The organism is Pseudomonas syringae pv. coryli str. NCPPB 4273 (genome assembly GCF_000972175.1).
GTDB classification, from domain to species: Bacteria; Pseudomonadota; Gammaproteobacteria; order Pseudomonadales; family Pseudomonadaceae; genus Aquipseudomonas; species Aquipseudomonas syringae.
The window spans coordinates 1-113,831 of record NZ_AWQP01000022.1 but is presented as its reverse complement, the minus strand read 5'-3'; the positions used below and the strand labels follow the sequence as shown (position 1 = coordinate 113,831).

Here is a 113,831-nt window from a genome sequence, read left to right as displayed (position 1 = left end):
GATTATGGAACGTCCTGGTTTTTTTTTTTTAATGATACGGCGACCACCGAGATCTACACTCTTTCCCTACACGACGCTCTTCCGATCTCGTTTCCGGCCCGACTTCGTCGGGTTCCTTCGCCCTGTCACTGATCCGGGGGTCGCCGGATCAGTGCCAGAGCTCAGCCGTCACTAAAGTCGCACTCTGCGTCGTCAGTGCCATCGCGGTTGAAAAGCGCTTTTGCGGCAGTGGCTGCGGGCAAGGCAGGACGGTGTTTCGCATGGTAGATTTGTGACGCGGAGCGTCAGGAACTGCATGCCAACGCGGAGCATTGGCACGATAGTCGTAAGCATGAGCGCGAAGAACTGGCACGATAGTCGTAAACATGAGCACGACTCGAATGCTCCACATCGGCACGACAGTCGGCTAAATTTGTGTATAACAACAAGAACCCACACGAGGACAGGCACCGTGGATACCATCAGGCGTTTTTCGAGCTTTGCCGAGTTCTATCCTTTCTATCTTGCCGAGCACAGTAGCGCTACCAGCCGGCGTCTGCATTTTGTCGGTACGTCTCTGGTGATTTTCCTGCTGGCGTTTGGTGTGGGCAGCGGCCGCTGGGGGTTGTTATGGTTGTTGCCGGTCGCGGGTTACGGCTTCGCGTGGGCCGGGCATTTCTTTTTTGAGAAGAACCGTCCGGCCACGTTCAAGCATCCGTTTTACAGCTTGCTCGGCGACTTTGTGATGTACCGCGACATGCTCCTGGGTAAGGTGCCTTTCTAGGCAGACTGCTTCAGGCAAGCGTTTCGCTGGCGGGCTCTTCGACCGCAACCTGTTGCGCCTTCAAATGCGCATCCGCCAGACGGAACAGTTCGATGTTGCCGTCCAGGTGTTCGATCAGGGCGGTACAGGATTCGACCCAGTCCCCGCAGTTGAGGTATTCCACGCCACCCACCTGACGAATTTCCGCATGGTGGATGTGCCCGCAGACCACGCCGTCCAGCCCGCGCTTCACGCATTCGTGGGCGATGGCTTCTTCAAAATCGCTGATGAAATTCACCGCACTCTTGACCTTGTGCTTGAGGTACGCCGACAGCGACCAGTAGCCATAGCCGTATTTGGCGCGCCAGTGGTTGAGCCAGCGGTTGAGGGTCAGGGTGAATTCATAGGCCGAGTCGCCCAGAAAGGCCAGCCAGCGGTGGTAGCGGGTGATCACGTCGAACTGGTCGCCGTGAATGACCAGAAAGCGACGTCCGTCGGCCGTCACGTGCTCGACTTCGTCGACCAGTTGAATGTTACCCAGCACCAGCTTGGAGTAACGGCGCAGGAATTCATCGTGATTGCCGGTGACGTAAATGACTTCGGTGCCGCGCTTGCTCATGGTCAGCAAGCGGCGAATCACGTTGGTGTGTGCTTGTGGCCAGTACATGCCGCCGCGCAGTTTCCAGCCATCGATGATGTCGCCGACCAGGTACACCTTGTCAGCCTGATAGCGCTTGAGAAACGCGGAGAGGTGCTCGGCCTGGCAATCACGTGTGCCCAGATGAACGTCGGAAATCCACAAGGTGCGCACGCGCTGTTTGCGGCTGGGTGTGGCGAGCTGAGCACTGGTCATGTGAAGACCTCCGGCAGGGTTTCCAGAAGAGTGGAGCATGCCGGTTAACCGAATGTGACATGTGCGTGGCGATGTCGTGACAGTTGCCCTGTATTACTGAGGGTCTGCCGGAGTATGGCGGTCGTTGTGGCCCAGATCGCGGGCCGGGTCGATCTGGTCCCGCAGCCGCTGCTTGAGCACTTTGGCTTCGGGAAAGCCGCCATCGGCCTTGCGTTCCCAGAGTTGTACGCCGTCGCAGGTTATGTGGAACACGCCGCCGGTGCCTGGCTGCAGCGAGACTTTACCCAGATCATCGCTGAACGTGCTCAGCAGTTCCTGGGCCAGCCAGGCAGCGCGCAGTAGCCACTGGCATTGAATGCAATAGGTGATGATGACTTCAGGCTTTTCGGCAGACATGGGCGTCCCCTTCGGAAATTCAGACGACCATGATACGCAGCGTGCGCCGAATCAACGAGCATTGGCGAAGCGGCGCAGTGCGCTGAGGGTCACGTCCTGTTCCGGCGCTTGCGGAGCTGTGTCGGCAGCCGCGTGCACCTTGACGCCCAGCAAGGCCAGCAAGCGGCTGCGAATCAGCTGAAACCCGGCCTGCCCGCTGTCGCGCTGGCGTGGCAGGTCGACGCGGATGTCGTCGGCAATCTTGCCGTCGGCCAGCACGATGACCCGGTCAGCGAGCAGGATCGCCTCATCGACATCGTGCGTCACCAGCAGCACCGCCGGGGTGTGTTTGCGCCACAGGTCGATGATCAGTTGGTGCATGCGAATGCGCGTCAAGGCATCGAGTGCGGCAAAAGGCTCGTCGAGCAGCAACAGTTTTGGCTCACGGACTAGCCCACGCGCCAGCGCCACACGCTGCGCTTCGCCACCGGACAAGGTGGCCGGAAAGGCATTCAGCCGATGCGCCAGGCCAACCTCGGTCAACGCCGCTTCGGCCCGAGCCCTGGCATCGTTGATGCGCAGGCCGAGAACCACGTTTTTCCACGCGCTTTTCCACGGCATCAGGCGCGGCTCCTGAAACACCGCCGCACGCGCGACCGGCACACGGAGCTCGCCGCTGTCGATCTCGTCCAGCCCGGCCAGAGTGCGCAGCAAGGTGGTCTTGCCGGAGCCACTGGCGCCAAGCAAGGCGACAAATTCGCCTGGAGCAATGTCCAGATTCAGCCCGTCGATGACCCGTTGCCGGCCAAACTGACGCACCACGTTGCGCAGTTGTACAGGCGCCTGCCCCGCCTCGGGCACAACGGATGGAGTGTTGCGCAGATCAGGAGTCGCCATGTGTTCAATGCCTCACGAAGGTCGGTCGCCAAGCCAGCGCATAGCGCTCCAGCGTGCGAATGATGGCGTCGATCACCAGGCCAAGGACGCTGTAGATCAACAGGCAGATAACGATTACATCAGTGCGCATGAAGTCCCGTGCATCACTGGCCAGATAACCGATGCCAGCGGTGGTGTTGATTTGCTCGACAAAGACCAGGGCCAGCCATGAAATACCCAGTGAATAGCGCAGCCCGACAAAAAACGCAGGCAACGAGCCGGGCAGGATGACGTGCCAGATCAGCTCGCGGCGGCTCAAGCCGAGCGTATTGGCAGCCTCAATGAGTTTCGGGTCGATATTGCGGATGCCGGAAAACAGGTTCAGGTACACCGGAAACGTGGTGCCCATGACGATCAGCGCCACTTTGGTGAACTCGCCAATGCCGAACCAGAGGATGAACAGTGGCACCAGTGCCAGTGAGGGAATGGTGCGCAACATCTGCATGGGCGAGTCGAGAACGATTTCGCCGCGCCGGGAAAGCCCGGTCACCAGCGCAGCGACCACGCCGATGCTGACGCCAATGCTCAAGCCCAACAGCGCCCGTTGCAACGAAACCCACAAGTGGTGGGCCAGTTCACCCGAGACGATCATCGACCAGAGCGTACCGCCGATCTGCGACGGCGCGGCAATCACGCGGACGGGCAGCAGGCCGGTTTGTGAGGCCAGTTCCCAGAGCAGCAACAGCACCAGCGGGCTGAGCAGACGCAAGACAAAATCCGGCACTTGCCAGCGCGGGCGAACCGATTGCGAGACGCGGCTTTGTTCGGGTTTGTTGACCACCAGAAAACCGGGTTCTGCGAGGTTCAGCGTTGTGTCAGACATGGGCACATCCTTCCTGGACAAACCGGGCAGGACGCACCCGATACATTATGAGGGCCATGCTATTAGCATAAGAACGCTGCGTGAAATTCGATTTAGACCTAAGCTAATAGTTAAAATATTTGATCACCATAAATACATATAATGCATATTTTTTATAATTAACTTAGACCGAAATCGAATTTCACAGCGTCTGCCCCTTGCCTTTATGGTGCCTCTCGACAAGGTCGAACGGACCTCAACCATTGGCAGGAGTTTTCATGAGCATCGAATTCATTGGCTATATCGCCACGCAACCCGGTTCTGAAATTCACCCGCGCAGCGGCGCGGCCATCCAGCCCGACTACGTGAAGACCGTGGCCAAGGCTCATGAAGATGCCGGTTTTGATCGCGCGCTGATCGCCTACCACTCCAACAGCCCGGACAGCACGCTGGTCGCAGCGCATGCCGCCAGCGTCACCACCAGACTGAAGTTTCTGGTCGCCCATCGCCCGGGCTTCATCGCGCCCACGGTGGCGGCACGGCAGTTCGCGACGCTGGACGTGTTCAATGGCGGCCGCACTGCCGTGCATATCATCACCGGCGGTGACGACAAGGAACTGCGCGCCGACGGCAGCCATATCGGCAAGGACGATCGATACGCACGCAGCGACGAATACCTCAGCGTGGTGCGTCAGGAATGGACCAGCGACAAGCCGTTCGATCATAACGGCACCTACTACCAGCTTGAGGGTGCGCACTCGTTGGTCAAATCCCCACAGCAGCCACATATCCCTCTGTACTTCGGTGGTTCCTCGGCGGCGGCGATTGCTGTGGCGGGTAAACACGCCGATGTTTATGCATTGTGGGGCGAGACATACGAGCAGGTGCGTGACGTGGTGAAACAGGTCCGCGCCGAAGCCGCCAGACATGGGCGGACCATTCGTTTCAGCCTGTCATTGCGTCCGATTCTGGCAGAGACCGAGGAACAGGCCTGGGCACGTGCCGACAGTATTCTGGAAAAGGCCAAGGCCCTCGCAGACCGCAACGGCTTTGTACGTCGCGAACCGCCGAATGAAGGATCACGCCGCCTGCTGGCCGCTGCTGCACAAGGATCGCGCCTGGACAAGCGCCTGTGGACAGGCATCGCCGGCCTGCTCGGCGCCCAGGGCAACTCGACCTCGCTGGTTGGCACCCCGGAACAGGTCGCTGAAGCGCTGCTGGATTACTACGATCTGGGGATTACCACTTTCCTGATTCGCGGCTTCGATCCACTGGAAGATGCCATCGACTACGGCAAGAAGCTGATCCCGCTGACCCGCGCATTGGTGGCGCAACGTGAACAGCAGGCTCGCGAACAGGTCGCCTGATTCAACCCATACCCTGCGGGCCGGTCTGACGCCCAACGCCAGATCGCCTGCCCGCAATGCGGTGTTCAGGCGGCGGCCGAGACCGGCTTGAGCGACCGGGCCACCAGTGCGCCAAAGGCTTCCACCGGCGCTTGCAGGTTACCCAGGAAGCGCGGGTAGAACAGCCACAAGTCCATCACCGGCTTGAAATCCTTGAGCGGCAGCGCCACCAACTGCTCGCGGTGCGCGCTGCGTTCCAGCAACGGCCTGGGCACCAGGCCAAGCCCCATGCCATCGGCCACCAGCCCGAGTTGCAGCTCGGTGCCGAAAGTTTCCAGATTGACCTTCATGCTCAAGCCCTGATCGGTCAGCGTGCGCTGCAAGCCTGCACGAAAACCGCAGCCGTCCGGATTAAGCACCCAGCCCTGCTCATAACAGTCCGCCAGCTTGCCGGGCTTTTTCGGCACCAGACCCTTGGCGCAGACCACCACCAGTTCCATCTTGCCAATCGACTGACCAATGATGTTGTCCGGAAATATCTTGCCCGCCGGAAACAGCGCAGCCGCTGCATCCAGCTCGCCGTTTTCGATCTTGCCGATCAGGTGGCTGCCCCAACCGGTGCTGACCTGGGCGCGCAGATCCGGAAACTCCCCACGCAATTGCTTGAGCGCATCGAGCAGCACCACGTCACCGATGGTTTGCGGCACGCCCAGACGCAACAGACCGCTGGGCGGCGTGTCACTGGCCACCAGCTCGCGCAACGAATCCATCTCGCGCAGGATCGCCAGGCACTTCTGGTACACCTGAAGACCCATCGGAGTCGGCTTGAGCGGCTTGGTATTGCGGTCGAACAGCTCGACCCCGAGGGCTTGCTCGAAATTCTGCACCCGACGCGTGATGGCGGGCTGGGTCAGGTCCAGCGATTCAGCGGCGTGGCTGATCGACTGGCAGCGGATGACTGCAACGAACGCATCGATATCATCAATTTTCATTCGGACCGCACATAAAAAAGAGATTAAACATAGGCAAAAAGCATAGTATCAGCAGGCGCTCATGGATAGCCCGAGCGTAGATTTCGCGGATTACGACAACGAAGTAAAAGACGTTTTCGTTATAACCTAATCATTAAAAAATAGCATATTAAATATCAGTATTATGCTTATATCGAACCATTCCCCGACTTTGATCTGGAAATGGACATGACTCAGAACCAACACCCGGAACGACTCGGGGCCTTTATCGATGCCCTCACCGAACTGATCGGCAGCGAACCGCACGAAGGCGATCTGTTGCGACGTGGCGGCAAGCTGCTGGCGCAACTGGTCAGCCACGATGACTGGCTGGCAGAAGAATTCACCGTACCCGACGCCAACCGCTATCAGCAATTTCTGCTGCATGCCGATCCACAGCAGCGTTTTTCGGTAGTCAGTTTCGTCTGGGGGCCTGGCCAACGCACACCTATTCACGACCACCGCGTGTGGGGGCTGATCGGCATGCTGCGCGGCGCGGAAGATTCCCAAGGCTACCTTCGCAACGCGCAAGGGCACCTGGAAACCAGCGGCCCGGCGATTCGCCTGCAACCCGGCCAGGTCGAGGCGCTGGCACCGCACAGCAATGATGTCCATCAGGTCAGCAACGCCTTCAATGATCAGGTGTCGATCAGCATCCACGTTTACGGCGCCGATATCGGCACTGTGAAGCGTGCAGTCTATGACCTCGACGGCAGCGAAAAACTGTTCATCTCCGGCTATTCGAACGCCGCCACCACCGCCCATCAGGATCAGCCAACAGGGAGCCCGACCCCATGACTACACCTGCCACCCGATCATTCGCCGACATTCGCCAGGCCTTGCTGGACCGCCAGGAGCTGGCCTTGGTAGATGTCCGCGAAGAGGCTCCCTTTGCCCAGGCTCATCCGCTGTTTGCCATGAACATTCCGTTGTCGAAGCTGGAGCTGGAGGTTTTCTCCCGCATCCCGCGACGCGACACGGCCGTGACCCTGTACGACGATGGCGAAGGTCTGGCGCAGATCGCCCTGCAGCGCCTGCAGGCACTGGGCTACAGCGACGTGAAACTGCTCGACGGCGGCCTCCAGGGCTGGCGCGCGGCTGGCGGCGAGCTGTTCATCGACGTGAATGTGCCGAGCAAGGCGTTTGGCGAGCTGGTGGAGCATCACCGCGCCACCCCGTCGCTGGCCGCAGAAGAGGTCAAGCGCCTGCTCGACAGCAATGCCGACGTGGTGGTGCTCGATGCCCGGCGCTATGACGAATACCAGACCATGAGCATTCCAGGCGGCATCAGCGTACCGGGCGCCGAACTGGTGCTGCGGGCACGTGAGCTGGCACCGGATCCCACTACTCGAATCATCGTCAATTGTGCGGGTCGCACGCGCAGCATCATCGGCACCCAGTCGCTGGTCAACGCGGGCCTGCCCAATCCGATCAACGCACTGCGCAATGGCACGATTGGCTGGCTGCTGGCCGGCCAGACGCTGGACCATGGCCAGAACCGGCGTTTTGCGGCAGTCAGTGAAGAGACCCGCGAAACCGCCAGTGCCGATGCGCGCAAAGTGGCCGATCGCGCCAGCGTCAAACGTGCCAGCCGTGCTGATCTGCAACGCTGGCAAGCCGATGCGTCACGCACCACTTACCTGTTCGATGTACGTACCCCGGAAGAGTTTGCCAAAGGCCACCTGCCCGGCGCGCGCCCCACACCGGGCGGGCAACTGGTGCAGGAAACCGATCATTTCGCCAGCGTACGCGGTGCGCGAATCGCTCTGCTGGACGACGACGGCGTACGCGCCAACATGTCGGCGTCCTGGCTGGCGCAGTTGGGCTGGGACGTGTCGGTGATTGATGGCCTGGAGGCAGCGGATTTCAGCGAACAGGGCGACTGGGACGCGCCCTTCCCGACGCCGCCGCCGCAGGTCGAGGCGATCAGCGTCGAGACCCTTACTCAATGGCAGAAACAGGTAAACGTGGCGGTGCTGGATTTCACCGCCAGCGCCAACTACGTCAAACAGCATATCCCCGGTGCCTGGTGGACCTTGCGTGCCGACCTGAAGCAGGCGCTGGGCAAGCTGCCGGCAGCTGACCGTTATGTTCTGACCTGCGGCAGCAGCCGTCTGGCGCGCTTTGCCGTGGCCGACCTCGAAGCGTTGACCGACAAGCCGGTGTTTCTGCTCGAAGGCGGCACCGCCAGCTGGATCAAGGCCGGCCTGCCGCTGGAGCACGGCGAAAGCCGACTGGCCTCGCCACGCATCGATCGCTACCGCCGCCCGTACGAAGGCACCGACGCACCGCGCGAAGCCATGCAGGCGTATCTGGACTGGGAATTCGGCCTGGTGGAGCAGCTGGGACGTGACGCAACACACGGGTTTTACGTGATTTGATGCCGTTGAGTACACCGCGCAGCGCATTGGCACAAGCGCCAAGTGGGAGCGAGCTTGCTCGCGAAGAGGGCGCTACATTCAGTGCATTTTCTGCGTCTGGAACAGGGTCTTCGCGAGCAAGCTCGCTCCCACAAGGCTGCGTCCGACTCTAAAGGTGAGGCGTATTGGCACAAGCGTCAAAGGCTCATCAGGACTATTCATCACCCTATTGGAGACACACTTAAATGCTGCCTTTTTTCAAATCCCCCCTGCCCTTCAAAAGCCTGTTGCTGGGCGCGCTGTTGAGCGTCATGGCAGGTCAGCAGGTTCTGGCCGCTGAGCTGGCACCGTTGCTGGTGGCCAACCAGAAGTCACTGCTCAAAGTGCTGTTGCAGGTCTCCGGCGAACTCAAGGGTGTGCCGTACGAAATCAAGTTCTCCGAGTTCCCTTCGGCCGCGCCTTTGGGTGAAGCGCTGAATGCCGAGGCAGTGGATATCGGTGCGCTGGGTGATGCACCCTATGTGTTTGCCCTCGGCGCAGGTGCACCCTTGAAAGTGGTCAGCATCACCCATGCCCAGGGCCGCTTCACCACTGCGGTGCTGGTGCCCAAAGACTCGCCGATCAAGACCGTTGCCGACCTCAAGGGCAAGCGCATCGTCACCGGACGTGGCTCCATCGGCCACTATCTGGCGATCCGCGCCCTGCATGAGGCCGGGCTGAAAACCAGTGATGTCACCTTCATCAATCTGCTGCCCAGCGAATCGCGTCTGCTGCTGGACAGTGGCGATGCCGACGCCTGGGCGACCTGGGACCCGTACACCACGATCTCCATCACGCAAAGCGACGCGCGGGTGCTGGTCAGCGGCAGCGAGCTGCTGAGCAACCACCTCTACCTTGCCGCAACCAGCAAGGCCATCGAAGGCAAGCGCGTACAACTGGACGATTTCGTTGCGCGTGTGGAACGCGCCTTCAATTGGTCCAACGCCCATCCCGAGGAGTACGCGGCGGCCCAGGCGAAAGTCACCGGCCTCCCCTTGGCGGTGCACCTCGCAGTGGCCAAGGCGACGAAAATGCAGCGCACGCCGATTGACGACCAGATTGTCCAGGGCCTGCAAACCACTGCCGACACTTACCTGGCTGAGGGCATCCTGAGCAAACGGATCGACGTTTCGACAGGCTTCGACAAAACCTTCAACGCGTCGCGCGCACAGATCGCGCAGGCCACCGCCCAATAAACGCTGCGAAAAGGACCCCGCATGACACTCTCGACCCTGCGCCCTACCCCGCGCCAGCAGCAAGACGCGCCCGAGTCCGCCGAGGACTTCAGTAAACGGCTGGCGGAACTGACCGCAGCGCTGGCCGAAACTGCCGAGCAATACGACATCAGCGCGCAATTTCCCCATGCCAACTTCCAGCGGCTGCACACTCACGGCCTGCTTGGCCTGACCGTTCCGACCGAACTGGGCGGCGGCGGTGCCGACTTGCCCCGTGCTCAACAGGTAATCAGCGCGGTGGCCCGGGGAGAGCCGTCGACGGCGCTGATTCTGGTGATGCAATACCTGCAGCATTCAAGGCTGCAGGAAAACCGCAACTGGCCAAGCCATCTGCGCGTGCAGGTGGCCGAACAGGCCGTGCGTGAGGGCGCGTTGCTCAACGCCCTGCGCGTGGAGCCCGATCTGGGAACGCCCGCGCGTGGAGGCCTGCCAGGCACCATCGCGCGCCGCACCGCGCAAGGCTGGCGCATCAGCGGCAGCAAGATCTACTCCACCGGCAGCCACGGTCTGACCTGGTTTGCCGTATGGGCGCGCAGCGATGACGATGACCCGCTGGTGGGCAGCTGGCTGGTCCACAAGGACACGCCGGGCATCACCATCATTGAGGACTGGGACCATCTGGGCATGCGCGCCACCAGCAGCCACGAAGTCAGATTCGACAATGTGCTGGTGCCGCTCGATCACGCCGTCAGCGTCAGCCCGTGGAGCGCACCGCAATCCGAGCTGGATGGATCAGGCCTGCTGTGGATGGCGGTGCTGCTGTCGTCGGTCTACGACGGCATCGCTCAATCCGCCCGCGACTGGCTGGTGCACTGGCTCGAACAGCGCACGCCCTCCAACCTCGGCGCGGCGCTGTCGACCTTGCCGCGCTTTCAGGAAACCGTCGGGCAGATCGATACCCTGCTGTTCGCCAATCGCACCCTGTTGCAATCGGCTGCTCACGGGCACACACCTGCCCAGCACGCCGGGCAGATCAAATACCTGGTAACCGGCAACGCCATTCGCGCGGTGGAGCTGGCCATCGAGGCCTCGGGAAATCCGGGACTGTCACGCAGCAACCCGTTGCAGCGCCACTACCGCAACGTCCTGTGCGGTCGGGTGCACACCCCACAGAACGATGCGGTGCTGGTGAACGTGGGCAAGGCGGCGTTTGCAGCACGCAGCAAAGACCAATAAGACGCGTCAGAGCAGTGACGGCGGCTCGAACGCCGTCACCGGCGGCAGGTCCTGATCCCATTTGACGATGTCCACCGATGCCGTCTGCGCTGCACAACCCTGCGACAGGCTGGAGGCGCCCACATCTTCGGTGATTACATTCGGGTTGCCGTGTTTTTCCAGGCTGCCCCGTTCGCCGTGCACCAGCGGGTCGAACCAGGCACCGGTGGCAATCTGCACTACGCCGGGGCGAATGCCGTCCGAGACGATCACCCCGGCCAGAAACGCGCCCCGCTCGTTGAACACCTTGACCACATCGCCATCGACCAACCCGCGTGCGCGAGCATCCAGCGGATTAAGGGTCAGCGGCTCGCGCGCCTGAATTTTCGAGGAGCGACTGTAGCTGCCGTGGTCGTACTGACTGTGCAAACGGGTTTTCGGTTGGTTGGACAACAGGTGCAGCGCGTGTGTCGGCGCAGGCTTTTCCAGCCACACCGGGTGACCGGGACAATCGGCATAGCCAAAGCCTGCGATGCGCTCGGAGAAAATTTCGATGCGCCCGGACGGTGTCGGCAACGGATGCGCGTCAGGGTCTTGGCGAAAGGATTCAAGCAACACGTTGTCGGTGTGCGGGTAGTCTATTTCCAGTACACCGTCACGCCAGAACTGCTCGAAATCAGGCAGGGTGATGCCAAACGTTTCGGCCCGTTGCCGAGACTCGTCATAGATAAAGTGCAGCCATTCCCCGGCATCCCGACCTTCGGTAAACGCCTGTGCCACTCCCAGCCGTTCGGACAGCGCAGCCAGAATCGAGTAGTCATCACGCGCCTCTCCCACGGGCTCGATGGCCTGCTGCATGGCGATCATGAAACGGTCGGAGGCCGAACTGCCGATGTCATTGCGCTCCAGGGCCGTGGTGGCCGGCAGCACGATGTCGGCATAGCGTGCCTGGGCGGTCCAGAACTGCTCGTGGACGATGATGGTTTGCGGCCGCTGCCACGCCTCCAGCAGCCGGTTGAGGTCCTGATGGTGGTGAAAGATATTGCCACCCGCCCAGTACACCAGGCGGATGTCCGGGTACCTGCGTTGCTGCCCGTTGTAATCGAAGGGCGTCCCGGGGTTGAGCAACATGTCCGTCACCCGCGCGACCGGAATGAACGCCTTGACCGGGTTGCTGCCCTGGGAAAAGCGCGGCCCCGAGAACGCTTTGCGGCCACTGCCGGTGTTGTTCATGCAGCCATACCCCAGACCGAAACCGGCACCGGGCAAACCGATCTGCCCCAACAGCGCAGCCAGGGTCACGGTCATCCAGAACGGTTGCTCGCCGTGTATAGAACGCTGCAATGAATAGGCGACGTTGATCATGGTGCGCTTGCTGGCCATGCGTCGGGCCAGCTCGACAATCTGCTGCGCAGGAATATCGGTCAGCGCCTCGGCCCAGCGCGGGTCTTTCGGCTGGCCATCGGTGTGGCCCAGCAGGTAATCGCGAAAACGCGCATAGCCCACGGTATAGCGCTGGACGAAATCCTCGTTGTGCAGCCCTTCGCTGATCAACACCCAGGACAGCGCCATCATCAACGCCGTGTCGCTGCCGGGGCGTACCGCCAGCCACTGGTTATGCGTCGGGCCAACCAGATCGTCACGCAGCGGGCTGACATTGACGAACTGCACGCCCGCGTCGGACATACGCTGTAGCGCGTCGCCCAGCAGATGGTCGCTGGCCCCACCGGGGCTGGTCTGCGCATTCTTGGCGGGCAAGCCACCGAACGCGACGAACAGCTCGCAATGCTCGGCCAGGTTTTTCCAGGAGGTATGCGCCGCCAGCAGCCAGTCCATGTTGCCGACGATGTGCGGCATCAGCACCCGTCCGGCACCCAGACTGTAGCTGTCGGTGCTGAACACATAACCGCCGATGCAGTTAAGGAAGCGATGCAACTGGCTTTGCGCGTGATGAAAACGCCCGGCGCTGCCCCAGCCATAGCTGCCGCCGAAAATAGCCTGATTGCCGTGCTCGTGCCGGACTCGCTGCAACTCGCTGGCGACCAGATCCAGCGCGACCTCCCAGGAAACCTCGATGAACGGCTCCTGACCACGCAGATCCGGCCGTCCACCGGCCTGCTGAAGAAAACTGCGGCGTATCGCCGGGCGTCTGATGCGGGTCGGTGAGGTAATGGCCTCGGCAACCGAATCGCCGATCGGAGACGGGTCCTTGTCCCATTCTGCTGGCAGCAGCCCGGTCAACTTGCCGTCCTCGACCTGTGGACGGTAAGTGCCCCAGTGCAATGATGTGAAACTCATGGTAATGGCTCCCGGATAGCGCAGTGGCAGACGGTCAGCGCACTGCCTGCGCCTGATCGGCCAGCGCTGCACTGAACGACTCGTCAAACACGCTGGCGGCAGGATAACGCTTGGTCAGCCCAGCGTTGTTGAAAAAATCGATGGTCTGCTGCGCAGCGGCCACCACTTGCGCAGTGATCGGCACGACCACCACCTGGGCGCGGGAGAACCAGCGGCGTGCTACCTCGGCATCGGCCTTGGTCAGCGCGGCCCACGCGTTGGCGTAGCGTTCATTGTGCTGCGGATCGCTGACCGACCAGGCGCGGGCGGCCTGCAGGCGCTGCAGGAAATCGCTGATCTGTGCACGCTTGTCCTTGATCGCCTGATCGTTGGCGACGATGAAGCTTTGCGCCGGAATCAAGCCCTCGGCAGTCGCGATAATCCGCGCGCCCTGCCGTTCCTGTTGAGTGACGTAGGGTTCCCAGGTAGCAATCGCATCCACCGAACCGCCGTCCAGCGCGTGGGAGGAATCCAGTGCGCTGAGGTAGCGATAGTCAACGGCATCGCGGGCGATACCGGCCTTGTCCAGTGCAGTGAGCATCAGTTGCTGGCTGAACGAACCTTTCCAGATGGCGACCTTCTTGCCCGCCAGATCCGCCACGGTCTTGATTGGCGAGTCCTTACGCACAACGATGGCAACGCCGTTGAGGTTCTGTCGCGACACACCGATGACCTTGATCGGAGCCCCCAGCGCGCCCATGAACAGCGCAGGCGAATCACCCAGCAAGCCAATATCCAGGCTGCCGACGTTCAAGGCCTCGGCGACCGGCGAGCCTGCGGTGAACTGCTTCCATTCCAGTTCGTAAGGTAAGTCCTCGAGGACCCCGGCGGCTTCCATCACGGTGCGGGCGCTGTAGCTCTGATCGCCGACGATCAGATTGGCCGCCTGGGTATTGAGCGAGGCCACAAGGCTCAGCGCCAGCCCCTTCAGCAAGCGTCGGCTCCAAAGGACGAGGGTCGTTGGCACAGGTATGTTCTCCACTGGCGTTGGGCAAATCGAAATGATCGGCAACGACCCTAACACTCGAACAAAAATTAGCTAAATTCATTTTTGTTCTAGCCTAAGATGCAAATTAATCATCAATAGATCGAGTGCCAGCCTGCTTCAAGCTTGCCGATCATTCAGCTCGATACCTGATTCCAGACGCTCGCGCAGGAACTCGATGAATGCCTGCACCGGTCGCGACGCCTGTCGGTGTTGCGGATAAACCGCGGACAGCGTCAACGGCTCGGGGCGCAGGTCATCCAGCACCCGGACCAGACGGCCCTCGCGCAACGCCGCGCCGACAATGAAAGTCGGCAAATAGGTGATGCCCAGCCCGGCAATGGCTGATTCCCTCAGCAGCTCGCCATTATTGGCGCGCATACGCCCGCTGACATTGAGGGTCAACGGCTTGTCCTGCCCTTGAAAACGCCACTGCGCCTGACGGCTGTGGCCATAGGGCAGGCAATCATGGGTGTGCAGGTCTTCGGGCTTTTGTGGTGTGCCGCGCTCGGCCAGGTACGCCGGGCTGGCGCAGTACACCCGGTCGATAGAAGCAATGCGCCGGGCGATCAGACTGGAGTCTTCCAGCACCCCGATACGCAGCACCACGTCGTAGCCTTCGCTGATCACATCCACCGGACGATCACTCAGGTCCACTTCCACCGCCACCTCGCGATAGCGCTGCAAAAACAACGGCAGCAGGCATGCAAGGTGCGTAACGGCAAACGACAGCGGCGCACTCACGCGCAGGGTGCCACGCGGTTCGTTGTTCTGCCCGGTGATGCCCTGCTCCACCTGCTCCAGCTCGGCGAGCAGACGCAGGGCCGATTCGTAGTAACTCTGTCCCAACGGCGTGACATCCAGACGTCGCGTCGAGCGGTTGAGCAGGCGTACGCCCAGACGCTCCTCCAGTTGCATCAGGCGACGACTGACAAACTGCTTGGACAGGCCCAGCTTGTCGGACGCAGCGGTCAGGCTGCCGGACTCCATTACCTGGCAGAACATGCGCATGTCTTCAAAAGGGTTCATGTGTTGCGACCTGATCAAGCGCTAATGGCGTTCGACAGAGCGTAACGCAGCGTTGAACACTGTCAACCTCAGAGAGACAGTCATTCATATTTCAGCTACTTATTGCGACAGTCGATAAGCCGTACTCTTCGTCCTACGTGATCGATTGCTGAATGTGCAGCGTCGATAGATGGAGAAAGAATCATGCTGACTCTTCGCAAAGCCTCCGATCGTGGTGCAGCCGATCATGGCTGGTTGAAATCCTTTCACACCTTTTCCTTTGCCGGCTATCGCAACCCGCAGGAACAGGGCTTTTCCGACCTGCTGGTGATCAACGATGACCGTGTCAGTGCAGGCAAAGGCTTCGGCCAGCATCCTCACCGGGACATGGAGATCTTTTCCTACGTGCTGGAAGGCGCGCTGGAACACAAGGATACGCTGGGCACTGGCTCGGTGATTCGCCCTGGCGATGTGCAGTTGATGAGCGCCGGTACCGGTGTGGCGCACAGCGAGTTCAACCACTCGCACACCGAGGGCGTGCATTTTCTGCAGATCTGGATCGTGCCGAATGTTGCAGGCGCGACGCCCAACTACCAGGAAAAGCATTTCAGCCCCGAGCAGAAACGCGGTCGCTTGCAGTTGATCATTTCGCCGGAAGGCGAGAACGGTGCGCTCAAAGTGCGCCAGGACGCTCGCGTATATGCCGGCCTGTTCGATGGCGATGAAACCGCCACCCTGGAGCTGGCAGCCAACCGCTATGCCTACGTGCACGTTGCCCGTGGCAGTGTGATGCTCAATGGCGAGCAACTGGGCGAAGGGGATGGCGTGCGTGTACGCGACGAACAGACGCTGAGCCTGAGCGCAGGGGTTGACGCAGAGGTGTTGGTGTTCGACATGCGGCCAAATGAATTGCCGCAGATGCCTTGAGCCTGAAACGAAAAAACGCCGCTCTTAGGGCGGCGTTCCTTTATATAACGTTAAAACCCTATGACGTTAAAACATCTGGCTTAAAACGCACAAACAAAAACGCCGCTCTGTTGAGCGGCGTTTTTGTGAATTTGGAGCGGGAAACGAGACTCGAACTCGCGACCCCGACCTTGGCAAGGTCGTGCTCTACCAACTGAGCTATTCCCGCAATATGGCGTCCCCTAGGGGACTCGAACCCCTGTTACCGCCGTGAAAGGGCGGTGTCCTAGGCCACTAGACGAAGGGGACACTGCCTGAAACACCATGGTGTGTGTTTCAGTTCCAGACATCATCCGAGGATGTGTTCTGGTTTCACTCAACCCTGCCCTAAGGCAAAGCTGCTTAAAACTGGAGCGGGAAACGAGACTCGAACTCGCGACCCCGACCTTGGCAAGGTCGTGCTCTACCAACTGAGCTATTCCCGCAATGGCGTCCCCTAGGGGACTCGAACCCCTGTTACCGCCGTGAAAGGGCGGTGTCCTAGGCCACTAGACGAAGGGGACACACGTACAACATTCACTACTTATTTGCGCTACGCTGTGTGCTTTACGCTGTAAGTGGCGCGCATTCTATGGATGGATTGAGGGGTCGTCAACCCCCATGTGAAAATTTATTGAAATCAATAACTTCGATGCCGTTCGGACGCTGACCGACTGTCGCCAGGCGCGCGGCCGATCAATCTCCCCTCATCTATATAGAACAGATGCCGACAAACTCCGAGAGGGACATCTATGCGCAGTAGTGCTTAGCCACTACACTCGCACTAAAACTAATTGAACGAATGAGGTTTGCACAGTGACTCCACTCATGATCACGCTGATGGTAGTAGCAGGTATCGCACTGCTCATCGCGATCGGCTACCTGAATCACGTCGCTGAAAACGGCAAACTGGAGAAGGCTCGCACCAAGGTCGAACTCGGCGATCGCCTGCGTCGCTGCAGCGAGATCACCGAAGTGTTCCCGGGCCAGCTGATGTCCCCCGCCTTGAAGCTGTTGCTGGCGCGGCTGGAGCTGAACGTCGTGCAGCGCATGCTGAACATGGAGAAAGGCAACGCTCAGCTCAAGCACCGCATCGGCGAACTGGAAGAGCAGATCGCCAAGGGCGAAGGCATCGAGATACCCAACCCGGTCACACCGATCCAGACCGAAGCCAAGGCCAAGGACGTGCGCTTTCTGCTGGAAGCCCTGCATGGTCAGGTGACGCGCGCTGCGCATGACGGTTTTCTGCAGACCAGCGAAGCGAAACACTGGATCCGTGAAATCCGCACGATTCTGGTCAACCTGCACATCGAATTCTTCAACAACCTCGGCCAGACCGCACTTTCTCAGGATCAGCCAGGTCAGGCGCGTCTGGCATTCGAGCGCGGCGTACAGTATTTGCGCAACCAGCCGGACCCGGTCACTTATCAACAGCAACTGCTGGCGATGGAAAAACAACTGGCCCGTGCCAACTCGGTAGTGTTGACCAACACCGCACCGACCGAAGACGACGACAACGCACTGACCGAAGGCCTGAAGCAGGACGACACCGAATCGGAATGGAAGAAGAAAGTCATCTACGATTGATGACTGCCCCGCCGCTGCCGGAATTGTGCTCCGGGCAGCGGCCGGCCGGCTCAGCAGTCGGTCGATGCCAGAAAGATAGCCGCAAGACGCTCGATACCCGCCTGATCCTCCTCGTTGAAACGACCCACACTCGGACTGTCCAGGTCCAGCACACCGATCAGACGCCCCTCCTTGATCAATGGCACTACCAACTCGCTGTTCGATGCACTGTCGCAGGCAATGTGTCCGGGAAATTCGTGAACGTCCTGAACGCGCTGGGTTTGCCGACTCTGCGCGGCCGCCCCGCAAACGCCGCGGCCGAAAGGAATGCGTACACAGGCGATCTGACCCTGAAACGGCCCCAGCACCAGTTCTTCGTTGCGATTGAGGTAAAAGCCCGCCCAGTTCAGATTGTCGAGCTGGGTGTAGAGAAACGCCGAGAACTGCGCCGCATTGGCGATGAAGTCGCGCTCGTCGGCCAGCAGCGCCTCAAGCTGGGCGGCCAGCAGGCCGTAGCCGTCCAGGCCAGCGCCGGTGTTTTGCAAATCAATCATGTGTGTTGCTCCAACAATTCAAGTCCTACCCAGTAACGTGCAAATTGGTAGGCGCAGCGGCCATTGCGATTGCCGCGCGCGGTTGCCCAGCGAATCGCGGCTTTTTCCAGGTTTTCGTCGCGCTGCCACTGCAATCCGGCTTTTTGCGCCAATTGCGTGATCCAGTGCTCGACCACGTTCAGATAATGCTCCTGAGTGAACGGATAGAACGACAGCCATAGCCCGAACCGGTCAGACAAGGCGATCTTGTCTTCGACGGCCTCACTGGGGTGCAGTTCACCGTCAACGTGCTTCCAGTCAACGTTGTCACTTTCCTTCTCGGGCACCAGGTGACGACGATTGGAGGTCGCGTACAGCAGCACGTTATCTGGCGCCTGCTCCAGCGAGCCGTCGAGCACACTTTTCAGCACGCGATAATCACCCTCGCCCGACTCGAACGACAGGTCATCGCAGAACAGCACGAAACGCTGGGGCAGCTTGTGCAGTTGCTCGACCACACGCGGCAAATCACCCAGATGGTCGCGTTCGATCTCGATCAGACGCAGCCCGACCGGGGCGTACTCGGCCAGCAGCGCGCGGATCAAGGATGACTTGCCGGTGCCGCGCGAACCCCAGAGCAAGGCGTGGTTGGCAGGCAGCCCGTCGATGAACTGGCGGGTATTGCGCCCCAACTGATCGCGCTGCAGGTCGACGCCAATCAGGTCGGTCAGGCGTGTATCGAGGCTCACTTGCAACGGCATCAGGTAACCGCTGCGGCCTTCTCGCACCCAGCGCGCGGCCAGTGCCTGCGACCAGTCGACCGGCTCGCGCAGCGCCGGCAGCAAGGGCTCCAGTCGGGCCAGCACGGCGTCGGCGCGCTGCAGAAAAGCATCCAACCGAGAATCCACGGGATCTCCTTATATTTAACTGATTAGTCAGCGGTGCCGATCGGCTATGCTTGGCCGGCACCGGGCACCAGAAGTGGCAGTACTCATGGATATATCGCTCAAAAACAGGCTGTCGTTCAAGCAGGCGCGCCTGGCTGTATCGATCGGCTTCGTGCTGGGGACCTTGCTGAGCCTGTTCCAGATAGCGATCGATTATGCCAGCGAAGACGCTTCCATCAATCGTGAAATCAAGTCACTGCTGGAAATCATCCAGAACCCGGCGTCGCGCATCGCCTACAACATCGACTCCGAGCTGGCCCAGGAACTCACACTCGGCCTGCTGCGCTCACCTGCCGTGGTCAGCGCCAGGCTTACCGATAACAACGACGCTGTGCTCTCCAGCGTCGAGCGCCCCATGGCCACCGGGCGTTACCGGGTGTTAAGCGACTGGCTGTTCGGCGAAAGCCGGCAGTTCCAGGAAAAGCTGCACCTTAATCACCTGCCCAATGAAACCATCGGCACACTGTACCTGACCGTGGACACCTTCGCGTTCGGCAGCCATTTTCTGCAACGCGCTGAAATCACCCTGCTCAACGGCTTTGTGCGCAGCCTGGCGCTGGCCGGGATTCTGACCATTCTGTTTTACGCGACCCTGACCAAGCCGCTGGTGAGGGTGATCCGCGAATTGAGCAGTCGCGATCCGCGTAACCCTGACCAAAGTAAAATCACCTGCCCGCCCTACCATGCCCAGGATGAAATCGGCGTGCTGGTCGAGACATTCAACCGTCAGTTTGAAACCATGAGCAGCGAGTTTTCCAGGCGACGCGCGGCCGAGGACCGGCTGACCGACCATCTCAACGAACTGGAAAACATCGTCTCGGCGCGCACCAACGAGCTCAAGGCCAGCAACCTGCGCCTGCGCGAGTCCAATGAGGAACTGCAGATAGCACGCAGCACGGCGCTGGACATGGCCCATGCGCGCTCGGCGTTTCTGGCGCACATGAGCCACGAGATTCGTACACCGCTCAACGGTCTGCTGGGCATGCTGGCACTGTCACTGGACAGTCCGCTGGGGGCCGAACAGCGCCAGCAGCTGATGATCGCCCACGACTCCGGCAAGGTGCTGGTCGAGCTGCTCAACGATATTCTCGACATGTCCAAGTTCGATGCCGGTCACCTGGAGATCGAGCGCATTCCTTTCGACCTGGGGATGTTGATTGAGGACACCGCCAATCTGCTGTCGCAGAACGCGGCCCCCAGTGTGGAGCTGACCTGCCTGATCGCGCCGGACTTCCCGGCCATGGTCACCGGCGATCCGACCAGGGTGCGTCAGATCGTCAGTAACCTGCTGTCCAACGCCCTCAAGTTCACCCGTTTCGGGCGTGTGGATGTGCGCCTGACTCACCATCGGGACGCCAGCTCCGGTGAAAACCGGGTGCGCATCGAAGTCCGCGACACCGGCATCGGCATTGCGCAGGACGCCCAGACCCGAATCTTCCAGCCGTTCACCCAGGCTGAGACGGCCATCACCCGCCAGTACGGCGGCACCGGACTGGGCCTGGCGCTGACCAACAACCTCTGCGAGGCCATGAATGGCACGTTGAGCATCCAGTCGCAGTCCGGTTTCGGCAGCCAGTTCTGCGCCGAGCTGCCGCTGCCGGTCCACGTGCCTGCGGTCACTCAGACCCCGCTCAAGGGCCGGGTGACGGTGGTCAGCTCGGCAGGCAGCGGACTGGTAGAGCTGCTGGGCAGTCTGCTGCCGTTCTGGGGGGTCAACCTCAAGCGACGCAGCATCGACGATCGCGCACAAGCAGTGGACCTCGACGGCAGTTCCGATCTGGTCATCACCGACTGTCCCGAATGCCTGTTTACGATTCGACCCACGACGCCCGTGCCGATCCTGCTGGTGACCGCCTATGGCAACTTCATGCCTGGCGAACAGGTTGCCGCCCTGGCCCCGCTGCAACAGCAGGCCCGACCACTGGCGCGCAATGCGCTTTACCACACGCTGCGGCGCATACTGGGTCAGGAAGAAACGGGGCTCAAGGACACGCAGGCGCTCGAACACACTGCGCCACGTCTGGCGCGGGTGTTACTGGTAGAGGACAACCCGGTCAATCAGCTGGTCGCCAAGGGCATCCTCGGCAAGCTGGGTTGCGAAGTGATCATCAGCAGCCATGGCGGCGAGGCCCTGGAACAGCTGGAACAAGGCCATTTCGACCTGGTATTGATGGACTGCAACATGCCGGTCATGGACGGCTATGAAGCCAGCCGCCAGATCCGCAGCAGTGGCCGCTGGCCGAACCTGCCGATCGTTGCCCTTACCGCCAATGCCATGCCCGATGAACGCGAGCGCTGCAAGGCGGCAGGCATGAATGACTATCTGGCCAAGCCGTTCCGGCGCGCCGAACTGGTCAGCATTCTGGATCAGTGGATACCCATTACTGGTATCGACTGAAGGCTCAGCGCAACAGCGCCTCGATCTCGCCCGTCAATTCCTCAGGCTTGGTCAATGGCGCAAAACGCTTGACCAGCCGACCATCCTGGCCAATCAGGAACTTGGTGAAATTCCACTTGATGCGCTCCGTGCCCAACAACCCCGGAGCCTGCTGCTTGAGCTGCACGAACAGCGGATGGGCCTGCTCGCCGTTCACATCGATCTTCTTGAACAGCGGGAAGCTGACGCCATAGTTCAGCTCGCAAAACCCGGAAATCGCCCCCTCGTCGCCTGGTTCCTGCTTGCCGAACTGGTTGCAGGGAAAGCCCAGCACCACCAACCCCTGATCCCGGTAGTCCTGCCAGAGCTTCTCCAGCCCCTTGTATTGAGGGGTAAAGCCACATTTGCTGGCCGTGTTGACCACCAGCAACGCCTTGCCGGAAAAATCAGCGAGGGTTTTCTGTTCGCCCTTGATCGTCGTGACCGGGATGCTCAGCAGGTTTTCACTCATCAAAGGAGGCCTCGATACTGGAATTGGGACAGGGCGTTGGCTGAATCTGCACAGAGCCTGTTAACGCGGCACCAGATCCAGGCAGACCGAATTGATGCAATAACGCAGGCCGGTCGGTGGCGGTCCATCCGGGAACACGTGGCCCAGGTGCGCATCACATTTGGCGCAGACCACTTCTGTACGAATCATGCCGTGGCTGATATCGCGAACCTCGACCACCGCACTGCCCTCCAGCGGCGCATAGAAGCTGGGCCAGCCGCAGCCTGAATCGAACTTGGTGGAGGAATCGAACAGTGGCTCCTCGCAGCAGATGCAGTGATAAATGCCGTCTGTCTTAACCTTGTCGTACTTGCCGGAGAACGGCCGCTCGGTGCCTTTCAAACGGCAGACGTTGTACTGCTCCGGGTCGAGCTTCTGCTTCCACTCTTCCAGCGTTTTTTCCAACTTTTCCACAGGTACACCTCCGAATTCGAAAAACCCTGATCTGTACCTTTTCCGCAGATCAGGTGGCACGTATCATTGCGCCAGGTCAGACGTCAGTCTGGCACCCGCGTTTGTCGTACACAAACCCATTTTCATGGCGAATGTAGCGACCTTCATTGCAAGCCGGCGACAGCTCGTCCATTTTCGGGATCATCACCATGCAGTTCAACAAATCGAACAAGCTCGCAAACGTCTGCTATGACATTCGCGGGCCGGTGCTCAAGCACGCCAAACGCCTGGAAGAGGAAGGCCATCGCATCCTCAAGCTGAACATCGGCAACCCGGCACCGTTTGGTTTCGAGGCGCCGGACGAAATCCTGCAGGACGTGATCCGTAACTTGCCTACTGCGCAAGGCTACAGCGACTCCAAGGGTCTGTTCAGCGCCCGCAAGGCGGTGATGCAGTATTACCAGCAGAAGCAGGTCGAAGGCGTCGGCATCGAAGACATCTACCTGGGCAACGGCGTGTCCGAGCTGATCGTGATGTCGATGCAGGCGTTGCTCAACAATGGCGACGAAGTGCTGGTTCCGGCCCCCGACTACCCGCTGTGGACCGCTGCTGTCGCGTTGTCCGGTGGCAGCCCGGTGCATTACCTGTGCGACGAGCAGGCCAACTGGTGGCCTGATCTTGAAGACATCAAGGCCAAGATCACCCCGAACACCAAGGCCATGGTCATCATCAACCCGAACAACCCGACAGGTGCGGTGTACTCGCGCGAAGTACTGCTGGGCATGCTGGAGCTGGCTCGCCAGCATAATCTGGTGGTGTTCTCCGACGAAATCTACGACAAGATCCTGTATGACGACGCAGTGCACATCTGCACCGCCTCGCTGGCGCCGGACCTGCTGTGCCTGACCTTCAACGGCCTGTCCAAGTCGTATCGGGTCGCAGGCTTCCGCTCCGGCTGGATCGCCATTTCCGGGCCGAAACACAACGCGCAGAGCTACATCGAAGGCATCGACATTCTGGCCAACATGCGCCTGTGTGCCAACGTGCCGAGCCAGCACGCCATCCAGACCGCGCTGGGCGGCTATCAGAGCATCAACGACCTGATTCTTCCCCCTGGCCGCCTGCTGGAACAGCGCAACCGTACCTGGGAACTGCTCAACGACATTCCCGGCGTCAGCTGTGTGAAGCCGATGGGCGCGCTGTATGCGTTCCCGCGCATTGACCCGAAGGTCTGCCCGATCCTCAACGACGAGAAGTTCGTCCTCGACCTGCTGCTTTCCGAGAAGCTGCTGGTGGTCCAGGGCACAGCGTTCAACTGGCCGTACCCTGACCACTTCCGCGTCGTGACCCTGCCCCGCGTCGATGAGCTGGAGCAGGCCATTGGCCGCATCGGTAACTTCCTCAAGGGTTATCGGCAGTAAACAGCCACAGCCCTCCCGCCTGACCTCTCTGCCCCGACCCGCTCGGGGCAGTTTATTTCTGCGTGCCTGAAACAGCGTGAACCTCCTGCCACAAACGCTTCAGGCATCGACCGCTCTGGCTCAGGCGCCGTTCAGCCTTGCGGGATTACCATTGATTGCGACAAGAGGACACAGTTTGAAATAGTCCCTCTGTTGAATAGCAGCAAGCATCACCTTATATACCCGGCATCGAGTTACATATTTACCTGAGGAGAACGTTTCGACCATGATGCGCATTTTGCTGTTTTTGGCCACTAACCTTGCGGTCGTGCTGATTGCCAGCATCACCCTGAGCCTTTTTGGCTTCAATGGGTTCATGGCGGCCAACGGGGTTGATCTGAACCTCAATCAGCTGCTGGTCTTCTGCGCTGTGTTCGGTTTCGCGGGCTCGCTGTTCTCGCTGTTCATCTCCAAGTGGATGGCGAAGATGAGCACCGGTACTCAGATCATCAGCCAGCCTCGCACTCGCCATGAGCAATGGTTGCTGCAGACCGTTGAACAACTGTCCCGTGACGCGGGCATCAAGATGCCGGAAGTCGGTATTTTCCCGGCGTACGAAGCCAACGCATTCGCCACGGGCTGGAACAAGAACGACGCCCTGGTTGCGGTCAGCCAGGGCCTGCTCGAGCGCTTTTCGCCGGATGAGGTGAAAGCCGTACTGGCGCACGAGATCGGCCACGTTGCCAACGGCGACATGGTGACGCTGGCGCTGGTGCAGGGTGTGGTGAACACCTTCGTGATGTTCTTCGCCCGCATCATCGGTAATTTCGTCGACAAGGTGATCTTCAAGACTGAAAACGGTCAGGGCATCGCTTACTACATCACGACGATTTTCGCCGAGCTGGTACTGGGTTTTCTGGCCAGCGCCATCGTCATGTGGTTCTCGCGCAAACGCGAATTCCGCGCTGACGATGCCGGTGCACGACTGGCGGGTACGAGTGCAATGATCGGCGCGCTGCAACGCTTGCGTTCCGAACAGGGCGTCCCGGTGAACATGCCCGACAGCCTGACCGCTTTCGGTATCAACGCCGGCCTCAAGAAAGGCCTCGCCGGCCTGTTCATGAGCCACCCGCCGCTGGAGCAACGCATCGAGGCCCTGCGCCGCCGCGGTTGAACCACGAACGCCATAGCCTTCGCCCCGCGCATAGCAATGAGAGGTGTTCTTCCGGACACCTCTCGTTCCTCACGCTCCGCGTGGGAATGCAGTTCGTGACGCTCCGCGTCACACATTGGAGCGCTGACGCCTGATTCAGACTGTACGAAATGCAGGCACCCTTAAAGCCTGAGTCTGGTTTACGCGCGCTGTCTCGCCAGACTGAAGATGTGTGACGCAGGGCGTCAAACGGTTCTGCGATTCAGAGAGATTCAGGACCCACTCAGCGCGATTGACGCTCCAACACATAAACATGCTCATCCATACGATCCAATCCGGCCCTCAACCCCTTGGCACTGCTGTGCAGCGTATCCTGCCCGCCGACCTTGGTGACCTCCCAGTTCCCTGACATGACCCTCTGCAGCCATGTGTGCGGGACGGAGAATGGCGGGCCTTCGAGCAGGGTCTGGTCGTATTCCAGGGTAATCAGTAAACCGCCGCACGCTTGCGGCATCAGCGCTTCAAGGTGCCGCACATAGCGTTCACGCATGTCCGCTGGCAAGGCGATCAGCGCGGCGCGGTCGTAAAGCGCCGCGCAATGACCGATATCGCGCACAGTCAGGGCGAAGAAATCACCGCACCAGATTTCGATACCCGGCGCTGCGTAGACCTTGAAGTCGCCCTGCGACGTGATGTGCGGCTGCTCATCACGCTCGGTGAAATAGCTCTCTACCGCCGCCTCGGAAAGCTCGGCGCCCACCACGTGATACCCCTGCCCCCTCAGCCAGCTCATATCCTGGCTCTTGCCACATAACGGCACCAGAACCCGCGCCCCTGGCGCAACCCTCAACGAGGACCAATATTGCTGCAGGTCCTGATTGACCTCGGACTGATGAAAGCCGATCTGCCCGGCACTCCAGCGCTGCAGCCAAAAATCCGCCTGCATGAAACCTCCTGAAAATTCGATAAAAAAGCGCCAGAACTTATATTAGATTTAGATCATAAAAATGACCGACTATGAGTCATTCCTCTATTCTGGAGCTTTAAATGTTCCCCAGCCTGTTTATTTCCCATGGCTCCCCCATGCTGGCGCTGGAGCCCGGTGACAGCGGCCCGGCTCTGAAGCGACTGGCTGCCAGCCTGCCACGGCCTCGCGCCATCGTGATGGTCTCTGCCCATTGGGAAAGCCATGAACTGATCGTCAACGGCAACCCACAACCCGAGACATGGCATGACTTCGGCGGCTTTCCGCCCCAACTGTTTGCAGTGCAGTACCCGGCGCAAGGACTGCCGGAACTGACGCGCACGGTGGTTGATCTGCTTGACGCCAGCGACCTGCCTGCACGCATCGACAGCAGACGTCCGTTCGACCACGGCGTATGGGTGCCGTTGTCGCTGATGTACCCGGACGCCGATATTCCGGTGGTGCAGGTTTCGCTGCCCAGCCGCCAGGGGCCGCAATTGCAGACCCGCGTGGGCCGGGCACTGGCCAGCTTGCGTGAACAGGGTGTGCTGATCATCGGTTCAGGCAGCATCACGCATAACCTGCGTGACCTTGACTGGAACGCCGGCCCCGACAGTATCGAGCCCTGGGCTGCTGCGTTTCGTGACTGGATGATCGACAAGCTGCAAAACGACGACGAAGCCGCACTGCACGACTACCGCAGCCTTGCTCCTCACTCGATTCGAGCGCACCCCAGTGACGAGCACCTGCTGCCGCTGTATTTCGCACGCGGCGCTGGCGGTGCCTTCGGCATTGCCCATCAGGGCTTCACCATGGGCGCGCTCGGGATGGATATCTATCGGTTCGGGTGAAGCCAATAGCGCCAATTTGCCTGAATCCAAAGCAAAAAAATCCCCGAACCAGTCGGGGACTTTTTATTGGCCGATCAGCTCAAGAGCAGATCAGTCTTCGCGATAGCGACGCAGCTTGAGCTGCTTGCCAGCAACGCGGGTGTCCTTGAGCTTGGTCAGCAGACGCTCAAGACCATCTTCCGGCAGTTCGACCAGGCTGAAGCTGTCACGAACCTGGATACGGCCGATCGCTTCGCGGGCCAGGCCGCCTTCGTTGAGAATGGCACCCAGCAGGTTCTTGGCAGCGATACCATCACGCGCACCCAGCGCGGTACGGCAACGAGCACGGCCTTCGGCCAATGGAACCGGCGCACGACGCTCGCGCTCAGGACGATCACCACGGTCGCTGCTGCGCTCTGGACGATCACCGCGCGGGGCGTTGTTCGGAACCAGTGGACGCTCGCGCTCGATGGCTGCCAGGGTCAGTGCCTGACCGTTGGTAGCCTTGCGCAGCAGTGCAGCGGCAAGAGCGCGAGGGCTGCAGCCGATGTCGGCAGTCAGACGATCGAGCAGATCACCGTGAGTCGATTCGGCATCAGCGACCAGCGGCGACAGGCTGTTGGTCAGTTTCTTGATGCGCGCATCCAGAACGGCCTGGGCATCCGGCAGGCGGACTTCCGCAACCTTCTGACCGGTAACACGCTCGATCACTTGCAGCATGCGGCGCTCACGCGGCGTCACCAGCAGCAGGGCGCGACCTTCGCGACCGGCACGACCGGTACGGCCGATACGGTGAACGTAGGACTCTGGATCGTAAGGCATGTCCACGTTGAATACGTGGGTGATACGCGGAACGTCAAGACCACGGGCAGCAACGTCGGTCGCCACAACGATGTCCAGACGGCCATCCTTGAGGGATTCGATAACGCGCTCGCGCTGGTTCTGGGCGATGTCGCCGTTCAGTGCGGCAGCCTTGTAGCCTTTGGCTTCAAGAGCGCTGGCCAGATCCAGGGTCGCCTGCTTGGTGCGGACGAACATGATCAGGGCGTCGAAGTCTTCGACTTCCAGCAGGCTCAGTACGGCCGAGGTCTTCTGGTCAGCGTGAACCAGCAGGTGAGCCTGCTCGATCGCGGTAACGGTCTGGGTCTTGGTCTGGATCTTGACGTGCTTCGGATCGCGCAGATGGCGTTCGGCGATGGCACGGATCGACTGTGGCAGCGTGGCCGAGAACAGTACGGTCTGGCGGGTTTCAGGCATGGCCTTGAAGATGACTTCGAGGTCGTCCATGAAGCCCAGCTTGAGCATTTCGTCCGCTTCGTCGAGAACCAGGTGGTTCACGGTCGCCAGGACTTTCTCGTCACGACGCAGGTGATCGCAGAGACGGCCCGGGGTAGCGACGACGATCTGTGCGCCGTTGCGGATAGCCTTGAGCTGAGGGCCCATCGGCGCGCCGCCGTAGACCGCTACAACGGTCACGCCCGGCATTTGTTTTGCGTAGGTCTCGAACGCGGTGGCAACCTGAAGCGCCAGTTCGCGGGTCGGGGCCAGGATCAGTGCTTGCGGCTCGCGCTTGCTCGGGTCGATACGATGCAGGATAGGCAGTGCGAACGCGGCGGTTTTACCCGTACCGGTTTGCGCCTGACCAATCATGTCGTGACCGGCGAGAATAATCGGGATCGATTGCTGCTGAATGGCCGAAGGCTCTTCGTAGCCAGTGGCGACGACTGCTGCAACGATATTTGGATGAAGTTCGAGAGCGGCGAAGCCGCCGATTTCCTGGGTCATGGGTCTGCCTCTAGTGCATCCGCAAAGACCCATGCTTCAAAGCTGCGCGTGCCGTGTACGACCTTGAGGTCACCCTGGCTGCTTTGTCGGCGGGGATTTGCGAAAACGTTTGATGAATGGATCGTCCAGGCTAGTCCGTTGTGCGAACAAGCAACCGAAGCTGGCTTCGGGGAACTGCAATACCTTGACGAGGGCCGTGTTAAGGCCGGCGCGCACTATACCGGAAATACGCACCTTGGTGAGTCTTTTTTTACGAAACATTGCGCCATTTTTGAGCGGCGGCAGGCCCTGAGTCCGGGCAGAAGGCCGCCCGATCAGGGCGCGGGCCCGAGATTGCGGGCATTACCGCTTAAACGTTTAATCTATTCTTGCACATGACCGGCATTCCGGCCTTCGAGGTGTGGCGAATTGTCCCACCTCGTTTTCAGCACAATCGACTCAGCTGTCACCTGCTCAGGTGGCAGAACGAATAGCCTTGATCAGCGACGCCAGCGAGTAACCCAGATGCGGCGCAAGTGCCTCGGCTCGTCCGCTCAACGCGTCGATATCCAGCGTCTGATCCAGATCGGCCGGCACGAGCAGGATGACGTTGCCCTCCTTCACCGGCAGCTCCCAGTAATGGCGATGGTACAAGCCACGCAGCAAGGCGGCCCCCAGCGGCTTGCCGTCGTCGGTGGCCCATTGATTGATGATCAGCCAGCCGCCCGGATTCAGCCGCTGCTGACAGCTCTGCAGGAAATTCCAGGCCAGGTGCCCGACGCCCGGCCCGACATCGGTGTACAGGTCGACAAAGATCAGATCGGCAGGCTCGGCGCTGTCCAGCAGGTCCAGCGCATCGCCGATGCGGATATACAGACGCGGATCGTCGTCGAGCCCCATGAACTCCATGGCCAGACGCGGCACATCCGGGCGCAGCTCGATGACTTCCACGTCCTCGAGGGGCAGGAACTTCATGCAGGCCTGGGTAAGCGTGCCGGCCCCCAGCCCTAGAAACAGTGCGCTTTCCGGCGCGTCATGGCACAGCGCGCCGATCAGCATCGCGCGGGTGTAGTCGTACTCCAGCCAGCTCGGATCGGCTGTAAAGGTGCAGCTTTGCTCGATGGCATCGCCAAACTCCAGAAAGCGGTAGTCCTCCACTTCCAGCACGCGAATCATGCCGAAGTCGTCGTGGACCTCGGCCAGGATTCGCTCTACGCGCTCACGCTCTTCCGTCATCACCGTTCCTGGTTGTCTGCGCTGAGCGCAAAATACGAATTGTCGGGCAAGCGCACGGCTTTGTCACACGTTGTGGCGTGCGGCGCCGCTCCAACGGTCCGCACCAGACTGGCAGAGCAACGGCGAACTGCTAACATGCCGATCCGATTGCACAACTCTAGAGCCAATAATGAGCCAACCCTGGAGCCCCGACAGCTGGCGGGCACTGCCGATTCAGCAGCAACCTCACTACCCTGATGCCGAGCACCTGCACAGGGTTGAACAAACGCTGGCCAGCTACCCGCCGCTGGTGTTCGCCGGCGAAGCACGTGAGTTGCGCCGTCAGTTTGCCGAAGTGACCCAAGGGCGTGCGTTCCTGCTGCAGGGCGGCGACTGCGCGGAAAGCTTCATGGAGTTTTCCGCCGCCAAGATTCGCGATACGTTCAAGGTCCTGCTGCAGATGGCAATCGTGATGACGTTTGCCGCCGGCTGCCCGGTGGTGAAAGTCGGACGCATGGCCGGGCAATTTGCCAAGCCACGCTCGGCCAACGACGAAATCATCGACGGCGTGACGCTCCCGGCGTACCGCGGCGATATCGTCAACGGCATCGGGTTCGACGAGAAGAGCCGTGTACCGGACCCGGAGCGCCTGCTGCAGGCCTATAACCAGTCCACCGCCACCCTGAACCTGCTGCGCGCCTTCGCGCAGGGCGGTTTCGCCGACTTGCATCAGGTCCACAAATGGAACCTGGACTTCATCGCCAACTCGGCGCTCGCCGAAAAATACAGCCAGCTGGCCGGGCGTATCGATGAAACCCTGGCGTTCATGCGCGCCTGCGGCATGGACAGCTCGCCGCAATTGCGCGAAACCAGCTTTTTCACCGCCCACGAAGCGCTGCTGCTCAATTACGAAGAAGCCTTCGTGCGACGCGACAGCCTGACCAACGATTACTACGATTGCTCGGCGCACATGCTGTGGATCGGCGACCGCACCCGTCAGCTGGACGGCGCGCATGTCGAGTTCCTGCGCGGGGTCAACAACCCGATCGGCGTCAAGGTCGGCCCGAGCATGAATACCGACGATCTGATTCGCCTGATCGACATCCTCAACCCGGACAACGACCCGGGCCGCCTTAACCTGATCGCGCGCATGGGCGCCAACAAGGTGGGTGATCACTTGCCGCAGCTGATCCGCGCCGTCGAGCGCGAAGGCCGCAAGGTGCTGTGGAGCTCGGACCCGATGCACGGCAACACGATCAAGGCCAGCAGCGGCTACAAGACCCGCGATTTCGCGCAGATTCTTGGCGAAGTGAAGCAGTTCTTTCAGGTGCATCAAGCCGAGGGCACTTACGCGGGCGGCATCCACATCGAAATGACCGGACAGAACGTCACCGAATGCATCGGTGGTGCCCGCCCGATCACTGAAGACGGCCTTTCGGATCGCTATCACACGCACTGCGACCCGCGCATGAACGCCGATCAGTCACTGGAACTGGCCTTCCTGATTGCCGAGACCCTCAAGCAGGTCAGGCGCTAAACAGGAAAACCCGGAGCAACTGCCCGCTCAATGCTTGAGCGGGTCGTCCCAGAACGGACGCTCTGCTTCCTGCTGAATATCTGCGCGGCTCAAGCCCAGATCCTTCAGTGTTCCGTCACTCATTTGCGCCAGCAAGTGACGCTGGCGGTGCAGCTCCAGCCAACGCTGCAGATGACGCTTCAGCGCTATGAACACCGTGCCCGCCTGCAAATACCCATCAGCTCCTTCCACACCTACGCATTGTTTCTGACCTTTCATCATCTTGCCCTCCTTGTGGGATGACTGAAGTCTCGCTTCGGGCGTAGGATCAATCCAACGAATGTTCGTTATGCCTTCCATCTGGGAGATTGATGTATTGGCCACCTACCCGAGCATTGATACCGAACTGTTGCGCACCTTCGTGGCGATTGCCGATCACGGTGGTTTCACCCGTGCAGGCGAAGCCGTCAACCGCACTCAGTCGGCGGTCAGCATGCAGATGAAGCGTCTGGAAGAAGATGTCGTGCAGCGCCCGCTGTTTCAGCGTGAAGGTCGGGTCCTGAACCTGACTGCCGAGGGCCAGGTATTGCTCGGTTACGCGCGACGAATCCTCAAGCTGCACAGCGAGGTGTTCAACACCTTGCGCGAGCCGCACATGATCGGCGTGGTGAAAATCGGCTCGCCGGACGATTACGTGATGCGCTTCCTGCCCGGCATTCTGGCGCAGTTCGCCCAGGCGTATCCGCTGGTTCAAGTGGAAGTGCATTGCGAGCCATCGGACCTTCTGCTGCAACGTCACGACCTGGATCTGACCATTGTCACGCGCAAGCCTGGCACCGAGATCGGCACACTGCTGCGTCAGGAACGTCTGGTGTGGATGGAGGCCATCGGCTTTGCCCCGCATGAGCAAACGCCTATTCCGCTGGCGATGTTCAACACCCACTGCTTCTGTCGTGACTGGGCGTGCAACGCGCTGGACGGCGTCGGGCGTGATTACCGCATCGCCTACAGCAGCTCAAGCATGGCGGCGATCACTGCAGTGGTCAGCGCGGGCCTGGCAGTCACCGCGCAGTTCCAGAGCCTGGCCACAGCGGATTTGCGTATCCTCGGCGAGGCGGAACAATTGCCACAGCTGCCAACCGCCAGCATCGTCCTGCTACGCAAGTCTGGAAATCCCTCGCCCATCACCGAATGCATGGCCGATTACATCATCGCCGGCTTCAAACCTTGAGCGCGAGAATGACCGCACAAAGCACCAGAAATACGCAGAACATCAGGCGCAGGGTGCGCTCCGGCAACGAATGCGCCAGCTTCACGCCCCAGCTGATGCTGGCCAGGCCGCCGATGGCCAGCGGAATGCCCATCGACCAGTTGACGTGATCGTGCAGCGCATAGGTGACCAGCGTGATGCCGGTGCTCGGTGCTGCCAGGGACAGCGCCAGCCCTTGGGCCACGACCTGAGTCGTGCCGAAGACACTGGTAAGGATCGGCGTCGCCACTACCCCGCCGCCAACGCCAAAAAGACCACCGGTCACGCCGGATCCGACGCCCAGCAGCCATAGCCATTTTTCATGACGCAATCCGCCAGCGGCCTGCTTGCTGCGCCAATACATCTGCGCAACATTGAATACGGTCAGCACCACCAGAAAACCGACGAAGCCCAGGCGCATGCCCTGCGGGTCGACGCGGACCGCCAGCAGTGAGGTCAACCAGGCAAAAATGAAACTGGGGATGATCAACATCAGCGCATTACGCAGCAGAATCCGGTTGCGCTGGTTGTAACGCCACAAAGCGAGCAACACATTGGGCAGGACCATCAACAAGGCGGTCCCTTGAGCGAGTTGCTGATCCAGACCGAACAGCACCCCGAGTGCGGGAATCGCCACAAGACCACCACCGATGCCGAACAACCCTCCCAGGGTGCCCATCGCTGCACCCAGCAACACAAACATCACAATTTCAATCACACTGCGTCCCCACCCGGTCAATCACCAAATGCTACGCAGTCCTGCTCTGGACCGACACCCGATGACGGCGTTTTTTTCGCGCATTACGCACGATGGCAGCGCCTTGAACGCTGCACGAGCGAAATTATCTGGCGCATTAAAGAGTGCAACACTAAGTTAAACTCATCCGACCGAGTTTGAGGACCTGATATGAGTGCCGACGAAAGCCCGACCCGCTCCGCACCTGCCGATTGCGATTCGCTGCTGCTGGATAACCAATTGTGTTTCGCCCTGTATTCCACCTCGTTGATGATGACCAAGGTTTACAAGCCGCTATTGCAGGCGCTCGGGCTGACCTATCCGCAGTATCTGGCGATGATGGTGCTGTGGGAAAGGGACGGGCTCACTGTGGGGGACGTCAGCACTCGCCTGCTCACCGATCCGGGTTCATTGACGCCATTGCTCAAACGCCTCGAAGGCGAGGGCTTCATCAGCCGTACGCGCAGCAAGGAAGACGAGCGGGTGGTGCTGCTCCACCTCACCGCGCAGGGCCGCGAATTGCAGCAGAAGGCCTTGACCGTACCTGGCTGCGTTCTTTCGTCGAGCGGGCTGACCATGGAAAAGCTTCACGACCTGCAAGCCCAGTTGCTGAAGCTGCGCGAGCACCTGCACCATAGCCTCTAGGAAAAGGCGTCACCCCACTCTTGTCATGCCCGGCCACCTTGTGTGAGGTCTGACAGGCCCTCCAGCGACCACCTTCGACCTTTCTTGCAAAATTAGCTTGCGCGCAAACTATCCTTGGACTACCTTTGCCTTGCGATTAGTTAGCGCGCAAGTATTTAGCGCAATCAAACCTTCATTGAACGAGGCAAGATCATGGACACTCTTTACACCGCAGTTGCAACCGCCACCGGCGGCCGTGATGGTCGTGCTGTTTCCGACGACAAGATTCTCGACGTCAAGCTGGCGACCCCGAAAGAACTCGGCGGTGCTGGCGGCGCAGCCACTAACCCTGAGCAGCTGTTCGCTGCCGGTTATTCGGCCTGCTTCATCGGTGCATTGAAGTTCGTGGCCGGTCAGAGCAAACGCAGCATTCCGGCAGACACCTCGATCACCGCCCACGTAGGCATCGGCCAGATCCCGGGCGGTTTCGGTCTGGACATCGACCTGCATGTCAGCCTGCCAGGCCTGGAGCAAGCCGACGCCCAGCAACTGGTCGATGCCGCTCACGTGGTCTGCCCTTACTCCAACGCCACTCGCGGTAACGTTGATGTGCGCCTGCATGTAACAGTCTGAACCCGTCTGGCGTCTGAGTGACGGCTGCCTGGCAAGAATCTCAGGCACAAAAAACCCGCAGCGATGCGGGTTTTTTGCGTAACGGGGTTACAAAACCATGCTTACTTCGCACGGCCTTTGTAGGAACCGCCTTCACGGGTATCGATCTCGATCATGTCGCCGATTTCGATGAAGTCAGCAACACTCAGCTCGGTGCCGTTTTTCAGTTTGGCAGGCTTCATGACCTTGCCCGACGTGTCGCCACGAGCGGAGCCTTCGGTGTAGTCGACCTGACGCACGATAGTGGTCGGCAGCTCTACGGAAACCAGACGGTCTTCGAAGAACACGGCTTCGCAGACGTCGGTCATGCCTTCTTCGACGAAAGGCAGAACGCTTTCGATGTCTTCGGCGTTCAGCTCGTACATGGTGTAGTCAGTGGTGTCCATGAACGTGTAGGTGTCACCGCTGATGAAAGACAGGGTGGCTTCCTTGCGATCCAGGATCACGTCGTCCAGCTTGTCGTCGGCGCTGTAAACGATCTCGGTCTTGTAACCGGTCAGCAGGTTTTTCAGCTTGGTCTTCATGATCGCGCTGTTACGACCGGATTTGGTGAATTCAGCTTTCTGAACCAGCCAAGGATCGTTTTCGAGACGGATCACGGTACCGGGTTTCAGCTCTTTACCAGTTTTCATTGCATATATCCGAATTTGGATGGAATTAACCAAAGGCTCTGTACGAGAAACAACCTGCGCAGGCCTTTTTCGTACAGAGCCTTGTATCAAGGCCGCGTATCATAGCGAACTTACATAAAACTGCACCAGCGCCGTGGCAAGATCAGTCTGTGCGGCTTGTTGCTGGCACCAGTGTTCGGCATGTCGCTCGATCTGCGGCCAGTGTTCTGCCAGCGCAGCCCAGCACTCGCCAAGGTCGCCGCCGACATTCCAGCGCTGCCAGAACTGATTCAACGCCTGCGCGACCGCGGGCGAAAGACCCGCGAGATAGAGCGTTAAAAACGCATCGAGCTTGGGCAGATGCGCGTCGTCTTCCTGCTGGTAGATGTGCCAGAGCATCGGCCGCCCCGCCCACTGCGCACGCACGAACGAGTCCTCGCCGCGCACGATGTTGAAATCGCAGCTCCAGAGCAGTTGGTCGTAAAGCTCCTGACGGATGAACGGCAGGACCTGAACCGTCAGCCCGCCGTTGGCCTGAATGAACCCGGCGCGCAGCGGATCTTCGGTGCCCAGCCAACGCTGCAGGTCGCCGAGGATGCGTCCCTCTGGCACCAGAAGATGCGTCGGCCGACTGTCGCTGGCCAGGGTATCAAGCCAACTGCCGAGCGCGGCATTTTCATAGGCAAATACCGAGATCAGGCGCGCACCGGCCAACGCTTCGATACCCAACCCGCTCAGGAACGCTTGCCTTGCCGCGCTGTTTTGCTGAAACGCCTGGCGCTGCTCGATGAGGTTTTTTTCGCGCAACAGGCCACCCGTAGCTTCGGAAAAACCCGGGAAGAAAAAGAACTTCTTCAAACCGTTCGACTGTGGCGATGGCAGGCCGTGGCAGCCAGACACCCAGTCCTCGGCGCTGAGGTAATCGAGATTCAGCCATAGCGGCCTTGGCGAACGCTGCAGCATCGCTTCGGTGTAGCGCGTCGGCAGGCGGCAGGCGAACGCTTCGATGACCCCATCAGGAATATCGGTGTTCAGCCATTCGGTCGGCCACTGGCAGACGCTCACGCCCTCTTGCCATTGTTGCCGGGCCTGGGGATCGGCTGCGGGGCACAAGCGAACGAAGGCCGACAGATCATCGATCCATAAACGCACCTGCAGGCCATGCTCGGCAACCAGCTGGCGCGCCAGGCGCCAGGTCACGCCCGCATCACCGTAGTTGTCGACTACGCTGCAAAAAATGTCCCACGAGGCTTTCATTCTGGCTCCCTGAGGCTGGATGGCAAAAAACGCTGATTGTCGTTCAGAACGGCACGTTGTCACCAGCCTGATGCTGCCGGACAAACAGGCGGCACAGTTTTCATGCCTGACCATCAGGCATGGCACAATCACATCTGTTGGCCTGCAAGGAGTTCAGCCATGTCATTCCCTACCCGCCGTCGCGACCTGTACGTGTCGTTGAAATTGATCGTGTGCATTGCGCTGGGCATCTGGCTGGGCGCCCTGGCGGTGTTTCTGACCGCCCTGCTCTATTACAAAAGCCTGCCACCGGCTCAGACCCAGGCGCTGGACAATGCCGCCGCACAGTTGACCACCCCGCCCGTGCAGAAGCCCGCCTCCCCGTCCGCGCCGGAGACCGAGATGTTTCGCAAATATGAGCAAAGCCTGCGTGAAAGCGAGGCCCGTCAGGCGCGCGAACAGGCGCAGGAGCAACAACAGCGCACCTTCAACCGCTCGAAGTGTGATTTCTGGATACAGCAGGATCGCACCGCACCGAGCGAGAAAAGCCGTGCCAGCATCGATCAGTACTGCGGATAAACCATGAACAAACAGGATGTACTGCAACGGATCATCGACAAACTGAACATCGATCTGGACATCGCAGAACGAGCGGCGCAGACCGCCTATGAAACGGCTACGCACGAAGAGAACATCGCCGAGAACAAGTACGACACGCTAGGGCTGGAGGCGTCCTATCTGGCCGCTGGCCAGGCACGCCGCGTCGAAGAGATTCGTCAGTCGCTGACGCTTTATCGGAAATGGTCACTCAAGCCATTCGATGAATCGCGAGGCATTCAGACCGGTGATCTGGTGGTCGTCGAGGATGTTGGCGGGCAGACACATTATCTGTTTCTCGGCCCGGATGCTGCCGGCCTGAAGGTCAGTGCAGGCGATCAGCTGGTCACCGTCATTACTGCCAGAGCCCCGCTCGGGCAGAGCCTGCTGGGCAAATTCGAAGACGATGCTGTACAGATTGTCATCAACGGCAGTCGACAATCCTACGAGATCACACAAACGTTGTGACATACCTGGCATCTGCAGGGTTGATCGCATCAAGTTTTTGTGGGTAAGGTGAACCGTCGCCATCACCACCGCAACCGGGGCAACATCAAAGCAAACAAGGACTAAAACCCAAGGAGATTTTTCATGACGAACGTCATCGCATTCCCTGACGCCCATGAACGTGATCGCCTGAAGTCCAGCCAAGATCCGGCGTTGAGATACTTGAACAAGAAAGAACGACAACTGATCGACCAACTGCGTTCGACCAGCCATGCGGGACGGCAGTACGTTTACGACTATGCGAGCATCATGCACTTGTCCAGGCCGTTGTATCCCGAGCCAGTGGACTGATCACGATCGCATGACCTCATCGCAGTCTGCGCCGTTAAATCGGCGCAGACTGCGAGGTTTCGCTTGCTGGCTTCAGCGGATCAGCGAAAAGATCAGTGCTGAAATCGCCACCACACCGGCGGCCACCACAAAGTAGTTGGACCACGCGCCAGCGTATTTACGCATGGCCGGTACCTTGTGGATGGCGTACATCGGCATCAGGAACAGCAAAGCCGAAATCACCGGCCCGCCCAGGGTTTCGATCATGCCCAGGATGCTTGGGTTGAGCGTTGCCACCAGCCAGCACACCACCAGCATGAACGCCGCCGTCATGCGATCCAGCGCCTTGGGTGCAGGACGACGACCCGCCTTCAGAACCAGGCCTTTCAAGCCCTCGCTGGCACCGATGTAGTGGCCGAGAAACGACTTGGAAATGGCCACGAACGCAATCAGCGGTGCGACAAAGGCGATGGTCGGGTTGTTGAAGTGGTTGGCCAGGTAGGACAGGATCGAGATGTTCTGCGCCTTGGCCTCCGCCAGCTGGACAGGCGACAGGGTCAACACGCAACTGAACACGAAGAACAGCACCATCACGACCATCAGACCGTGGGCGCGGGCCAGAATCTGCGAACTGCGCACTTCGGCGTTTTCGCCATACTGACGCTTCTGATCGACGGCAAACGCAGAAATGATCGGTGTGTGGTTGAAAGAGAACACCATCACCGGAATGGCCAGCCACAGCGTGGGTATGAACGCCGATAGCTCAGGGAACGTAGTAGCGGTGCTCAGAATGCCGCCGGTCCAGTGCGGGATGAGGAATATCGCCAGGAACAACAGTGCGACGATGAACGGATAAACCATCAGGCTCATGGCCTTGACGATGAACCGCTCGCCACAACGCACCACGGCCAGCAGCCCCATGATCAGCACAAACGCCAGTGCGGCGCGCGGCGGTGGCGTGATGTGCAGCTGGTGCTCAAGAAAACTGCCCACGGTATTGGTCAGGGCCACGCTGTAGATCAGCAGGATCGGGAAGATGGCGAAGAAATACAGCAAGGTAATCATCGCGCCGGCACTCTTGCCGAAATGCTCTTCGACCACATCGGTAATGTCGGCACCTTCACGCCCTGAGAGCACGAAGCGCGTCAAACCGCGGTGAGCGTAGAACGTCATGGGAAACGCCAGCAGTGCCAGCACCATCAATGGCCAGAAACCACCAATACCCGCGTTGATTGGCAAAAACAGGGTACCCGCACCGATGGCGGTACCGAACAATCCAAGCATCCAGGTGGTGTCATTACGATTCCACGACGCGATGCTCTCGGGAGCTACATCCAGACGTTCTACGACGCCATTAGCCTGATCATTCATCCGGTCGACTCTCCGTGGCCGGTTTATCAAAAAGGGAAACGCATCGAAAAAATCGGCAGTTCAGCGCCCCCCTCGAAAACAGCGGGCGAGATTCTCCGGGATTGACGGCAGAAGTCAAAGGCTTGTAGGACAATAGTTTCTGCAGCGCATGCTGGCATTCGAGCGCACGCCCTTTGTACAAAGGCCTGGAGGACGGTCCACCTCTTGTCGAGGAATTAGTGTTTCAACAGCTTACGGGCTCAATCCAGCCGCCCACACGGCCTAACATCCGGGAACAGTTCTGCATTTTTCCTGGAGGGGCAGCAGCGATATCATGCCGCGCCTGTGCAGTACGCCCGGCAAAAACCCTTCAAGGACCAAAACGATGTTGAGCATCAACGCCGGACCGTTCGCCCTCGCGATATCCCACCTGTTGTTGTTGGGCGCCTTGATAACGGCCACCTGGGTAGAAGCACGGCTTGTCCGGCATACCCTGTCCAGAAAGACTGCGGTATTCGGACTCTTCATTCTGGGTATCGCTACTGCACGTATCGCATTCGTCCTGACCTATTTCCCGCAGTACAGCGACGCCCCCTGGAAGGCACTGGACATCCGTGACGGCGGCTTTCTGGTCTGGCCCGGGGTTATCTGCGCCCTGCTGGGCGGCCTTATCATCGGCTGGCGCCGCCCCGAACAGCGTCGCGCCCTGACATTCGGAATCAGCATCGGACTGGCGATCTGGGTATCAGGCGGTTTTATTCTGGACCATTATCAAAAGGGCAATTCACTGCCTGATACAACCCTTCGGACGCTGACTGGCGAGCCGGTCAGGGTCTCCGACTACCGGGGCAAACCAGTGGTCATCAACCTGTGGGCCACCTGGTGCCCTCCGTGTCGCCGCGAAATGCCAGTGCTGCGCGATATGCAACGGGAACGCGAGGACATTACATTTCTGTTCGTCAATCAGGCCGAAAGCGCCGGAGAAGTCAGCGACTACCTGTCGAAACAGCAATTGGTGCTAAGCAACAGCTTTCTGGATCCGGACGGCGAGTTCGCCCGCCAGGTGGGTTCGGCGGCGCTGCCAACCACTCTCTTCTATTCGCCGGATGGACGCCTGATCGGTAGTCATTTGGGCGAATTGTCCAGCGCCAGCCTCACTCATTATCTGGATAAATAGTCAGGTATTCACCTGCCTGATTGAGATGAAGTTGTCATTGCGAGCGAAAGCCTGCTGCATCGTTTCACCTATCCATGTATAAATGCGCGTACACATTGGCCCTCTCGGAGACTCAGCGCATGCGTTACGCGCTTGATCATAAGGCCCAAACGCACCAACGCATTGTCAAGGAAGCGTCCATGCGCTTCCGTCGTGACGGCATTGGTGCTACGGGCTTGCAACCTTTGATGAAGGCACTTGGCTTGACCCATGGCGGGTTCTACGCGCATTTCAAATCCAAGGATGATCTTGTTGAACAGGCATTGAGTCACGCCCTCGACAATGTAAAGGGAATCACCAGCGACGTTTTCGCCAGGCAGGACTCGCTTAGTGAATTCATTGATCTCTATCTATCAATAGCCAGTCGCGATGCGGAAGACGGCGGGTGCCCGTTACCGACCATGTGCCTGGAACTGGGCCAGCGAGATCAGCCCAGCATGACGACGGATAAAATCATCCTTCACCTGCTGGAGCAGTTCGACAAGCCCCTGGCGGAGAATGGACTGGAGTCCAAGAGCCTGCCGGTGCTGTCCGCACTGGTAGGTGGTCTGGCACTCGCCCGCAGCGCTTTTGACGAGGAGCTGTCGCAGCGCATTCTGGACACGACCCGCGAATATCTCAAAAAGGAGATAAAAAAGAGCACCAACTGACCCTCTGGAACAGATACTTTCTCAGTGAGCTTTCCTGGTGAGAGTTTATAAACACACAGGCCGATCATTGATCGGCCTGTGTGTTTACCGGATGAAACGCTGATCAGTCGATTGCAAGCTTTTCGCGATTCCTCTCCAGGATGGCCTTGCCGATCCCCTTTACTTCGATCAGTTCATCAATCGATGTGAACTCGCCGTTGGCTTCCCGGTAAGCAACAATGGCATCGGCCTTGTTCTTGCCGATCCCCGCCAGTTCTTTCTGAAGTGTCTGCGCATCGGCAGTATTGAGATTGACCCTGTCCTTGCGTTGCTCATGCGCCATAGCGGGCGCTGTGTCTTCCATCATCGGCGAATGGGACATCGCGGGCTCTGCCATGGCGGGCTGAGACGCAGGCGCGGCGTTGACCGCAACCGAGGCACTGGTGAGCAAGGCAAAGATCAAGGCACTGAAGATAGGGGTTCGCATAGATAAAGCTCCATAGCAGTTCAAGGCAGCATTCACATGCTGTGCCTGAAACTTAGATCAGCGTCCCCTTCTGGAAAAGAAGTCGAGCGTTGCTGCCTGTTGCCAGATTGTTCAACGTATTTCCGCCTCTGCCCGATGCCCCGGCAGTACTCATGAAATCACGTTTCGCCGCTGCGCTCCTGATACATCCAGTCAACGATTTCACCCTCTGGCGTATAGCCATTTACCGTTTCGCGCAGCAACTGACGCACGCTGGTGTAATCGTCGCGGTCGACCGCATCCAGCAGTTTTGTCAGGCGGCCTTTCAATACATCCCACGGCAGGCAATCTTCGTTTGCACTCATGATCATCGGGTGCTCGGTGGCAACCACGTTGTCGCCGATCAACAGCTCTTCATAGAGTTTTTCCCCAGGACGCAGCCCGGTGAACTCGATAGAGATATCACCGTGTGGGTTCTTCTCAGAGCGAATGGCCAGTCCGGACAGATGGATCATCTTCTCGGCCAGTTCGACGATCTTGACCGGCTCACCCATATCGAGAACGAAGACATCGCCGCCATGCCCCATGGAGCCCGCCTGAATGACCAACTGAGCGGCTTCGGGGATGGTCATGAAATAGCGGGTGATCTTCGGATGCGTCACCGTCAGCGGCCCGCCTGACTGGATCTGCTTGTGGAACAGCGGGATCACCGAACCGGAAGAGCCAAGCACGTTGCCAAAGCGAACCATGGTAAAGCGGGTCTTGTTGACCTGATAGACGTTAGCCTTGTCACCGAAGATCACTGGCGCGGTTTCGCGGCTCAGTGCCTGCAATATCAGTTCGGCAAGGCGCTTGGTGCTGCCCATCACGTTGGTCGGGCGGACCGCCTTGTCGGTAGAGATCAGGACAAAGTTGGACACCCCTGCCTGCAACGCCGCCTGGGCGGTATTGAGCGTACCCACGACATTGTTGATCACGCCTTCGGCAATATTGTGCTCGACCATTGGCACATGCTTGTAGGCCGCAGCGTGATAGACCGTGTCGACCTTCCAGGTTTTCATGATCGACAGCAGCTTGGGGTGATTGCGTACCGAACCGAGTATGGGCAGCAATTTCACCGAGAGTGACTCGCGCGCCGAGCGCTGTTCAAGCTCGGAAAGGATGCTGTAGAGATTGAACTCGCTATGGTCCAGCAACAGTAATTGGGTAGGTTGCAGCAGCAGTATCTGTCGGCACAGCTCGGAACCGATCGAGCCGCCAGCGCCGGTCACCAGCACCGTCTTGCCCTTGATGCAGTGCTCGAGCAGGTTATCGCGAGCCGGGACTGCATCGCGTCCCAGAAGGTCTGCGATGTCGACTTCCTGAAGGTCATCGACCTTGACCCTGCCAGCGGCCAGATCCATGAAGCCCGGAACGCTTCGTACGTGCAGCGGAAAGCCCTCCAGAAAACCGAGGATTTCCCGACGACGCCCACGCGACGATGACGGGATTGCCAGGAGGATTTCCTGAGCCCCCGTGGAATCGATCATTCGCTGGATGTTTCGCGGCTTGTAGACCTGAAGACCGGAAATGACCCGGTTGGAAATCGACTCATCATCATCGATGAATGCCACCGGATGCATCAGACGGCCCATGCGCAATGCGGCGACTAACTGGTTGCCCGCTGCACCGGCGCCGTAAATGGCAACCTTCTGCAAACCGTTGTCGCTCTTGGCGAAAGGCACGTGCTGCGCCGCAGCGAACCAGTCGCCGAGAAAATACTGCCGCATGGCCAGGCGCAGACCGCCGATCATGACCATGCTCAACCACCAGTAGTTGAAGATCACCGAACGCGGTACCAATTGCTGGTGGTTACTGTAAACGTAGACCATGCACCCAAGGATCAATGACGACATCGTCACGGCCTTGATGATGGCAATCAGCGCGTCATTGCCGAAGTAGCGCATCACTGCGCGATACATGCCGAAACGGATGAACAGCGGGATAGCCGCAACGGGCGCACTGATGAACAGCCACGTGTGCTTCTCGAGAGGATTGATCAGCTCATCGATACCCAGTCGTACGACAAACGCCATCCACAGAGCCAGCCAGACCAGGAAGACGTCGGTAGCAACCTGAATTATTCGTTTTTTGCGGCGTGGTAGAGCCAGTAATCTGGTCCGCAACCTGCTCATCAATTTTTTTATGCTCCGTTATGCTACCGGTTGCAACATGACCTGAAATCGGTACCTGTGAAACAGCTACGTGTCTGAGACAACCAGAAAAACACTTCGTTACCTTATTCTGCCTTGCCGGCGCGGAACCTCAACGCCAGCAAGAGCAGCGGGCAGTAAGCAATGACCGCCCATATAAGCCCTTCTCCATCGCCCAGCGCAACCCATAGTGCAATGGGCAGCAACCAGACAAGATTGATCAACCCCACCGCAAGCGTAACCGGCACATGCCTGCCGTAATGACGCGAAGCAAACTGATACGCATGGCTGCGATGTGCCTCGTAGAGCCTTTCCTTGCGTAACAGGCGTCGCACGAGGGTAACGGTCGCATCGACGATAAACACTCCCAGCAGAATCAACCAGGACCAGAATAACTGAGGCGAGGCCCAGGAACCCTGAATGGATAGCACACCGAGCACTATGCCGAGGAAACCACTGCCCGCATCGCCCATGAATATCTTCGCCGGAGGGAAGTTCCAGTAGAGGAAACCCGCTGCGGCAGCGCCCAGCATGAGTACCTCCCAGGACAGCCCGGCGTGGCCGCCCAGCGCATAGATAATGCTCATGCCCAGGCATACCGTGACCGCCTCGATACCGGCAATGCCGTCTATTCCGTCCATGAAGTTGTAGAGGTTCAGCATCCACACCAGATAGAACGCCGCGAGCACCTGCCAGAGCAGCCCCAGGTCGACACTCCAGCCCATGACGTCGAGCGGGGCAAGCCCGTCCAGCCAGAACAAGGCCCAGGCAGCCGCAGCAAAATGCCCCAGCAGACGCCATCGTGCGGCGACATGCCCGTGATCGTCCATGAAACCGATCACCGCCACCAAGCCTCCCGAACCGACGATGGCGACAAGCGCGGAGGAAGGCAGATAACCGGCCCACCCCAGCACAGCCATCGCCATGATGAAAGTAATGACGATGGCAACGCCGCCGCCTCTGGGCGTGGGTATGGAATGCGAACTTCGGGCGTTTGGAATGTCGATCAGACTTTTGGCGAGCGCATACTTGCGCAGCAACGCCGTTAGAATCAGAGACAGGAAGGCAATAGCGATTACCGACAGCCACTCAATCATGCTTGTCGTGTTCCAGATAGTATCGAGCGGTGTCCTGCATGGCGTGTTCAATACTCACAGGTGGATGCCAATCCAGCATCGTACAGGTTTTACTGATATCGACCTGCAGCGAGTTGCACAGCCGTTGTGAAAAAGCTTTCTTGCCCAACAGTGCTGCAGCCGCTTTCAGCAGTGCGGCCGGCACCGGCAGCAGCCGGGCAGGTTTGCCCAGGGCCTTGCCCATTTCGCGCAGCAGCCTGGACGTCGACAGATCATCCCCGTCACTGACCAGAAACGTCTGGTCAGCCGCAGCGGGATGATCGACACAGACCGTCACCAGATCTGCCAGGTTATCCACCGCCACCAGGCTTCTACAATTATCGATGGCCCCGAGCGGCAACGGCAGCCCTTTGTCCAGCCAGCGCATCATGCTTCTGAAGTTGGCCTTGACCCCCGGACCATAGACCAGCACCGGCCGAATGATCACCACCTGCATACCGGTGCGGGCAGACAACTCACGCAAGCCCTCTTCCGCCCTGTGCTTTGAAACACCATAGGCATCCAGCGGATTGCATGGGTCGCTGGCAGTGAATGGCGCACCCGCAAGCGTAGACTCGCCATTGGCCTTGATGGAACTGATAAAAATGAAGCGTCTGACGCCTGCTGCTGCGGCCTGCTCGGCCAGATTCAGCGTCGCGGTGACATTGGCGCGGAAGTATTCCTGATCCGGCGCTTCAGCGGTCTCGTTCAGTACATGAACCCGGGCAGCACAATGAATCACCACGTGCGCGCCAGCTACAAAACTTGCCCATTGATTGTCTGGCGCCAATGATTGCGCACTGACAACATCGACGCGCGGACTGGAAGCGACATAAGCGCCCCGGACTGCAACCCTAACAGAACAGCCTGTGCGCTCGATCAGCCGACGAACCACGGCACTGCCCACGAAACCTGTCGCACCTGTTATTGCAACCAATGCAACATCACCGCTCATGCAAACACGCCCTTCCAAATCGGCCAAATATTGCTCAAGTAACGCCTTTTGACAACTGAAATATGTTCAATCCATTTTATAACTTTCAAGATGACGCTCAACGTGTACCAAGGTCAATGCACAATCATCATGTCCTGGCACTCACTTGCAAGAATTCGATTACCACGCCAGCTGACAACTAACGTGTTCATCGTGCCTTCAAGGGATGAGCAGTTCCAATGGGCGCTTTTCGAGCGAGTACTTACGACTCAGAATATTACCCAGCACTTTTTTCGCAGCCGTTTCGCCATGCACCAGCCGAATCTGCGTCGGCCAATCTTTCATCTCCGTGACGAACTCGACCAATTCGACCTGATCGGCGTGAGCAGAATAGCCTTTTGCGGTGTGGACACCGGCTTTTATATCAAAGCGCTTGCGGTCCAGCTCAACATAGCCACCCGATGGGCCATGCAACTGAATGGCCTCGCCCGGTGTTCCCTTGCCCTGATAGCCGACAAATACCACGTTATGTCGTGTGTCGCCGAGCATGGCTTTCAGATAGTTGACGATTCTGCCTCCGGCACACATGCCGTTACCGGCAATCACGATGGCCGGACGCGCCGTGCTGGCCAGATAATTGACCGTGCGCAGGTGCTCCTCATGAGTGTCGACGGTAACCAGCTGTTCGAAGCCCAACGGCTTTCTGCCGATGTCGAGCCTCAGCCGGGCGTCCTCATCCCAATAATCTTCGAACGACTGATAGACCTTGGTAAAACGACTCGCCAGAGGCGAATCAAGGATGATCGGCAACCTCGACCAGTCCGGGTCACCCTCACTCGGATGCCCGCTGTTTCCCGCACAGTGAGTCGACGGTACCTTGCGTCGCAGTATGTCTTCCAGTTCGTAGAGCAATTCCTGGGTTCGGCCGATGCTGAACGCCGGTATCAGCACGGTGCCGTTATCCTCCAGCGCCTTGTCTATGATGCGCTCAAGCCCTTGCTGACGAACGTTGCGATCTTCGTGAACACGATTGCCATAGGTGCTTTCCAGCACCAACACATCCGCGCGCTCGGGCGGCTTCGGCGCAGGTAGAAACGGTGTATGACTCGCCCCCAGATCACCGGAAAACACCACCCGCACAGAACGCTCCCGGTCAGGATATTGAAGATCGCATTCTATATAGGCTGACCCCAATATGTGTCCGGCGCGCTGCAAACGGACCCGGCAATGCACGGATTCGTTGTCGACCAGGCTGAACCAGTCATTGAATGGCAGAGCGATGATTCTCTTGTTGATGACGTCCAGGTAGCGCGCGACTTGCCCGGGGTCGTGTGCAAATTCAATTTTCAGGAGATCTTCCATGACCAGTGGCAACAGATGAGCACTGGGCTCACTGCACAGTATCGGCCCCTTGTAACCGGATGCCAGCAACTCGGGAATACGCCCGACATGGTCATTGTGTACGTGGCTGATCAACAGCGCCCTGATAGTCTGCGGATCGAATCCGAATGACGCGGTCCCGGATTGCCTGCCGCGCTCCTGTACCGACCCACAGTCAATCAACAGGCTGCTCGATGCGTCCATGTGCAGTTGGTGACACGAGCCCGTCACTGTATCGACAGCGCCGTGATGAATGATTTGCGGATAAGACATACAGTCACCTTTTCTCGCCAGCCTGCTCTGAATATGCGGGACATCCGGCATCAGGTCTGGACATTAAGTTTCGGCGCATTCTGCACTCGAACGATTCATTTTCAAGCCTTGACACAAGGCTGTCAGAGCAGCAGTAATCGACGCTGAAAATGAATATAACCCGCACCCCCTTTAAAATGGGTATACGAATTAAAAAATCGAATATTCCTACGCGATGAAGTAACTAGTCGTCATGTAAGCCAAGAATAAACCGACAGAATTATAAGGCTCTTTTTTCGACAAAACCGTTTGAAGACACAATGAAGCGCGCCAGGTCAGCAGCAGCGCATGCTGCTTCGTGAACAGAAGGGAGTAAAAGACGCGCGACATCGTGTCGCCAGATCGATCTCCGACGACGCTTGATCAGCGCTGCTCAGACAGAGCGAGGGGAAGGTACGCGCTTTTTACGAAGGCTGGCTATCCATGCCAGTATCGGGCCGATGATCATGCCCACGAGCAACGCAAGGACAACAGGCAATGCCAGCGGAAGCTGAGGCGCCGACCAACCGAAAAACGTCACGGCAACAGACTGCCGGTTCTCAAGCACAAACACGGTTGTTGCCAAAACAACGAGCAACACGGTGACGATCAAAATGACTCGTTTGAAGATACGCATCTGGTGATCCTGTGGTGAATGGCTTTAAAAGCCCTCTTCTTCATCCTCGTTGACCCGATCCCGCAGTTCCTTGCCCGGCTTGAAATGCGGGACAAACTTGCCATCGAGACTGACCGACTGACCGGTCTTCGGGTTGCGCCCAACCCGCGGTGCGCGGTAATGCAGCGAAAAGCTGCCAAAGCCCCGAATCTCGATTCGGTCTCCGGTTGCCAGGCACTGGGACATTTGTTCAAGCATGGTCTTGATGGCCAGCTCGACATCCTTGGATGAGAGCAGCCCTTGATGGGTGACAATTCGTTCGATCAACTCCGACTTCGTCATATTTTTCCCTTCTTTTTCAAGCAGCTAGATCAGCGCTTGGAAGGTTTTAGCATGACCGGATGAATTTGAACAGCCCATCTATTGACTTATGTTCAACACCGTCTAACCAGGCATGAACAGATTACAGCGACATGACAGGAGGGAGGTAGAGGAAGAGAGCTGGAGCAATAGACGAAACGAGACAGCCTGAGAGGCCACTGGAGGCGTTTTGCGACTCACGCTGTACGTGAGAGCAAGCCAGGAAGATCCGAACCTGCAGGGCCTGAACGACAGAAACAAAAAAGGACGACCGAAGTCGTCCTTTTTTTGGTCAAGCAGAACTTAGTTCTGTTTTTCCATTTGCGCGCGCAGCAGGTCACCAATAGTGGTAGGACCAGTGCTTTCAGCGACTTCAGGCTTGCTACGCAGGCTCTGGATCGCTTCTTTCTCGTCTTCAACGTCTTTCGACTTGATGGACAAGCTGATTACGCGGCTCTTGCGGTCAACGCTGATGATCTTGGCTTCGATCTCTTCGCCTTCCTTCAGAACGTTACGCGCGTCTTCTACGCGGTCACGGCTGATTTCGGAAGCCTTGAGGGTCGCTTCGATGTCGTCGGCCAGAGTGATGATGGCGCCTTTGGCGTCAACTTCTTTAACGATACCGCGAACGATGGCGCCCTTGTCATTGACAGTGACGTACTCGGAGAACGGATCGCTTTCCAGCTGCTTGATACCCAGCGAGATACGCTCACGCTCAGGATCAACCGACAGGATCACAGTGTCGAGCTCGTCGCCCTTCTTGAAGCGACGTACGGCTTCTTCGCCCACTTCGTTCCAGGAGATGTCGGACAGGTGAACCAGACCGTCGATGCCGCCGTCCAGACCAATGAAGATACCGAAATCGGTGATCGACTTGATGGTGCCGGAGATTTTATCGCCCTTGTTGAACTGGCCAGAGAAATCTTCCCATGGGTTGGATTTGCACTGCTTGATGCCGAGGGAGATACGACGACGCTCTTCGTCGATGTCCAGAACCATGACTTCCACTTCGTCGCCAACCTGAACGACTTTCGAAGGGTGGATGTTCTTGTTGGTCCAGTCCATTTCGGAAACGTGTACCAGGCCTTCCACGCCTTCTTCCAGCTCTGCGAAGCAGCCGTAGTCGGTCAGGTTGGTAACACGCGCGGTAACGCGGGTGCTTTCCGGGTAGCGAGCCTTGATAGCAACCCATGGGTCTTCACCCAGTTGCTTCAGACCCAGGGAAACACGATTGCGCTCGCGATCGTACTTCAGGACCTTGACATCGATCTCGTCGCCAACGTTGACGATCTCCGATGGATGCTTGATGCGCTTCCAGGCCATGTCGGTGATGTGCAGCAGGCCATCGACGCCACCCAGATCGACGAATGCGCCGTAATCGGTGAGGTTCTTGACGATACCCTTGACTTGCTGACCTTCCTGCAGGGACTCGAGCAGAGCTTCGCGCTCGGCACTGTTCTCGGCTTCCAGGACACTGCGACGGGAAACGACAACGTTGTTGCGCTTCTGGTCCAGCTTGATGACCTTGAACTCGAGCTCTTTGCCTTCCAGGTGAGTCGTGTCACGCACAGGGCGGACGTCAACCAGAGAACCAGGCAGGAACGCACGGATGCCGTTAACGTCGACAGTGAAGCCGCCTTTAACCTTACCGTTGATAACGCCCTTGACCACTTCTTCAGCTGCGAAAGCCGCTTCCAGAACGATCCAGCACTCGGCACGCTTGGCTTTTTCGCGGGACAGCTTGGTTTCGCCAAAGCCATCTTCGACCGCGTCCAGCGCAACGTGAACTTCATCACCGATCTTGATGGTCAGCTCGCCAGCGTCGTTGTGGAACTGTTCCAGCGGGATGAGGCCTTCAGATTTCAGACCGGCGTGAACCGTAACCCAACCTGCCTGGTAGTCGATATCAACGATGATCGCGGTGATGATCGAACCGGCCTGAAGGTTGAGGGTCTTTAGGCTTTCTTCAAAAAGTTCTGCAAAGCTTTCGCTCATTTTAATTCCTGTTGATCAAGGGCGAAGAATACGCCCATCTGCCACGCTCCAGACAACGTGGGTTTCGTTCAAGTAAAAGAAAGCCTGCGGGACTATGACTGGTCTCCCACACGCCTCTTCGTCATCCGGCAATACCGCGAAGCGCGATTTCACTCAGAATGCGTTCCAGCACCTGTTCGATGGACAATTCAGTGGAATCCAGCTGTATGGCGTCGTGCGCCGGCTTCAACGGTGCTACCGCTCGCTGGGTGTCACGCTCGTCGCGTGCACATATCTCATCTAGCAGACTCGACAGACTAACATCATCGCCCTTGGCCTTCAACTGCAAGTAACGTCGACGCGCACGTTCCTCGGCACTGGCGGTGAGGAATATCTTCAACGGGGCATCCGGGAAGACCACGGTGCCCATGTCGCGACCATCCGCGACCAGGCCCGGCTCTTCCTGAAACGCGCGCTGGCGCAACAGCAACGCATCGCGCACCGCCGGCAGCGAGGCCACCTGCGATGCGCCGCTGCCGACCTGTTCGTTGCGAATGGCGTGGGTGACGTCCTCGCCTTCCAGAATGATGCGCTGCCCCTGCCCTGCCGCAGTCGCTTCGAACTGGACATCCAGATGAGCGGCCAGAAGCTTGAGCGCCTCTTCATTGGTCAGGTCGACACCGTGATTGCGCGCCGCGAAAGCCAGCAGGCGATATAGCGCACCGGAGTCGAGCAGGCACCAGCCGAGTTTCCTGGCCAGCAATCCGGCGACCGTGCCCTTTCCGGAACCGCTGGGTCCGTCGATGGTAATAACAGGAGCTTTGATTTTCACTTTTTGTCCTCTTGCGCTACACGCATGCCAACTTGAGCGCACAGCGCCAGAAAATGGGGAAACAATGCGGCGGCATCCGCGCACGCCTGAATACGGATGGGCGCCGAAGCCCTCAACGATGCAACGCGAAACGCCATGACGATACGCTGATCACCGCGAGCATCCACCTCGCCGCCACCCGGCACACCGCCTTCGATAATGATGCCATCCAGCACGGGCTCGGCCTCGATGCCGAGCACCAGCAAACCGTCAGCCATCAGCCTGACGCACTCCGACTCGTCGGCTTGCAGAGCCTGCGCGCCGCGCAGAATGGTACGCCCTTCTGCGCAGGCTGCGGCAACAAGAAGCGCCGGAAATGCATTCAGCGCCAGCGGCACCAGTGCTTCCGGGATGTCAGCGCCTTTGAGCCGGGCCGAGCGAACATGCAGGTCAGCGACCGTTTCATCCGCCAGCTTGCGGACGTTCTGCAGCACGATATCGCCGCCCATCAGGCGCAAAATATCGATCGCACCCTCGCACGATGAACTGACGGGAACGTCCTCCAGCAGCATATCGCAGCCTTCACTGATCGACGTCGCGACCATGAACAGCACCGCCGACGTCACGTCCACCGGCCCCTTGATTCGATGACTGACACCCTCCGCAGAGCCGCCGCGAAGTGCACGAGGCTCCTCGGGTGCGGTATCGACACGGGCACGGCTGGCGAGGATTCTGCCGAAGTGCTCCCTCGCGGCGCGTGCACGGGTAAATACATCCATCAACTGCGCGCCATCACCGGCATCCACCGCGTCGCGCAAGGCGTCGAGATCGGTGCGAAAGCTGTCCAGAGTGCGCAGTACAGCATCACGGTTGGCCATGAAAATGTCGTGCCACATGGTCGGATCGCTGCCTGCGATGCGCGTGAAGTCACGAAACCCGCCTGCGGCATACCTGAATATGTCCAGGTTTTCGTTGCGCTTGGCCAGCGAATCGACCAGGCCGAATGCCAACAGATGCGGCAAATGACTGGTGGCAGCCAGCACCTCGTCGTGGCGCTCGACCTGCATGTGCTCTACATCGGCCCCCAGGGCTGACCACAACTGGTCGACAATCGCCACCGCCTGGGGATCGGTTTCAGCCAGTGGCGTGAGAATGACTTTATGGCGACGAAACAGCGCCGCATTGGACGCCTCGACGCCGCTCTGCTCGGAGCCGGCAATCGGATGTCCGGGCACGAAGCGCGACGGCATGTGCCCGAACGCCTGACGTGCAGCCCTCACCACATTGCCTTTGGCGCTGCCAACGTCGGTCAGGATTGCATGACCCAGATCGATCGGCGCCAGCAGCCCAAGCAGCTTTTCCATGGCCAGTATCGGCACCGCCAGTTGAATCACGTCCGCGCCACGGCAAGCGGTGGCAAGGTCAGCCTCACAACGGTCCACGACCCCCAGCTCGACCGCCAGCTGTCGCGACTGCGGATCGAGGTCGACGCCGACCACCTCGCGACACAGGCCGCTTTCGCGCACACCCTTGGCAAAGGAACCACCGATCAGCCCGAGTCCGACGACCACCAGACGACCGATCACCGGCCGTACCGACGGCTCTGCAATCACATCAACCACGCGAACACACCTGACAGCCCGGCAAGGTAAAAAACATACGAATCATGGACCGCACCCTCAGAGAACCGCCTTCGGGTAAGAACCCAACACCTTCAAGGCGACGGCCTCGCTGCTGATTTGCTCCAGCACGGCCTTGACCAGCGGATCCTTGTGATGGCCGACGAAGTCGATGAAGAACACGTAGGTCCACTTGCCGCTGCGCGAAGGACGGGTCTCGATACGCGTCAGGTCCAGGCCATTCTCGTGAAACGGCACCAGCAGCTCGTGCAGCGCGCCGGGCTTGTTGCTCATCGACACAATAATGGACGTCTTGTCATCGCCGGTCGGCGGGACTTCCTGATTGCCGATAATGAGAAAGCGCGTGGAATTGTCTGGACGATCTTCGATCTTTTCTGCCAGACGGGTCAGGCCATACAGACCTGCCGCCATATCGCCGGCGATGGCCGCCGAGTTCCACTCACCCTTGACCCGCTTGGCGGCTTCGGCGTTGCTGGCAACGGCGACGCGCTCGACATTCGGGTAATGGGCATCCAGCCATTTACGGCACTGAGCCAGTGACTGGGCATGAGAATAGATGCGCGTGATGCTTTCCGTCTTGGTGCTTTCGCCCACCAGCAGATGGTGGTGAATGCGCAGTTCGACTTCGCCGCAGATCACCATGTCGTGTTCAAGAAAGCTGTCGAGGGTGTGATTGACCGCGCCTTCGGTGGAGTTTTCCACCGGAACCACGCCGAAATTCACAGCACCGGCGACCACTTCGCGAAACACTTCGTCAATTGCGGCCATCGGCAGACTGATGACGGCGTGGCCGAAATGCTTCATCGCAGCGGCCTGGGTGAACGTCCCCTCAGGGCCAAGATAGGCAACCTTGAGCGGCTGTTCCAGCGCCAGGCAGGAAGACATGATTTCGCGGAACAGACGCGCCATTTCTTCGTTGCTCAACGGTCCGCGATTGCGTTCCATGACTCGCCTGAGCACCGCAGCTTCGCGCTCCGGACGATAGAACACAGGCACTTCGCCTTCAGCCAGCGAGGACATCTTGACCCTGGCCACCTCCTGGGCACAGCGGGCACGCTCACTGATCAGTTCCAGAACCTTCTCATCGAGGCTGTCGATACGGACGCGAAGCGCCTTGAGTTCTTGCTCGGACATCAGCCGTGCTCCTTCTCGAAGTCTTTCATGTAGGCCACCAGCGCGTTGATAGCGTTGATATCGATTGCGTTGTAGATGGATGCACGCATGCCACCCACCGAGCGATGGCCCTTGAGGTTAAGCAGGCCGTTTGCATCGGCACCGGCCAGGAACGGCTTGTCGAGACGATCGTCAGCCAGACGGAACGGAACGTTCATCCACGAACGATCAGGCTTGTTGATCGGGTTGCTGTACAGCTCGCTGGCGTCGATGAAGTCATACAGCGTGCGCTGCTTGATTTCGTTGCGCTTGCCGATCGCTTCGACACCGCCCTGCTCTTTCAGCCATTCGAACACCAGCCCGGACAGGTACCAGGCCAGGGTCGGCGGCGTGTTGTACATCGAGCCATTGTCGGCCGCGACCTTGTAGTCGAGCATGGTCGGGCACAGCGAGCGCGCGCGGCCCAGCAGGTCTTCGCGAATGATCACCACCACAATGCCGCTGGGGCCGATGTTCTTCTGGGCGCCAGCGTAGATCATGCCGAAACGCGAAATATCGAGCGGACGCGAGAGGATGTCCGAAGACATGTCGGCCACCAAGGGCACGTCGCCGGTTTCCGGAATCCAGTTGAATTCCAGGCCGCCAATGGTTTCGTTTGGCGCGTAGTGGACGTAAGCCGCGTCCTTGGACAGCTTCCACTCGTTCTGGCCGGGAATGGCAAAGTAATCGTAGGCCTTGGCACTGGCCGCGACGTTGATTGCGCCGTAGCGCGACGCCTCGTCGATAGCCTTCTGCGACCAGATGCCGGTGTCGATGTAATCGGCCTTGCCATTTTCAGGCAGCAGGTTCAGCGCAATCTGGGCGAACTGCTGGCTGGCACCGCCTTGCAGGAACAACACTTTGTAATTCGAAGGAATGGACAGCAGGTCACGCAGATCCTGCTCGGCCTTGGTGGCAATGGAGACGAACTCATCACTGCGGTGGCTCATTTCCATGACGGAAAGGCCTTTGCCATGCCAGTCGAGGAGTTCCGCCTGGGCACGCAGCAGAACAGCTTCAGGAAGCGCAGCAGGACCTGCGCAGAAGTTAAAGGCTCGCTTGCTCATATCCACTCTCGTCAAATACGTTGGGTCTGTACGCGCTTGTTTCTGGTTGCTTGCCACGAGCAGACAGACGCCGCAGCGACTGGCAGCTCCTTGCGGGAATCTTGATCCGGCCGCCGGGCTGGCCGAATGCCGCAAGGGCTGGACTTGCCTGGAATGCAGATGCATGCACAGACGAGCCAGCCCTTACCTGATTTACGTTACCGCTTAGTTCTGTGGTTCGTCTTCGTCTGACGCAGCATCCGCCTGCAGGTCTTCACCGGCATCGTCCACTTCAGCGGCATCGACGATCACGCCGTCGACAAGCTCACCCTCAAGCTCTTCGCCTTCGACTTCCGACGGCTCCTGAACACGCTCCAGACCAACCAGCTTCTCGTCGCTGGCCAGCTTGATCAGGGTAACGCCCTGGGTGTTACGACCCAGACTGGAGACTTCGCCGACGCGGGTACGAACCAGCGTGCCCTGGTCGGAAATCAGCATGATTTCTTCGCCATCGAGCACCTGAACCGCGCCGACCAGACGGCCGTTACGCTCGTTGCTGACCATGGCGATGACGCCCTGACCGCCGCGCTTGTATTCAGGGAACTCGGAAATGGCCGTACGCTTGCCGTAGCCGCGCTCGGAAGCGGTCAGAATCTGGCTGCCTTCTTCCGGGATCAGCATCGAAATCAGCTTTTGCCCTTCTGGCAGACGCATACCACGAACACCGCGGGCGGTACGGCCCATGGCGCGCACGTCGGATTCCTTGAAGCGGGTCACCTTGCCACCGTCGGAGAACAGCATGATTTCCTGCTCGCCATCGGTAATGGCCGCAGAGATCAGGATGTCGCCCTCGTCCAGCTCAAGGGCGATGAGGCCCGAGCTGCGCTGACGGCTGAATGCAACCAGCGGGGTCTTCTTGACGGTACCGTTGGCGGTGGACATGAAGATGAACGGAGCCTTCTTCTTGTCGGCAGCCTTGATACGGGCCTTGCGCTCTTCTTCGGTCTCGCTGCTGTTTTCCGCGTCGTCCAGCTCGCCTTCCAGCGCCTCGCCTTCTTCATCGGCACGCTTGCGCATGGCTTCGAGATCGACCGGCAGCATGGTGGTGATGTATTCGCCGTCGCTCAACGGCAACAGGTTGACCAGCGGACGACCACGGGCAGCGCGGGACGCTTCCGGAATCTCGTAGGTCTTGAGCCAGTAGACCTTGCCCTTGCTGGAGAACATCAGCAGCGTGGTGTGGCTGTTGGCGACCAGCAGGTGAGCGATGTAGTCCTCATCCTTGATGCCGGTGGCCGACTTGCCCTTGCCGCCGCGACGCTGAGCCTGATAGACCGCCAACGGCTGAGTCTTGGCATAGCCGCCGTGGGAAATGGTGACGACACGCTCTTCTTCGGTGATCAGGTCACCCAGCGTCAGGTCCAGACGCGCATCGAGAATTTCGGTGCGACGGGCATCGCCGTATTCGGAGCGGATCAGTTCCAGCTCTTCGCGGATCACTTCCATCAGGCGCGTTGCGCTGTTCAGGATGCGGATCAGCTCGCCGATCTGGTTGAGAATTTCCTGGTACTCGCCCAGCAGCTTCTCGTGCTCGAGACCGGTCAGGCGGTGCAGACGCAGTTCCAGAATGGCCTGAGCCTGTTCCGGCGACAGGAAATACTTGCCTTCACGCAGACCGTATTGCGGATCGAGGTTCTCGGGGCGGCACGAATCGGCACCGGCACGCTCGACCATCTCGACCACTGCGCTCGATTCCCAAGGCGTCTTGATCAACGCTTCCTTGGCTTCGGCAGGTGTCGGAGAGGCCTTGATGAGGGCGATGACCGGATCGATGTTGGACAGCGCAACGGCCTGACCTTCAAGGATGTGGCCACGCTCGCGCGCCTTGCGCAGTTCGAACACGGTACGGCGGGTCACCACTTCGCGGCGGTGACGAACGAAGGCTTCCAGCAGATCCTTGAGGTTCAGGATGCGCGGACGACCGTCGATCAGGGCAACGATGTTGATACCGAAAACGCTTTGCAGCTGGGTCTGGGCGTAGAGGTTGTTGAGGATAACCTCAGGCACTTCGCCGCGACGCAGCTCGATGACCACGCGCATACCGTCCTTGTCGGACTCGTCGCGCAGTTCGGTGATGCCTTCGAGTTTCTTTTCCTTGACCAGCTCGGCGATCTTCTCGATCAGACGTGCCTTGTTCAGCTGGTAAGGCAGCTCGGTGATGACGATCTGCTGGCGACCGCCCACCTTGTCGATGTCTTCGACGATGGAGCGGGCACGCATGTAAATGCGTCCACGGCCCGTGCGATAGGCTTCGATGATGCCGGCGCGACCGTTGATGATCGCCGCGGTCGGGAAATCCGGACCGGGGATGTATTGCATCAACTCGTCGATCGTCAACTCGGGGTTGTCGATCAGTGCCAGGCAACCGTCGATGACTTCACCGAGGTTGTGCGGCGGAATGTTGGTCGCCATGCCCACAGCGATACCGCTGGAACCGTTGACCAGCAGGTTGGGAATACGGGTCGGCATGACCGCCGGGATCATCTCGGTGCCGTCGTAGTTCGGCACCCAGTCCACGGTTTCCTTGTGCAGGTCGGCCAGCAGCTCGTGCGCCAGCTTGGTCATGCGCACTTCGGTGTATCGCATGGCGGCAGCGTTGTCGCCGTCGACCGAACCGAAGTTGCCCTGACCGTCTACCAGCAGGTAGCGCAGCGAGAATGGCTGAGCCATACGAACGATGGTGTCGTACACGGCGGTGTCGCCGTGCGGGTGATACTTACCGATCACGTCACCAACCACACGGGCGGATTTCTTGTACGGCTTGTTCCAGTCGTTACCCAGCTCGCTCATTGCGAACAACACGCGCCGGTGCACGGGCTTCAAGCCATCGCGTGCATCGGGCAGTGCGCGACCGACGATTACGCTCATTGCGTAGTCGAGGTAGGACTGCTTCAGCTCGTCTTCGATATTGACCGGGAGGATTTCTTTGGCCAGTTCGCCCATGAGAAGCCTGATTCCTTTTTCTGGTGAAACCTCGCAAACCCATTCGGGGTATACGAAGCTCGCCGCTGCCAGCATGTGCAGGGCAGCGACTTACGACAAATCAACGAGTTATGCCATGAATCTACGCAGCGTGGGCGACCACAATCAGTGTCCCCGATAACCGCCGGATATTACCACAATCGCCGAGGCGCTCACATCCTTTGCAGGCGCTGAAAGCAAGCCACAGACACATAACACGCCTGAGAAACGCTTACAGGCCCATCCAGCCGCATTGCACAGCGGCGACGGGTCGGGCCTGTAGACCTCAGTGGAGGTGTTTACGGCTCATCAATTGAGCCATGCGCGCGGTATCGGGACGTTCGACAATGCCCTTTTCGGTCACGATGGCGTCGATCAGGTCTGCCGGCGTCACGTCGAACACCGGGTTGAAAGCCTCGACCTCGGCGCCTACCCGCTGACCGCCCACTTCAAGCAGTTCGCGGCCGTCGCGCTCTTCGATGATGATGTCGTCGCCACTGGCCATTTCCATGTCGATGGTCGAGCTCGGTGCGACCACCATGAAGCGCACCCCGTGGTGCATGGCGGCAACAGCGAGCTGATAGGTACCGATCTTGTTCGCCACGTCGCCGTTGGCGGTGATGCGGTCGGCGCCAACGATGACCCAGGTAATGCCCTTGGTACGCATCAGGTGCGCGGCGGCGGAATCTGCGTTCAGAGTCACCGGGATGCCCTCGTTGGCCAGCTCCCAGGCGGTAAGCCGCGACCCCTGCAGCCAGGGCCGGGTTTCGTCGGCGTAGACCCGCTCGATCATGCCTTCCAGATGCGCCGCACGGATCACGCCCAGCGCCGTGCCAAAGCCCCCAGTGGCCAGCGCCCCGGTATTGCAGTGGGTGAGCACCGTCTGCAGATTGCCCTGGTGCTTGCGAATCAGGTCGGCGCCCAGCTGCGCCATGGTCAGATTGGCCTCGCGGTCGCTCAGGTGAATCGCCACGGCTTCGGCCTCAAGGGCCGCCAGCGGGTCATCGCCGTCCTTGACGCGCATCAGACGATCACGCATCCGGTTCAGCGCCCAGAACAGGTTCACTGCCGTCGGGCGCGAATCGGCCAGCAACTGCATGTCCTCTTCCAGCGCCGGATACCAGTCTGCACCTTGTGCGATACGCGCACGTGCGGCCAGCACCGCACCATAGGCAGCACTGATGCCGATAGCGGGCGCGCCGCGCACGACCATCGTGCGAATCGCTTCGGCGACTCCCTCGGCGGTGGTATAGCGGTGCCAGACTTCCTCGAACGGCAGTACCCGCTGGTCCAGCAGGTACAGAGCGTCGTCTCGCCAATCGATGGCCTTAACTTTCTCTGCAGCCAACATTCGATCGCGCATCGCCAACTCCATCTTGAACATCCGAAACCCAGCATCAAAAGCCGCTGATTATAGCGAGCCGCCTGCGAAGACGCTCGGGTATACTTCGTCATCAACGTAATAAACGATGGAAACCTTCTCATGCCGAACGCTACAGCACCGCTCGACCTTTTGCTCCTGCCCGCCTGGCTGGTGCCGGTCGAGCCCGCAGGCGTCGTGCTCAAGGACCACGGCATCGGCATCCGCGATGGCTGTATCGTCTATATCGGTCCACGCGCCGAAGCGCTGCGGCAAAACGCCGTGCAGGTGCAGGAACTGCCCGGCATGCTGCTCAGCCCCGGCCTGATCAACGCCCACGGCCATGCGGCGATGACCCTGTTTCGCGGGCTGGCCGACGACCTGCTACTGATGACCTGGCTGCAGGACCACATCTGGCCTGCCGAAGGCAAGTGGGTGGATGAAGACTTCGTGCGTGACGGCACAGACCTGGCCATCGCCGAGCAGCTCAAGGGCGGCATCACCTGTTTCTCCGACATGTACTTCTACCCCAAGGTGGCCGCCGAACGCGTCCACGCCAGCGGCATGCGTGCGCAGATCACCGTCCCGGTGCTGGATTTTCCGATTCCAGGTGCCCACACCACGGCTGAAGCCCTGCACAACGGCATCGAACTGTTCAACGACCTCGCTCACCATCCACGCATCAAGATCGCCTTCGGCCCGCATGCGCCCTATACCGTGAGCGATGAGAACCTGGAGAAGGTCCGGGTAATTGCCGACGAGTTGGACGCCACGATCCAGATGCACGTCCACGAGACCGCATTTGAAGTCGAGCAGGCTGTCGAACAGCGCCAGGAACGCCCCCTCGCCCGCCTCAACCGGCTGGGCATGCTCGGGCCGCGTTTCCAGGCCGTGCACATGACGCAGATCAGCGACGACGATCTGGCCCTGCTGGTGGAAAGCAATACCAACGTCATTCATTGCCCCGAATCCAATCTCAAGCTGGCCAGCGGTTTCTGCCCGGTTGAACGACTGTGGCAGGCCGGTGTGAACGTTGCGGTGGGTACCGACGGTGCCGCCAGCAACAATGACCTGGACCTGCTCGGCGAAACCCGCACCGCCGCCTTGCTGGCCAAGGCTGTCGCCGGTTCGGCCACGGCGCTGGATGCACACCGCGCGTTGCGCATGGCGACGCTGAACGGCGCTCGCGCCCTGGGCATTCAGGCCGAGACCGGCTCGCTGGAGATCGGCAAGGCGGCGGACATGGTCGCTTTCGACCTGTCGGGTCTGGCCCAGCAACCGATCTACGACCCGGTATCGCAGCTTATATATGCCACTGGCCGCGATTGCGTCAGCCATGTCTGGGTGGCCGGCAAGCAATTGCTCGACGCTCGCCAGCTGACTCGTATGGATGAACACGCTCTGCGCGACACCGCGATTGCGTGGGGCCAGCGTATTTCCGGTAAAGCCGAATAATTCGATTCGGACCGAACACATGCCAGTCATGCTTATCTATAAGCCTGACTGATGAAAAGAATTTTGAGTTCAAGAGGGACACCCATGAGCAACGTCGACCGCGCAGAAATCGCCAAATTCGAGGCCCTGGCCCATCGCTGGTGGGACCGCGAAAGCGAATTCAAGCCGCTGCATGACATCAACCCGCTGCGCGTCAACTGGATCGACGAGCGTGTCGGCCTGGCGGGCAAGAAGGTGCTGGACGTCGGCTGCGGCGGCGGCATCCTCAGCGAGGCGATGGCCCTGCGCGGCGCCACGGTGACCGGCATCGACATGGGCGAAGCGCCGCTGGCCGTCGCGCAGCTGCATCAGCTCGAATCGGGTGTCAGCGTTGAGTATCGACAGATCACCGCCGAGGACATGGCCGAAGAAATGCCCGAGCAATACGATGTAGTGACCTGCCTGGAAATGCTCGAGCACGTGCCGGACCCCTCCTCGGTGATCCGCGCCTGCTATCGCATGGTCAAGCCAGGCGGCCAGGTGTTCTTCTCGACCATCAACCGCAACCCGAAAGCCTATCTGTTCGCGGTGGTCGGCGCCGAATACATCCTCAACCTGCTGCCACGCGGCACCCACGACTTCAAGAAATTCATCCGCCCTTCCGAGCTGGGCGCCTGGAGCCGTGACGCCGGCCTGCAGGTCAAGGACGTCATCGGCCTGACCTACAACCCGCTGACCAAGCATTACAAGCTGACCTCCGACGTCGGCGTCAACTACATGATCCAGACCCTGCGGGAGGCATGACAGATGCGCCTGAGAGCGGTTTTATTCGACATGGACGGCACCTTGCTCGACACCGCACCGGACTTCATCGCCATTGCCCAGGCGATGCTCGCCGATCGCAACCTGCCTGCGGTACCGGACAAACTGATCCGCGATGAAGTTTCCGGCGGCGCCAGAGCCATGGTCGCGGCCAGCTTTGCGATGTCCCCCGAAGACCCACAATTCGAGGCGTTGCGTCTGGAGTTTCTGGAACGCTATCAGCGTGACTGCGCCGTCCACAGCAAACTGTTCGACGGCATGGACGAACTGCTGGCCGACATCGAGAAGGCTGGTCTGATCTGGGGTGTGGTGACCAACAAACCGGTGCGCTTCGCTCAGCCCATCATGGAGCGCCTCGGCCTGGCGGAACGCTCGGCGCTACTGATCTGCCCGGACAATGTCACACACAGCAAGCCACACCCGGAACCGATGATTCTGGCCTGCCGGATGCTTGACCTGGACCCGGCCAGCGTTCTGTTCGTAGGCGACGATCTGCGCGACATCGAGTCCGGGCGCGACGCTGGCACAAAGACCGCCGCCGTGCGCTACGGCTACATCCACCCCGACGACAACCCCGACCACTGGGGCGCCGACGTGGTGGTCGATCATCCGCTGGAATTGCGCAAGGTGCTGGATAACGCACTGTGCAGTTGCTGAACGAGGCTCTACATGTTTGATTACTCCGCGCACCCGGAACTGCTCAAGGGCCGGATCATTCTGGTTACCGGCGCCGCTCGCGGCATCGGTGCCGCAGCCGCCAAAGCCTACGCAGCACATGGCGCCACCGTCCTGCTGCTGGGCAGGACCGAAGCCAGCCTGGCGCAGGTCCATGACGAGATAAAAGCAGCAGGCCAGCCGCAGCCGCAGCCGCTGGTCATACCCTTCGATCTGCAAAGCACCGACCCTGCGCAGTACCACGCGCTGGCGACCATGATCGAGCGCACAGTCGGCCGTCTTGACGGGCTGCTGCACAACGCCTCGATCATCGGCCCGCGTACCTCAGTGGAGCACCTGCCCGGCGAAGACTTCATGCAGGTTATGCACGTCAACGTCAATGCCACCTTCATGCTCACACAGGCACTGCTGCCGCTGCTTCAGCGTTCGGAGGATGCGTCGATAGCCTTCACCTCCAGCAGCGTGGGCCGCAAGGGGCGCGCGCAATGGGGCGCTTACGGCGTATCGAAGTTTGCCACCGAAGGCCTGATGCAAACCCTCGCTGACGAGCTGGAAGGCGTCAGCACGGTCCGCACCAACAGCATCAACCCAGGCGCGACCCGTACCGGCATGCGCGCGCAGGCCTACCCGGACGAAAACCCGCAGAACAATCCGGCACCTGACGAGATCATGCCGGTCTATCTGTACCTGATGGGGCCGGACAGCAAAGGCATCAATGGGCAGGCATTGAATGCCCAGTGAAGGGGGAAGGCCGTCGTGACGGAAAACCGTCAAAAAGGCTGTTTCGAGCGGCTTTTCAAGTCAAGGAATTGCCGATCCGGGGCCACTGTCAGAGAGATGGCGTCAGCTAAACCACTGATTTTAATAAGTCTGGCCAAAAATGAACCGAATGGCACCACGTCCCCTCTAACCCAGCCAAGCCAGCAATATGTGCTGAGGAGCGAAGAGATGAATTTTCCTACCCAGACCCATGCAATCGACTTCGATACGGCTGAACTGCAGCGCCTGGGTTTTAGAAATCGACCTGACGCCGTGCTTCCACCCCCGTCACTGCCCGAACTGATCTACCAGCTTGGACGACAATTGCAGACCAGTCTTGAAGCCGAGCGGATACTGACCCTGTTCTTTCAAGGCGTACAACGGTTTCTGCCATTGAGCGGTCTGATGTATCGACATATCGAAAGCGACTTGCAGCTGCGTCTGGGCGAGATGTCATCCGACAGCGCCAGTTTTCACCTGCGTCACGAAGGCAAATGCATCGGCGAACTGGAGTTCCAGGGCGCCAGGCCATTCGACACGCGGCAACTGAGCGACCTCGAATCCCTGCTGGTCTGCCTGGTGTATCCGCTGCTGAATGCGCTGCTGTACCGCATTGCCACACAAACTGCCCTGCGTGACCCGCTGACCAGCACCGGCAACCGCATCGCCATGGATCAGGGCCTGGCCCGTGAAATCGAAATTTCACGTCGCCACAAGCAACCCCTGTCCCTGCTGATGCTGGATATCGACCACTTCAAGAAAGTGAATGATGAATACGGTCATCACACCGGTGACGATGTGCTGAAAACCGTCGCACAGAGCCTGAAGGCGCAACTGCGCAATATCGATCGGGTGTTCCGCTATGGCGGTGAAGAGTTCGTAGTGATTCTGTCCAACACCGGCGCCGATTCCGCCGAACTGATTGGCAAGCGGCTGTGCCAGGCCGTACGTAATCTCGAGTTTCACGAGCTTAGCCCGGCATTGACCATGACTGTCAGCCTGGGTTGCTCGACACTGCTGCCGACTGAAACAGCCGACAGCCTGCTGCGCCGTGCCGATAATGCTCTGTACGTCGCCAAGCGCGAAGGCCGCAATCGTATCGCCATGGCCAGCTAGCTCTCTCTCCCGCCTTCTCGCCCGTCCCTACGCCTCCAGCGCGGCAACACGTCCTCGCGGCTTGACCCTGTCCAGCTGCATGCAACGCTCAAGAAACAGGTGCATGTAGTCGTAGCTTTTAGTAACGGCCTGACGCAGCTCGGCCTGCAATTGCACACTCGGCTTGTTACCCACCAGCGTACAAATGATCTCGAGCGCCTCCCAAGGGTGCGCGTCGTCGTACTGTGCATGCATCTTGAGCCACTTCATGGCTTTCTTGCGGGTCTCTTCACGAAAGGCTTCGGCGTACACACCGCTGGAGCAGACCACGGCAGACCATTCGCCGGTCGCCCCCTCAATGGCGTAGTTGGTAGCCGCCATCGCCACGGCCAGCGAATCCGATGAGCTGGTCTGCCAGCACCAGTGGCTCAGCGCGTGCAACTCGGGCGCTACCCGTTGATCGTGCAAGTCTTCAAGCGTCACCCCATGGGCCGCACACCAGTTCACCCAGTAGTCGGCATGATTGAGTTCGACGCGGATATTGCGCATCAGCCAGCGGCGCGCCATGTCTTCACCCGGGTGACGACCGAAACGGGTCTTGGTGAGGTTCTTGGCCATGTACACGGCAAATTGCTCGACGACTGGCCACCCGCCGATCAGGTAATGGCGCATGATCTGCGGACTCAACTTTGCGTCACGCATCTGCTGGTACAGCTCGTGCTCGACCACCCGTGCTTTTGCAGCGCTGCAATCCTTGATCAACTGCTGCGCCCAGGCCGGATAACTGCTGGCTTCCATGAGCGGACCGGTTCTTTCGAAAGCGTCGATCACTGGGGTATCTCCTTATGAGGGTTTCAACTGATTAACGTAGCGTTCCTGGCGCGCCGAACATCAGGGGGTCAGGCCGTACGGGCTGAATATAAAGACTCTCGCAAGTGAACAATTCAGGGCGGGAAATCAGATAGCCCTGTGCAAAATCCACGCCCATTTCCTGCAACGCAGATTCGATCTGCGGCGTTTCAACGTACTCTGCAATGGTGCGTTTGCCCATGACATGACCGATATTATTGATCACCTCGACCATAGCCTTATTGATCGGATTGTCGAGCATGTCCTTTACAAAACTGCCATCGATCTTGAGGAAATCCACCGGCAAATGCTTGAGATAGGCAAAAGACGACATGCCCGAGCAGAAATCATCAAGGGAAAACTGACAACCCAGGCCCTTCAACTCATTGATGAATCTGATCGCACTTTGCAGGTCGGCAATCGCACTGGTCTCGGTGATCTCGAAGCAGATCATCCCGGGCGATACGGCAAACGTCTTGAATTGCTGTTTCAGGTATTCGAGAAACGTATCATCGCCGATACTCGATCCAGACAAATTTATAGCACATAGCGCCTGAGGCACCTGATGCCGATCATCACTCTGGCACTGGGCTATGACTTTGAACACATTGTGCACCACCCACCTATCCAGCGTAGTCATGAGCCCATAGCGCTCGGCGGCCGGAATGAAATTGTCCGGCACGACCATTCGTCCAGACTCGTCGCGCAGGCGCAGGAGGATTTCAATGTGTCGTACTTCGCCCGCTTCACCCTTTATCGAGGCGATTTCCTGCGCATAAAGGCAAAAGCGATTTTCGTCCATGGCCATGTGCAGCCGCTGTATCCAGGCCATCTCACCAAAACGCATCGACAGCGTCAGGTCATCCACACTGTAGGCCTGGACCCGGTTGCGACCTCTTTCCTTGGCCATATAACAGGCCATGTCGGCGGCAGACAATGACCCTTCCAGAGACGCAGGTGTGTCGCCGAGGTGCACCAGGCCAATACTGACGGTAGTCATGAATGGCCGACCTTTCCACATGAAATGCAAACGCTGCACCGCCTCGCGCAACGCCTCGGCAATATCGAGCGCCGTTTCGTCAGGACAATCGACCAGCAGCACGCCGAACTCGTCACCTCCCAACCGGGCCAGCGTATCCCCCTCGCGCAAGCCCTCCGGCAAGGCCCGACACAGCTGGCGCAGCAGTTCATCGCCCGCCGCATGACCACCGGTATCATTGACCAGCTTGAACTGGTCCAGATCGAGAAACATCAGGCAATGGCTCCGGCCCTGACCGCAGTCTTCGTCGAGCACGCGCTGCAAACGGCGCTCGAATTCGCTGCGGTTGACCAGACCGGTCAGCGGATCATGGGCAGCCTGCCAGGACAGATCGGCGATGTACTGCTGCTCCTGGGTCATGTCATGCAGCACCAGCACCGCGCCACTGATCAAGCCTTCGGTGTAGATCGGCGTGCCGACCAGCGCGACGGACACCGTGCTGCCATCAAGGCGCTGGATCAGCTTGCTGTTGGCGCTGCCACCCTTGAGCTTGCCGGCGATGATCTGCTCGACCAGCGTTGACTGGTCCTTCTGATCGTTTTCATCCAGCAGATTGAACAGCGCAGCCAGCGGAAGCCCGCTGGCCTGATTGCCTTTCCAGTGGGTGAGGCCCTCGGCGGCCGGGTTCATGTAGACGATGGCACCGGCCACATCGATGGTGATCACCCCGTCGCCGATGGACTCCAGCGTGATCTGCGCCCGCTCCTTCTCCAGTTGCAGGGCGTCGGCGAACACGCGGCGCTGGACGATCAGACGACGCACCCGCAGCAGCGCCAGAAGAATCAATATCACGGCGGTGACCAGATTGACCGCTATCAACAGGTTGAGGATCAGCCTGGAGCCTTCGCCCAGCGCATCACTGAACGCGCGCGCAGCAGGCGTGACGCCTTCATTGATGACATTGATCTGCTCGCGCCATTGATCGACCTCGGCGGCGCTCACAGCGCCCTGCCCGACCCGCTCATGAATATGCCGCGCAAGCTCATCGAGCTGCATGAGATAGCCGTCACCCACTTCCCAGAAGTGAATGACCTGCTTCATGAAGCTGAAGCTGTGGAAATTCAGGTACATCCAGATGATGCCGTTTACGTCATCGGGGTGATTGCCGCCCTGAATGATTCCACTTCTGGCATCGGCCAGGGACGGATTGGGCTGATCGAGCGCTTTGCGTAGCGCGTGGCCGCCCTGAGGTACGGAAAAGGCTTTTTGATACTTGAGGTAGTCACGCTCGTCATGCCGGTTGGCGTACAGGCTCAGGTAGTGGATAGCGTCCTTCTGCCCCTTGGACCAGAGACTCTCCCCCGCCACATAGCTGCGCACGGCAGACATGGTGTATAGACTGACGCATCCCAGCAACGCCTGAAACAGCGCGACAGCAATGAAAGGCCACACAATGCCCAACAGACGGGGCTTGGAGAAGATCCATGGTTGCTTCATGGGTTTCACGTCACCACATGCCTGAATAAACGTCTAGCGCAGAGACTAGGCTAAATTCGCCCTTGAGGGCAGGTGATTCTCCCGCAATCGGGCCAACCTGTGCGCTGATCGAGGCTTCGCGCATCAGATTTGTTGCAAATGTCCGTACAGTTTGGCGTACAGACCTCCATCGGCAATCAGCTGCTGATGGTCACCGTCTTCCACGATACGCCCGCCGTCGAACACCAGTACACGGTCGGCCTGCTTCACGGCCGACAGGCGATGGGCAATGATCAGCGTCGTACGGCTGCGCAGAAAACGTGCGAGCGCCTGATGCAGGTTGTACTCGGTGGCCGCGTCCAGCGCCGAGGTGGCCTCATCGAGGATCACCACCTTGGGGTCGGACAGCACCATGCGGGCGATGGCCATGCGCTGGCGCTGGCCGCCCGACATTCTGACTCCGGAGCGTCCGACCACGCTGTCCAGGCCCTGTGGCAGATCGCGGATCGCAGGGTCGAGTTGCGCAACCTCCAGCGCGCGCCAGCAGTCTTCATCGCTGCAGTCACGGCCCATGGTCAGGTTGGCGCGCACGGTGTCATTGAACAGGGCCGGATGCTGCAGCACCACGGCGACGTTCTCGCGCACAGTCTCCAGGCCGATATCCTGCTGGCTGACGCCGCCAAAACGGATCACCCCGGTACGCGCCGTATAGAGACCCAGCAGCAACTGCACCAAGGTGCTCTTGCCGCCGCCGCTGGCACCGACAATGGCGACCTTTTCTCCCGGCGCGATGTTCAGGTTCAACTGGTCCAGCACCAGGTCTTCGCCATAGCCGAAGGTCAGGCCACGCACCTCGACCCCTACGGTTTCCTTGCCTTCGAACGGGTCGGTGCCACCGGCATATTGCGGCTCGTCGGCACGCGCCAGCAACTCGTTGATGCGCGTCAGCGCCCCGCCCGCCGCGTAGTAGGCGTATTGCAGGTTCAGCAGTTGCTCGACCGGCGTCATCATGAACCACAGGTAGCTGAACACCGCGAGCATCTGCCCGATGGACAGGTCCGAGAACAGCACCGTAAGCATTGCCGCGGCGCGAAAGATATCGATACCGAACTGGAACAGCAGCCCGCTGGCACGGCCCGAGGCGTCGCTTTTCCATTGTGAATTGATCGCGTAGTCACGCACTTCCTGCGCACGCACGCCCAGGCGACCCAGAAAGAAGCCTTGTCGGTTCCCTGCCCTGACTTCCTGAATCGCATCCAGCGTCTCGCTCAGCGCCTGGGTAAACCGCGATGTGCTGTCGTTCTCCAGCTTCTTGAGGTGCTTGACGCGCTTGCCCAGTTTCACCGTGAGCAGAATGACCAGCGGGTTGAACAGCATGATCAGCAGCGCCAGCTTCCAGTGCATCCACATCAGAATGCCCGCAGTGCCTGCCAGGGTCAGCGTGGCCACCAACAGGCGACTGAGGGTTTCACCGACGAACTTGTCCAGCGTATCCAGATCGGTGACCAGGTGCGTGGTCACCGTGCCGCTGCCCAGGCTTTCGTATTCGCGCAGGGAAATGCGCTTGAGCCGCTCGATCAGCCGCAGCCGGATACGATAGACGATGTCCTTGGCCAGCCCGGCGAACAGCCGCGCCTGCAACACATTGAACACCAGCGCTCCGACCCGCAGCACCAGCGTTAACGACAGCATCAGGCCAATGTAGCCCGCCGCCTTTTGCCAGTTGCCAGGCAGCAGGTGATCCATGACCTTGAGCGCAGCATCGCCACGGCCCAGCAACACCTCGTCGACCAGCAACGGCAGGAGCAACGGGATAGGCACGCTGCACAACGTGGCCAGCACTGCGACGCCATTGGCCAGCCACAGGGCTTTTTTATGCCGCAAGGCGAGACGACGGATCTCGGCCCAGCTCAATGCATCGCTGCGCGTGGCGTGTGGCTGTCGGGCAGCCTCAGGCACTTCATCATGCACTGGCTGCACGCTCCAGCCATCGACCCAGCAAGGGCGCAAGGCTGCTCAGCGGCTGATAACCGTTGGTCAGCAACGCCAGCTGACCGTTGCGCTCGGCCAGCAGGGTCGGGAAGCCGGCAATGCCCAGATCCTGTGCCCAGGCGAAATCGGCGGCGGTGGCCGCCTGCCGTTGCGGACTTTCGAACTCATCGGCAAATGCCTGACGCGACAGCCCCGTCTGCTCCGCGAGCTCAGCCAGCAATGACGGACGCGTCACGTCCCGGGCCTCGCTGTAGAACGCTCGCTGGATGAGTCCGACCAGTTGCCAGGCGCGGTCCGGATCCAGCTGCCGTGCCGCAGTCACGGCCAGGCAGGCAGGCGTGGTGTCGTAGACAAACCCTTCCGGCAGCGCACCTTCGCGACGAAACGGCTGGCCGGTGGCCTCTTCGACCGCCTGCCAATGCTCAAGAATGTAACGACGCTTGGCCGGCTCCAGCGCCGCACCTTCGGAGCGCAGACCGCCCATGACCAGATGCAGCGGCACGCCCGCCGCCCGAGCCTGTTGCACCAACGCGTCGGCAACCGGAGCGAAGCCCCAGCACCAAGAGCACATCGGGTCCATGACATAAATCAGGCGGGCAGACATGGCTCAGGCCTCGGAGGGTAAACGATAGTTGCGACCGATCGGATGAGGCTGGTTACGTGCCTTGGCCAGTTCGATCTGCTTTTGCCGGTCGATGGCGCTGCGACGCGTCTTCTCGCTCAGCGAATCCCAGCAATGCGGGCAGCTGACGCCCGGCGAGTAATGCTCGCTGGCGCGGTCTTCGGCACTGATAGGCGTACGGCAGGCGTGGCACTGATCATAATCGCCTTCGGTCAGGTCGTGTCGCACCGTGACCCGATTGTCGAACACGAAACACTCGCCGCGCCAGTGGCTTTCCTGCTCGGGGACCTCTTCCAGGTACTTGAGAATGCCGCCCTTGAGGTGATAGACCTCTTCGAAGCCCTCGCCGAGCATGTAACTCGACGCTTTTTCGCAACGGATGCCACCGGTGCAGAACATGGCGACCTTCTTGTGCACTGCCGGGTCGAAATGCGCCTTGATGTATTCCGGAAACTCTCGAAACGACGTGGTCTTCGGGTCGATGGCGCCCTCGAAGGTGCCGATCGAGACTTCGTAATCGTTGCGGGTATCGATCAGCAGCACTTCCGGATCGCTAATCAGGTTGTTCCAGTCCTTGGGCTCGACGTACGTTCCGACGCTCTTGTTCGGGTCAACGCCTTCGACGCCCAGGGTCACGATCTCTTTCTTGAGCTTGACCTTGGTGCGATAGAACGGCTGCTCGTCGCAGTAGGACTCCTTGTGGTCGATATCGATCAGGCGCGGGTCGTTCTTCAACCACGCCATCAGGCCATCGATGCCTTCGCGACTGCCGGACACCGTGCCGTTGATGCCCTCGTCGGCGATCAACAGCGTGCCCTTGATGCCGTTGTCGATCATCGCCTGCAACAGCGGCTCGCGCAGTTCCACGTAATCGCTGAGGGTAACGAACTTGTACAGCGCAGCCACGACGATCGGCTGAGTCATCGGCTCTTGAGTCATGTATCTCTCCAGTGGCGACCCTCGCAAAGGGCCTACCGGGTAAAAAATTGCGGACCAAAAAAACGCACCGGCCAGGCGGCGCGGTGCGGATTCTAGCAAAAACCGGAGTACAGCAGGCAGCTCGGCGGGGCAATCGCCCCGGCAAGGGGGCCGGATCAGTAAAAAGCCCTGATCAATGCCCGCCGGCACAGGTCGGCGAAGCAGGCGCTGCACCGATCTTCGACCATTCTTCAGGCGTGTAAGTGTGCAACGCCAGTGCATGAAACTCGCCCATGAGCGGGCCCAGCGTGGCGTAAACCTTCTGGTGCCGCTTGACCGAGTTCAGGCCCTGAAACTGATCACTGACCAGAACAGCCTTGTAATGGGTCTGCTGACCACGACTGTGCATATGACTCTCGTCGAGCACTTGCAGGTGATGCGGTTGCAGCAGCGCAAGCGCCGACTCGATTCGTTGTTGCATGGTCATGATGGAAATCGCCTGTCAGGGCTTTTTGGCCGGAGCCGGAGCAGCTGCCTTGGCAGGTTCCAGTTCGGCAGTCATGTCAGCCAGCAGCTTGTTGACGACCGGAACAGCGCTTTCCAGCTTGCTCTGGGTCAGCTGGGCCGACTGCTGAGCCAGCTCAGGCATCTTGGTCATCACTTTCTTGCCCAGTGGCGACTGGTAGAACGCAACCAGATCCTTCAGCTCGCTTTCAGTGAAGTTGGCGGTGTACAGCTTGACCATCTCAGGCTTGAGCTTGTTCCAGCCAATGGCTTGGTCCAGAGCGGTGTTGGCTTTGGCCTGATAGGTTTCAAGCAGGGCTTTTTTCGACGCAGGTGCCTTGGTTTCAGCAAAACGCTGAGCGAACATCTGCTGAACCTGAGCGTAGACCGGAGCGCCCAGGCGATCGGCGTTGGCAAGCTTCAGGAACGTTTCGGCGCTCGCGTTGTGACTGGCGGTGTCGGCGAAGACCTGGCCGCTGGCACAGACCAGGGCTACCGCGGTACAAATGGCACGAAGACGGGTCATCGAGTTTCCTTATCTAGCAAACGAGGCATTACCCCAGGGCCGACCATTCTGCGCTTATCTGGGCTTTTGGCTCAACCCCCGGTTCACCCAGCGGTTAAAAAGCACTGCGCGGGAACCCTGTGGGCATATGGACACCTAACCCTGCAACGTACTTAAAGGAGTAAGACCAGTGAGCCGCACCGAAACCGACAGCATTGGCCCAATCGAAGTCCCCGAAGATGCCTACTGGGGCGCGCAGACCCAACGCTCACTGATCAATTTTGCGATTGGCGACCAGCGAATGCCGCTGCCCGTCCTGCACGCGCTGACTCTGATCAAGAAAGCCGCCGCACGAGTCAACGATCGAAATGGCGACTTGCCTGCCGACATCGCCCGCCTGATCGAGCAGGCTGCCGACGAAGTGCTCGACGGTCAGCATGACGCGCAATTTCCGCTGGTGGTCTGGCAGACCGGCAGTGGCACGCAGAGCAACATGAACGTCAACGAGGTGATCGCAGGCCGCGCCAACGAACTGGCTGGCCAGGGTCGTGGCGGCAAGTCGCCAGTCCATCCCAACGATCATGTCAATCGCTCGCAAAGCTCCAACGACTGCTTCCCGACGGCCATGCACATCGCCACTGCCCAGGCGGTCAAGGAGCAGTTGCTGCCCGCCATCGCCGAGCTGTCCAGCGGCCTGGCCGAACAGGCCGCGCGGCACATGAAGCTGGTCAAGACCGGGCGCACGCACATGATGGATGCGACGCCGATCACCTTCGGCCAAGAGCTGTCGGGGTTTGTCGCGCAACTCGATTACGCGGAAAAAGCCATTCGCGCCGCTCTGCCCGCCGTCTACGAGCTGGCTCAGGGCGGCACGGCAGTCGGCACCGGGCTCAATGCGCCCAAAGGCTTTGCCGAGGCCATTGCTGCAGAACTCGCCGCCCTGTCCGGACTGCCCTTCGTTACGGCACCCAACAAGTTCGCCGCGCTGGCCGGTCACGAGCCACTTGCAGCGCTGTCCGGCGCACTGAAAACGCTGGCCGGTACGTTGATGAAAATTGCCAACGACCTGCGCCTGCTGGGCTCAGGCCCGCGTGCCGGGCTGGCAGAAGTCAGACTGCCTGCCAATGAGCCAGGCAGTTCGATCATGCCCGGCAAGGTCAATCCGACCCAGTGCGAGGCCTTGTCGATGCTGGCCTGCCAGGTCATGGGCAACGATGTGACCATCGGTTTTGCCGCCAGTCAGGGTCACCTGCAACTCAACGTCTACAAGCCGGTGATCATTCATAACGTTCTGCAGTCGATTCGCCTGCTGGCCGATGGCTGCAGCAATTTCAACGAGCACTGCATCGCGGGCATGGAGCCGGATGGCGAAAAAATGGCCGAGCACCTGGAGCGTGGCCTGATGCTGGTCACCGCCCTCAATCCGCATATCGGCTATGACAAGTCGGCGCAGATTGCCAAGAAAGCCTACACCGAAGGTCTGACCTTGCGCGAAGCGGCATTGGCGCTGGGTTACCTGACCGATGAAGAGTTCGACGCCTGGGTGCGGCCGGATAAAATGCTCGAGGCAGGCAGTAATGGCTGATGCCAGAAGCGGCGCAACGCCACTGGAAGGTAATGGCAAACGAATCCTGATGGTCTACGGCACGCCGAAGGCCATCAGTTTCTGTCACGCCCTGGGCGACGCCTATGCGCAAACGGCGCGTAGCGAGGGACATGTGGTGCGGGTCATCAAACTGGGCGAACTGGACTTCGATCCGATTCTGCACAACGGCTACGATCAGACTCAAACCCTTGAGCCCGACCTGCTTGAAGCCCAGCGTCAGATCCACTGGGCCGAGCATCTGGTATTCGTCTATCCGGTCTGGTGGGGCGGCTTGCCTGCGTTGCTGACCGGCTTTTTCGACCGGGTGCTGACACCCGGTTTTGCGTTCAAGGTCCACGGCCGCAAGCACTCATCCAATGAACTGCTTCGCGGCAGGACGGCGGAACTGCTGGTCGCCATGGACACGCCGTCGCGTTACTTTCAGTGGATTTACGGCGCGCCGGCTCACCGCCAGATGGTACGGACTATCCTCGGCTTTTGCGGGATAAAGACCAAACGCCTGACTGAGTTCGCCCCGGTACACAGCGCCAGCGAACAGCAGCGTCAGGAGTGGATCATCCAGGCGCAGGGGCTGGGCAGACGCTGATCTGCCCCGCCACCCGCACGTCAGGCCTGCGCCAGCCGGGCCTTGCGTGCCCTCAGACCGGCGACCAGCGAAGGGCCCAGCGCAGTCAGCGCCGACCCGGCCACCACCAGCAGCGCACCGCCGTAACCCAGCATGTTCAACTCTTCAGCCTGCACGTAATCCGGCCACAGCCAGGCGGCAACCGCCACGGCGGTCAGCGTCACCAATGGCGTCAGCGCAAGCGTCGCACTGACCCGCGAGGCCTCCCAATGCGCCAGCGCTTCGGCAAAGGCGCCGTAGGCCACCAGCGTGTTAAGACAGCAGGCCAACAGCAGCCAGCCCTGCAACGGGCTCAACAGCAATGCCTCGGCAGGGTGCGCCCACGGCGTGAGCAACAGGGCGCAAAACAGGTAGATCACCATCATCACCTGCAGCGAATTCCACACCGTCAGAAGCTGCTTCTGACTCAGGCCGTAGAACGTCCATATGGTCGAGGCCAGGAGCACCACCAGCACGCCCAGGGTGTAGTCACCCAACGAGGTGAAAAGCTCCACCAGACGCTGATTGAAAAAGAATCCGAAGCCCACCAGCAGTACCATCAGGCCGATGCCCTGCCCCAGACTGAAACGCTCCTTGAACAGAAAGATGCTGCTGATCAGCAGAAAAATCGGACCGACCTGAACCAGCAATTGCGTGGTGCCCGGGCTCAGCAGGCGCAAGCCAATGAGGTACAGCACATAGTTGCCGACCAGACCGAACACCGCCAGCCCGACCAGCACCCTGCCCTTGCGCCCCAGCACTTTGAAGCTGGGCAGGCGCTTGACCGACGCCAGCCAGATGAACAACAGCGCACCGGACACAGCCAGGCGGAACCAGGTCACGGTTACCGGATCCATCACCTGCAGCACCTGCTTGAGCTTGATCGGCAAAATGCCCCACAGCAGCGCGGTCAACAGTGACAGACAGAGGCCATAGACCCAGCGACCAGACGAGATATGCATTGCAACTTCCGCAAGAGATAGAACAGAACATCCATTCTAGGCGCTGATCGGCAAAGCAACAGTTACAGCTGGGTGCAGTTAACGACGCGAATTGTGTTCCTTACCCCTGGCCGCCGTGATTGCGCTGGTAGGTCTCACTGCCCATGGCCTGAATCTGACCTTCGATCAACGCATCGAACGGCTTCAGCAAGGCCTCGAACGAGTCAGGTGCTTCCAGCGTCTGCAAGGTATGCACGATGGCCTCGAGCGTCGACAAGGCTTCCGGGCCCGGCGCCTTGCGCAAGCGATAACGCGAAGCAGGCGCGGCGCCCGGCGTCACCCTTGGCAGCTCGGCGAGCAAGGGGTTGAGGTGCAGCAATTTGCGCGCCTTGCGCCAGGTGCCATCCGGCACGACCAGCAGCATGGGCAGCGAATCCTGCGCATAAGGCGTCAGCGTCTGCGCAGCGTCACCCGGAAACAGCAATCGCGGTTGATAGCCTGGCGGATTCAGAAGCGCTTGCAGATCGTCGAACACCTCGCCCACCAGCAACTGCGCATTGAGCAGACCGAGCGCGGCCAGTCGGGCGGTGTTCAAGGCATGGCCGACTTCATCGGGATGCTGCAGGATCAACACCCGCGTGCGGCTGTCCAGCTGTGGAATCAGGGCGCACAGACAATGCGTGGCAGGACGCAGACAACGTTCACAACGGGCGCGGGACATCGATGGGTACTCGGTCAATCTCACAAGGTTAAAGAGGCTGCACTGCGCGATGAATCAGCGTTGCCGCAAACCGCCTGTCGAACAGCCAGGCATTTTAAACAAATCAGCGTCGCAAACGCGGGTCAATCCACAGCCGCAACGGCGATTTGAGCTAGCCTCATGGGTCTGGGCTGGAGAAATGAAGTACGCCTGCTGTATCTGACAAGATCCACATCAGGGGCTTTCATGAATCGCAAAGAGATCGGGCAAAAAGTATTCGACGCCCTGGGCATCATTCTAGTGGACAAGAGCGCCATTCAGGATAACGCAACGCTCGCCGATCTGGCCCTTGATGACGATGATATCGAGCGCTTTTTCCGCGCGCTGGAGGAAGCCTTCGATTTCACCCTCCCTGAAGCCATCAGGGAAAAAGCAATCGCCAGACCAGATCAGTTTGCGCTGAACAAGATCATCAAGCTGATTTTGCACGAGGTGAAAAAGGAACCGGGAAAGTCTGAGGAAAAGCCCGGGCATCAGCATTGAAAGCCGGCCCTTGTATCGGGACGCCCTGTGCGCCCCGATGAAACTCAACATGCGCACTACCCTGTGGCCAGGGTCAGGCGAGAGGCTTACCGGCGTTGGCGGCGACGATCATCGTCGGCACGAACCGGAATGGGTTGCAGTTTTGGGCGTTCTATCAGACCCAATGCAACGCCTACATCGTGGAGCCATTCTTGCAGTTTGCTATTCATAGAGCCCCCTTGAGGGAAATACTCGGCAGTCGATCCGTACTCATCACTCACTAGAGATCATAGAAGCAAATGAACTGTTAGCCGAGTGCAACGAGAAACAATTTTCCCGATGGAGCCAATGTGACATTTGTGCAGGATCGCTTCTAGTCTTTGCGACGGACGGCCTGTTACTGAACATTACGCCGACGAGTCGACCGGCTCAGTCTGGCGGACTGATCAGGCCATCGCCGTCGGTCATTGCCCGCTCCAGCAAATCGGCGGGCAGACTCTTGCTGGCGCGCGCACCCAGCAGTTTGAGTTGCTCGCTGCGGCTGATCAGGTTGCCGCGCCCTTCGGTCAGCTTGTTGCGCGCTGCCGAATAAGCCTTGTCCAGTTGTTGCAAGCGGTTGCCTACCTCATCCAGATCCTGGATGAACAACACGAACTTGTCGTACAGCCAGCCTGCCCGCTCGGCGATCTCACGGGCGTTCTGGCTCTGACGCTCCTGCTTCCACAGGCTGTCAATCACTCGCAAGGTGGCCAGCAGGGTCGTAGGGCTGACAATCACGATGTTGCGGTCGAAGGCTTCCTGGAAGAGGTTCGGCTCGGCCTGCAAGGCGGCAGAAAAGGCGGCCTCGATAGGCACGAAGAGCAGAACGAAATCCAGACTGTGCAACCCTTCGAGACGTTTGTAATCTTTGCCCGACAAGCCTTTGACATGGTTACGCAGCGACAGTACGTGCTGCTTCAGCGCAGCCTGACCAATGACCTCGTCATCGGCAGACACATATTGCTGGTAGGCCGTCAGGCTGACCTTGGCGTCGACCACCACCTGCTTGTCGCCCGGCAACATGATCAACACATCAGGCTGAAAGCGTTCGCCGTCCGGCCCCTTGAGGCTGATTTGCGTCTGGTACTCACGGCCCTTTTCAAGCCCGGCATGCTCCAGCACGCGCTCCAGGATCAGCTCGCCCCAGTTGCCCTGGGTCTTCTGCCCCTTCAAGGCGCGTGTCAGGTTGGTCGCCTCATCACTCAAACGCTGATTCAACTGCTGCAGACGTTCCAGTTCCTTGGCCAGGGAAAAGCGTTCGCGCGCTTCGTTCTGGTAACTCTCCTCGACACGCTTTTCGAACGACTGGATACGTTCCTTGAGCGGCGTGAGCAATTGGCCCAGCTGCTGCTGGCTGGTCTCGGCGAAGCGCTGCTCGCGCTCATCGAAAATCTTGCCCGCCAGTTCGGCGAACTGCGCGCGCAGCTCATCCCGGGAACCCTGCAGATCGTTCAGGCGCTGCTGATGGCCATCCTGCTGTTCGCGCAGCTCAGCGTTAAGCGCTGCACACTGCGCATCAAGGCGACGCAACTCAGCCTCTCTGGCGGCACGCTCATGATTCCAGTCCTGCGCCGTTTCGCGCGCGTTATCGCTTTCCTGGCGCAGCAACTCGACCTCGCGGCGCAACGCCGCAAGATCAGCATGCTTGGCGGCATTGGCCTGACTGAGGTCGCTGACCTCGTCACGGCACGCATCCAACTGGGCATTGAGACCTTCCTGCGCCATTTGCGCCATGCTCAGACGCTCATCGAGCAGCGCGCTCTCGGCCTGACGAGCGGCCAGCCGGCGCTGTAGATGCCAGAGCAGGCCCAGCAAGGGCAACGCTGCTGCGCCAAGCCCCAGTAACAGGCTGTTCAGGTCCAGTGCCATAAAGACTCCATGCGGGCTGAATAATAAAGGCCAGCGGCAGATTGGGTAGAGCGTGATAGTGCAGCAGAAACATCATCTCGGGTGAGACGGGATCAACAGGCGGGGGCAAATCGGGGGAACGGATTGTACGCGTTTTCAGCACGGCACACAGCCCCTATTAGGGGGACATTTTGCGCGGGACAATCCACAGAAGCTGTGGATAACTCAGTGGACAACCCCCCTTTAACTTCCGCAAACGCAAGCAGCATGGGGCCTGCGCTCAAACTGACGATTTTTTCACCAGCTAAAAAAAACGATGTTTTTCATTGACTTAATAATTCACCATCATAAATCAAACCCTTAGCTTCGCTTGTGACAGTGATGTGGCAGCTTGTGCCGCTAATGTGCACAACTCCTCATCAAGGCCGTTTTTGGTCATTTCATGCATCATATTTTGCGTGCCCGAACGCATCGCATTCTCAATGAATACAAGGCTTTCAGCAGTTTTTCGGTTTCTGGCTCGACACGGGCGGCGGCGCATTTCGCGCATTACTCTGGGCAATCAAAGCGACTCGGGCGACAAATTGCACATATTGCGGTCCAAGCACTGGCAAAAATGCAGCTCACCCTAATTTACCAACGATTCAGTGAAGGGATCCATGAAGGAGATAGCCAAGTTCTTCCTGCTGTTGTTGGCTGTCTGCCTCGTCGCCCTGGCAGTCAGTATCGTACTGCCACCCCCGGACGGCGGCGTGTTTGCCTACAGCGTGTTGCTGTCAGCGATCGCCCTGATGCTGATCATCTGCAGTGACCTGAGCAACGGGCGTATCAACGCGACAGGCGACATCATGCGCGCCATCGAAAGCCGCAGGTCGCTGCGGCTTACCATCACCGCCTACCTGCTGGGCTGCTCGATGGTTGCGTCAATCACCGTACTGATCTATCGATTGGCCGGGCACTGGTGAAGATTTATACACTGCCACTTGCAATGCCCCGATCAGGCGGGTAAAATCGCCGCCGTTAGTACCAAGCTGAAAATCAATTCCGGTCGACAAGTCCCCCGACAGACACTCCTCCATGCGACGAGAATGTTGGCAACAAGGGATCGACCACCTCGATGGTTTCCAGACATGAACCTTTCGCGCTGATGCACCATTTGGGGTGACAGTGCCGACACGGCTCTCATGGTCTGCTTCAACCAGCCTGCAATTGATCAGGATCTTCACCCGGAGCGTAGAACCTTTGCTCCTGTTGTGTTGCCTGCCCTCCTAAGTACCTACCGGTCAGCCAGAGCGCCATACGATAAAGCGCGCTTCAACTGCCTGTCTTTGTTCCAGTCAGGTTCTCCGCCCAGCCAGGCTTTTGTATCAAATGTCGGCCCGCGTTTACTGGAATCTTTATTTTTGCACGGTATTGTTCCGTGTTGCTTCAGGAAACACCTTGAATATGAATACTCAGACTCAACATGCAATTCACACATTGACCAACGCTTTTGCCCCGATGAACTGCCTGATCATGGCCGCTCGCAAAGGCTGCTTCAGCTTCACCATCGTCAATGAACACGGCATCGCCCGCCACAGCGAACGCCTGTACCCCGATCAGTACGCCAGCGCCGAACCGCTGCAGGCCGTGATCGAGCGTACCCGTCAGGCCCTCATAGCCTGACGAAAACGCTGCACCGCAAGCCAAAAGCCCCGCACTGCAAAGGCGGGGCTTTTTTTATGCGCGCTTTGTATCGTCTGCATTACACAATGCCTGCAGCACTGGAACTTGCTCTAAATTGCAATTCCTACTCCCTTGAGGGGATTGTCCTACAAGAATAGCTCTAAATCGGGCTCCTCAGCCTATAGCGCGCCGTCGAAAATGTTGGTAATTTTCGACCGGTGAACAACAAGGAGTTCTAATAATGAAAATAATGACAAAAGCACTGAACCGGACAACGCTTGGACTCGCACTGGGTCTGGCCTCTTCTCAACTGCTCGCTGCCGGCTTTGCCCTCAACGAACAAAGCATCAGCGGCATGGGCACCGGCTTTGCAGGTCGCTCCTCGTCAGCCGATGACGCAAGTACCGTATTCGGCAACCCTGCCGGTATGTCCCGCCTTAAACGTGAAGAAATCAGCGTCGGTGCAGCTGCCGTGATCGCCAAGACCGATATCAAGAATGGTCGCGGCACATTTGGCGGCAGCAACGACGGCGACATGGTTCCGGTGGTCGGCGTACCCATGGGCTACTACGTCAAACCAATCGATGATCACTGGGCATTTGGTCTGGGCGTGTACGTACCGTTCGGCCTGGTCACCGATTACGAAAAAGGCTTCGCCGGCCGCTACTGGGGTGACAAGAGTCACGTCCAGGTCGTGACCTTTCAGCCGACCGTCAGCTATGCATTCAACGACAAGGTCTCCATCGGTTTCGGCCCGACGATCAACCGCATCGACGGTGAACTGACCTCTGCGACCCTGAATACTGGCTCGCTTGGCCGTAACGACGGCAAGGTGAAGATCGAAGGCGATGACACCGCAATCGGCTTCAATGCCGGTATCTTGGTGCAGGCTACCGACACCACTCGCCTGGGCCTGACTTACCACTCCAAGGTCGATTACAAGCTCAAGGGCAAGACCAAGATCGAAGGTTCGGGCTTTGGCGGATTCTCCGGCCAGAAGTATGACGCTTCGCTGGATATCTCCACGCCTGAGTCCGTGGACTTCTCCATCACCCAGCAGATCGACGAAAACTGGACGGTCTATGCCGGCAGCACCTGGACTCGCTGGAGCCGCCTGCAAGACATCACCGTCAACAACGATGGCGTCCCAGCCCTGTTGGGCGGCTCTGCCGGTCCAATCGGCACCATCAGCGAAGAACAGAACTGGCACGACACCTGGGCGCACGCCATCGGTGCTTCGTACAAGGTCAATAAAGAGTGGACGCTGCGCACCGGTTTCTCCGTTGATCAGTCGCCGACCAACAACGTCAACCGCTCCCCTCGCATCCCGACGGGCGATCGCAAGATCATCAGCTTCGGTGCAGGCTGGAGCCCGACCGACGACCTGACCATCGACGTGGCGTACTCCTACCTGCGTGAAGACGAAACCAAGATCCGCGACAGCAGCCCGTCCAAAGGTTCGTACAGCGCCGACTACCGCAACACCGCTCACGGCCTGGGCACTTCGGTTACCTATCGCTTCTGATAAGCAACTGCCAGACTGAAAAAAAGCCCGCAACCAGTAATGGTTGCGGGCTTTTTAGTGCGCGCCTGGTGCGCTCAGATCTGCATTGATTGACCAGCGTACAGATACTCCACGTCATTGACTGACTATCGTGCCGATGCTCCGCGTCGGCATGCAGTTCTGGACGCTCTGCGTCCTCTATGTGGCGCTCCGCGTCACACAAGGGTTCTGCGATGCCAGGTCGATTCAGACAAGACTCAAGCCACCCCTTTTTTTGCCCCCTAAGGCTTAGACGCAATCGCCTTCTCAATGGCTGCGATCAGCTCAGGATCATCCGGCTTGGTCATGCTGGAGAAGTTGGCGATGACCTTGCCCTGGCGATCGACCACGTACTTGTAAAAGTTCCAGCGCGGCGCACTGCTCTGCTCGGCCAGAACCTTGAACAAATGGGTTGCATCATCACCGCGCACGGCCTGTGGCTCGGTCATGGTGAAGGTCACGCCATAATTGACGTAACAGACCTTGGCGGTCTCCTCACCATCCTTGGCTTCCTGTTTGAAGTCATTGGACGGCACGCCCAACACCTCGAGCCCCTGCCCCTTGTAGCGCTGACTCAGCGCTTCAAGGCCTTTGAACTGCGGGGCGAAGCCGCAGAAACTGGCAGTATTGACCACCACCAGCGGCTTGCCGGCGAAGCGCTTGCACAGGTCGATGTTTTCCTTGGCGCGCAGCTTGGGCAGCTCGCCTTGCAGCAACGGCGGGCAGTCGGCAGCCATTGCAGCACCGCTCATGGCCAGCAGCAAAAGAGGGATCGAAAAAAAGCGAATGTTCATCATGGCGGCCCTGAATATTGTTGTCGTCTGCCGACACGCTACCCCATGCAGGAGCGTCTGCCTAGCAAGCGCCCATTCCCAGTTGCAATGCGCCCAGCCCGACATGCTGCCAGGCCCACCAGAGCAAACCCAGCACCACCGCGCCTACCAGCAGCGCCGCCAGCAGAGGCCAGCGCCGACTCATGCCAGACTGCCCTGCGCCTGCAATCGTGCCACCGGCCGCTCGCGCACCGGCCAGTTGAGCGCTGCGGCGAGCAGACTCAGCAGTATCGAGACTTGCCAGATCAGGTCGTAGCTGCCGGTGCGGTCATACACCAGCCCGCCCAGCCAGCCACCGAGAAAGGCGCCCAACTGGTGAAACAGGAAGACAATGCCGCCCAGCATCGACAGGTTGCGCACACCGAACAGTGTCGCGACCGTACCGTTGGTCAGCGGCACGGTCGACAACCACAGCAAGCCCATCGCCACGCCGAACAGATACGCTGTGGTCTGGCTCAAGGGTATCCAGAGAAACAGCACGATCACCACCGCGCGCAACAGGTAAAGCACGGTCAACAGTCGGGGCTTGGACATGCGCCCGCCCAGCCAGCCTGCTGTGTAGGTGCCGAAGATATTGAACAGGCCGATCAGGGCCAGCACTGTAGTGCCGACCTTAGCGGGCAAGTGCTGATCCACCAGATAGGCCGGCAAGTGCACGCCAATGAATACCACTTGAAAGCCGCAGACGAAGAACCCCAGCGCCAACAGCCAGAACCCCGAATGCGAGCACGCCTCACGCAGCGCCTCGCCGAGGGTCAGTTCGACGCCGGTGGATACGCTCGGCGTATCCTTGAGCATGCCCACCAGAGGCAGGATCAACGCCACCATTACGCCCAGCACCAGCAAGGCGCCGGACCAGCCCAGCCAGCTGATCAAGCCCAATGTCCCGGGCAGCATGGCGAACTGACCGAATGAGCCGGCTGCGCTGGCGATCCCCATGCCCACACTGCGTTTTTCCGCAGGCAGCGCACGCCCCACGACCCCTAGAATGACCGAAAACGATGTACCGGACAGACCGATACCGATCAGCAGACCGGCGCTCAATGAAAGGCTGAGGGAAGAATCGGCGGTACTCATGCACAACAGACCTGCGGCATACAGCACACCGCCGACGAAGACGACTTTCGCCGCCCCGAATCGATCTGCCAGCGCCCCGGCGAATGGCTGTGCCAGGCCCCACATCAGATTCTGCAGGGCGATGGCAAAGGCAAAGACTTCACGCCCCCAGCCAAACTCGGCGCTCATGGGCGCCAGAAACAGACCGAAGCCGTGCCGCGTGCCCAACGAAAGCGCAAGAATCAGCGCACTCCCCAGCAGAACCCAGCCACTGGTACGCCAGATCGATGTCATGGTTAAGCTCCTTGCGCTTTGTGTTACATGGTTTTACCCGCGATTCGCGAAGCTACGCGCTGCCGGTAAAAGCTGTCAACAAAGCGATGTGCAGGGTCTCAAAGCAGCGCCAGCGTCAGCAGCACCGCCAACTCCAGCAGCTCAAGCAATGCCCCGGCTGTATCGCCGGTGCATCCGCCCAGACGGCGCATCATCAACTGCCGCAACCAGAAGAAACAGGCGGCGCAGACCAGCAATACCATTACCCCTGACCAGCCGGCGAGCAGCACGCACGCAATGGCAGTGGCGAGCAAAACCTTGCGTCCAGGGCCACGCGGCAGGTGATCGGCCAGCGCCTGCCCCAGCCCGCCGGAACGCACATACGGCGTCCCCAGAAACAGCCCAAGCATGGCCGCGCGCCCGATCACCGGCGCCAACAGCAGCCAGACACTGGCATGGCTCTCGATCAGCGCCAGAATCGCGGCAAACTTGAGCAGCAGCACCAGGACCAGCGTGACCACGGCGATAGGCCCGCTGCGTGGGTCCTTCATGATCTTCAAGGTGCGTTCACGGTCACCGAAGCCGCCCAGCCAGGCGTCAGCACTGTCGGCCAGACCGTCCAGATGCAGGCCGCCGCTGAGCAATACCCAGGCACTGAGTACCAGCGCGGCGTGCAGCATGAGCGGCGTACCACTGAGCAAGGTATTGAAGCCCAGCAGCAGCGTGCCGAATACCGCCCCCACCAACGGGTAGTACAGCAAGGAGCGCCCCAGCTCTTCAGGGCGCGGCATGCCGGGCAGCCTGATCGGCAGGCTGCCGAGAAATTGCAGGGCGATCCAGAACGGCAGCATCTCAGATCTCCGTAATTACGCGATCAGCAGCGACCTGAATCGACAACAGCGCGCCATGCCCGACCACCACCTGCAACAGTTGCTCACGCGGCAAACCACGCGCCTGCGCCACCAGCAGGCGCATGACACCACCATGACTGACCAGCAACACGCGCTCACCGGCATAAGCCTGATGCAGACGCTCAACGGCATTTAATACGCGGTTCGAGAAATCCAGCACCGGCTCGCCGTTGGGAGGTGTGAAGGCGTAGGGATCCGCCCAGAACAGCCCCAGGCCCTCGGCATCGGTCTCCATGAGTTGCGCAGGGCTGTGCCCTTCCCAGTCGCCGAAATGCAGCTCCTGCAGACCTGGCTCCAGGTGCAGAGGCAACGACAAGCGCTGCGCCAGCTCTTCGGAGAAACGTGCGCAACGTTGCAGGGGCGAGCTGACAATCCGCGTCCAGGGGCCGCCACCGGCCACTGCCGCACACATCTGCTGCCAGCCAGGCTCGGTCAGCGCGTCGTCGATGCTGCCACGCAGGCCGCCGCCCAGTTCGGTTTCGCCGTGACGCAACAAGTCCAGGTGCAAGGTCATGCGGGGCGATCCGCCACAGCCGCCTCGGCAAACGTCGCCATGCCGTTGTGCAGCTCGCACGCCAGGCGCACCAGCGGCACCGCCAGTGCGGCACCGCTGCCCTCACCCAAACGCAAACCGAGGTCCAGCAACGGTTCGGCCTGCAGCGTTTCCAGCAGATGCCGATGGCCCGGTTCGGCGCCCCGATGACCGAACAGCAGCCAGTTACGGCAGGAAGGGTTCAGGCGCACCGCCACCAGCGCGGCCACGCTGCAAATGAAACCGTCGACCAGTACCGCAATTCCTTCCTGCGCGCAGGCCAAGTACGCACCAGTCAGTGCGGCGATTTCGAAGCCGCCCAGACAGAACAGGCTGCTCAACGGGTCACCCGCCTGCTCGGCGTGCAATGCCAGCGCGCGCTCGATGACGCGGGTCTTGTGCTGAATACCCTCGGCGTTCAGCCCGGTACCCGGTCCGACCAGCAATGGCGCGGCGCACTCCAACAGTGAGCAGGCGACTGCGCTGGCGGCTGTGGTGTTACCGATGCCCATCTCGCCACCGATGAACAGTTCGGTGCCGACAGCTTTGGCGCGCAATACGCTGTCACGCCCGGCCTGCAGGGCGGCGATTCCCTGCTCGACACTCATGGCCGGCCCCTGTACAAAATTGGCGGTGCCCGCGCCAATGCGCAGATGGCGCACGCCAGGCAAATCCATTGGCGACACGGTGCCCAAGTCGACCACGTCCAGTTGCGCGGAGAGCTGACGCGCCAGCACGCTGATCGCGGCGCCGCCGTTGACGAAGTTGTGCAGCATCTGGCCGGTGACTTCCTGTGGGTACGCCGACACACCTTCGGCGACGACGCCATGATCAGCGGCGAAAATCGCGATCCACAGTTGATCCGCGGCCGGACGCTCACGCCCCTGCAGACCGGCCAGCTGTACCGCCAGGCGCTCCAGTTGCGCCAGCGAACCGGCGGGCTTGGTCAGTTGCTGCTGACGGGCCAGTGCCGCCTCGCGCATCGGCACATCGATGGCCTGTGCGGGCTTGAGCCACCAGGAATTACTCATAGCGCGGTTCCTTTCAACGTCAGGGGCAAGCCGGCAACGGTCAACACGACACGCTGGCAACGCTCGGCCAGCGCCTGATGCAACAGGCCGGCTTCATCGACATAGCGACGGGTCAGTTCGCCGAGCGGCACGACGCCAAGCCCGGTTTCGTTGCTGACAAAAATGATTTCACCCGGCAGCCCGGCAAGGCTGTCGAGCAGGGATTCACGTTCTTGAAGCAGGCGCTCGGGGTTGTCGAGCATCAGTAGATTGGTCAACCAAAGGGTCAGGCAATCGACCAGCAGGCAGCAATCGAGCGCCGCGTTTTCGCGCAGTACCCGCGCCAGTTCGATCGGCTCTTCGACCAACCCCCAGTGCTCGGGACGGCGCGCGCGATGACTGGCAACACGCTGATTCATTTCGCCGTCCAGAGGCTGACTGGTGGCGATGTAGGTCACCCTCAGCGCGCTGTCGGCGGCCAGTTTTTCCGCCAGGCGACTCTTGCCGGAACGCGCGCCGCCGAGGATCAATTGCAGCATTCAGTTCGCCTCCAGGCCACACAGTTCGCGAAGCAATGGGCCGTCCAGGTGTTTTTCCACCAGGTCCGCCAGACGTTCGATGTCGCGCTCGCGCAGGGCGTGATAATCGACGGACTGCACGTTCGCCAACCCCGCCCAGCGCAGCAACGCGCTACAGGCCGCAGGTGATTCGAACAGGCCGTGCAGGTAAGTCCCCAGAACCTGCCCGTCGGCACTCTGCGCGCCATCGCAACGCCCGTCGTCCAGTTGCACGGCAGCCTGCTCCAGCGCCGGCCCCGTCGTTACCCCGGCATGAATTTCGTAACCGCTGACCTCGGCGTCTTCCAGGGTCAGACGACCGCGCACATTGCGCAGTTGCTTTTCCGCTTCCAGCACCGTGCTCATGGCCAGTAGGCCAAACCCGGCGCTGGACCCGGCTGCGCCTTCCAGCCCGAGTGGATCGTGTACCTGCTCACCGAGCATTTGCAGGCCGCCACAGATCCCCATCAGCTTGCCGCCGTAACGCAAATGCCGATCTATGGCGGTGTCCCAACCATTGTTGTGCAGGTAGTTGAGATCGCTGCGCACGCTTTTCGAGCCGGGCAGAATGATCAGGTCCGCAGGAGGAATCGCCTGGCCGGGACCGATGAACTGCAGATTGACCTGAGGGTGCAGGCGCAACGGGTCGAAATCAGTGTGATTACTGATGCGAGGCAGCACCGGGACCACTACGTTCAGCACATGCTCGACCTTGTCGGTCTGACGCTGGTCCAGGCCGTCTTCGGCCTCCAGGTGCAGATCCATCACGTAGGGCAGCACGCCAACCACCGGCTTGCCGGTGCGTGCTTCCAGCCAGTCCAGGCCCGGCTGCAACAACGCGATGTCGCCGCGAAAACGGTTGATGATGAAACCCTTGACCCGCGCCTGCTCGCTGGGCGACAGCAACTCGAGTGTGCCGACCAGATGGGCAAACACCCCGCCACGATTGATGTCGGCAATCAGCAACACCGGGCAGTCGACCGCCTCGGCAAAGCCCATGTTGGCGATATCGTTGGCGCGCAGGTTGATCTCGGCCGGAGAACCCGCACCCTCGACGACAATCACCGGATAGCTCTCACCCAGGCGCCGATGCGATTCCAGCACTGCCTGCATGGCGATCTCTTTGTAGCCGTGATACGCCACGGCGTTCATGGTGGTCACGGCGCGGCCGTGAATGATCACCTGCGCGCCTGTGTCACTGTTGGGTTTGAGCAGCACCGGGTTCATGTCGGTGTGCGGTTCGAGGTAGCACGCCTGCGCTTGCACCGCCTGTGCGCGGCCGATCTCGCCGCCGTCCGCAGTCACCGCGCTGTTGAGCGCCATGTTCTGCGGCTTGAACGGCACGACCTTGACGCCCTGACGAGTCAGCCAGCGGCACAGGGCCGTCACCAGTGTGCTTTTGCCGGCATCGGAGGTGGTGCCTTGTACCATCAGCGTGCTCATGGGTATTCCTTGCGGTATTCAAGCAGAACATCGTGCAGCCGCAGCCAGTCGGCCTCGTCGCAGGGCAGGCCGAAACGCAGACTGGACGACTCGGGTGTGTCACCCTTGAACAGGCGCAGCAGCACGCCGCGCCGCGCACAAAACTCATAGAGCGTCTGCGCTTCAGGGGTCACCAGCCATTGGAACAGCGCACAGCCGCCTTGCGGGCTCAGGGCGTAGCGGTCGAGCAACGCCACCAACCGCTCGCGGGCCTGCTCACAGCGCGCACGCTGGCGCGCCTGCCCCTGCTGATCACTGAGGCACACCTGGCCGATGATCCGGGTTGGCCCACTGACCGACCAGGGGCCGATTTCCTGCGCCAGCATCCTCAACAGCACCGGCTCGGCCATGACAAAACCAAGCCGGACACCGGCCAGGCCGAAAAACTTGCCAAACGAACGCAGGACGATCAGCCCGTTGCGCCACGTCTCGGCCGCCAGACTCATGCCCGGCGTGTTATCCATGAACGCTTCATCGACGACCAGCCAGCCACCGCGCTCGGCCAGTCGCGCATGCCACTCCAGCAGGCGCTCGGCGCTCAGGTGCAGACCGGTCGGGTTGTTGGGGTTGACCACCACCAGCACGTCCAGGCTGTCGAGAAAGTAGTCGACCTCCTGCTCCCCCACCTCACGGACCACGAAACCGTTCTTGCGCCAGGCATGCGCGTGCTCTGCGTAGCAGGGCGACAGAACGCCAACCCGCCCTCCGCTGCGCACCCGCGGCAATGCCTGAATCGCAGCCTGCGAACCGGACACCGGCAATAACCGGTTCACGCCGTAATAAGTGCAGGCCGCCGCTTCCAGGCCATCGTCGGTCTCGGGCAGCCGCGCCCAGGCACGCGCCGGGATCTCCGGGATGGGCCACGACCACGGCGCGATCCCGGTGGACAGGTCAAGCCAGTCGGCCAGAGGGATACCGTAATGCTGCGCCGCCGCGCGCAACCGCCCGCCGTGCTCAAGCATAAAACTCAGCCGCCACGCAGATGACCAGCAGCCATAACCAGACGCCGCGCTGCACCAGTTGCCAGCCGCGATCGATCGAGTCCGCATCGGCAGGCGTACCCTCACCCAGTTGCGGACGCTGATGCAGCTCGCCGTGGTAGATCGCCGCGCCACCCAGCTCGACACCCAGCGCGCCTGCGCCAGCGGCCATTACCGGGCCGGCATTCGGACTGTCCCAGGCCGGAGCCTGCGTACGCCAGCAACGCAGCGCCAGTCGGGTCTTGCCCAGCAAGGCGTAGGTCAATGCCACAAGACGTGCGGGAATATAGTTGAGCAGATCGTCGATCTTCGCCGCAGCCCAGCCAAAACGCTCAAAGCGCTCGTTGCGGTAACCCCACATGGCGTCCAGCGTATTGCTCAGCCGGTACAGCACCACGCCGGGCGCGCCAGCCACCACGAACCAGAACAGCGCCGCGAACACCGCATCGCTGCCGTTCTCCAGCACCGACTCGGTGGCTGCGCGGGCGACTTCGGTAGCGTCCAGCTCAGTGGTCTGGCGACTGACCAGATAACCGACCCGCTGACGTGCTTCGACCAGATCGTCACTGCGCAGCGCTTGCGCCACCGGCTGAACGTGCTCACCCAGGCTGCGCATGCCCAGCGCGCAATACAGCGCCAGAATATCGAACAGCCAGCCCACGCCAGGCAACCAGCTCAGCAGCGTGGCCAGCAGCGTCAAAGGCACAACGGTGATGACCCAGGCGGTGACGCCATGACTGCGCCAGCCACGGCCGCCGCTATTGAAGCGCTGCTCGACCCGACTGGCGAAGTTGCCGAACGCCACCAGCGGATGCCATCGTTTTGGCTCACCGAGCAGCGCGTCCAGCGCGACCCCGGCGACGCTCAACAGCGCCACACTCATTGACTCACTCCCCATTGATTCTCGTACAGCAGCTCATGCAGCGGACGCGCCTGCGCCCAGCCTTCCATCACCAGCATTGGCGCGGGATAAAATTCCTTGACCGGGCCCAGACATATGATCGCCAGCGGCTTGGCGCCGTCAGGCATGCCCAGCAGTTCGGCCAGCGCCTCGGGGTCGAACAGCGACACCCAGCCCATGCCCAGGCCTTCTGCACGCGAGGCCAGCCACAGGTTCTGGATCGCGCAGGACAGCGAGGCCAGGTCCATTTCCGGCAAGGTGCGACGGCCGAAAATGTGCTGCTCTCGCCCTTCCATCAGCGCGGCGACCAGCACTTCTGCGCAGTCGTTGATGCCTTCGACCTTGAGCTTCATGAACTCGTCGGTTCGCTCACCCAGCGCCTCGGCGGTACGAATACGCTCTTCCTCTACCTGCGCCTGCATCCTGCCGCGCAATAGCGGGTCGCTGATGCGGATGAAGCGCCACGGTTGCATCAGCCCGACGCTGGGAGCCTGATGCGCAGCCTCCAGCACGCGTGCCAGCAGCTCGGGCGCAACCGTGCCGCCGATGAAGTGGCGCATGTCGCGACGCTCGGCGATGGCGCGGTACACCGCAGCCCGCTCTTCGGGGCTGAACGCTTGCTCGGTCATGGTTTGAACAGCGCCGCTATCGCCCGAGGGCAGGACGGAAAATAGAAATGCACGTAGGACGCGGTCAGGCGACCCAGGCGATAAACCGCTTCTGCGCCGCGCCCGCCATTGGGGCTGACGCCACGGGCAATCGGCTGCAGCTCGGTGCTGGTCAGCGAATGATGATAAGTGTGGCCGTGCAGCGTGCCCTCGGGCAGCTCGACGGCTTGCAACGCCAGCGCCGCCAGACGCTTCTGCATGACCGCTTCACCGGACAGCAAGCCGACCAGTTCGGCGCGCACGCCCTCGACATCGGTCAAGGCTTCGAGCAAATAGAGCATGCCGCCGCACTCGGCCAGAATCGGCTTGCCGGCAATATGGTGAGCCCTGATCGAAGCCTGCATCGTGCCATTGGCGGCCAGCGCAACGTGGTGCAGCTCCGGGTAGCCACCGGGCAGGTACAGGCTGTCGGCGTCGGGCAACTCGCGATCATGGATCGGCGAGAAGAAACTCAGCTCGGCACCCATGTTCCTCAGCAGGTCCAGGCTCGCGCCATACAGAAAGGCAAAGGCCTCGTCGCGCGCGATGGCGATGCGTACGCCGCGCAGCAGCGGCTCGACCTGAGCCGGGTCGGGCGCAGTGAAGGTCACGGCCGGCGGCAAGGCCACTTCACAGGTGCTGGCAAGCGCCGCAGCCGCCATGTCCAGACGCACGTCCAGATCGTTGAGCTCACTGGCCTGGACCAGCCCCAGATGGCGGCTGGGCAGTTCGAAGCCGACTTCCCGGGACAGTGCGCCGTACCAGCGCAGGCCTTCGGTCAGGCTGTTCTCCAGCAACTGCGCGTGGCGTACCGTGCCGACGCGATTGGCCAGCACGCCGGCGAACGGCAGATCAGGCTGGTAGCGCGCCAGGCCCAGCGCCAGTGCGCCAAACGTCTGCGCCATGGCCGTGCCATCGATCACACCGAGTACCGGCACGCCAAAATGCCGGGCCAGGTCGGCGCTCGATGGCGTGCCATCGAACAGGCCCATGACCCCCTCGATCAGAATCAGGTCCGCCTCATCAGCCGCTTCCCACAGCAGGCGACGGCTTTCATCGGCACCGACCATCCACATGTCCAGTTGATAGACCGGCGCGCCACTGGCCCGCTCGAGAATCATCGGGTCGAGAAAGTCCGGGCCGCACTTGAACACCCGGACCTTGCGCCCCTGGTTGCGGTGCAGGCGTGCCAGTGCAGCGGTCACCGTGGTTTTGCCTTGCCCGGAGGCAGGCGCAGCAATCAATACTGCCGGGCAATCACGCGGGGCTCTCATTGCAATGCGCTCAATGATGAAGCGTTCACAGCTCGATACCTTTCTGCGCACGAATACCGGCCTGAAACGCGTGCTTGACCACGCCGATCTCGGAAACGGTATCGGCCAGGTCGATCAATTCGGCTTTGGCACCGCGGCCAGTCACCAATACGTGCTGCATCGGCGGACGTGCCTGCAGATCGCTCAGCACCTGTTCGAGGTCGAGGTAGCCATGTTTGAGGGCGATGTTCAGTTCGTCGAGCACCACCAGACCAATGGCCGGATCGCGAAGCATTTCCTGAGACACGGCCCAGGCGGCTTCGGCGGCGGCGATGTCGCGCTGGCGATCCTGGGTTTCCCAGGTGAAGCCCTCACCCATCACGTGATAGCGCACCTGCTCATGGAAACGACGGAAAAACATTTCTTCGCCCGTGCTGTTGCGGCCCTTGATGAACTGCACCACACCACACTGCATGTCGTGGCCCATGGCCCGGGCGAGCATACCGAATGCCGAGCTGCTCTTGCCCTTGCCATTGCCGGTCAATACCAGCAGCAGGCCGCACTCATTGGGCGAGCTGGCAATACGCTGGTCCATGAAGGCTTTCTTGCGCTGCATGCGCGCCAGATGGCGTTCGTCGCGTTCGGGGGATTCGTTCATCTGGGTTCTCCGCTCGGGGCAGGCGACAACAGACGGAAGGACAGCACTGGACAGCACGGCAACGCCCTGCACAGAACATCACCCTCCGTGATGTCATTGAGTGATTCAGGCCGGTCTCCGGGCTCATGAGCGGGTCACCCCGGCTGTGCGCCTTCCCATGTCGAAACACAGTGGCGTCAGGCACAGCCTTGACTCATTTACCGTTGCGGGGGCAGCGCCGGGATCGGATCTGTCGACCCACACCGGCTTCCCTGTTTCACTCTGCCAATCGAGGATTGCAGAGCACCTGAAACAAACCGCGAAGGGTAGAGGGTTGGACCGGGAGCGTCAATCGACACCGTCGCCGCGGAACGTTATTGAACCTAGCGGGTTGGCGGTGCCTCTATCAGTTACTGGACCACGCCTTTGTTAATGGAGATCGATCATGTTCAAACTCAGACCCCACTACGCAGTGTTGCTGCTGGTCGCCGGCGGCCTCGCTGCCTGCGGCGAGTCGTCGAGCCTGCAAGTCTCGGATGGAACAGGCCCCTCGCCCAAGCTGCCGGAGCCCAACAAGACGCTGATTCCGACCGTCAACATCGCACCCGCCGTAGGCTGGGAAAAAGGCGCCAAGCCGGTCGCCGCGCCGGGCACACAAGTGGCTGCGTTCGCCGAGAACCTCGATCACCCGCGCTGGCTGTATGTATTGCCCAACGGTGACGTGCTGGTGGCAGAAACCAATTCCCCCGCCAAACCGGATGATTCCAAAGGCATTCGCGGCTGGGTGATGGAAAAAGTCATGGGCCGCGCCGGTGCCGGTGTGCCCAGCGCCAACCGCATCACCTTGCTGCGCGACGTGGACAAGGACGGTGTGGCAGAGACCCGCACGGTTTTCCTGCAAAACCTCAATTCGCCGTTCGGCATGACCCTGGTGGGCAACAAGCTGTATGTGGCCGACACCGACCGCCTGATCAGCTTCCCGTATGAATCCGGGCAGACCTCGATCAGCGCGCAAGCGACCAAAGTCGTCGACCTGCCGGGCGGTACGCTCAATCACCACTGGACCAAGAACGTCATCGCCAGCAAGGACGGCAGCAAGCTGTACGTGACCGTGGGCTCCAACAGCAACGTGGCCGAGAACGGCATGGACAAGGAAGAAGGTCGTGCGGCGATCTGGGAAGTGGACGCGGCTACCGGTAACCACCGGATCTTCGCTTCCGGCCTGCGCAACCCCAACGGCATGGATTGGGAACCGAAGACCGGCAAACTGTGGACGGCGGTCAACGAGCGCGACGAGATCGGCAGCGATCTGGTGCCTGACTACGTGACCTCGGTTCAGGACGGCGCATTCTACGGCTGGCCTTACAGCTACTACGGCCAACACGTCGACGAGCGCGTCAAGCCGCAGAACCCGGCACTGGTCGCCAAGGCGATTGCTCCGGATTACGCAGTCGGTCCACACACCGCCTCGCTGGGCCTGGTGTTCGCCGACGGCAAGACACTGGCCGCACCGTTCAACGAAGGCCTGTTCATCGGCCAGCACGGCTCGTGGAACCGCAAACCGCACAGCGGCTACAAGGTGGTGTTCATCCCATTCAGTGGCGGCAAACCCAATGGCACACCGGTCGATGTGTTGACCGGCTTCCTCAACAAGGATGAAAAAGCCATGGGTCGCCCGGTCGGCGTAGTCAATGATCAGCGCGGCGGATTGCTGGTGGCCGACGATGTCGGCAACAAGATCTGGCGCGTGACATCCGCCAAGGCTGCTCAGTAACGCCGAGCGTAGAGGTTTGACGCAGAGCGTCGCACGATAGTTGAGATCATCGCTACCTACGCTCCAGCACTCGGCGTTACACACAAGTCTTGGAGAGCCCGGAATACGTGCCTTTCAGGGTTCTGCCCGAAGGGCGCAGGAGCGAACTTGTTCGCGAAGGCGGTGTTTCAGAAGATGCATTTTCGGCGATCATACCGGCCCTTTCGCGAACAAGTTCGCTCCTACGGCCTACGGCCAGAATCAAAAGCAGACTTAGGTGTAACGCTGGGCGCTCCGCGTGGGCGTGGGCATGCAGTTCTGGACGCTCATGAGCGCGCGCAGAGCAATCAGCGCGATGCGCTTAAGGCCGATTCTGCGCCAGGCTGGCGGGCTGAATTACGCGCTTGGCGTTGAGGTAGGCTCTCTGCCAGTAAGGCTTGTCGAGGCTGTCGAGCTTGACCGTGCCACCGGTGGCCGGTGCATGCACGAAGCGGCCTTCGCCAACATAGATCCCGGCGTGGGACACCTGAGAACCGCCCGATGTGGCGAAGAACACCAGATCACCTGACTGCAATTGCTCGCGACGAATATTCGGGGCGCCCATCACGATCATCTCGCGTGTGGAACGCGGCAGGGAAATGCCCGCCGCATCACGATAGACATAACCTATAAGACCGCTGCAATCAAAACCGGAGTCAGGCGTGTTGCCGCCCCAGCGATAAGGCGTGCCAACCAGCCCTAACGCACGAAACAGCACGTCTTCGGCAGCCGGAGAGAGAATCTGGGGAGGTGCAGTGACCACCGGACGCTGAACGATCCGGGGCGCTTTGGGCGGAGGCGGCGCGCTGGCGCAAGCACCGAGCAACGCAGCAACAGAGATGACTAACAGGCGCAACGCAATCGACATAACCACAACAACCTATCCGGATGCGGCTTACGCTGCCGAGAAGCTCAAAAACGCAGAAAGACCCGAAGGTCTTGTACTGCGCGTTCTATTTATTTACGCCGCTTGGGCGCGGTCTTGACTGTAGTCGAAGTCATCGCTGTTGTCTGCGTGACTTCGGGTGTCGATTTTACTGCAACAGTACCAGGGGCCATCGCCAGAGGCCGCTTGGCCTCGATGAAGGTCTTGCTCCAGTAGGCGTCATCGAGGCTGTCGATGCGCACACCGCCGCTGCGGCGACTGCTGGAGTGGATGAACTGCCGATTACCGGCGTAGATCGCTGCGTGGCTGACCTGACCGCGACCGCGAGTACTGAAGAACAGCACATCGCCCGGCTGAAGCTTGTTGCGCGCCACCAGAGGTGCGTTGACGTTGATCATTTCACGCGTGGAACGTGGCAGGCTCATGCCGGCCTCTTCGCGAAACAGATAACCGATGAAGCCGCTGCAATCGAAACCCGAAGAAGTCGACGTGCCGCCGAACTTGTAGCGTGTGCCGATCAGCGACTTGCCACGCTCCAGGATGCTGTCGGCCAGGGCCGGCAGTTGGTAAGACTTGTTATCAGCGAACTGGGACAGTTCGTCTTCGGTAGCGAGCTCGTCCTGCAGGACTGCCGCGTCGGCGCGACGGGCTGCGGACTGGGCGTTGGCATTGATTGCGCTCTGATAGCGTGGAACTGGCTGGGCCTGTTCCTGCTGTGCGACCGGCATATTGGCCGAGCAACCGAAGAGAAATGTAACGAGTGCGAGAGGCACGAGGGGTGCGAAGCGAACAACTTGCATGGGCACAACCGTGGCTGACTAGTTAAGATGGCGAGACTATGCCTTTTATGAAGGTGATTTGCAAATTCAATCGAACTAGATGTGACTTATGAGTTCGGCCATGACATGTGCCGCACGGTACGGCAAAAAGACGTCCATCTGCGCGCTGTGATCCGTCGGCTGCGGATTGATTTCCGCGGTAAAACCCCCGGAAACCCTGGTGCGAATGACCGGTTCGTGAATGTAGGGGAAGCTTGCGGTGGTGCCGATACTCAGGACCGCGTCATAGCCTTTAGCCAGCTGTTCATACAGTGTTTCCAGCGCTTTTTCGGGGAGCATTTCCTGAAAAAGAACGACAGACGGTCGCAAAATGCCACTACATGCCGGACATAAGGGGGGCAAAGGGCGCTGCAAGTGCTCGCTCAATTGCGAATCCTCAGCACCGCAGGATTGGCAAAACAGTGGCGAGAGTTGCCCGTGAATTTCGATCAGGCGCTCCGGCGGACTGCCCGCCGCGCGATGATAACCGTCGACGTTCTGGGTCAGCACCCAGCACTCGGGTTTGATGCGCTGCAACTGGGCGATGGCGTAATGCGCGACATTCGGCTCGCCACCCAGGCACGCCTTGCCCAGTTCAGCGATGTATTTCCAGCACAGCTCCGGATCACGACGCAGCATGGGCCCGGACAGGGCCATTTCGATAGGCAGGCCATCGTCGGTCTTGCCATTGTAGAGCCCGCCCACGCCACGATAGGTCGGCAGCCCTGAATCGGCAGACAGGCCCGCCCCGGTGATCACCAGAATCTGTTGTGCATGGCGCAAGGCAGCCGCCGTCTGCATCAACAGCGCCTGATCTACCACCCGAGCGTCTCTTTAAGGAAGGGAATGGTCAGCTTGCGCTTTTCCTGGAGTGACGCCTGATCGAGCCGCTCGAGCAATTCGAACAACGCGCTCATGCTGCGTGTGCCACGCGTCAGGATGAAATGCCCGACATCGTCGGTCAGGTGCAGGCCGCGACGTGAAGCACGCAGTTGCAAGGCGCGCAGTTTGTCTTCGTCGGACAGCCCGCGCATCTGGAACACCAATGCCATGGTCAGGCGCGACTTCAGGTCGGGAAGCTTTACCGGCAGTTCGCGGGGCGATTTGGACGCGGCAATCAGCAGGCGACGCCCGCTGTCACGCAGACGATTGAACAGATGAAACAGCGCTTCTTCCCAGTCCGGCTTGCCGACGATCGCCTGCAGGTCGTCCAGACACACCAGCTCGTACTGCTCCAGATGATCGAACAGCTCGATGCCTTCATCTATGACTTCGGCCAGCGGCAGATACACCGCAGGCTCGCCCAACTGCTCGAAACGCAGGCAGGCAGCCTGCAGCAGGTGCGTGCGCCCTACCCCGTCCTTGCCCCACAGATAGATGAGGCTTTCGGTCCAGCCAGCGTCGGCTTCGCACAGCCGCTCGACATAGCCGAGTGCAGCGGCGTTGGCGCCTGGATAGTAATTGACGAAAGTGGCGTCATCACGCAGACGCACACTCAGGGGCAGCTGAATCGGTTTCATGCTGACTAACGGCTCATGCAAACCGTCAAGGGCCTCTGTGTAAAGAGCGCAAAGTTTATACCCGTGACGCTGGTCGCACAATGCGACAGACCTCAAGCAAAATCAAAGGTTTGCGTCAGGGGGAGTAAAGCGCCGCCCAGGCTCTGTACGAAAAGTCGGCGAGCGAAGGTCAGGCAAGGCAAAAACAGGCGAGGAACGGCCGGGGTCGCGTTCGACTCTACGTGTTGTAAATGAGCATTCCGATTGGACTCGCATCCGAGCCTGTTTTTAACGAAGCATCACCGAGCGCAGCCACTTTTCGTACAGAGCCCAGTACGGGGCGTTTGAAGGGGGTCATGCCCTCAAGGCATGAGCCTCTTCACCGGGCGGCGAAGAGGCTTGCGTCGACCTTACAGCTCCGGATCTTCCGCGCCTGCGTAGATTTCCGAGTCCTTGTACAGATCATGCATGTGGCGCACCAGCACCATGATCACCGCCGCCACCGGCAGGGCCAGCAGAATGCCGGTAAAGCCGAACAGCTCGCCACCTGCGAGAATCGCGAAGATGACCGCGACCGGGTGCAGGCCGATGCGATCACCGACCAGCAATGGCGTCAGCACCATCCCCTCCAGGGCCTGACCGATCATGAACACCGCCACAATTCCCATCATCGGGTACAGGTCACCGCCAAACTGGAACAGCCCGGCCACCAGCGCCGAACCGATACCGATCACGAAACCCATGTAAGGCACGATGGCCGCCAGACCGGCAATGACGCCGATCAGCAGGCCCAGTTCCAGCCCGACCAGCATCAGACCGGCCGCGTAGATTACGCCAAGGCCGACCATCACCAGCAACTGACCGCGTATGAACGCGCCCAATACTTCATGGCACTCGCCCGCCAGCTTGACGATTTGCGCTTCACGCTGGCGCGGCAGCAGGCCACGAATCTTGCCGGTCATGATGTCCCAGTCACGCAGCAGGTAGAAACACACCACGGGAATCAGCACCAGGTTGGTCAGCCAGCCGATCAGCGCCAGACTCGAAGCCGTAGCCTGGGACAGCACGATAGAGACAATGTCCCCGGCCTGGCCCATATGCTCGGAAATGGCTGCCTTGATCTTGTCGAACTTCCAGAACCCGTCGGCCAGCCCGAACTTGGCCTGAACCCATGGCAACGCCGCGTGTTGCAGCCAGTCGAGAATCTGCGGCGCCAGTTCGTAGAGACGGAACAACTGCTTGGCCAGCATCGGCACCAGAATCAGCAGCAACGCCATCAGCACCAGCGTGAACAGCCCGAACACGACCACCACGCTCAGGGTTCTGGACAATCCGGCGCGCTCCAGGCGATCCACCAGCGGATCGCCCATGTAGGCCAATAACAACGCCACCAGAAAAGGAGTGAGGATTGGGTGCAACAGCACCACGAACGCGACCAGCAAGGCCAGGCCGCCGATCCAGAACCAACGCCGCATATCAGTCATCAACATCCCTCAAGCCAATGGAAAAGCGTTCTTGCCGGGTTACCAGCGGAAATAAAGTTGTGGCGCGGACGCCGGAACAATCATCGGTGCGGGCGCAGGTGCCGGAACAGCAGCAGCTCCATTGGCTGGCGCAACCGGCGCAGTCGCATCGACCGGCGCAGCAGGCGGCGCTGCGGTAGCGGCTGCTTCGGCTGCGGGCACTTCCTGCAGTTTGGCCAGCGACAACTGCGAGCGTAGCTGATCGGTGCTGCCACTGACCTCAAACACCACCTTATCGCCTTCGACAGAACTCAGACGCACGCCGAACGGTTCGAGTAACTGAAGCAGTTGCGCATAGCGCTCCAGCGTCATGCCCTGAACCTGGATCAGCATGCCGGTCGACGCACCTGGCTTGGCAACGAAGCGCGGCGCCAGACGCTCGCTTACCGAGAGCAACACCGCATCGGCCAAGGCCTCGGAGGTGGCACCGGTTGCGGTGCCCTGTTCGCGCTGATCACCCAGCCACAAGCGCCATTTGCCCTGCCACTGACCGCCATCTTCCCTGGCGTGCACGGCCAGTATCGCGTCAGCGCCATAGCGCTCGGAAGCTTCCTTGAGCGGCGCAGGGTCAGTGCCCTCCAGGGTTTTCGCATTACCGATGCCCTGCTCGCTCAAATCAGCCAGCGGCAGACGCAGCGGCAGTCCGCGGTGCTGAGCAGCCTGGCGCAAGGGTTCGGCGGCGGCCTGACCGTCGCCGACCAGATTCGAGCCTTCCACCGAGTCATTCAGCCACCAGCCGAGAATCGACGGACGATTGCTGCCCCAGATCGACAGTCCCGCATCGTGCAGCGCACGGTCGGTGGTTGCCGGATCGAAGTCGACCAGCAGGGTTTCCGGCGGTCCGGCCTCGTAGCCGAACTGGCTAATGATCTGCTGCGGGTCTTTGCGCAGCGCGGCGATGGCCGAACCCTGCACGGCCTTGGCGTCGCCGGTCAGGCGCAGCACCAGGGTTTCGACGGCGGCCTGCGTGGCCCGCGTGCGCTCATCGGGCGACTGGCCATTGACCGGCTCGCGAACCTGATAAAGGTTGCTGACCGTTTCGGCAAGGCTGGGAAGGCTGATCAGGGACAGACAGCCGATTAGAAGAATTCTGGAAAAACGCATGGACAGTTCCCGAACGGAAAAAAGTAAAAAGAAGCTGTTTCAGCAGGTGTACAGGTCTGGGACAGACGTGAGCCACCTATCATTCAGTTCGCGCATAAAGTACACCCTAAACGTCCAGGCTCGCACTGACAGGCCACCTGGTTGAGGTTTATTTGGTGCAACACCGCCCTGTTGTCGGCGCAAGGATGGCCCCTGGTGAGCAAGCCTGATAAAATCGCGCGCCTTCGCAGACCGGCAATCGCCATGGCCCCAACATTACCACCGCATGACAGCGCGGTGCTGAACGGGCCCTAACGCAGCGGTCGATACCTCCGAATCCCCCCTAAAGGCCTGGATTTTCTATGAGCAAGCAACCCTCCCTGAGCTATAAAGACGCCGGTGTAGACATCGACGCCGGTGAAGCATTGGTCGAACGCATCAAGAGCGTCGCCAAGCGCACCAAGCGTCCGGAAGTCATGGGCGGCCTGGGAGGCTTCGGCGCCCTCTGCGAAATCCCGGCCGGCTACAAGCAACCGGTTCTGGTTTCCGGCACCGACGGCGTGGGCACCAAGCTGCGTCTGGCGCTGAACCTGAACAAGCACGACACCATCGGCATCGACCTGGTCGCCATGTGCGTCAATGACCTGGTGGTCTGCGGTGCAGAGCCGCTGTTCTTCCTCGATTACTACGCCACCGGCAAGCTGAACGTCGACACCGCCGCTCAGGTCGTCACCGGCATCGGCGCCGGCTGCGAACTGGCCGGTTGCTCGCTGGTCGGCGGCGAAACCGCTGAAATGCCGGGCATGTACGAAGGCGAAGACTACGACCTGGCAGGCTTCTGCGTCGGCGTGGTGGAAAAGGCCGAAATCATCGACGGCTCGAAAGTCGCTGCCGGTGACGCCCTGCTCGCCCTGCCATCGTCCGGCCCGCACTCCAACGGTTACTCGCTGATCCGCAAGATCATCGAAGTGGCAGGTGCCGATATCGAAAACATCCAGCTGGACGGCAAACCGCTGACCGAACTGCTGATGGCACCGACCCGCATCTACGTGAAGCCGTTGCTCAAGCTGATCAAGGAAACCGGCGCAGTCAAGGCCATGGCCCACATCACCGGTGGCGGTCTGCTCGACAACATTCCACGCGTACTGCCCGAAGGCGCTCAGGCCGTGGTCGACGTCGCAAGCTGGCAGCGTCCGGCCGTGTTCGACTGGCTGCAGCAGCAAGGCAACGTCGCGGAAAACGAGATGCACCGTGTGTTGAACTGCGGCGTGGGCATGGTGATCTGCGTCGCTCAGGAGCACGTTGAAGCGGCACTGAAGGTGCTGCGTGAAGCCGGCGAGCAGCCTTGGGTGATCGGCCAGATCGCCACCGCTGCCGAAGGCGCAGCACAAGTCGAGCTGAAAAACCTCAAGGCGCATTGATGCCAGCCATCTGCGAAGTCGTGGTGCTGCTGTCCGGCACCGGCGGCAACCTGCAAGCGATGATCGACAGCTTCAAGGACGGGGCCAGCCCCGTCCGCATCCGCGCGGTGATTTCCAACCGTGCAGATGCGTTCGGCCTGCAACGCGCCCGGGACGCAGGCATCGAAACCTGCGTACTGGATCACACCGCGTACGAAGGCCGTGAGGCTTTCGATGCAGCGCTGATCGAACGGATCGACGCCTTCCAGCCACAGTTGGTCGTACTGGCCGGGTTCATGCGCATTCTCAGCGCAGGATTCGTTCGCCACTATCATGGCCGTCTGCTGAATATTCACCCTTCCCTGCTGCCGCGTTACAAAGGCTTGCACACGCACAAGCGTGCGTTGGAGGCCGGCGACGCCGAGCATGGCTGCAGCGTGCATTTCGTTACCGAGGAACTCGATGGCGGCCCACTGGTCGTACAGGCAGTTATTTCGGTACAGTTGCACGACACGCCCGTAACGCTCGCGCAACGGGTCCATGTTCAAGAGCACCGTATTTACCCACTGGCCATTCGCTGGTTTGCCGAAGGCCGACTGAGCCTTGGTGAACAAGGTGCGTTACTCGATAGCCAGTTACTCCCGGCCAGCGGCCATCTGATTCGACATTAGGAGATACTATGCGTCGCGCTCTGCTCTTCGCTTTCGCCCTGCTCGCATTGCCTGCCGTACAGGCCGCAGATCTTCAACCTTTCTCCGCCAGCTACACCGCCGACTGGAAACAGCTGCCCATGAGCGGCACGGCTGAACGCAGCCTGGAAGCCGGCGCCAACGGCACCTGGACCCTGAGCTTCAAGGCCTCGATGATGATCGCCAGCCTGACTGAAGTCAGCACGCTGAAGGTCGACAAGGACACCCTGCTGCCACAGACCTACAGCTTCGAGCGCAGTGGCCTGGGCAAATCCAAGAAGGTCGATCTGGCGTTCGACTGGAACACCAAGTTCGTCACCGGCACCGACCGTGGCGATGCGATCAAGCTGCCGCTCAACCGTGGCATCCTCGACAAGTCCACCTATCAGCTGGCGTTGCAACATGACATCGCTGAGGGCAAGAAGAGCATGAGCTATCAGGTTGTCGACGGTGATGAAGTGGACACCTACGACTTCCGCGTGCTGGGTTCGGAAAAAGTCACCACCAAGACAGGCCAGGTCGATGCGATCAAGGTCGAGCGCGTGCGCGACCCGACGCAAAGCAAGCGCACCACCGTGCTGTGGTTCGCCAAGGACTGGGATTACCTGCTGGTCCGCCTGCAACAGGTCGAAACCGACGGCAAGGAATACAACATCGTCTTGCTGGACGGCACCGTCAACGGCAAGGCCGTCAAAGGCAGCTGATAGCCCTGACCGCCCGCACCACAGAGCCCCGCTTTTTAGCGGGGCTTTTTATTGGCTGAAGGCATGCGACGCAGAGCGCCGCAGGATAGTTGCGCCTGCACCGGCCCCTTCGTGAGCAAGCTCACTCCCACGCCCTTCGGGCAGAAGCGCAGAGCATCGGGCACGATAGTTGCGATGATCGTTCCTCACGCTCCAGCGTGGGAACGCAGTTCTCGACGCTCTGCGTCGTCAAGAGGACGCGGAGCGTCTGGAACGGCGTTTTCACGTGCGTTCGGACAGGCTTGAAGCACATGAAACATCCTTCATTTTGCCACCACTGCGCTGTAAGCCTCGTCATGCAAGGGCTGCAGAGCATCGATCAGTTTCTGACCACCGGGGAACCTGAACAGGCTATTTACTTAGGCAGCTAACAAATTCTATAAAAGAGTCCTGCGACACATCGCCGCAGTATCCAGAGGCCTAACCATCAAGGCCATCAAAGTCAGGAGCTTACTACTATGACTGTCAGAGTTACTGAACGCGACGACGCCCACCTCTCTCACGAAGCCGTTGCCGACGGCATCCAGATCTGGGATGTGCACCAACAGGATCAACTGGTAGGCATGTTCCACGTTGAGTCCGATGCCCTTCGCTATAAGGAAGAGCTGGAAGCACTGGAAAGCCAGGGCAACCACTGAACAATTCCAAGAACAGGAAAAGACAAAACCCGCTGAATGCGGGTTTTGTTTTGACACCTCAATGACAGCGCCGTGGGCTTACCACATCAGATCGTCAGGCACCTGATACGCCGCGTACGGGTCGTCTGCATCCGGCGCTTCGGTCGGGGTGTTGAGCAATACGATACGACGCGGGTCACGCTCCTGAATCTTCAGCGCAGCCTCACGCGGAATGATCTCGTAACCGCCACCGTGGTGAACGATGGCCAGTGAACCGCTGCTGAGCTTGTTGCGCACCATGGCGTTGACCGGAATGCGCTTGACCTTCTTGTCGTCAACGAAGTTGTAGTAATCCTCGGTGATCAGCTTGGGCAGACGCGACACTTCGATCAGTTGCTTGACCTGAGCGGTGCGGGCCTTCTGCTCGACCTTCTCCTGCTGCTGACGGTTCAGTTCCTGATCACGCTTGGCCTTCTCGGCCATGGCCTCCTGGGCTGCACGCTTTTGCGAGTCATCGGCCTGCGCCTGACCCTTGTGCACCAGACGCTGCTCTTTCTGCTTTTCTTTGCCGACCTGCTTGGCCTGCTTTTGGTTGACCAGACCTGCCTTGAGCAACTGATCGCGAAGGGAAAGGCTCATTGTCTACTCACTTATACCGTTACCGCACCCTCAGCCGCAGCCGGGTGTGCTCTTTTCCTGACGTTTGGCTTCGCCCCACAACGCGTCCATTTCTTCGAGCGAGCACGCTTCGATAGGACGCTTGAGGTGGCGCAAAGCCTGTTCAATGAATCGGAAGCGTCTGTCGAACTTGCTATTGGCCGAGCGTAGCGCAGTTTCCGGGTCGACCTTGAGGTGTCGGGCCAGGTTGACGACGCTGAACAGCAGGTCGCCGACCTCCTCGGCAATGCCCTCGGCGTCATTGTCGACCATGGCCTCGAGAATTTCATCGAGTTCTTCACGCACCTTGTCGACCACCGGCAAGGCCGCAGGCCAGTCGAAACCCACCTGCGCCGCACGCTTCTGCAGTTTGGCCGCACGACTCAACGCCGGCAAGGCCCGGGGCACGTCGTCGAGCAGCGACAACTGCTCGGGAACGCCGGCCTTTTCGGCACGCTCCTCGGCCTTGATTTCGTCCCAGCGAAGGTTGACCTGCTCGTCGGTCAGGCGCGGCGTTTCTGCCGGCGCGTACAGCTCGCCGGTCGGAAACACGTGCGGATGGCGACGCAGCAACTTGCGGGTAATACCGTCGATCACATCGTCGAACTCAAACCGGCCTTCCTCTTTGGCCAACTGCGCATAGAAGACCACCTGAAACAGCAGGTCTCCCAGCTCGCCTTTCAGATGGTCAAGGTCACCCTGCTCGATGGCATCGGCCACTTCATAGGCTTCTTCCAGCGTGTGCGGCACGATGCTGGCGTAGGTCTGCTTCAGGTCCCACGGGCAGCCGAACTGCGGATCACGCAGCCGGGCCATGAGGTTGAGCAGGTCTTGAACTGTATACATGGGGCTCCCTGTGAGCGCAGGCGACGCTTATGGCGTCCTGTTCCTGCGCGTTTCAATGATGTTCGGCAACTGGGAAATACGCCCCAGCAACCGCCCCAGCGCATCCAGACCCGGAATCTCGATGGTCAGGGACATAAGCGCTGTGTTGTCTTCCTTGTTCGAACGGGTATTGACCGCCAGCACGTTGATCCGCTCGTTGAGCAGCACCTGGGTGACGTCCCGGAGCAAGCCGGAACGGTCGTAGGCGCGGATGATGATGTCCACCGGATAGGTGAGCACCGGCACCGGTCCCCAGCTGACCTGAATGATCCGCTCGGGCTCGCGACCGCCTAGCTGCAGCACCGAAGCGCAATCCTGACGGTGAATGCTGACGCCACGACCCTGGGTGATATAACCGACGATGGCATCGCCCGGCAGCGGCTGGCAGCAGCCGGCCATCTGCGTCATCAGGTTGCCGACGCCCTGAATCTGAATATCGCCACGCTTGCCGGGCTTGTAGCCGGTGGCCTTGCGCGGGATCAGTTCCAGCTGTTCATTGACGCGATCAGGCTCGACCTGCTGCTGAGCCAGATTGACCAGTTGCGCCAGACGCAGGTCGCCTGCGCCCAAGGCCGCGAACATGTCATCGGCAGTCTTGTGATTGGCCTTGTCCGCGAGCTTGTCGAAATCGACCTGTGGCAACGCCAGGCGCGCCAGTTCGCGTTCGATCAGGGTTCTGCCGGCAGCGACGTTCTGGTCGCGGGCCTGCAATTTGAACCAGTGAACAATCTTGGCCCGCGCCCGTGAGGTGGTGATGTACCCCAGGTTCGAATTCAGCCAGTCGCGGCTCGGCGTACCGTGCTTGCTGGTGATGATCTCGACCTGCTCACCGGTCTGCAGGCTATAGTTGAGCGGGACGATGCGGCCATTGATCTTCGCACCCCGGCAGTTATGGCCGATTTCGGTGTGCACCCGATAGGCGAAGTCCAGTGGTGTCGCGCCCTTGGGCAGGTCGATGGCGTGGCCGTCCGGGGTGAAGACGTAGACGCGGTCAGGCTCGATATCGACTCGCAGCTGATCGGCCAGACCGCCGATGTCGCCCAGCTCTTCATGCCATTCGAGCACCTGACGCAGCCAGGAAATCTTCTCTTCGTAATGATTGGAGCCGGATTTGACGTCGGTGCCTTTATAGCGCCAGTGCGCACACACGCCCAGCTCGGCCTCTTCATGCATGGCGTGGGTGCGGATCTGCACTTCCAGCACCTTGCCTTCCGGCCCGATCACGGCGGTGTGCAGCGAGCGATAGCCGTTTTCCTTGGGGTTGGCGATGTAATCGTCGAACTCTTTGGGAATATGCCGCCACAAGGTGTGCACGATACCCAGCGCGGTGTAGCAATCGCGCATTTCCGGCACCAGCACACGCAGCGCACGCACGTCATAGATCTGGCTGAAGGCCAGGCCCTTGCGCTGCATTTTGCGCCAGATGGAATAGATATGCTTGGCACGCCCGCTGATGTCGGCGGTCACGCCGGTAGCCTGCAGTTCGTTGTCGAGCTGGGACATGACGTCGCTGATGAAGCGCTCGCGGTCCAGCCTGCGCTCATGCAGCAGCTTGGCGATCTGCTTGTATTGATCAGGCTCCAGGTAGCGGAAGGACAGGTCCTCCAGCTCCCACTTGATGTGACCGATGCCCAGGCGGTGGGCCAGCGGTGCATAGATGTCGAAGACTTCGCGGGCCACACGGTTGCGTTTTTCGTCGTCGGCGTTCTTTACCGCACGAATCGCGCAGGTACGTTCGGCCAGCTTGATCAGCGCAACGCGAACGTCGTCGACCATCGCCACCAGCATCTTGCGCAGGTTTTCGACCTGCGCCTGGCTGCCGAGCACCAATGACTGACGAGGGCTGAGACTGGCGCTGATCGCGGCCATGCGCAGCACGCCGTCGATCAGTTTGGCGACCGTTGCGCCAAAGCGCTGCTCGACGTCCGGCAGCGCAATGAGACCTTCACGCACGCCACGGTAAATGACCGCGGCGACCAGTGAGTCCTGATCCAGCTTGAGGTCAGCCAGGATCTCCGCGATTTCCAGACCGGTCTGAAAACTGGAGGTGCCCTCTGCCCAATGATTCTTGTGAGCCTTGTCGGTCTGCTCGGCTTCCCGGGCAAATTCACAGGCCTTTTTCATGACTTCCCGGTCCAGGACCAGGTCGACGCTGACAATATGATCGAGCCACGCGTCGAGATTGATACTGCCGTCTGTGTTTATCGGCTGGTTCGCTCTCACCTGTACCATGCTGCTTACCTTCCCTACGGCGCGATGAATAGCGCCATCAGTCGCCAGCCTTCTGAGCGAATGCCACTTGCCGGGCAAGCAAGGACCGGCATTCGCGGGCCAGTCGGATTAAATGAGGTTCCTTGTCAGCAACGACCTCGTTCCAGTGAACGCTGCTCACTTACTCATTTCAAATAAAGCCATCGCCTCGACATGCGCCGTCTGCGGAAACATATCGAGGATTCCGGCACGTTTTAACCGGTAGCCCTGATGGATCAGTTCGACCGCGTCACGAGCCAAAGTTGCCGGATTACATGAAACATAGAGCAGTCGCCGGGCCCCCGTCTTTCTGATCTGGCGGACCACTTCAAAGGCCCCGTCACGCGGTGGGTCCAAGAGTACCGCAGAAAACCCTTCTGCCGCCCAGTCGGCATGTGTCAGCGGCTGGGAAAGATCCGCCTGAAAAAACTGCACATTGTGCAGATCATTACTCATTGCGTTGACGGCTGCACGCTCGACCATGGTCGCAACGCCTTCAACCGCCACCACTTCCCTGGCCAGACCCGCCAGCGGCAAGGCGAAATTGCCCAGACCGCAGAACAGGTCCATGACACGTTCGTCTTTTGCAGGCGCCAGCCATTGCAGGGCCTGCTCGATCATCGCGGTGTTGACCGCCGCGTTGACCTGAATGAAATCGCCCGGTCGCCAGGCCAGTTGCAGGTTCCACGGCTCCAGCCGGTAGCCCAGCGTATCGCCGGGGCTGGCCGGTTGGGGCTCGCCGTCACCATGCAGCCACAGCTGCGCGCCATGCCTGGAGCAAAACGCCTGCAGCAGCGCCAGATCGGTCTCGGCAAGCGGCGCGGTGTGGCGCAACAACACGGCAGTCGCAACCCCACTGAACAGCTCGACGTGGCCCAGCGCCTGCGGCTTGCTGAAACTTTTCAGCATGCCAGGCAGCTCATTCATGATGGGTTGCAAGGCCTGTACCAGCACCGGACAGTGTTCGATGCTGACGATGTCCTGGCTGGCGGCTGCGCGGAACCCCACATCCAGCCTTTTGGCCTTGGCATCCCAGCGAACCGCGACCCGCGCGCGTCGGCGATAGGCCAGTTCGGCACCACTCAAAGGTGCCGCCCATTCATCCGGCACAACATTCGCCACGCGCAGCAACTGCTCGGCGAGCATGCGCTGTTTCAGGGCAAGCTGTTCTTCGTGGGGCACATGCTGAACACTGCAGCCGCCACAGCGACCGAAATACTCACAGGCCGGAGCGCGACGCATGGCGCTGGCGGTGAAGACCCGCTCGGTGCGCGCCTCGACGACCTTGCCGCGCGCATTGAGCACGCGCGCCTCGACCTCTTCGCCGGCCAGACTGCCGGCGACAAACCAGGTTTTGCCCTCGAGAAAGGCGATACCGCGACCGTCGTCGGACAGCCGCTCGATGGTCAGCCGCTGCTTTTTACCGGCAGGAATCTGTACGGTTTTAACGCCGCCCGCAGGCTGAAAGCGCAAACCTCTTTCGTGCTTGGCCATCAGTTGGGCGAATCATAGACGCCGGTCGACAGGTAACGGTCGCCTCGGTCACAGATGATCGCCACAATCACGGCGTTTTCGACTTCCTGGGAAAGACGCAATGCCCCGGCGACCGAGCCACCGGACGACACGCCACAGAAGATGCCTTCTTCGCGGGCCAGTCGGCGCATGGTGTCTTCGGCTTCGGTCTGGCCCATGTCGATGATGCGGTCGACACGCTCCGACTGATAGATTTTCGGCAGGTATTCATGCGGCCAGCGGCGAATACCGGGGATCGAAGCGCCCTCCATCGGTTGCAGACCGACGATCTGTACGTCCGGATTCTGCTCCTTGAGGTAGCGCGAGGTGCCCATGATGGTGCCGGTGGTGCCCATCGAGCTGACGAAATGGGTCACGGTACCGCCCGTCTGCCGCCAGATTTCCGGACCGGTGGACGTGTAATGCGCTTCAGGATTGTCGCCATTGGCGAACTGATCGAGCACTTTGCCGCGGCCTTCGGCCTGCATGCGCTCGGCCAGATCACGGGCGCCTTCCATGCCCTGGTCCTTGCTGACCGAAATCAGCTCGGCGCCATAAGCGGTCATCGCGGCCTTACGTTCGGCACTGGAGTTGTCCGGCATGATCAGAATCATCCGGTAGCCCTTGATCGCCGCGGCCATGGCCAGCGCGATCCCGGTATTGCCGGAGGTCGCTTCGATCAGCGTGTCACCCGGATGGATCTGGCCGCGCAACTCGGCGCGGGTGATCATCGACAAGGCCGGGCGGTCTTTTACCGAGCCAGCGGGGTTGTTACCTTCGAGTTTCAACAGGAGGGTATTGCTGGTGTTACCCGCCATGCGTTGCAGACGCACCAGCGGGGTGTTGCCGACGCAATCGGCAATGGTTTGATACTGCAGGGTCATGGCGTCTTCGCAATCCAGACTGCGGGGGGTGCCTATCATAACGGCAAACGGCCAAAGCCCATATCACGCAAAGTGCGCTGCTTATTCCCAAAAAGAATAAACGCTGTTTTTTCCGCTGCCGCCCTGCCCTGCGCAGAGAGTTAGGTGCCCATGCCGACGGTAAATAGCTAAACTCATCCCCTTGTGCCGATACAGCAAGGCAGCCGATGCCTGATATCGACGGACTGATACGTATTGCCGGAGGAAGAGCGTGCTGACCAAGCTGGGTATAAAAGGCCGTGTGCTGCTACTGACTATTCTGCCTGCCAGCCTGATGGCGGCGATGCTCGGTGGTTATTTCACCTGGATGCAGTTGAGCGAACTGCAAAGCCAGTTGCTGCAACGCGGCGAAATGATCGCCCAGGATCTGGCGCCGCTTGCCGCCAATGCACTGGGGCGCAAGGACAAAGTGCTGCTCAGTCGCATTGCCACCCAGACGCTGGAGCAGACCGACGTACGCGCCGTGTCGTTTCTCGACACCGATCGCACGGAACTGGCCCACGCCGGGCCGACCATGATCAGCCCGTCGCCGATTGGCAGCGGCTCGCAGTTGCTCAGCTCGACCGGCACCGATGCCACGCGCTACCTGCTGCCGGTCTTCGGCAGTCAACGCCACCTGACCAGCCCGATCATTCCTGCCGAGGCCGATACCCTGCTGGGCTGGGTCGAGCTTGAAATATCCCATAACGGCACGCTGCTGCGCGGTTACCGAAGCCTGTTTGCCAGCCTGCTGCTGATCCTGACCGGGCTGGCGTTTACCGCGACCCTCGCGGTACGCATGAGCCGCACCATCAACGGGCCGATGAGCCAGATCAAGCAGGCCGTGTCGCAACTCAAGGACGGCAATCTGGAAACCCGCCTGCCACCGCTGGGCAGCCGGGAGCTGGACGAGCTGGCGTCGGGCATCAACCGCATGGCGGCGACGCTGCAGAACGCGCAGGAAGAACTGCAACTGAGCATCGATCAGGCAACCGAGGATGTCCGGCAGAATCTGGAGACCATCGAAATCCAGAACATCGAACTCGACCTGGCACGCAAGGAAGCGCTTGAAGCAAGCCGGATCAAGTCCGAATTCCTGGCCAACATGAGCCATGAAATCCGCACGCCGCTCAATGGCATTCTGGGCTTCACCCATTTGCTGCAGAAAAGCGAGCTGACCCCGCGCCAGTTCGACTACCTGGGCACCATCGAGAAGTCCGCCGACAACCTGCTGAGCATCATCAACGAGATTCTCGACTTCTCGAAGATAGAGGCCGGCAAGCTGGTGCTCGATAATATTCCGTTCAACCTGCGCGACCTGTTGCAGGACACCTTGACCATTCTCGCCCCGGCGGCGCACGCCAAACAGCTGGAGCTGGTCAGTCTGGTGTACCGCGATACGCCGCTGGCGCTGTCCGGTGACCCGCTGCGTCTGCGGCAGATCCTGACCAATCTGGTCAGCAACGCGATCAAGTTCACCCGCGAAGGCACGATCGTCGCGCGCGCCATGCTCGAGGACGAAACCGAAGAGCACGCGCAACTGCGCATCAGCGTGCAGGACACCGGGATCGGCCTGTCCAGTCAGGATGTGCGGGCACTGTTCCAGGCCTTCAGCCAGGCCGACAATTCGCTTTCGCGTCAACCGGGCGGTACCGGGCTGGGGCTGGTGATCTCCAAACGCCTGATCGAACAGATGGGCGGCGAAATCGGTGTCGACAGCACGCCGGGCGAAGGTTCGGAATTCTGGATCAGCCTGAAACTGCCCAAGGCCCGCGAAGACAAGGAAGAATCACTCAATATTCCGCTCGGAGGCCTGCGCGCCGCAGTGCTTGAACATCATGACCTGGCGCGTCAGGCGCTGGAGCATCAGCTGGAAGACTGCGGTCTGCAGACCATCGTGTTCAACAACCTGGAAAACCTGCTCAACGGCGTGACCGCAGCGCATGAGACGCCTGCGGCCATCGATCTGGCGGTACTGGGCGTGACGGCGCTGGAAATCTCTCCGGAACGGCTGCGCCAGCACATCTGGGACCTGGAAAACCTCAACTGCAAGGTCATGGTGCTGTGCCCGACCACCGAACACGCGCTGTTCCAGCTGGCGGTCCACGATGTCTACACGCAACTGCAGGCCAAGCCCGCCTGCACCCGCAAACTGCAAAAAGCCCTCTCCGAGCTGATCGCGCCGCGAGCGGTGCGTGCCGACATCGGGCCGCCACTGTCGAGCCGCGCACCGCGAGTGCTGTGCGTGGACGACAACCCGGCCAACCTGCTGCTGGTACAGACCCTGCTCGAAGACATGGGCGCTGAAGTGGTCGCTGTCGAGGGCGGCTATGCAGCGGTCAACGCCGTGCAGCAGGAAGCGTTCGACCTGGTGTTGATGGACGTGCAGATGCCCGGCATGGACGGTCGTCAGGCCACCGAGGCGATCCGCGCCTGGGAAGCCGAACGCAACCAGAGTTCGCTGCCGATCGTGGCCCTCACCGCGCATGCGATGGCCAATGAAAAGCGCTCACTGCTGCAAAGCGGTATGGACGACTACCTGACCAAGCCGATCAGCGAACGGCAACTGGCGCAGGTGGTGCTCAAGTGGACCGGGCTGGCGCTGCGCAACCCTGCGCCGGAACGCCAGAATGAAGCGCTTGAGGTTCATGTCGGGCCGCTGGTGCTGGATCATGAAGAAGGGTTGCGCCTGGCGGCAGGCAAGGCGGATCTTGCCGCCGACATGCTGGCCATGCTGCTGGCTTCCCTGGACGCCGACCGCGAAGCCATTCGTGTGGCGCGTGCCAATCAGGATGTACACGCCTTGATCGAGCGCATCCACCGCCTGCACGGCGCAACGCGGTATTGCGGCGTTCCACAGCTGCGCAGTGCCTGCCAGCGTGCCGAAACCCTGCTCAAGCAAAACGCTCCGCACACCGAAGAGGCCCTCAACGATCTGGACAAGGCCATCATTCGCCTGGAAGCCGAGGCGCGGGTCATGGCTTGAGCGTGCAACGGGACACCTTTCGTGCCTGACGCTCCAGCGTGGGCGGAGCATGTTAGGATGCGCGCAATTTTGGAGGACCCATGGTCGAACACGATTTTCGCTACAGCATGCTCAACCCCCAGCACACGCTGACCGAATGCCGCACGCTGGCACCCGGCCGCTATCAGGTCACCGGCAACGGCGGCTCGATTCACGACAACGACCAGTTGTTGGTGACCATCAAAGGCAGCAAAAGCCTGCACATGCGCCTCACCGTCGAGAAAGTCCGGCACCTGATCAACCCGCCCGGCCAGTGGATTGCGGTGGCCAAAGGCCCGGTATTCGACGAGTTGGCGATTCATCAGTGGAAAGTGAATTGCGACAGCTGCGCCGCCGAACTGAACTTCGAGTTCATGGTAGAGAGCAAGCTGGGCGTCAAGGCGCAGAAACCGGCCGCTACCGCGCGTATCGCGGAGCTGGGCTGGAAAACCGATGGCGAGAAGCACTTTTGCAAGAAGTGCCAGGAGAAAGCGGCATGAAACAGTTTGCGCTCCTGAGCCTGATCGGCGGCGCGCTGCTGGTTGGTTGTACTGCTGACCCGCTGCCGATCCAGCAGGATCACAGCTATGTAACCGAGTGGATCGGCGAGCGTCCGCTGATTGATAACAGTCGCTTGACCATGACGCTGGGTGCCGATGGCCGTGCGTATGGCAATGCGGGCTGCAACCATTGGTTTGCGCCCTATACGCTGAACGATCACAGCATCAGTTTCGGCCCGGTGGGCAAGACGCGCAAGATGTGCGCGCCGGCGCTGATGGAGCAGGAGCAGCGTTTTATCAAGGCGATGAGCAGTGTGCAGCGCTGGGATATCTCGCCCATCGAGCAGTTGCGTCTGTGGCCAACGCAGGGCAAGCCGTTGCGTTTCTGGCTGGAAGATAGCTGATTGTAACTATCGTGCCGAAGCTCAGCGTAACTTGCGACGCAGAGCGTCTAGAACTGCATTCCCACGCTGGAGCGCAGGGAACGATCACTATCGTGCGACGCTCCGC

109 protein-coding genes, 4 tRNA genes and 1 riboswitch are annotated in these 113,831 nt (G+C 60.1%); of the genes, 40 read left to right on the top strand and 73 right to left on the bottom strand.

Translation table 11 applies throughout. The annotated features are described in order from the left end of the window. Positions 1–451: 451 nt before the first annotated feature. Complete coding sequence (locus P406_RS11540; protein ID WP_003393857.1) at positions 452–763, top strand: Mpo1-like protein; 312 nt, start codon at positions 452–454, stop codon at positions 761–763. A 10-nt stretch (positions 764–773) separates the two neighbouring features. Here P406_RS11540 and P406_RS11535 read toward each other — a convergent pair whose 3' ends face one another. The 4 genes from P406_RS11535 to P406_RS11520 all read right to left on the bottom strand — a co-directional run bounded on the left by P406_RS11535 (position 774) and on the right by P406_RS11520 (position 3,729). After that, a complete protein-coding gene (locus P406_RS11535; RefSeq protein WP_003342638.1) occupies positions 774–1,595 on the bottom strand; it encodes a UDP-2,3-diacylglucosamine diphosphatase in 822 nt (273 codons plus the stop codon). A gap of 93 nt (positions 1,596–1,688) precedes the next feature. Then, the gene (locus P406_RS11530) at positions 1,689–1,991 is read right to left on the bottom strand and encodes an Rdx family protein (RefSeq protein WP_046236243.1); all 303 of its coding nucleotides are present in this window, start codon (positions 1,989–1,991) and stop codon (positions 1,689–1,691) included. Positions 1,992–2,042: 51 nt separating this feature from the next. Continuing rightward, on the bottom strand, positions 2,043–2,867 hold the full coding sequence (locus P406_RS11525; protein ID WP_004411121.1) for an ABC transporter ATP-binding protein: 825 nt from the start codon (positions 2,865–2,867) through the stop codon (positions 2,043–2,045). A 4-nt stretch (positions 2,868–2,871) separates the two neighbouring features. Further along, positions 2,872–3,729 carry an ABC transporter permease gene (locus P406_RS11520; protein WP_046236242.1) on the bottom strand — a complete coding sequence of 286 codons (858 nt, stop codon included), beginning with the start codon at positions 3,727–3,729 and terminating at the stop codon, positions 2,872–2,874. A gap of 257 nt (positions 3,730–3,986) precedes the next feature. Here P406_RS11520 and P406_RS11515 point away from each other — a divergent pair, with 257 nt between their 5' ends. Next, a complete protein-coding gene (locus P406_RS11515) occupies positions 3,987–5,075 on the top strand; it encodes an LLM class flavin-dependent oxidoreductase (protein WP_046236241.1) in 1,089 nt (362 codons plus the stop codon). A 65-nt stretch (positions 5,076–5,140) separates the two neighbouring features. On the opposite strand, the gene P406_RS11510 is transcribed toward P406_RS11515, so the two are convergent. Then, the gene (locus P406_RS11510) at positions 5,141–6,046 is read right to left on the bottom strand and encodes a LysR family transcriptional regulator (RefSeq protein WP_003434494.1); all 906 of its coding nucleotides are present in this window, start codon (positions 6,044–6,046) and stop codon (positions 5,141–5,143) included. 207 nt (positions 6,047–6,253) lie between these two features. On the opposite strand from P406_RS11510, the gene P406_RS11505 reads away from it, so the two are divergent. The 4 genes from P406_RS11505 (at position 6,254) to P406_RS11490 (ending at position 10,874) form a co-directional block, all read left to right on the top strand. Further along, on the top strand, positions 6,254–6,862 hold the full coding sequence (locus P406_RS11505) for a cysteine dioxygenase family protein (protein WP_046236240.1): 609 nt from the start codon (positions 6,254–6,256) through the stop codon (positions 6,860–6,862). Next, positions 6,859–8,445 (top strand): rhodanese-related sulfurtransferase, encoded by a 1,587-nt coding sequence (locus P406_RS11500; RefSeq protein WP_046236239.1) that lies wholly within the window; start codon positions 6,859–6,861, stop codon positions 8,443–8,445. The genes P406_RS11505 and P406_RS11500 overlap by 4 nt, the downstream gene beginning before the upstream one ends. Before the next feature lie 224 nt (positions 8,446–8,669). After that, a complete protein-coding gene (locus tag P406_RS11495; RefSeq protein WP_046236238.1) occupies positions 8,670–9,659 on the top strand; it encodes an ABC transporter substrate-binding protein in 990 nt (329 codons plus the stop codon). A gap of 21 nt (positions 9,660–9,680) precedes the next feature. Then, on the top strand, positions 9,681–10,874 hold the full coding sequence (locus P406_RS11490; RefSeq protein WP_046236237.1) for an acyl-CoA dehydrogenase family protein: 1,194 nt from the start codon (positions 9,681–9,683) through the stop codon (positions 10,872–10,874). 6 nt (positions 10,875–10,880) lie between these two features. On the opposite strand, the gene P406_RS11485 is transcribed toward P406_RS11490, so the two are convergent. From P406_RS11485 to P406_RS11475, 3 genes are all read right to left on the bottom strand, one after another. Beyond that, complete coding sequence (locus P406_RS11485; protein ID WP_046236236.1) at positions 10,881–13,151, bottom strand: molybdopterin guanine dinucleotide-containing S/N-oxide reductase; 2,271 nt, start codon at positions 13,149–13,151, stop codon at positions 10,881–10,883. A gap of 34 nt (positions 13,152–13,185) precedes the next feature. Beyond that, positions 13,186–14,157, bottom strand: a complete 972-nt coding sequence (locus P406_RS11480; RefSeq protein ID WP_082100778.1) for an ABC transporter substrate-binding protein — start codon at positions 14,155–14,157, stop codon at positions 13,186–13,188. 138 nt (positions 14,158–14,295) lie between these two features. Continuing rightward, positions 14,296–15,204, bottom strand: coding sequence for a LysR family transcriptional regulator (locus P406_RS11475; protein ID WP_046236234.1), 909 nt, complete (start codon positions 15,202–15,204; stop codon positions 14,296–14,298). 183 nt (positions 15,205–15,387) lie between these two features. On the opposite strand from P406_RS11475, the gene P406_RS11470 reads away from it, so the two are divergent. Then, positions 15,388–16,110 carry a pirin family protein gene (locus P406_RS11470; RefSeq protein ID WP_046236233.1) on the top strand — a complete coding sequence of 241 codons (723 nt, stop codon included), beginning with the start codon at positions 15,388–15,390 and terminating at the stop codon, positions 16,108–16,110. A gap of 132 nt (positions 16,111–16,242) precedes the next feature. Here the strand turns inward: P406_RS11470 and P406_RS11465 are convergent. The 4 genes from P406_RS11465 to P406_RS11450 all read right to left on the bottom strand — a co-directional run bounded on the left by P406_RS11465 (position 16,243) and on the right by P406_RS11450 (position 16,652). After that, positions 16,243–16,318, bottom strand: a tRNA-Gly gene (locus P406_RS11465). Between the two features lie 4 nt (positions 16,319–16,322). After that, positions 16,323–16,398: transfer RNA gene (locus P406_RS11460), tRNA-Glu, on the bottom strand. 100 nt (positions 16,399–16,498) lie between these two features. Beyond that, positions 16,499–16,574, bottom strand: a tRNA-Gly gene (locus tag P406_RS11455). A 2-nt stretch (positions 16,575–16,576) separates the two neighbouring features. Beyond that, positions 16,577–16,652: transfer RNA gene (locus P406_RS11450), tRNA-Glu, on the bottom strand. Positions 16,653–16,956: 304 nt separating this feature from the next. On the opposite strand from P406_RS11450, the gene P406_RS11445 reads away from it, so the two are divergent. Continuing rightward, positions 16,957–17,715: a hypothetical protein gene (locus P406_RS11445; protein ID WP_004411141.1), complete on the top strand. Its 759-nt coding sequence runs from the start codon at positions 16,957–16,959 to the stop codon at positions 17,713–17,715. 50 nt (positions 17,716–17,765) lie between these two features. Here the strand turns inward: P406_RS11445 and msrC are convergent, their stop codons facing one another. Together msrC and P406_RS11435 are read right to left on the bottom strand one after the other, a co-directional pair. Beyond that, positions 17,766–18,248, bottom strand: coding sequence for a free L-methionine (R)-S-oxide reductase MsrC (gene msrC / locus P406_RS11440; RefSeq protein WP_046236232.1), 483 nt, complete (start codon positions 18,246–18,248; stop codon positions 17,766–17,768). Next, a complete protein-coding gene (locus tag P406_RS11435) occupies positions 18,245–19,135 on the bottom strand; it encodes an ATP-binding protein (protein WP_046236231.1) in 891 nt (296 codons plus the stop codon). The genes msrC and P406_RS11435 overlap by 4 nt, the downstream gene beginning before the upstream one ends. A gap of 85 nt (positions 19,136–19,220) precedes the next feature. On the opposite strand from P406_RS11435, the gene P406_RS11430 reads away from it, so the two are divergent. Continuing rightward, positions 19,221–21,572, top strand: coding sequence for a hybrid sensor histidine kinase/response regulator (locus tag P406_RS11430; protein WP_046236230.1), 2,352 nt, complete (start codon positions 19,221–19,223; stop codon positions 21,570–21,572). Between the two features lie 4 nt (positions 21,573–21,576). On the opposite strand, the gene P406_RS11425 is transcribed toward P406_RS11430, so the two are convergent. Both P406_RS11425 and msrB read right to left on the bottom strand, forming a co-directional pair. After that, positions 21,577–22,062, bottom strand: a complete 486-nt coding sequence (locus tag P406_RS11425; protein ID WP_003418059.1) for a glutathione peroxidase — start codon at positions 22,060–22,062, stop codon at positions 21,577–21,579. 60 nt (positions 22,063–22,122) lie between these two features. Then, positions 22,123–22,515, bottom strand: a complete 393-nt coding sequence (msrB, locus tag P406_RS11420; protein ID WP_046236229.1) for a peptide-methionine (R)-S-oxide reductase MsrB — start codon at positions 22,513–22,515, stop codon at positions 22,123–22,125. Positions 22,516–22,703: 188 nt separating this feature from the next. Here msrB and P406_RS11415 point away from each other — a divergent pair, with 188 nt between their 5' ends. Beyond that, positions 22,704–23,915 carry a pyridoxal phosphate-dependent aminotransferase gene (locus P406_RS11415; RefSeq protein WP_003314686.1) on the top strand — a complete coding sequence of 404 codons (1,212 nt, stop codon included), beginning with the start codon at positions 22,704–22,706 and terminating at the stop codon, positions 23,913–23,915. 265 nt (positions 23,916–24,180) lie between these two features. Then, complete coding sequence (htpX, locus tag P406_RS11410) at positions 24,181–25,068, top strand: protease HtpX (RefSeq protein ID WP_003314685.1); 888 nt, start codon at positions 24,181–24,183, stop codon at positions 25,066–25,068. 262 nt (positions 25,069–25,330) lie between these two features. On the opposite strand, the gene P406_RS11405 is transcribed toward htpX, so the two are convergent. Then, complete coding sequence (locus tag P406_RS11405) at positions 25,331–25,993, bottom strand: thiopurine S-methyltransferase (RefSeq protein WP_046236228.1); 663 nt, start codon at positions 25,991–25,993, stop codon at positions 25,331–25,333. A 101-nt stretch (positions 25,994–26,094) separates the two neighbouring features. On the opposite strand from P406_RS11405, the gene P406_RS11400 reads away from it, so the two are divergent. Further along, positions 26,095–26,862 (top strand): DODA-type extradiol aromatic ring-opening family dioxygenase, encoded by a 768-nt coding sequence (locus P406_RS11400; protein WP_046236227.1) that lies wholly within the window; start codon positions 26,095–26,097, stop codon positions 26,860–26,862. A gap of 90 nt (positions 26,863–26,952) precedes the next feature. On the opposite strand, the gene P406_RS11395 is transcribed toward P406_RS11400, so the two are convergent. Together P406_RS11395 and P406_RS11390 are read right to left on the bottom strand one after the other, a co-directional pair. Further along, entirely contained in the window at positions 26,953–28,626 is a 1,674-nt protein-coding gene (locus P406_RS11395) for a DEAD/DEAH box helicase (RefSeq protein WP_003404191.1), read from the bottom strand. A 453-nt stretch (positions 28,627–29,079) separates the two neighbouring features. Further along, a complete protein-coding gene (locus P406_RS11390) occupies positions 29,080–29,841 on the bottom strand; it encodes a spermidine synthase (protein ID WP_003418072.1) in 762 nt (253 codons plus the stop codon). Between the two features lie 169 nt (positions 29,842–30,010). Between P406_RS11390 and P406_RS11385 the strand changes: the two genes are divergently transcribed. Then, complete coding sequence (locus P406_RS11385; RefSeq protein WP_003418074.1) at positions 30,011–31,357, top strand: class II 3-deoxy-7-phosphoheptulonate synthase; 1,347 nt, start codon at positions 30,011–30,013, stop codon at positions 31,355–31,357. A 27-nt stretch (positions 31,358–31,384) separates the two neighbouring features. Here P406_RS11385 and P406_RS11380 read toward each other — a convergent pair whose 3' ends face one another. Continuing rightward, positions 31,385–31,618, bottom strand: a complete 234-nt coding sequence (locus P406_RS11380) for a DUF1127 domain-containing protein (protein WP_046236226.1) — start codon at positions 31,616–31,618, stop codon at positions 31,385–31,387. A gap of 94 nt (positions 31,619–31,712) precedes the next feature. On the opposite strand from P406_RS11380, the gene P406_RS11375 reads away from it, so the two are divergent. Then, positions 31,713–32,567: a LysR substrate-binding domain-containing protein gene (locus P406_RS11375; protein ID WP_004411148.1), complete on the top strand. Its 855-nt coding sequence runs from the start codon at positions 31,713–31,715 to the stop codon at positions 32,565–32,567. Here the strand turns inward: P406_RS11375 and P406_RS11370 are convergent. Further along, positions 32,557–33,303: a sulfite exporter TauE/SafE family protein gene (locus tag P406_RS11370; protein WP_032703082.1), complete on the bottom strand. Its 747-nt coding sequence runs from the start codon at positions 33,301–33,303 to the stop codon at positions 32,557–32,559. The two genes, P406_RS11375 and P406_RS11370, sit on opposite strands and share 11 nt — an antisense overlap. Before the next feature lie 189 nt (positions 33,304–33,492). On the opposite strand from P406_RS11370, the gene P406_RS11365 reads away from it, so the two are divergent. Together P406_RS11365 and P406_RS11360 are read left to right on the top strand one after the other, a co-directional pair. Next, a complete protein-coding gene (locus P406_RS11365; RefSeq protein ID WP_046236224.1) occupies positions 33,493–33,966 on the top strand; it encodes a MarR family winged helix-turn-helix transcriptional regulator in 474 nt (157 codons plus the stop codon). A 192-nt stretch (positions 33,967–34,158) separates the two neighbouring features. After that, positions 34,159–34,578: an organic hydroperoxide resistance protein gene (locus P406_RS11360; RefSeq protein WP_003342698.1), complete on the top strand. Its 420-nt coding sequence runs from the start codon at positions 34,159–34,161 to the stop codon at positions 34,576–34,578. Between the two features lie 101 nt (positions 34,579–34,679). On the opposite strand, the gene P406_RS11355 is transcribed toward P406_RS11360, so the two are convergent. After that, positions 34,680–35,249 (bottom strand): elongation factor P, encoded by a 570-nt coding sequence (locus P406_RS11355; protein WP_002554550.1) that lies wholly within the window; start codon positions 35,247–35,249, stop codon positions 34,680–34,682. Positions 35,250–35,348: 99 nt separating this feature from the next. Further along, the gene (earP, locus tag P406_RS11350) at positions 35,349–36,485 is read right to left on the bottom strand and encodes an elongation factor P maturation arginine rhamnosyltransferase EarP (RefSeq protein ID WP_046236223.1); all 1,137 of its coding nucleotides are present in this window, start codon (positions 36,483–36,485) and stop codon (positions 35,349–35,351) included. A 159-nt stretch (positions 36,486–36,644) separates the two neighbouring features. On the opposite strand from earP, the gene P406_RS11345 reads away from it, so the two are divergent. From P406_RS11345 to P406_RS11335, 3 genes are all read left to right on the top strand, one after another. Beyond that, the gene (locus P406_RS11345) at positions 36,645–37,043 is read left to right on the top strand and encodes a hypothetical protein (RefSeq protein WP_046236222.1); all 399 of its coding nucleotides are present in this window, start codon (positions 36,645–36,647) and stop codon (positions 37,041–37,043) included. 3 nt (positions 37,044–37,046) lie between these two features. Continuing rightward, the gene (locus tag P406_RS11340; protein WP_003418091.1) at positions 37,047–37,529 is read left to right on the top strand and encodes a GreA/GreB family elongation factor; all 483 of its coding nucleotides are present in this window, start codon (positions 37,047–37,049) and stop codon (positions 37,527–37,529) included. Between the two features lie 123 nt (positions 37,530–37,652). Then, complete coding sequence (locus tag P406_RS11335) at positions 37,653–37,859, top strand: hypothetical protein (RefSeq protein ID WP_002554553.1); 207 nt, start codon at positions 37,653–37,655, stop codon at positions 37,857–37,859. A 72-nt stretch (positions 37,860–37,931) separates the two neighbouring features. Here P406_RS11335 and P406_RS11330 read toward each other — a convergent pair whose 3' ends face one another. Continuing rightward, positions 37,932–39,209, bottom strand: coding sequence for an aromatic amino acid transport family protein (locus tag P406_RS11330; protein WP_046236221.1), 1,278 nt, complete (start codon positions 39,207–39,209; stop codon positions 37,932–37,934). 364 nt (positions 39,210–39,573) lie between these two features. Between P406_RS11330 and P406_RS11325 the strand changes: the two genes are divergently transcribed. Next, complete coding sequence (locus P406_RS11325) at positions 39,574–40,365, top strand: TlpA disulfide reductase family protein (RefSeq protein WP_046236220.1); 792 nt, start codon at positions 39,574–39,576, stop codon at positions 40,363–40,365. Between the two features lie 119 nt (positions 40,366–40,484). Then, positions 40,485–41,054 (top strand): TetR/AcrR family transcriptional regulator, encoded by a 570-nt coding sequence (locus P406_RS11320; RefSeq protein WP_032699299.1) that lies wholly within the window; start codon positions 40,485–40,487, stop codon positions 41,052–41,054. A 103-nt stretch (positions 41,055–41,157) separates the two neighbouring features. On the opposite strand, the gene P406_RS11315 is transcribed toward P406_RS11320, so the two are convergent. From P406_RS11315 to mtnA, 14 genes are all read right to left on the bottom strand, one after another. Next, on the bottom strand, positions 41,158–41,520 hold the full coding sequence (locus P406_RS11315) for a ComEA family DNA-binding protein (RefSeq protein WP_003418099.1): 363 nt from the start codon (positions 41,518–41,520) through the stop codon (positions 41,158–41,160). 158 nt (positions 41,521–41,678) lie between these two features. Then, positions 41,679–43,673 carry a polysaccharide biosynthesis protein gene (locus tag P406_RS11310; protein WP_003393786.1) on the bottom strand — a complete coding sequence of 665 codons (1,995 nt, stop codon included), beginning with the start codon at positions 43,671–43,673 and terminating at the stop codon, positions 41,679–41,681. Between the two features lie 104 nt (positions 43,674–43,777). Further along, complete coding sequence (locus P406_RS11305) at positions 43,778–44,788, bottom strand: MraY family glycosyltransferase (protein WP_046236219.1); 1,011 nt, start codon at positions 44,786–44,788, stop codon at positions 43,778–43,780. Next, positions 44,781–45,761, bottom strand: a complete 981-nt coding sequence (locus P406_RS11300; protein ID WP_046236218.1) for a UDP-glucose 4-epimerase family protein — start codon at positions 45,759–45,761, stop codon at positions 44,781–44,783. The genes P406_RS11305 and P406_RS11300 overlap by 8 nt, the downstream gene beginning before the upstream one ends. A 198-nt stretch (positions 45,762–45,959) precedes the next feature. Next, complete coding sequence (locus P406_RS11295) at positions 45,960–47,393, bottom strand: MBL fold metallo-hydrolase (RefSeq protein WP_046236217.1); 1,434 nt, start codon at positions 47,391–47,393, stop codon at positions 45,960–45,962. Between the two features lie 412 nt (positions 47,394–47,805). After that, positions 47,806–48,048, bottom strand: a complete 243-nt coding sequence (locus P406_RS11290) for a lipopolysaccharide assembly protein LapA domain-containing protein (RefSeq protein ID WP_046236216.1) — start codon at positions 48,046–48,048, stop codon at positions 47,806–47,808. A 24-nt stretch (positions 48,049–48,072) separates the two neighbouring features. Further along, positions 48,073–48,369, bottom strand: coding sequence for an integration host factor subunit beta (ihfB, locus tag P406_RS11285; protein ID WP_002554561.1), 297 nt, complete (start codon positions 48,367–48,369; stop codon positions 48,073–48,075). 321 nt (positions 48,370–48,690) lie between these two features. After that, a complete protein-coding gene (gene rpsA, locus P406_RS11280) occupies positions 48,691–50,382 on the bottom strand; it encodes a 30S ribosomal protein S1 (protein ID WP_002554562.1) in 1,692 nt (563 codons plus the stop codon). Between the two features lie 121 nt (positions 50,383–50,503). After that, complete coding sequence (gene cmk, locus P406_RS11275) at positions 50,504–51,193, bottom strand: (d)CMP kinase (protein WP_002554563.1); 690 nt, start codon at positions 51,191–51,193, stop codon at positions 50,504–50,506. After that, positions 51,190–52,794: a prephenate dehydrogenase/arogenate dehydrogenase family protein gene (locus tag P406_RS11270; protein WP_046236215.1), complete on the bottom strand. Its 1,605-nt coding sequence runs from the start codon at positions 52,792–52,794 to the stop codon at positions 51,190–51,192. The genes cmk and P406_RS11270 overlap by 4 nt, the downstream gene beginning before the upstream one ends. A 57-nt stretch (positions 52,795–52,851) precedes the next feature. Continuing rightward, positions 52,852–53,946, bottom strand: coding sequence for a prephenate dehydratase (gene pheA, locus P406_RS11265; protein ID WP_003404232.1), 1,095 nt, complete (start codon positions 53,944–53,946; stop codon positions 52,852–52,854). Further along, positions 53,946–55,031 (bottom strand): 3-phosphoserine/phosphohydroxythreonine transaminase, encoded by a 1,086-nt coding sequence (gene serC / locus P406_RS11260; RefSeq protein WP_003393775.1) that lies wholly within the window; start codon positions 55,029–55,031, stop codon positions 53,946–53,948. Before serC ends, pheA begins: the two co-directional genes overlap by 1 nt. Before the next feature lie 204 nt (positions 55,032–55,235). Next, positions 55,236–58,013 (bottom strand): DNA gyrase subunit A, encoded by a 2,778-nt coding sequence (gyrA, locus tag P406_RS11255; protein WP_003418115.1) that lies wholly within the window; start codon positions 58,011–58,013, stop codon positions 55,236–55,238. A gap of 304 nt (positions 58,014–58,317) precedes the next feature. Next, positions 58,318–59,394 carry an S-methyl-5-thioribose-1-phosphate isomerase gene (gene mtnA / locus P406_RS11250; RefSeq protein ID WP_003418118.1) on the bottom strand — a complete coding sequence of 359 codons (1,077 nt, stop codon included), beginning with the start codon at positions 59,392–59,394 and terminating at the stop codon, positions 58,318–58,320. 120 nt (positions 59,395–59,514) lie between these two features. Between mtnA and P406_RS11245 the strand changes: the two genes are divergently transcribed. From P406_RS11245 to P406_RS11225, 5 genes are all read left to right on the top strand, one after another. After that, positions 59,515–60,846, top strand: a complete 1,332-nt coding sequence (locus P406_RS11245; RefSeq protein ID WP_046236214.1) for a TRZ/ATZ family hydrolase — start codon at positions 59,515–59,517, stop codon at positions 60,844–60,846. 84 nt (positions 60,847–60,930) lie between these two features. Further along, the gene (ubiG, locus tag P406_RS11240) at positions 60,931–61,629 is read left to right on the top strand and encodes a bifunctional 2-polyprenyl-6-hydroxyphenol methylase/3-demethylubiquinol 3-O-methyltransferase UbiG (RefSeq protein WP_003369710.1); all 699 of its coding nucleotides are present in this window, start codon (positions 60,931–60,933) and stop codon (positions 61,627–61,629) included. Between the two features lie 3 nt (positions 61,630–61,632). Then, complete coding sequence (mupP, locus tag P406_RS11235) at positions 61,633–62,304, top strand: N-acetylmuramic acid 6-phosphate phosphatase MupP (protein ID WP_046236213.1); 672 nt, start codon at positions 61,633–61,635, stop codon at positions 62,302–62,304. A gap of 12 nt (positions 62,305–62,316) precedes the next feature. After that, positions 62,317–63,063, top strand: a complete 747-nt coding sequence (locus P406_RS11230) for a YciK family oxidoreductase (protein WP_046236212.1) — start codon at positions 62,317–62,319, stop codon at positions 63,061–63,063. A 207-nt stretch (positions 63,064–63,270) separates the two neighbouring features. Next, the gene (locus P406_RS11225) at positions 63,271–64,197 is read left to right on the top strand and encodes a GGDEF domain-containing protein (RefSeq protein ID WP_046236211.1); all 927 of its coding nucleotides are present in this window, start codon (positions 63,271–63,273) and stop codon (positions 64,195–64,197) included. Positions 64,198–64,224: 27 nt separating this feature from the next. Here the strand turns inward: P406_RS11225 and P406_RS11220 are convergent, their stop codons facing one another. The 7 genes from P406_RS11220 to P406_RS11190 all read right to left on the bottom strand — a co-directional run bounded on the left by P406_RS11220 (position 64,225) and on the right by P406_RS11190 (position 72,042). Next, positions 64,225–65,007 (bottom strand): iron-containing redox enzyme family protein, encoded by a 783-nt coding sequence (locus P406_RS11220; RefSeq protein ID WP_046236210.1) that lies wholly within the window; start codon positions 65,005–65,007, stop codon positions 64,225–64,227. 31 nt (positions 65,008–65,038) lie between these two features. Further along, the gene (locus tag P406_RS11215; RefSeq protein WP_046236209.1) at positions 65,039–67,501 is read right to left on the bottom strand and encodes an EAL domain-containing protein; all 2,463 of its coding nucleotides are present in this window, start codon (positions 67,499–67,501) and stop codon (positions 65,039–65,041) included. A 123-nt stretch (positions 67,502–67,624) separates the two neighbouring features. Continuing rightward, complete coding sequence (locus P406_RS11210) at positions 67,625–69,451, bottom strand: ABC transporter ATP-binding protein (RefSeq protein WP_046236208.1); 1,827 nt, start codon at positions 69,449–69,451, stop codon at positions 67,625–67,627. Then, positions 69,444–70,076 carry a DsbA family protein gene (locus tag P406_RS11205; RefSeq protein ID WP_003418139.1) on the bottom strand — a complete coding sequence of 211 codons (633 nt, stop codon included), beginning with the start codon at positions 70,074–70,076 and terminating at the stop codon, positions 69,444–69,446. Before P406_RS11205 ends, P406_RS11210 begins: the two co-directional genes overlap by 8 nt. 3 nt (positions 70,077–70,079) lie before the next feature. Beyond that, complete coding sequence (gene trhO, locus P406_RS11200; RefSeq protein ID WP_046236246.1) at positions 70,080–71,018, bottom strand: oxygen-dependent tRNA uridine(34) hydroxylase TrhO; 939 nt, start codon at positions 71,016–71,018, stop codon at positions 70,080–70,082. 187 nt (positions 71,019–71,205) lie between these two features. Next, a complete protein-coding gene (locus P406_RS11195) occupies positions 71,206–71,499 on the bottom strand; it encodes a BolA family protein (protein ID WP_003314638.1) in 294 nt (97 codons plus the stop codon). 15 nt (positions 71,500–71,514) lie between these two features. Then, positions 71,515–72,042, bottom strand: coding sequence for a DUF2059 domain-containing protein (locus tag P406_RS11190; RefSeq protein WP_003314637.1), 528 nt, complete (start codon positions 72,040–72,042; stop codon positions 71,515–71,517). A gap of 169 nt (positions 72,043–72,211) precedes the next feature. Between P406_RS11190 and P406_RS11185 the strand changes: the two genes are divergently transcribed. After that, positions 72,212–73,606: a class II fumarate hydratase gene (locus P406_RS11185; RefSeq protein ID WP_003342769.1), complete on the top strand. Its 1,395-nt coding sequence runs from the start codon at positions 72,212–72,214 to the stop codon at positions 73,604–73,606. Beyond that, the gene (locus P406_RS11180) at positions 73,599–74,213 is read left to right on the top strand and encodes an NAD(P)H-dependent oxidoreductase (protein WP_004411194.1); all 615 of its coding nucleotides are present in this window, start codon (positions 73,599–73,601) and stop codon (positions 74,211–74,213) included. The genes P406_RS11185 and P406_RS11180 overlap by 8 nt, the downstream gene beginning before the upstream one ends. Positions 74,214–74,233: 20 nt before the next feature. Here P406_RS11180 and P406_RS11175 read toward each other — a convergent pair whose 3' ends face one another. Both P406_RS11175 and P406_RS11170 read right to left on the bottom strand, forming a co-directional pair. Then, on the bottom strand, positions 74,234–75,193 hold the full coding sequence (locus P406_RS11175) for a DMT family transporter (protein WP_003418147.1): 960 nt from the start codon (positions 75,191–75,193) through the stop codon (positions 74,234–74,236). 100 nt (positions 75,194–75,293) lie between these two features. Next, positions 75,294–75,893 (bottom strand): tRNA-uridine aminocarboxypropyltransferase, encoded by a 600-nt coding sequence (locus tag P406_RS11170; protein WP_003418149.1) that lies wholly within the window; start codon positions 75,891–75,893, stop codon positions 75,294–75,296. A gap of 225 nt (positions 75,894–76,118) precedes the next feature. Here P406_RS11170 and P406_RS11165 point away from each other — a divergent pair, with 225 nt between their 5' ends. After that, positions 76,119–76,415: a hypothetical protein gene (locus P406_RS11165; protein ID WP_046236207.1), complete on the top strand. Its 297-nt coding sequence runs from the start codon at positions 76,119–76,121 to the stop codon at positions 76,413–76,415. Between the two features lie 86 nt (positions 76,416–76,501). Here the strand turns inward: P406_RS11165 and P406_RS30020 are convergent, their stop codons facing one another. Beyond that, entirely contained in the window at positions 76,502–76,624 is a 123-nt protein-coding gene (locus P406_RS30020) for a PA1414 family protein (RefSeq protein ID WP_003418154.1), read from the bottom strand. Positions 76,625–76,823: 199 nt separating this feature from the next. Next, positions 76,824–78,188 carry a DNA recombination protein RmuC gene (locus P406_RS11160; RefSeq protein ID WP_162234394.1) on the bottom strand — a complete coding sequence of 455 codons (1,365 nt, stop codon included), beginning with the start codon at positions 78,186–78,188 and terminating at the stop codon, positions 76,824–76,826. A 752-nt stretch (positions 78,189–78,940) separates the two neighbouring features. On the opposite strand from P406_RS11160, the gene P406_RS11155 reads away from it, so the two are divergent. From P406_RS11155 to P406_RS11145, 3 genes are all read left to right on the top strand, one after another. Beyond that, positions 78,941–79,246, top strand: a complete 306-nt coding sequence (locus P406_RS11155) for a hypothetical protein (RefSeq protein ID WP_003418158.1) — start codon at positions 78,941–78,943, stop codon at positions 79,244–79,246. A 481-nt stretch (positions 79,247–79,727) separates the two neighbouring features. Continuing rightward, positions 79,728–79,946, top strand: a complete 219-nt coding sequence (locus P406_RS11150; RefSeq protein ID WP_002554588.1) for a hypothetical protein — start codon at positions 79,728–79,730, stop codon at positions 79,944–79,946. A 241-nt stretch (positions 79,947–80,187) separates the two neighbouring features. Then, positions 80,188–81,471, top strand: a complete 1,284-nt coding sequence (locus P406_RS11145) for an OmpP1/FadL family transporter (RefSeq protein ID WP_082100776.1) — start codon at positions 80,188–80,190, stop codon at positions 81,469–81,471. Positions 81,472–81,731: 260 nt separating this feature from the next. On the opposite strand, the gene P406_RS11140 is transcribed toward P406_RS11145, so the two are convergent. The 13 genes from P406_RS11140 to cobO all read right to left on the bottom strand — a co-directional run bounded on the left by P406_RS11140 (position 81,732) and on the right by cobO (position 92,582). Next, positions 81,732–82,283, bottom strand: a complete 552-nt coding sequence (locus tag P406_RS11140) for a glutathione peroxidase (RefSeq protein ID WP_003314628.1) — start codon at positions 82,281–82,283, stop codon at positions 81,732–81,734. Positions 82,284–82,344: 61 nt separating this feature from the next. Beyond that, on the bottom strand, positions 82,345–82,467 hold the full coding sequence (locus P406_RS29945) for a hypothetical protein (RefSeq protein WP_003314627.1): 123 nt from the start codon (positions 82,465–82,467) through the stop codon (positions 82,345–82,347). After that, positions 82,464–83,672 (bottom strand): MFS transporter, encoded by a 1,209-nt coding sequence (locus P406_RS11135; RefSeq protein ID WP_046236205.1) that lies wholly within the window; start codon positions 83,670–83,672, stop codon positions 82,464–82,466. The genes P406_RS29945 and P406_RS11135 overlap by 4 nt, the downstream gene beginning before the upstream one ends. 98 nt (positions 83,673–83,770) lie before the next feature. Beyond that, positions 83,771–84,502, bottom strand: a complete 732-nt coding sequence (locus P406_RS11130; protein WP_046236204.1) for an adenosylcobinamide-GDP ribazoletransferase — start codon at positions 84,500–84,502, stop codon at positions 83,771–83,773. Position 84,503: 1 nt separating this feature from the next. Beyond that, complete coding sequence (gene cobC / locus P406_RS11125) at positions 84,504–85,076, bottom strand: alpha-ribazole phosphatase family protein (RefSeq protein WP_046236203.1); 573 nt, start codon at positions 85,074–85,076, stop codon at positions 84,504–84,506. Continuing rightward, a complete protein-coding gene (gene cobT, locus P406_RS11120; RefSeq protein WP_046236202.1) occupies positions 85,073–86,125 on the bottom strand; it encodes a nicotinate-nucleotide--dimethylbenzimidazole phosphoribosyltransferase in 1,053 nt (350 codons plus the stop codon). Before cobT ends, cobC begins: the two co-directional genes overlap by 4 nt. Beyond that, complete coding sequence (gene cobU, locus P406_RS11115; protein WP_046236201.1) at positions 86,122–86,643, bottom strand: bifunctional adenosylcobinamide kinase/adenosylcobinamide-phosphate guanylyltransferase; 522 nt, start codon at positions 86,641–86,643, stop codon at positions 86,122–86,124. The genes cobT and cobU overlap by 4 nt, the downstream gene beginning before the upstream one ends. Next, on the bottom strand, positions 86,644–88,104 hold the full coding sequence (locus P406_RS11110; RefSeq protein ID WP_046236200.1) for a cobyric acid synthase: 1,461 nt from the start codon (positions 88,102–88,104) through the stop codon (positions 86,644–86,646). Continuing rightward, on the bottom strand, positions 88,101–89,105 hold the full coding sequence (cobD, locus tag P406_RS11105) for a threonine-phosphate decarboxylase CobD (RefSeq protein WP_046236199.1): 1,005 nt from the start codon (positions 89,103–89,105) through the stop codon (positions 88,101–88,103). The genes P406_RS11110 and cobD overlap by 4 nt, the downstream gene beginning before the upstream one ends. Beyond that, positions 89,098–90,006 (bottom strand): adenosylcobinamide-phosphate synthase CbiB, encoded by a 909-nt coding sequence (gene cbiB, locus P406_RS11100; protein ID WP_003344887.1) that lies wholly within the window; start codon positions 90,004–90,006, stop codon positions 89,098–89,100. The genes cobD and cbiB overlap by 8 nt, the downstream gene beginning before the upstream one ends. Continuing rightward, the gene (gene bluB / locus P406_RS11095; protein ID WP_046236198.1) at positions 90,003–90,653 is read right to left on the bottom strand and encodes a 5,6-dimethylbenzimidazole synthase; all 651 of its coding nucleotides are present in this window, start codon (positions 90,651–90,653) and stop codon (positions 90,003–90,005) included. Before bluB ends, cbiB begins: the two co-directional genes overlap by 4 nt. Next, complete coding sequence (locus P406_RS11090; RefSeq protein ID WP_046236197.1) at positions 90,650–91,945, bottom strand: cobyrinic acid a,c-diamide synthase CobB; 1,296 nt, start codon at positions 91,943–91,945, stop codon at positions 90,650–90,652. Before P406_RS11090 ends, bluB begins: the two co-directional genes overlap by 4 nt. A gap of 25 nt (positions 91,946–91,970) precedes the next feature. Further along, positions 91,971–92,582, bottom strand: coding sequence for a cob(I)yrinic acid a,c-diamide adenosyltransferase (cobO, locus tag P406_RS11085; RefSeq protein ID WP_046236196.1), 612 nt, complete (start codon positions 92,580–92,582; stop codon positions 91,971–91,973). Positions 92,583–92,673: 91 nt separating this feature from the next. Next, a riboswitch (cobalamin riboswitch) is annotated at positions 92,674–92,887 on the bottom strand. A 119-nt stretch (positions 92,888–93,006) separates the two neighbouring features. On the opposite strand from cobO, the gene P406_RS11080 reads away from it, so the two are divergent. Next, complete coding sequence (locus P406_RS11080) at positions 93,007–94,335, top strand: PQQ-dependent sugar dehydrogenase (protein ID WP_004411233.1); 1,329 nt, start codon at positions 93,007–93,009, stop codon at positions 94,333–94,335. A 340-nt stretch (positions 94,336–94,675) separates the two neighbouring features. Here the strand turns inward: P406_RS11080 and P406_RS11075 are convergent, their stop codons facing one another. The 6 genes from P406_RS11075 to P406_RS11050 form a co-directional block, all read right to left on the bottom strand. Further along, positions 94,676–95,221 (bottom strand): C40 family peptidase, encoded by a 546-nt coding sequence (locus P406_RS11075; protein ID WP_003404277.1) that lies wholly within the window; start codon positions 95,219–95,221, stop codon positions 94,676–94,678. Positions 95,222–95,310: 89 nt separating this feature from the next. Then, the gene (locus P406_RS11070) at positions 95,311–96,039 is read right to left on the bottom strand and encodes a C40 family peptidase (protein WP_011268584.1); all 729 of its coding nucleotides are present in this window, start codon (positions 96,037–96,039) and stop codon (positions 95,311–95,313) included. 75 nt (positions 96,040–96,114) lie between these two features. Continuing rightward, complete coding sequence (locus P406_RS11065) at positions 96,115–96,879, bottom strand: NAD-dependent deacylase (RefSeq protein WP_162234425.1); 765 nt, start codon at positions 96,877–96,879, stop codon at positions 96,115–96,117. Next, on the bottom strand, positions 96,873–97,577 hold the full coding sequence (gene hda, locus P406_RS11060; protein WP_003369632.1) for a DnaA regulatory inactivator Hda: 705 nt from the start codon (positions 97,575–97,577) through the stop codon (positions 96,873–96,875). Before hda ends, P406_RS11065 begins: the two co-directional genes overlap by 7 nt. Positions 97,578–97,966: 389 nt before the next feature. Next, a complete protein-coding gene (locus tag P406_RS11055) occupies positions 97,967–99,040 on the bottom strand; it encodes an AI-2E family transporter (protein ID WP_003404282.1) in 1,074 nt (357 codons plus the stop codon). A 39-nt stretch (positions 99,041–99,079) separates the two neighbouring features. Next, a complete protein-coding gene (locus P406_RS11050) occupies positions 99,080–100,183 on the bottom strand; it encodes a DUF2066 domain-containing protein (protein WP_046236195.1) in 1,104 nt (367 codons plus the stop codon). A gap of 341 nt (positions 100,184–100,524) precedes the next feature. On the opposite strand from P406_RS11050, the gene purM reads away from it, so the two are divergent. The 4 genes from purM (at position 100,525) to P406_RS11030 (ending at position 103,632) form a co-directional block, all read left to right on the top strand. Beyond that, entirely contained in the window at positions 100,525–101,583 is a 1,059-nt protein-coding gene (gene purM, locus P406_RS11045; RefSeq protein ID WP_003344863.1) for a phosphoribosylformylglycinamidine cyclo-ligase, read from the top strand. Next, positions 101,583–102,233 carry a phosphoribosylglycinamide formyltransferase gene (gene purN / locus P406_RS11040; protein WP_004411241.1) on the top strand — a complete coding sequence of 217 codons (651 nt, stop codon included), beginning with the start codon at positions 101,583–101,585 and terminating at the stop codon, positions 102,231–102,233. The genes purM and purN overlap by 1 nt, the downstream gene beginning before the upstream one ends. An 8-nt stretch (positions 102,234–102,241) precedes the next feature. Then, complete coding sequence (locus P406_RS11035; RefSeq protein ID WP_003305121.1) at positions 102,242–102,955, top strand: DUF3108 domain-containing protein; 714 nt, start codon at positions 102,242–102,244, stop codon at positions 102,953–102,955. 497 nt (positions 102,956–103,452) lie between these two features. Beyond that, positions 103,453–103,632, top strand: a complete 180-nt coding sequence (locus P406_RS11030) for a hypothetical protein (RefSeq protein WP_002554613.1) — start codon at positions 103,453–103,455, stop codon at positions 103,630–103,632. A 78-nt stretch (positions 103,633–103,710) separates the two neighbouring features. Here P406_RS11030 and P406_RS11025 read toward each other — a convergent pair whose 3' ends face one another. The 5 genes from P406_RS11025 to cysM form a co-directional block, all read right to left on the bottom strand. Beyond that, complete coding sequence (locus P406_RS11025; protein WP_003314606.1) at positions 103,711–104,250, bottom strand: DUF2058 domain-containing protein; 540 nt, start codon at positions 104,248–104,250, stop codon at positions 103,711–103,713. A 30-nt stretch (positions 104,251–104,280) separates the two neighbouring features. Then, positions 104,281–105,114, bottom strand: a complete 834-nt coding sequence (gene mazG / locus P406_RS11020; RefSeq protein WP_046236194.1) for a nucleoside triphosphate pyrophosphohydrolase — start codon at positions 105,112–105,114, stop codon at positions 104,281–104,283. 27 nt (positions 105,115–105,141) lie between these two features. Continuing rightward, a complete protein-coding gene (relA, locus tag P406_RS11015; protein ID WP_011268592.1) occupies positions 105,142–107,385 on the bottom strand; it encodes a GTP diphosphokinase in 2,244 nt (747 codons plus the stop codon). Positions 107,386–107,541: 156 nt separating this feature from the next. Then, a complete protein-coding gene (gene rlmD / locus P406_RS11010) occupies positions 107,542–108,897 on the bottom strand; it encodes a 23S rRNA (uracil(1939)-C(5))-methyltransferase RlmD (RefSeq protein ID WP_046236193.1) in 1,356 nt (451 codons plus the stop codon). Then, on the bottom strand, positions 108,897–109,799 hold the full coding sequence (gene cysM, locus P406_RS11005) for a cysteine synthase CysM (protein WP_046236192.1): 903 nt from the start codon (positions 109,797–109,799) through the stop codon (positions 108,897–108,899). Before cysM ends, rlmD begins: the two co-directional genes overlap by 1 nt. A gap of 250 nt (positions 109,800–110,049) precedes the next feature. On the opposite strand from cysM, the gene P406_RS11000 reads away from it, so the two are divergent. The 3 genes from P406_RS11000 to P406_RS10990 all read left to right on the top strand — a co-directional run bounded on the left by P406_RS11000 (position 110,050) and on the right by P406_RS10990 (position 113,725). Continuing rightward, a complete protein-coding gene (locus P406_RS11000; protein WP_004411261.1) occupies positions 110,050–112,803 on the top strand; it encodes a response regulator in 2,754 nt (917 codons plus the stop codon). 80 nt (positions 112,804–112,883) lie between these two features. After that, complete coding sequence (locus tag P406_RS10995; protein ID WP_003314595.1) at positions 112,884–113,321, top strand: hypothetical protein; 438 nt, start codon at positions 112,884–112,886, stop codon at positions 113,319–113,321. Beyond that, positions 113,318–113,725 (top strand): META domain-containing protein, encoded by a 408-nt coding sequence (locus tag P406_RS10990; RefSeq protein ID WP_003314594.1) that lies wholly within the window; start codon positions 113,318–113,320, stop codon positions 113,723–113,725. Before P406_RS10995 ends, P406_RS10990 begins: the two co-directional genes overlap by 4 nt. The last annotated feature ends 106 nt before the right edge of the window (positions 113,726–113,831 follow it).

What these genes read in the sequence shown, in the direction of transcription:
- P406_RS11075 (WP_003404277.1), bottom strand. Translation starts at nt 95,221, where the DNA reads ATGTCGATTGCGTTGCGCCTGTTAGTCATCTCTGTTGCTGCGTTGCTC.
- cobU (WP_046236201.1), bottom strand. Translation starts at nt 86,643, where the DNA reads ATGCTGCAATTGATCCTCGGCGGCGCGCGTTCCGGCAAGAGTCGCCTG.
- P406_RS11025 (WP_003314606.1), bottom strand. Translation starts at nt 104,250, where the DNA reads ATGAGCCTTTCCCTTCGCGATCAGTTGCTCAAGGCAGGTCTGGTCAAC.
- P406_RS11345 (WP_046236222.1), top strand. Translation starts at nt 36,645, where the DNA reads ATGTCATTCCCTACCCGCCGTCGCGACCTGTACGTGTCGTTGAAATTG.
- P406_RS11170 (WP_003418149.1), bottom strand. Translation starts at nt 75,893, where the DNA reads ATGTCCCGCGCCCGTTGTGAACGTTGTCTGCGTCCTGCCACGCATTGT.
- mupP (WP_046236213.1), top strand. Translation starts at nt 61,633, where the DNA reads ATGCGCCTGAGAGCGGTTTTATTCGACATGGACGGCACCTTGCTCGAC.
- P406_RS11175 (WP_003418147.1), bottom strand. Translation starts at nt 75,193, where the DNA reads ATGCATATCTCGTCTGGTCGCTGGGTCTATGGCCTCTGTCTGTCACTG.
- purN (WP_004411241.1), top strand. Translation starts at nt 101,583, where the DNA reads ATGCCAGCCATCTGCGAAGTCGTGGTGCTGCTGTCCGGCACCGGCGGC.
- P406_RS11325 (WP_046236220.1), top strand. Translation starts at nt 39,574, where the DNA reads ATGTTGAGCATCAACGCCGGACCGTTCGCCCTCGCGATATCCCACCTG.
- htpX (WP_003314685.1), top strand. Translation starts at nt 24,181, where the DNA reads ATGATGCGCATTTTGCTGTTTTTGGCCACTAACCTTGCGGTCGTGCTG.
- P406_RS11470 (WP_046236233.1), top strand. Translation starts at nt 15,388, where the DNA reads ATGCTGACTCTTCGCAAAGCCTCCGATCGTGGTGCAGCCGATCATGGC.
- P406_RS10995 (WP_003314595.1), top strand. Translation starts at nt 112,884, where the DNA reads ATGGTCGAACACGATTTTCGCTACAGCATGCTCAACCCCCAGCACACG.
- P406_RS11180 (WP_004411194.1), top strand. Translation starts at nt 73,599, where the DNA reads ATGGCTGATGCCAGAAGCGGCGCAACGCCACTGGAAGGTAATGGCAAA.
- P406_RS11520 (WP_046236242.1), bottom strand. Translation starts at nt 3,729, where the DNA reads ATGTCTGACACAACGCTGAACCTCGCAGAACCCGGTTTTCTGGTGGTC.
- P406_RS11500 (WP_046236239.1), top strand. Translation starts at nt 6,859, where the DNA reads ATGACTACACCTGCCACCCGATCATTCGCCGACATTCGCCAGGCCTTG.
- P406_RS11400 (WP_046236227.1), top strand. Translation starts at nt 26,095, where the DNA reads ATGTTCCCCAGCCTGTTTATTTCCCATGGCTCCCCCATGCTGGCGCTG.
- P406_RS11050 (WP_046236195.1), bottom strand. Translation starts at nt 100,183, where the DNA reads ATGCGTTTTTCCAGAATTCTTCTAATCGGCTGTCTGTCCCTGATCAGC.
- P406_RS11290 (WP_046236216.1), bottom strand. Translation starts at nt 48,048, where the DNA reads ATGCGTATCTTCAAACGAGTCATTTTGATCGTCACCGTGTTGCTCGTT.
- P406_RS11130 (WP_046236204.1), bottom strand. Translation starts at nt 84,502, where the DNA reads ATGCTGCCGTTCTGGATCGCCCTGCAATTTCTCGGCAGCCTGCCGATC.
- P406_RS11515 (WP_046236241.1), top strand. Translation starts at nt 3,987, where the DNA reads ATGAGCATCGAATTCATTGGCTATATCGCCACGCAACCCGGTTCTGAA.
- P406_RS29945 (WP_003314627.1), bottom strand. Translation starts at nt 82,467, where the DNA reads ATGAGTCGGCGCTGGCCTCTGCTGGCGGCGCTGCTGGTAGGCGCGGTG.
- hda (WP_003369632.1), bottom strand. Translation starts at nt 97,577, where the DNA reads ATGAAACCGATTCAGCTGCCCCTGAGTGTGCGTCTGCGTGATGACGCC.
- P406_RS11485 (WP_046236236.1), bottom strand. Translation starts at nt 13,151, where the DNA reads ATGAGTTTCACATCATTGCACTGGGGCACTTACCGTCCACAGGTCGAG.
- mtnA (WP_003418118.1), bottom strand. Translation starts at nt 59,394, where the DNA reads ATGCGCGATCGAATGTTGGCTGCAGAGAAAGTTAAGGCCATCGATTGG.
- P406_RS11305 (WP_046236219.1), bottom strand. Translation starts at nt 44,788, where the DNA reads ATGATTGAGTGGCTGTCGGTAATCGCTATTGCCTTCCTGTCTCTGATT.
- P406_RS11380 (WP_046236226.1), bottom strand. Translation starts at nt 31,618, where the DNA reads ATGATGAAAGGTCAGAAACAATGCGTAGGTGTGGAAGGAGCTGATGGG.
- P406_RS11530 (WP_046236243.1), bottom strand. Translation starts at nt 1,991, where the DNA reads ATGTCTGCCGAAAAGCCTGAAGTCATCATCACCTATTGCATTCAATGC.
- msrC (WP_046236232.1), bottom strand. Translation starts at nt 18,248, where the DNA reads ATGATTGATTTGCAAAACACCGGCGCTGGCCTGGACGGCTACGGCCTG.
- earP (WP_046236223.1), bottom strand. Translation starts at nt 36,485, where the DNA reads ATGAAAGCCTCGTGGGACATTTTTTGCAGCGTAGTCGACAACTACGGT.
- P406_RS11425 (WP_003418059.1), bottom strand. Translation starts at nt 22,062, where the DNA reads ATGAGTGAAAACCTGCTGAGCATCCCGGTCACGACGATCAAGGGCGAA.
- P406_RS11505 (WP_046236240.1), top strand. Translation starts at nt 6,254, where the DNA reads ATGACTCAGAACCAACACCCGGAACGACTCGGGGCCTTTATCGATGCC.
- P406_RS11190 (WP_003314637.1), bottom strand. Translation starts at nt 72,042, where the DNA reads ATGACCCGTCTTCGTGCCATTTGTACCGCGGTAGCCCTGGTCTGTGCC.
- P406_RS11245 (WP_046236214.1), top strand. Translation starts at nt 59,515, where the DNA reads ATGCCGAACGCTACAGCACCGCTCGACCTTTTGCTCCTGCCCGCCTGG.
- P406_RS11490 (WP_046236237.1), top strand. Translation starts at nt 9,681, where the DNA reads ATGACACTCTCGACCCTGCGCCCTACCCCGCGCCAGCAGCAAGACGCG.
- P406_RS11310 (WP_003393786.1), bottom strand. Translation starts at nt 43,673, where the DNA reads ATGAGCAGGTTGCGGACCAGATTACTGGCTCTACCACGCCGCAAAAAA.
- serC (WP_003393775.1), bottom strand. Translation starts at nt 55,031, where the DNA reads ATGAGCAAGCGAGCCTTTAACTTCTGCGCAGGTCCTGCTGCGCTTCCT.
- rlmD (WP_046236193.1), bottom strand. Translation starts at nt 108,897, where the DNA reads ATGGCCAAGCACGAAAGAGGTTTGCGCTTTCAGCCTGCGGGCGGCGTT.
- P406_RS11110 (WP_046236200.1), bottom strand. Translation starts at nt 88,104, where the DNA reads ATGAGCACGCTGATGGTACAAGGCACCACCTCCGATGCCGGCAAAAGC.
- bluB (WP_046236198.1), bottom strand. Translation starts at nt 90,653, where the DNA reads ATGACCGAGCAAGCGTTCAGCCCCGAAGAGCGGGCTGCGGTGTACCGC.
- P406_RS10990 (WP_003314594.1), top strand. Translation starts at nt 113,318, where the DNA reads ATGAAACAGTTTGCGCTCCTGAGCCTGATCGGCGGCGCGCTGCTGGTT.
- cysM (WP_046236192.1), bottom strand. Translation starts at nt 109,799, where the DNA reads ATGACCCTGCAGTATCAAACCATTGCCGATTGCGTCGGCAACACCCCG.
- P406_RS11445 (WP_004411141.1), top strand. Translation starts at nt 16,957, where the DNA reads ATGATCACGCTGATGGTAGTAGCAGGTATCGCACTGCTCATCGCGATC.
- P406_RS11395 (WP_003404191.1), bottom strand. Translation starts at nt 28,626, where the DNA reads ATGACCCAGGAAATCGGCGGCTTCGCCGCTCTCGAACTTCATCCAAAT.
- cobC (WP_046236203.1), bottom strand. Translation starts at nt 85,076, where the DNA reads ATGACCTTGCACCTGGACTTGTTGCGTCACGGCGAAACCGAACTGGGC.
- P406_RS11135 (WP_046236205.1), bottom strand. Translation starts at nt 83,672, where the DNA reads ATGACATCGATCTGGCGTACCAGTGGCTGGGTTCTGCTGGGGAGTGCG.
- P406_RS11300 (WP_046236218.1), bottom strand. Translation starts at nt 45,761, where the DNA reads ATGAGCGGTGATGTTGCATTGGTTGCAATAACAGGTGCGACAGGTTTC.
- P406_RS11355 (WP_002554550.1), bottom strand. Translation starts at nt 35,249, where the DNA reads ATGAAAACTGGTAAAGAGCTGAAACCCGGTACCGTGATCCGTCTCGAA.
- P406_RS11405 (WP_046236228.1), bottom strand. Translation starts at nt 25,993, where the DNA reads ATGCAGGCGGATTTTTGGCTGCAGCGCTGGAGTGCCGGGCAGATCGGC.
- P406_RS11390 (WP_003418072.1), bottom strand. Translation starts at nt 29,841, where the DNA reads ATGACGGAAGAGCGTGAGCGCGTAGAGCGAATCCTGGCCGAGGTCCAC.
- P406_RS11525 (WP_004411121.1), bottom strand. Translation starts at nt 2,867, where the DNA reads ATGGCGACTCCTGATCTGCGCAACACTCCATCCGTTGTGCCCGAGGCG.
- P406_RS11335 (WP_002554553.1), top strand. Translation starts at nt 37,653, where the DNA reads ATGACGAACGTCATCGCATTCCCTGACGCCCATGAACGTGATCGCCTG.
- P406_RS11140 (WP_003314628.1), bottom strand. Translation starts at nt 82,283, where the DNA reads ATGAACATTCGCTTTTTTTCGATCCCTCTTTTGCTGCTGGCCATGAGC.
- P406_RS11320 (WP_032699299.1), top strand. Translation starts at nt 40,485, where the DNA reads ATGCGTTACGCGCTTGATCATAAGGCCCAAACGCACCAACGCATTGTC.
- P406_RS11365 (WP_046236224.1), top strand. Translation starts at nt 33,493, where the DNA reads ATGAGTGCCGACGAAAGCCCGACCCGCTCCGCACCTGCCGATTGCGAT.
- P406_RS11360 (WP_003342698.1), top strand. Translation starts at nt 34,159, where the DNA reads ATGGACACTCTTTACACCGCAGTTGCAACCGCCACCGGCGGCCGTGAT.
- P406_RS11225 (WP_046236211.1), top strand. Translation starts at nt 63,271, where the DNA reads ATGAATTTTCCTACCCAGACCCATGCAATCGACTTCGATACGGCTGAA.
- cbiB (WP_003344887.1), bottom strand. Translation starts at nt 90,006, where the DNA reads ATGAGTGTGGCGCTGTTGAGCGTCGCCGGGGTCGCGCTGGACGCGCTG.
- P406_RS11165 (WP_046236207.1), top strand. Translation starts at nt 76,119, where the DNA reads ATGAATCGCAAAGAGATCGGGCAAAAAGTATTCGACGCCCTGGGCATC.
- P406_RS11295 (WP_046236217.1), bottom strand. Translation starts at nt 47,393, where the DNA reads ATGTCTTATCCGCAAATCATTCATCACGGCGCTGTCGATACAGTGACG.
- P406_RS11495 (WP_046236238.1), top strand. Translation starts at nt 8,670, where the DNA reads ATGCTGCCTTTTTTCAAATCCCCCCTGCCCTTCAAAAGCCTGTTGCTG.
- P406_RS11030 (WP_002554613.1), top strand. Translation starts at nt 103,453, where the DNA reads ATGACTGTCAGAGTTACTGAACGCGACGACGCCCACCTCTCTCACGAA.
- P406_RS11535 (WP_003342638.1), bottom strand. Translation starts at nt 1,595, where the DNA reads ATGACCAGTGCTCAGCTCGCCACACCCAGCCGCAAACAGCGCGTGCGC.
- trhO (WP_046236246.1), bottom strand. Translation starts at nt 71,018, where the DNA reads ATGACTCAGCCGATCGTCGTGGCTGCGCTGTACAAGTTCGTTACCCTC.
- P406_RS11035 (WP_003305121.1), top strand. Translation starts at nt 102,242, where the DNA reads ATGCGTCGCGCTCTGCTCTTCGCTTTCGCCCTGCTCGCATTGCCTGCC.
- P406_RS11205 (WP_003418139.1), bottom strand. Translation starts at nt 70,076, where the DNA reads ATGTCTGCCCGCCTGATTTATGTCATGGACCCGATGTGCTCTTGGTGC.
- gyrA (WP_003418115.1), bottom strand. Translation starts at nt 58,013, where the DNA reads ATGGGCGAACTGGCCAAAGAAATCCTCCCGGTCAATATCGAAGACGAG.
- ubiG (WP_003369710.1), top strand. Translation starts at nt 60,931, where the DNA reads ATGAGCAACGTCGACCGCGCAGAAATCGCCAAATTCGAGGCCCTGGCC.
- pheA (WP_003404232.1), bottom strand. Translation starts at nt 53,946, where the DNA reads ATGTCCGAGCAAGAACTCAAGGCGCTTCGCGTCCGTATCGACAGCCTC.
- P406_RS11145 (WP_082100776.1), top strand. Translation starts at nt 80,188, where the DNA reads ATGAAAATAATGACAAAAGCACTGAACCGGACAACGCTTGGACTCGCA.
- P406_RS11330 (WP_046236221.1), bottom strand. Translation starts at nt 39,209, where the DNA reads ATGAATGATCAGGCTAATGGCGTCGTAGAACGTCTGGATGTAGCTCCC.
- P406_RS11195 (WP_003314638.1), bottom strand. Translation starts at nt 71,499, where the DNA reads ATGACCATGCAACAACGAATCGAGTCGGCGCTTGCGCTGCTGCAACCG.
- P406_RS11510 (WP_003434494.1), bottom strand. Translation starts at nt 6,046, where the DNA reads ATGAAAATTGATGATATCGATGCGTTCGTTGCAGTCATCCGCTGCCAG.
- P406_RS11315 (WP_003418099.1), bottom strand. Translation starts at nt 41,520, where the DNA reads ATGCGAACCCCTATCTTCAGTGCCTTGATCTTTGCCTTGCTCACCAGT.
- cobO (WP_046236196.1), bottom strand. Translation starts at nt 92,582, where the DNA reads ATGAACGAATCCCCCGAACGCGACGAACGCCATCTGGCGCGCATGCAG.
- P406_RS11430 (WP_046236230.1), top strand. Translation starts at nt 19,221, where the DNA reads ATGGATATATCGCTCAAAAACAGGCTGTCGTTCAAGCAGGCGCGCCTG.
- rpsA (WP_002554562.1), bottom strand. Translation starts at nt 50,382, where the DNA reads ATGAGCGAAAGCTTTGCAGAACTTTTTGAAGAAAGCCTAAAGACCCTC.
- P406_RS11070 (WP_011268584.1), bottom strand. Translation starts at nt 96,039, where the DNA reads ATGCAAGTTGTTCGCTTCGCACCCCTCGTGCCTCTCGCACTCGTTACA.
- P406_RS11080 (WP_004411233.1), top strand. Translation starts at nt 93,007, where the DNA reads ATGTTCAAACTCAGACCCCACTACGCAGTGTTGCTGCTGGTCGCCGGC.
- P406_RS11340 (WP_003418091.1), top strand. Translation starts at nt 37,047, where the DNA reads ATGAACAAACAGGATGTACTGCAACGGATCATCGACAAACTGAACATC.
- P406_RS11230 (WP_046236212.1), top strand. Translation starts at nt 62,317, where the DNA reads ATGTTTGATTACTCCGCGCACCCGGAACTGCTCAAGGGCCGGATCATT.
- P406_RS11055 (WP_003404282.1), bottom strand. Translation starts at nt 99,040, where the DNA reads ATGACTGATATGCGGCGTTGGTTCTGGATCGGCGGCCTGGCCTTGCTG.
- P406_RS30020 (WP_003418154.1), bottom strand. Translation starts at nt 76,624, where the DNA reads ATGAATAGCAAACTGCAAGAATGGCTCCACGATGTAGGCGTTGCATTG.
- cobT (WP_046236202.1), bottom strand. Translation starts at nt 86,125, where the DNA reads ATGAGTAATTCCTGGTGGCTCAAGCCCGCACAGGCCATCGATGTGCCG.
- ihfB (WP_002554561.1), bottom strand. Translation starts at nt 48,369, where the DNA reads ATGACGAAGTCGGAGTTGATCGAACGAATTGTCACCCATCAAGGGCTG.
- P406_RS11090 (WP_046236197.1), bottom strand. Translation starts at nt 91,945, where the DNA reads ATGAGAGCCCCGCGTGATTGCCCGGCAGTATTGATTGCTGCGCCTGCC.
- P406_RS11215 (WP_046236209.1), bottom strand. Translation starts at nt 67,501, where the DNA reads ATGAAGCAACCATGGATCTTCTCCAAGCCCCGTCTGTTGGGCATTGTG.
- P406_RS11150 (WP_002554588.1), top strand. Translation starts at nt 79,728, where the DNA reads ATGAATACTCAGACTCAACATGCAATTCACACATTGACCAACGCTTTT.
- purM (WP_003344863.1), top strand. Translation starts at nt 100,525, where the DNA reads ATGAGCAAGCAACCCTCCCTGAGCTATAAAGACGCCGGTGTAGACATC.
- P406_RS11155 (WP_003418158.1), top strand. Translation starts at nt 78,941, where the DNA reads ATGAAGGAGATAGCCAAGTTCTTCCTGCTGTTGTTGGCTGTCTGCCTC.
- relA (WP_011268592.1), bottom strand. Translation starts at nt 107,385, where the DNA reads ATGGTACAGGTGAGAGCGAACCAGCCGATAAACACAGACGGCAGTATC.
- mazG (WP_046236194.1), bottom strand. Translation starts at nt 105,114, where the DNA reads ATGTATACAGTTCAAGACCTGCTCAACCTCATGGCCCGGCTGCGTGAT.
- P406_RS11415 (WP_003314686.1), top strand. Translation starts at nt 22,704, where the DNA reads ATGCAGTTCAACAAATCGAACAAGCTCGCAAACGTCTGCTATGACATT.
- P406_RS11475 (WP_046236234.1), bottom strand. Translation starts at nt 15,204, where the DNA reads ATGAACCCTTTTGAAGACATGCGCATGTTCTGCCAGGTAATGGAGTCC.
- P406_RS11385 (WP_003418074.1), top strand. Translation starts at nt 30,011, where the DNA reads ATGAGCCAACCCTGGAGCCCCGACAGCTGGCGGGCACTGCCGATTCAG.
- cobD (WP_046236199.1), bottom strand. Translation starts at nt 89,105, where the DNA reads ATGCTTGAGCACGGCGGGCGGTTGCGCGCGGCGGCGCAGCATTACGGT.